Annotated in this window: 93 protein-coding genes (2 of these 93 only partly in view); 39 read left to right on the forward strand and 54 right to left on the reverse strand. The window is 71.4% G+C overall.

Annotation, left to right across the window (positions count from 1 at the left end):
* On the reverse strand, nt 1–76 hold the beginning of the coding sequence (locus ABEA43_RS13080; RefSeq protein ID WP_345561511.1) for an FAD-dependent monooxygenase. It extends 1085 nt beyond the left edge of the window; only the first 76 of its 1161 coding nucleotides appear in the window; the start codon lies at nt 74–76; the stop codon falls past the left edge of the window.
* A 108-nt stretch (nt 77–184) separates the two neighbouring features.
* Nucleotides 185–3601, reverse strand: coding sequence for an AfsR/SARP family transcriptional regulator (locus tag ABEA43_RS13085; RefSeq protein WP_345561512.1), 3417 nt, complete (start codon nt 3599–3601; stop codon nt 185–187).
* A gap of 286 nt (nt 3602–3887) precedes the next feature.
* Between ABEA43_RS13085 and ABEA43_RS13090 the strand changes: the two genes are divergently transcribed.
* Complete coding sequence (locus ABEA43_RS13090; protein ID WP_345561513.1) at nt 3888–7307, forward strand: M28 family peptidase; 3420 nt, start codon at nt 3888–3890, stop codon at nt 7305–7307.
* Here the strand turns inward: ABEA43_RS13090 and ABEA43_RS13095 are convergent.
* The 3 genes from ABEA43_RS13095 to ABEA43_RS13105 form a co-directional block, all read right to left on the reverse strand.
* The gene (locus ABEA43_RS13095) at nt 7304–10186 is read right to left on the reverse strand and encodes an ATP-binding protein (protein WP_345561514.1); all 2883 of its coding nucleotides are present in this window, start codon (nt 10184–10186) and stop codon (nt 7304–7306) included. The two genes, ABEA43_RS13090 and ABEA43_RS13095, sit on opposite strands and share 4 nt — an antisense overlap.
* Before the next feature lie 348 nt (nt 10187–10534).
* Nucleotides 10535–11188: a GntR family transcriptional regulator gene (locus ABEA43_RS13100; protein ID WP_345561515.1), complete on the reverse strand. Its 654-nt coding sequence runs from the start codon at nt 11186–11188 to the stop codon at nt 10535–10537.
* A 138-nt stretch (nt 11189–11326) separates the two neighbouring features.
* Nucleotides 11327–12919: an MDR family MFS transporter gene (locus tag ABEA43_RS13105; protein ID WP_486348722.1), complete on the reverse strand. Its 1593-nt coding sequence runs from the start codon at nt 12917–12919 to the stop codon at nt 11327–11329.
* Nucleotides 12920–13013: 94 nt separating this feature from the next.
* Here ABEA43_RS13105 and ABEA43_RS13110 point away from each other — a divergent pair, with 94 nt between their 5' ends.
* Nucleotides 13014–13592, forward strand: coding sequence for a TetR/AcrR family transcriptional regulator (locus ABEA43_RS13110; protein WP_345561516.1), 579 nt, complete (start codon nt 13014–13016; stop codon nt 13590–13592).
* A 190-nt stretch (nt 13593–13782) separates the two neighbouring features.
* Here the strand turns inward: ABEA43_RS13110 and ABEA43_RS13115 are convergent, their stop codons facing one another.
* The 6 genes from ABEA43_RS13115 to ABEA43_RS13140 all read right to left on the reverse strand — a co-directional run bounded on the left by ABEA43_RS13115 (nt 13783) and on the right by ABEA43_RS13140 (nt 22470).
* Nucleotides 13783–15360 (reverse strand): cellulase family glycosylhydrolase, encoded by a 1578-nt coding sequence (locus ABEA43_RS13115; RefSeq protein WP_345561517.1) that lies wholly within the window; start codon nt 15358–15360, stop codon nt 13783–13785.
* A 135-nt stretch (nt 15361–15495) separates the two neighbouring features.
* Nucleotides 15496–17148 carry a ricin-type beta-trefoil lectin domain protein gene (locus tag ABEA43_RS13120; protein WP_345561519.1) on the reverse strand — a complete coding sequence of 551 codons (1653 nt, stop codon included), beginning with the start codon at nt 17146–17148 and terminating at the stop codon, nt 15496–15498.
* 104 nt (nt 17149–17252) lie between these two features.
* Nucleotides 17253–19328: a glycoside hydrolase family 2 protein gene (locus ABEA43_RS13125; RefSeq protein ID WP_345561521.1), complete on the reverse strand. Its 2076-nt coding sequence runs from the start codon at nt 19326–19328 to the stop codon at nt 17253–17255.
* A 24-nt stretch (nt 19329–19352) separates the two neighbouring features.
* Nucleotides 19353–20195, reverse strand: a complete 843-nt coding sequence (locus ABEA43_RS13130; protein ID WP_345561523.1) for a carbohydrate ABC transporter permease — start codon at nt 20193–20195, stop codon at nt 19353–19355.
* On the reverse strand, nt 20192–21103 hold the full coding sequence (locus ABEA43_RS13135; RefSeq protein ID WP_345561524.1) for a carbohydrate ABC transporter permease: 912 nt from the start codon (nt 21101–21103) through the stop codon (nt 20192–20194). Before ABEA43_RS13135 ends, ABEA43_RS13130 begins: the two co-directional genes overlap by 4 nt.
* 2 nt (nt 21104–21105) lie before the next feature.
* Nucleotides 21106–22470 (reverse strand): ABC transporter substrate-binding protein, encoded by a 1365-nt coding sequence (locus ABEA43_RS13140; RefSeq protein WP_345561526.1) that lies wholly within the window; start codon nt 22468–22470, stop codon nt 21106–21108.
* 131 nt (nt 22471–22601) lie between these two features.
* Here ABEA43_RS13140 and ABEA43_RS13145 point away from each other — a divergent pair, with 131 nt between their 5' ends.
* Both ABEA43_RS13145 and ABEA43_RS13150 read left to right on the forward strand, forming a co-directional pair.
* Nucleotides 22602–23615, forward strand: coding sequence for a LacI family DNA-binding transcriptional regulator (locus tag ABEA43_RS13145; RefSeq protein ID WP_345561527.1), 1014 nt, complete (start codon nt 22602–22604; stop codon nt 23613–23615).
* A 71-nt stretch (nt 23616–23686) separates the two neighbouring features.
* Complete coding sequence (locus ABEA43_RS13150; RefSeq protein ID WP_345561528.1) at nt 23687–24388, forward strand: hypothetical protein; 702 nt, start codon at nt 23687–23689, stop codon at nt 24386–24388.
* Here ABEA43_RS13150 and ABEA43_RS13155 read toward each other — a convergent pair.
* The 10 genes from ABEA43_RS13155 to ABEA43_RS13200 form a co-directional block, all read right to left on the reverse strand.
* Complete coding sequence (locus ABEA43_RS13155; protein WP_345561530.1) at nt 24339–24917, reverse strand: GNAT family N-acetyltransferase; 579 nt, start codon at nt 24915–24917, stop codon at nt 24339–24341. The genes ABEA43_RS13150 and ABEA43_RS13155 overlap by 50 nt on opposite strands.
* Nucleotides 24914–26491: an ABC transporter ATP-binding protein gene (locus ABEA43_RS13160; protein ID WP_345561532.1), complete on the reverse strand. Its 1578-nt coding sequence runs from the start codon at nt 26489–26491 to the stop codon at nt 24914–24916. Before ABEA43_RS13160 ends, ABEA43_RS13155 begins: the two co-directional genes overlap by 4 nt.
* Nucleotides 26488–27441 (reverse strand): ABC transporter permease, encoded by a 954-nt coding sequence (locus ABEA43_RS13165; protein WP_345561533.1) that lies wholly within the window; start codon nt 27439–27441, stop codon nt 26488–26490. Before ABEA43_RS13165 ends, ABEA43_RS13160 begins: the two co-directional genes overlap by 4 nt.
* The gene (locus ABEA43_RS13170) at nt 27438–28388 is read right to left on the reverse strand and encodes an ABC transporter permease (RefSeq protein WP_345561535.1); all 951 of its coding nucleotides are present in this window, start codon (nt 28386–28388) and stop codon (nt 27438–27440) included. Before ABEA43_RS13170 ends, ABEA43_RS13165 begins: the two co-directional genes overlap by 4 nt.
* Complete coding sequence (locus tag ABEA43_RS13175; protein ID WP_345561537.1) at nt 28385–29911, reverse strand: ABC transporter substrate-binding protein; 1527 nt, start codon at nt 29909–29911, stop codon at nt 28385–28387. The genes ABEA43_RS13170 and ABEA43_RS13175 overlap by 4 nt, the downstream gene beginning before the upstream one ends.
* A gap of 45 nt (nt 29912–29956) precedes the next feature.
* Complete coding sequence (locus ABEA43_RS13180; RefSeq protein WP_345561539.1) at nt 29957–30706, reverse strand: sulfite exporter TauE/SafE family protein; 750 nt, start codon at nt 30704–30706, stop codon at nt 29957–29959.
* Nucleotides 30707–30768: 62 nt separating this feature from the next.
* A complete protein-coding gene (locus ABEA43_RS13185) occupies nt 30769–31779 on the reverse strand; it encodes a LacI family DNA-binding transcriptional regulator (protein ID WP_345561541.1) in 1011 nt (336 codons plus the stop codon).
* A gap of 30 nt (nt 31780–31809) precedes the next feature.
* On the reverse strand, nt 31810–32658 hold the full coding sequence (locus tag ABEA43_RS13190; RefSeq protein ID WP_345561543.1) for a carbohydrate ABC transporter permease: 849 nt from the start codon (nt 32656–32658) through the stop codon (nt 31810–31812).
* Nucleotides 32655–33578, reverse strand: coding sequence for a carbohydrate ABC transporter permease (locus ABEA43_RS13195; protein ID WP_345561545.1), 924 nt, complete (start codon nt 33576–33578; stop codon nt 32655–32657). Before ABEA43_RS13195 ends, ABEA43_RS13190 begins: the two co-directional genes overlap by 4 nt.
* A gap of 59 nt (nt 33579–33637) precedes the next feature.
* Nucleotides 33638–34960, reverse strand: a complete 1323-nt coding sequence (locus ABEA43_RS13200) for an ABC transporter substrate-binding protein (RefSeq protein ID WP_345561546.1) — start codon at nt 34958–34960, stop codon at nt 33638–33640.
* Nucleotides 34961–35246: 286 nt separating this feature from the next.
* Here ABEA43_RS13200 and ABEA43_RS13205 point away from each other — a divergent pair, with 286 nt between their 5' ends.
* The gene (locus ABEA43_RS13205; RefSeq protein WP_345561548.1) at nt 35247–37580 is read left to right on the forward strand and encodes a glycoside hydrolase family 2 protein; all 2334 of its coding nucleotides are present in this window, start codon (nt 35247–35249) and stop codon (nt 37578–37580) included.
* 88 nt (nt 37581–37668) lie between these two features.
* Entirely contained in the window at nt 37669–39978 is a 2310-nt protein-coding gene (locus tag ABEA43_RS13210; protein WP_345561550.1) for a M28 family peptidase, read from the forward strand.
* On the opposite strand, the gene ABEA43_RS13215 is transcribed toward ABEA43_RS13210, so the two are convergent.
* Together ABEA43_RS13215 and ABEA43_RS13220 are read right to left on the reverse strand one after the other, a co-directional pair.
* Nucleotides 39956–41452 carry a long-chain-fatty-acid--CoA ligase gene (locus ABEA43_RS13215; RefSeq protein ID WP_345561551.1) on the reverse strand — a complete coding sequence of 499 codons (1497 nt, stop codon included), beginning with the start codon at nt 41450–41452 and terminating at the stop codon, nt 39956–39958. The genes ABEA43_RS13210 and ABEA43_RS13215 overlap by 23 nt on opposite strands.
* Nucleotides 41439–42842, reverse strand: a complete 1404-nt coding sequence (locus ABEA43_RS13220) for a PucR family transcriptional regulator (protein ID WP_345561552.1) — start codon at nt 42840–42842, stop codon at nt 41439–41441. The genes ABEA43_RS13215 and ABEA43_RS13220 overlap by 14 nt, the downstream gene beginning before the upstream one ends.
* Nucleotides 42843–43020: 178 nt before the next feature.
* On the opposite strand from ABEA43_RS13220, the gene ABEA43_RS13225 reads away from it, so the two are divergent.
* From ABEA43_RS13225 to ABEA43_RS13245, 5 genes are read left to right on the forward strand one after another with little or no spacing between them, the layout of a single operon-like run.
* Nucleotides 43021–43779, forward strand: a complete 759-nt coding sequence (locus ABEA43_RS13225; RefSeq protein WP_345561553.1) for an ABC transporter ATP-binding protein — start codon at nt 43021–43023, stop codon at nt 43777–43779.
* Nucleotides 43776–44492 (forward strand): ABC transporter ATP-binding protein, encoded by a 717-nt coding sequence (locus ABEA43_RS13230; RefSeq protein ID WP_345561554.1) that lies wholly within the window; start codon nt 43776–43778, stop codon nt 44490–44492. Before ABEA43_RS13225 ends, ABEA43_RS13230 begins: the two co-directional genes overlap by 4 nt.
* 2 nt (nt 44493–44494) lie before the next feature.
* Nucleotides 44495–45376, forward strand: a complete 882-nt coding sequence (locus ABEA43_RS13235) for a branched-chain amino acid ABC transporter permease (RefSeq protein ID WP_345561556.1) — start codon at nt 44495–44497, stop codon at nt 45374–45376.
* Nucleotides 45373–46386, forward strand: a complete 1014-nt coding sequence (locus ABEA43_RS13240; protein WP_345561558.1) for a branched-chain amino acid ABC transporter permease — start codon at nt 45373–45375, stop codon at nt 46384–46386. Before ABEA43_RS13235 ends, ABEA43_RS13240 begins: the two co-directional genes overlap by 4 nt.
* A gap of 5 nt (nt 46387–46391) precedes the next feature.
* A complete protein-coding gene (locus ABEA43_RS13245; protein WP_345561560.1) occupies nt 46392–47660 on the forward strand; it encodes an ABC transporter substrate-binding protein in 1269 nt (422 codons plus the stop codon).
* A gap of 7 nt (nt 47661–47667) precedes the next feature.
* Here the strand turns inward: ABEA43_RS13245 and ABEA43_RS13250 are convergent, their stop codons facing one another.
* Nucleotides 47668–48621, reverse strand: coding sequence for an NAD-dependent epimerase/dehydratase family protein (locus ABEA43_RS13250; RefSeq protein ID WP_345561562.1), 954 nt, complete (start codon nt 48619–48621; stop codon nt 47668–47670).
* 79 nt (nt 48622–48700) lie between these two features.
* Between ABEA43_RS13250 and ABEA43_RS13255 the strand changes: the two genes are divergently transcribed.
* Complete coding sequence (locus tag ABEA43_RS13255; protein ID WP_345561564.1) at nt 48701–49624, forward strand: AEC family transporter; 924 nt, start codon at nt 48701–48703, stop codon at nt 49622–49624.
* 23 nt (nt 49625–49647) lie between these two features.
* On the opposite strand, the gene ABEA43_RS13260 is transcribed toward ABEA43_RS13255, so the two are convergent.
* The gene (locus tag ABEA43_RS13260) at nt 49648–51192 is read right to left on the reverse strand and encodes an FAD-dependent monooxygenase (RefSeq protein ID WP_345561565.1); all 1545 of its coding nucleotides are present in this window, start codon (nt 51190–51192) and stop codon (nt 49648–49650) included.
* A 286-nt stretch (nt 51193–51478) separates the two neighbouring features.
* On the opposite strand from ABEA43_RS13260, the gene ABEA43_RS13265 reads away from it, so the two are divergent.
* The 6 genes from ABEA43_RS13265 to ABEA43_RS13290 all read left to right on the forward strand — a co-directional run bounded on the left by ABEA43_RS13265 (nt 51479) and on the right by ABEA43_RS13290 (nt 58108).
* Nucleotides 51479–51685 carry a cold-shock protein gene (locus ABEA43_RS13265; protein WP_345561567.1) on the forward strand — a complete coding sequence of 69 codons (207 nt, stop codon included), beginning with the start codon at nt 51479–51481 and terminating at the stop codon, nt 51683–51685.
* A 141-nt stretch (nt 51686–51826) separates the two neighbouring features.
* Nucleotides 51827–53020, forward strand: a complete 1194-nt coding sequence (locus ABEA43_RS13270) for a cytochrome P450 (protein ID WP_345561569.1) — start codon at nt 51827–51829, stop codon at nt 53018–53020.
* Nucleotides 53021–53082: 62 nt separating this feature from the next.
* Nucleotides 53083–56394 (forward strand): ATP-binding protein, encoded by a 3312-nt coding sequence (locus ABEA43_RS13275; protein WP_345561571.1) that lies wholly within the window; start codon nt 53083–53085, stop codon nt 56392–56394.
* Between the two features lie 232 nt (nt 56395–56626).
* A complete protein-coding gene (locus ABEA43_RS13280) occupies nt 56627–57163 on the forward strand; it encodes a GNAT family N-acetyltransferase (protein ID WP_345561573.1) in 537 nt (178 codons plus the stop codon).
* Between the two features lie 58 nt (nt 57164–57221).
* On the forward strand, nt 57222–57569 hold the full coding sequence (locus tag ABEA43_RS13285) for a GRAM domain-containing protein (RefSeq protein ID WP_345561575.1): 348 nt from the start codon (nt 57222–57224) through the stop codon (nt 57567–57569).
* 122 nt (nt 57570–57691) lie between these two features.
* Complete coding sequence (locus ABEA43_RS13290; protein ID WP_345561577.1) at nt 57692–58108, forward strand: hypothetical protein; 417 nt, start codon at nt 57692–57694, stop codon at nt 58106–58108.
* A 161-nt stretch (nt 58109–58269) separates the two neighbouring features.
* On the opposite strand, the gene ABEA43_RS13295 is transcribed toward ABEA43_RS13290, so the two are convergent.
* The 4 genes from ABEA43_RS13295 to ABEA43_RS13310 all read right to left on the reverse strand — a co-directional run bounded on the left by ABEA43_RS13295 (nt 58270) and on the right by ABEA43_RS13310 (nt 61444).
* Nucleotides 58270–59112 carry an ABC transporter permease gene (locus tag ABEA43_RS13295; RefSeq protein ID WP_345561580.1) on the reverse strand — a complete coding sequence of 281 codons (843 nt, stop codon included), beginning with the start codon at nt 59110–59112 and terminating at the stop codon, nt 58270–58272.
* Complete coding sequence (locus tag ABEA43_RS13300; protein ID WP_345561581.1) at nt 59109–60083, reverse strand: ATP-binding cassette domain-containing protein; 975 nt, start codon at nt 60081–60083, stop codon at nt 59109–59111. Before ABEA43_RS13300 ends, ABEA43_RS13295 begins: the two co-directional genes overlap by 4 nt.
* Nucleotides 60084–60100: 17 nt before the next feature.
* Entirely contained in the window at nt 60101–60688 is a 588-nt protein-coding gene (locus ABEA43_RS13305; RefSeq protein WP_345561582.1) for an NADPH-dependent FMN reductase, read from the reverse strand.
* A gap of 135 nt (nt 60689–60823) precedes the next feature.
* Nucleotides 60824–61444 carry a TetR/AcrR family transcriptional regulator gene (locus tag ABEA43_RS13310; RefSeq protein ID WP_345561584.1) on the reverse strand — a complete coding sequence of 207 codons (621 nt, stop codon included), beginning with the start codon at nt 61442–61444 and terminating at the stop codon, nt 60824–60826.
* A gap of 64 nt (nt 61445–61508) precedes the next feature.
* On the opposite strand from ABEA43_RS13310, the gene ABEA43_RS13315 reads away from it, so the two are divergent.
* Both ABEA43_RS13315 and ABEA43_RS13320 read left to right on the forward strand, forming a co-directional pair.
* Nucleotides 61509–62402 (forward strand): ABC transporter ATP-binding protein, encoded by an 894-nt coding sequence (locus tag ABEA43_RS13315; protein ID WP_345561585.1) that lies wholly within the window; start codon nt 61509–61511, stop codon nt 62400–62402.
* Entirely contained in the window at nt 62399–63970 is a 1572-nt protein-coding gene (locus ABEA43_RS13320) for a hypothetical protein (RefSeq protein ID WP_345561586.1), read from the forward strand. Before ABEA43_RS13315 ends, ABEA43_RS13320 begins: the two co-directional genes overlap by 4 nt.
* Here the strand turns inward: ABEA43_RS13320 and ABEA43_RS13325 are convergent.
* The 3 genes from ABEA43_RS13325 to ABEA43_RS13335 all read right to left on the reverse strand — a co-directional run bounded on the left by ABEA43_RS13325 (nt 63872) and on the right by ABEA43_RS13335 (nt 67510).
* Nucleotides 63872–65407 (reverse strand): sensor histidine kinase, encoded by a 1536-nt coding sequence (locus ABEA43_RS13325; RefSeq protein ID WP_345561587.1) that lies wholly within the window; start codon nt 65405–65407, stop codon nt 63872–63874. The two genes, ABEA43_RS13320 and ABEA43_RS13325, sit on opposite strands and share 99 nt — an antisense overlap.
* 28 nt (nt 65408–65435) lie before the next feature.
* On the reverse strand, nt 65436–66176 hold the full coding sequence (locus tag ABEA43_RS13330) for a response regulator transcription factor (RefSeq protein WP_345561588.1): 741 nt from the start codon (nt 66174–66176) through the stop codon (nt 65436–65438).
* A gap of 158 nt (nt 66177–66334) precedes the next feature.
* Nucleotides 66335–67510: a trypsin-like serine peptidase gene (locus tag ABEA43_RS13335; protein ID WP_345561590.1), complete on the reverse strand. Its 1176-nt coding sequence runs from the start codon at nt 67508–67510 to the stop codon at nt 66335–66337.
* Between the two features lie 432 nt (nt 67511–67942).
* Here ABEA43_RS13335 and ABEA43_RS13340 point away from each other — a divergent pair, with 432 nt between their 5' ends.
* Nucleotides 67943–68437 (forward strand): hypothetical protein, encoded by a 495-nt coding sequence (locus ABEA43_RS13340; RefSeq protein ID WP_345561592.1) that lies wholly within the window; start codon nt 67943–67945, stop codon nt 68435–68437.
* A gap of 535 nt (nt 68438–68972) precedes the next feature.
* Here the strand turns inward: ABEA43_RS13340 and nadE are convergent.
* Together nadE and ABEA43_RS13350 are read right to left on the reverse strand one after the other, a co-directional pair.
* The gene (nadE, locus tag ABEA43_RS13345; protein WP_425570244.1) at nt 68973–69803 is read right to left on the reverse strand and encodes an ammonia-dependent NAD(+) synthetase; all 831 of its coding nucleotides are present in this window, start codon (nt 69801–69803) and stop codon (nt 68973–68975) included.
* Nucleotides 69804–69993: 190 nt separating this feature from the next.
* Nucleotides 69994–71007 (reverse strand): LacI family DNA-binding transcriptional regulator, encoded by a 1014-nt coding sequence (locus ABEA43_RS13350; protein WP_345561593.1) that lies wholly within the window; start codon nt 71005–71007, stop codon nt 69994–69996.
* Between the two features lie 276 nt (nt 71008–71283).
* Here ABEA43_RS13350 and ABEA43_RS13355 point away from each other — a divergent pair, with 276 nt between their 5' ends.
* The 6 genes from ABEA43_RS13355 to ABEA43_RS13380 are packed head-to-tail and all read left to right on the forward strand — an operon-like array spanning nt 71284 to nt 78700.
* A complete protein-coding gene (locus ABEA43_RS13355) occupies nt 71284–72105 on the forward strand; it encodes a carbohydrate ABC transporter permease (protein ID WP_345561741.1) in 822 nt (273 codons plus the stop codon).
* Nucleotides 72102–72971 (forward strand): carbohydrate ABC transporter permease, encoded by an 870-nt coding sequence (locus ABEA43_RS13360; RefSeq protein WP_345561594.1) that lies wholly within the window; start codon nt 72102–72104, stop codon nt 72969–72971. Before ABEA43_RS13355 ends, ABEA43_RS13360 begins: the two co-directional genes overlap by 4 nt.
* An 11-nt stretch (nt 72972–72982) precedes the next feature.
* On the forward strand, nt 72983–74440 hold the full coding sequence (locus ABEA43_RS13365) for a glycoside hydrolase family 43 protein (RefSeq protein WP_345561595.1): 1458 nt from the start codon (nt 72983–72985) through the stop codon (nt 74438–74440).
* Complete coding sequence (locus ABEA43_RS13370; RefSeq protein ID WP_345561597.1) at nt 74437–75720, forward strand: ABC transporter substrate-binding protein; 1284 nt, start codon at nt 74437–74439, stop codon at nt 75718–75720. The genes ABEA43_RS13365 and ABEA43_RS13370 overlap by 4 nt, the downstream gene beginning before the upstream one ends.
* On the forward strand, nt 75720–76931 hold the full coding sequence (locus tag ABEA43_RS13375) for a pectate lyase family protein (RefSeq protein WP_345561599.1): 1212 nt from the start codon (nt 75720–75722) through the stop codon (nt 76929–76931). The genes ABEA43_RS13370 and ABEA43_RS13375 overlap by 1 nt, the downstream gene beginning before the upstream one ends.
* Complete coding sequence (locus tag ABEA43_RS13380; protein ID WP_345561601.1) at nt 76928–78700, forward strand: pectinesterase family protein; 1773 nt, start codon at nt 76928–76930, stop codon at nt 78698–78700. Before ABEA43_RS13375 ends, ABEA43_RS13380 begins: the two co-directional genes overlap by 4 nt.
* Nucleotides 78701–78703: 3 nt before the next feature.
* Here ABEA43_RS13380 and ABEA43_RS13385 read toward each other — a convergent pair whose 3' ends face one another.
* Nucleotides 78704–79888, reverse strand: a complete 1185-nt coding sequence (locus tag ABEA43_RS13385) for a cytochrome P450 (protein WP_345561603.1) — start codon at nt 79886–79888, stop codon at nt 78704–78706.
* 53 nt (nt 79889–79941) lie between these two features.
* On the opposite strand from ABEA43_RS13385, the gene ABEA43_RS13390 reads away from it, so the two are divergent.
* Nucleotides 79942–80736, forward strand: a complete 795-nt coding sequence (locus ABEA43_RS13390) for an SAM-dependent methyltransferase (protein ID WP_345561605.1) — start codon at nt 79942–79944, stop codon at nt 80734–80736.
* A gap of 108 nt (nt 80737–80844) precedes the next feature.
* Nucleotides 80845–82272 (forward strand): hypothetical protein, encoded by a 1428-nt coding sequence (locus ABEA43_RS13395; RefSeq protein ID WP_345561607.1) that lies wholly within the window; start codon nt 80845–80847, stop codon nt 82270–82272.
* 131 nt (nt 82273–82403) lie between these two features.
* Here the strand turns inward: ABEA43_RS13395 and ABEA43_RS13400 are convergent, their stop codons facing one another.
* The 6 genes from ABEA43_RS13400 to ABEA43_RS13425 all read right to left on the reverse strand — a co-directional run bounded on the left by ABEA43_RS13400 (nt 82404) and on the right by ABEA43_RS13425 (nt 89558).
* The gene (locus ABEA43_RS13400; protein WP_345561609.1) at nt 82404–83738 is read right to left on the reverse strand and encodes a lipase family protein; all 1335 of its coding nucleotides are present in this window, start codon (nt 83736–83738) and stop codon (nt 82404–82406) included.
* Nucleotides 83739–83878: 140 nt separating this feature from the next.
* Nucleotides 83879–84538, reverse strand: a complete 660-nt coding sequence (locus ABEA43_RS13405; RefSeq protein WP_345561611.1) for a response regulator — start codon at nt 84536–84538, stop codon at nt 83879–83881.
* The gene (locus tag ABEA43_RS13410; RefSeq protein WP_345561613.1) at nt 84526–85743 is read right to left on the reverse strand and encodes a sensor histidine kinase; all 1218 of its coding nucleotides are present in this window, start codon (nt 85741–85743) and stop codon (nt 84526–84528) included. The genes ABEA43_RS13405 and ABEA43_RS13410 overlap by 13 nt, the downstream gene beginning before the upstream one ends.
* Before the next feature lie 239 nt (nt 85744–85982).
* Nucleotides 85983–87455: an aldehyde dehydrogenase family protein gene (locus tag ABEA43_RS13415; protein ID WP_345561615.1), complete on the reverse strand. Its 1473-nt coding sequence runs from the start codon at nt 87453–87455 to the stop codon at nt 85983–85985.
* A gap of 46 nt (nt 87456–87501) precedes the next feature.
* Complete coding sequence (locus tag ABEA43_RS13420) at nt 87502–88875, reverse strand: SLC13 family permease (RefSeq protein ID WP_345561617.1); 1374 nt, start codon at nt 88873–88875, stop codon at nt 87502–87504.
* A gap of 77 nt (nt 88876–88952) precedes the next feature.
* The gene (locus tag ABEA43_RS13425) at nt 88953–89558 is read right to left on the reverse strand and encodes a PadR family transcriptional regulator (protein ID WP_345561619.1); all 606 of its coding nucleotides are present in this window, start codon (nt 89556–89558) and stop codon (nt 88953–88955) included.
* Nucleotides 89559–89623: 65 nt separating this feature from the next.
* Between ABEA43_RS13425 and ABEA43_RS13430 the strand changes: the two genes are divergently transcribed.
* Complete coding sequence (locus ABEA43_RS13430) at nt 89624–90613, forward strand: substrate-binding domain-containing protein (RefSeq protein ID WP_345561620.1); 990 nt, start codon at nt 89624–89626, stop codon at nt 90611–90613.
* Nucleotides 90614–90615: 2 nt separating this feature from the next.
* Here ABEA43_RS13430 and ABEA43_RS13435 read toward each other — a convergent pair whose 3' ends face one another.
* From ABEA43_RS13435 to ABEA43_RS13470, 8 genes are all read right to left on the reverse strand, one after another.
* Nucleotides 90616–91620: a HEAT repeat domain-containing protein gene (locus tag ABEA43_RS13435; protein ID WP_345561621.1), complete on the reverse strand. Its 1005-nt coding sequence runs from the start codon at nt 91618–91620 to the stop codon at nt 90616–90618.
* A gap of 6 nt (nt 91621–91626) precedes the next feature.
* Complete coding sequence (locus ABEA43_RS13440) at nt 91627–92295, reverse strand: HEAT repeat domain-containing protein (protein ID WP_345561623.1); 669 nt, start codon at nt 92293–92295, stop codon at nt 91627–91629.
* A gap of 79 nt (nt 92296–92374) precedes the next feature.
* Nucleotides 92375–93826 (reverse strand): amidase, encoded by a 1452-nt coding sequence (locus ABEA43_RS13445; protein WP_345561625.1) that lies wholly within the window; start codon nt 93824–93826, stop codon nt 92375–92377.
* 258 nt (nt 93827–94084) lie between these two features.
* Nucleotides 94085–95026, reverse strand: a complete 942-nt coding sequence (locus tag ABEA43_RS13450) for a glycosyltransferase family 2 protein (protein ID WP_345561626.1) — start codon at nt 95024–95026, stop codon at nt 94085–94087.
* A complete protein-coding gene (locus ABEA43_RS13455) occupies nt 95023–96225 on the reverse strand; it encodes a hypothetical protein (RefSeq protein ID WP_345561627.1) in 1203 nt (400 codons plus the stop codon). The genes ABEA43_RS13450 and ABEA43_RS13455 overlap by 4 nt, the downstream gene beginning before the upstream one ends.
* Complete coding sequence (locus ABEA43_RS13460; protein WP_345561629.1) at nt 96222–97001, reverse strand: hypothetical protein; 780 nt, start codon at nt 96999–97001, stop codon at nt 96222–96224. The genes ABEA43_RS13455 and ABEA43_RS13460 overlap by 4 nt, the downstream gene beginning before the upstream one ends.
* A 3-nt stretch (nt 97002–97004) precedes the next feature.
* The gene (locus tag ABEA43_RS13465; RefSeq protein WP_345561631.1) at nt 97005–98018 is read right to left on the reverse strand and encodes a hypothetical protein; all 1014 of its coding nucleotides are present in this window, start codon (nt 98016–98018) and stop codon (nt 97005–97007) included.
* Entirely contained in the window at nt 98015–99034 is a 1020-nt protein-coding gene (locus tag ABEA43_RS13470) for a GNAT family N-acetyltransferase (protein WP_345561633.1), read from the reverse strand. Before ABEA43_RS13470 ends, ABEA43_RS13465 begins: the two co-directional genes overlap by 4 nt.
* A gap of 163 nt (nt 99035–99197) precedes the next feature.
* Here ABEA43_RS13470 and ABEA43_RS13475 point away from each other — a divergent pair, with 163 nt between their 5' ends.
* The 4 genes from ABEA43_RS13475 to ABEA43_RS13490 are packed head-to-tail and all read left to right on the forward strand — an operon-like array spanning nt 99198 to nt 102819.
* Complete coding sequence (locus ABEA43_RS13475) at nt 99198–100127, forward strand: NAD-dependent epimerase/dehydratase family protein (RefSeq protein WP_345561634.1); 930 nt, start codon at nt 99198–99200, stop codon at nt 100125–100127.
* Nucleotides 100124–101308 (forward strand): ATP-grasp domain-containing protein, encoded by a 1185-nt coding sequence (locus tag ABEA43_RS13480; RefSeq protein WP_345561636.1) that lies wholly within the window; start codon nt 100124–100126, stop codon nt 101306–101308. The genes ABEA43_RS13475 and ABEA43_RS13480 overlap by 4 nt, the downstream gene beginning before the upstream one ends.
* Nucleotides 101298–102131, forward strand: a complete 834-nt coding sequence (locus tag ABEA43_RS13485; protein ID WP_345561638.1) for a hypothetical protein — start codon at nt 101298–101300, stop codon at nt 102129–102131. Before ABEA43_RS13480 ends, ABEA43_RS13485 begins: the two co-directional genes overlap by 11 nt.
* Before the next feature lie 10 nt (nt 102132–102141).
* On the forward strand, nt 102142–102819 hold the full coding sequence (locus tag ABEA43_RS13490) for a hypothetical protein (RefSeq protein WP_345561639.1): 678 nt from the start codon (nt 102142–102144) through the stop codon (nt 102817–102819).
* A 12-nt stretch (nt 102820–102831) separates the two neighbouring features.
* Here the strand turns inward: ABEA43_RS13490 and ABEA43_RS13495 are convergent, their stop codons facing one another.
* Together ABEA43_RS13495 and ABEA43_RS13500 are read right to left on the reverse strand one after the other, a co-directional pair.
* The gene (locus ABEA43_RS13495; protein ID WP_345561640.1) at nt 102832–104745 is read right to left on the reverse strand and encodes a primary-amine oxidase; all 1914 of its coding nucleotides are present in this window, start codon (nt 104743–104745) and stop codon (nt 102832–102834) included.
* A gap of 122 nt (nt 104746–104867) precedes the next feature.
* Nucleotides 104868–106922 (reverse strand): serine/threonine protein kinase, encoded by a 2055-nt coding sequence (locus ABEA43_RS13500; RefSeq protein WP_345561641.1) that lies wholly within the window; start codon nt 106920–106922, stop codon nt 104868–104870.
* Nucleotides 106923–107057: 135 nt separating this feature from the next.
* Here ABEA43_RS13500 and ABEA43_RS13505 point away from each other — a divergent pair, with 135 nt between their 5' ends.
* Entirely contained in the window at nt 107058–107762 is a 705-nt protein-coding gene (locus ABEA43_RS13505; protein WP_345561642.1) for a DUF4097 family beta strand repeat-containing protein, read from the forward strand.
* Nucleotides 107763–107793: 31 nt separating this feature from the next.
* Here ABEA43_RS13505 and ABEA43_RS13510 read toward each other — a convergent pair whose 3' ends face one another.
* From ABEA43_RS13510 to ABEA43_RS13520, 3 genes are all read right to left on the reverse strand, one after another.
* Nucleotides 107794–109158 (reverse strand): FAD-binding oxidoreductase, encoded by a 1365-nt coding sequence (locus ABEA43_RS13510; protein WP_345561743.1) that lies wholly within the window; start codon nt 109156–109158, stop codon nt 107794–107796.
* A 32-nt stretch (nt 109159–109190) separates the two neighbouring features.
* Nucleotides 109191–110273, reverse strand: a complete 1083-nt coding sequence (locus ABEA43_RS13515; RefSeq protein WP_345561644.1) for a trypsin-like serine peptidase — start codon at nt 110271–110273, stop codon at nt 109191–109193.
* Between the two features lie 124 nt (nt 110274–110397).
* Nucleotides 110398–111822 (reverse strand): MFS transporter, encoded by a 1425-nt coding sequence (locus ABEA43_RS13520; protein ID WP_345561645.1) that lies wholly within the window; start codon nt 111820–111822, stop codon nt 110398–110400.
* 76 nt (nt 111823–111898) lie between these two features.
* Here ABEA43_RS13520 and ABEA43_RS13525 point away from each other — a divergent pair, with 76 nt between their 5' ends.
* The 4 genes from ABEA43_RS13525 to ABEA43_RS13540 all read left to right on the forward strand — a co-directional run.
* Nucleotides 111899–112519 carry a TetR/AcrR family transcriptional regulator gene (locus tag ABEA43_RS13525; protein ID WP_345561646.1) on the forward strand — a complete coding sequence of 207 codons (621 nt, stop codon included), beginning with the start codon at nt 111899–111901 and terminating at the stop codon, nt 112517–112519.
* A 136-nt stretch (nt 112520–112655) separates the two neighbouring features.
* Complete coding sequence (locus tag ABEA43_RS13530) at nt 112656–113324, forward strand: helix-turn-helix transcriptional regulator (RefSeq protein ID WP_345561648.1); 669 nt, start codon at nt 112656–112658, stop codon at nt 113322–113324.
* On the forward strand, nt 113321–114295 hold the full coding sequence (locus tag ABEA43_RS13535) for a pyridoxal-phosphate dependent enzyme (protein ID WP_345561650.1): 975 nt from the start codon (nt 113321–113323) through the stop codon (nt 114293–114295). Before ABEA43_RS13530 ends, ABEA43_RS13535 begins: the two co-directional genes overlap by 4 nt.
* A 195-nt stretch (nt 114296–114490) precedes the next feature.
* Nucleotides 114491–115343: the 5' portion of a LuxR C-terminal-related transcriptional regulator gene (locus ABEA43_RS13540; protein WP_345561652.1), read on the forward strand. Its footprint extends 131 nt past the window's final position; only the first 853 of its 984 coding nucleotides appear in the window; it begins with the start codon at nt 114491–114493; its stop codon lies beyond the right edge, outside the window.

A 115343-nucleotide genomic window follows, 5' to 3' on the forward strand; every position in this document is an offset into this window, starting at 1 on the left:
CGTGGCGGGTGAGCCAGTAGGCGAGTGCGGGGCCGCCGATGCTGGCGCCGGAGATGAGGACGTTGGTGTTCTTCATGCCGGGAAGCTTCGCGAGCCCCGCTGACAACCGGGCGACCACCGGCTGACAACCCCGCCCCTGTCTGTCAGTGCCCTCGGGCGTCGCGGGGTCCTGCCGGGGCGGCGGTCATGGGCCCGGTGGCGTGCTCCCGGTCAGCGTCGCGAGGGCGTCCTCCCTGCTCATCGTCACGCCTCGGGCGTACGCGGCGGCGAAGCGCCCAGGGCCCAGGGCGCGCGTGGCGGCGGCGGCGACCCTGGCGACGTCGTGGTCCCCGGCGACGGCCATGCCACGGATCGCCACACCCACGCCCAGCAACAGCGCCGCCCGCTCAGCCCGCCCCTCGGCCCGCCCGTCGGCGTCGCCCTCGAACCGCGCCTCCGGCCCGCCCACACGGAGGCCCCGGCCCGCGAGATCCCCGGTGGCGTCGGCGGGGAGCGGCCGTGTGGCGAGGTCTTCGGTGGTGTCGGTGAGGAGGGCGTGGCCGGCGAGGCCTTCGGCGGCGTCGGCGAGGTCGGTGCTCAGCGGCGACTTCAGCGCGGCGGCCAGCGCCCGGCGGTGGAGGCGGGCGGCCGGGACGAGGTCGCCTTTCGCCGCGGCCAGCCGCGCCAGCGCGGTGAGCGTATGCGATCGGGTGCCTTCCGCGGTGAACGCGCCGGACTCGGAGGCGCCCAGCGCCGCTTCGAGCAGCCGCCCGGCCTCCGCGAGATCCCCCTCGAACCGGGCGATCTCGCCCATGGGCAGCTGGACCGCCGCCATCAGCTCCGGCCTCCCGAGTCGCTTGGCCAGGTCGCGCACCCGCGCCAGGTCGGCCCGCGCGGCCGGCGTGTCACCGGCCCGCCAGTGCCCGTCAGCCCGCCTGCGCAGCACGTCCGCCAGCTCTTCGAGCGCTCCCAGCTCTTCGAGCAGGCCGACCGCCTGCCGCCACAGCTCCATCGCCCGCGTCCACTCGCCACGCCAGCTCGCGATGACCGCGAGCCAGTCGAGCCCCTGCGCCTTCCCCCAGCGCTCGCCCACCGTGCCGAAGTCGGCGAGCGTGTGCTCCATCTCCTGCTCGGCCGCCACGACCGACCCGTTGAACAGCGCGACGAGCGCGAGGCTGAGCCGCCCGAGCGCCCGGCTCCACGGATCGGAGCCGAGGATCCTCTCCTGCTGCTCGACCGTGGACGCCGCGAGCGCGGACTCGGGCGGTCCCACGATCATGCCCCAGAGCGCGGAGCCGGACCGGTAGCGCAGCGACCGGTCCAGCGACTCCATGATCGCGCGTGCCCGCTCCCAGTGCGGCGACCCCACATCGGGTACGGCGTGCAGCACGGTCAGCACGTACTCCTCGGCTGACTCGGCGGGCGGCTCGGGACCGATCGCGTCGAGCAGCCGGACGGCGTGCCGGGTCGCCTGGCCGCGCCGCCCGCTCAGCCACCAGTACATGGCCAGCGTCGCGATCAGCCGCAGCGCCACCGGCTGGTCGTGCTCCACGCTCCAGTGCAGCGCCGCCTGCAGGTTGGCGTCGTCGGCCGACAGCGTGGCCAGCCATTCGAGCTGCTCGGCCCGGTAGAGATGGTCGTCGGCCGTGCGTGCGAACTCCAGGAAGAAGGCGGCGTGCGCCGCTCTTAGCGCCTGCTCCTCGCCCGCCTCCGTCAGCCGTTCCACGCAGAACAGCCGGATGGTGTCGAGCATCTGGTAGCGCTCGCCGTCGGTCTCTACCAGCGACTTCTCCACCAGCCCGGCCAGCGGGCCGGCGCTGTGCCCGCCGCACACCCGCTCCACCGCCGCCAGCGTCGCGCCCCCAGAGAACACCGAGAACCGCCTGGCCAGCACCTGCTCATCGGCGTCGAGCAGGCTCCAGCTCCACTCCACCACCGCGTGCAGCGTCTGGTGGCGGGCGGCGGCCGTGCGGTCGCCGCGCGAGAGCAGGCTGAACCGGCCGTGCTCGGTCAGCCGGTCGGCGATCTCGGCCACCCCGAACGTGCGCACCCTGGCCGCCGCCAGCTCGATCGCCAGCGGCAGGCCGTCGAGCGCGGCGCAGATCCGCAGCACCGCGTCCAGGTTGCCGGGCCCGAGCGCGAACCCCTGCCGCACGGCCGCCGCCCGATCCGCGAACAGCCGGACCGCCGGATACCCGGCCGGATCCCTGGCCGGATGCCTGGTCGGATGCCTGGCCGGATCTCCGGCCCCCGCCTGCACTCCGGCCTGCACCCCCGCATGCTGACCGGCTTGCGGGCCGGACGGCGCAGCGGGAGCCAGGTCGGGTGGCGGGACAGACGGCAGGGGGACGGGCGGGGTGGGGAGCGGGGTCAGGGGCACCAGGTGCTCGCCGGTGATGCCCAGCGGCTCCCTGCTGGTGGCCAGGATCGTCAGGCCGGGGCAGGCGGCGAGCAGCCGGTGGGCGAGCGCGGCGGCCTCGGCGATCACGTGTTCGCAGTTGTCCAGAATGAGCAGGAGGTCCTGTTCGGCCAGCGCCGCGACGAGGCGGTCGGCCAGCTCGGCCGTCGGAGCAGGCCGCAGCGCCGGCTCACGCAGCCCGAGCGCCCCCACCACAGCCCCCGCCACGGCCCCAACCCCCGCCTGCGGAGCCGGTCCGCGGCTCGCCACCAGTGACAGGTCCGCGAAGCACACCTCGCGATCGGCATGCCGGCCCGCCGCCTCGATGACCAGCCGCGTCTTGCCGGTGCCGCCCGGCCCCACCACGGTGACCAGCCGGGCGGCGCGCAGCGCGTCGAGGCGCGCCAGCTCCTCCTCCCGCCCGACGAAGCTGGTGAGCTGCGCGGGCGGCTGGACCCTGGTCACGCGTTCCCGGTCCCGCTCGCCCCGGAGCAGCTCCAGGTGCAGGGCCGCCAGCTCGGGGGAAGGATCGGCGCCCAGCTCGTCGGCGAGCAGCCGCCGTACGTCGTCGTAGACGGCCAGCGCCTCAGCCTGCCGCCCGGCCGCGTGCAGCGCCCGCATCAGCAGCCCGCGCGGCCGCTCGCGCAGCGGATGCGCGTCGGCCAGCTCCCGCAGCGCCGCCACCGGGCTGGCCTCGGGCACGGCCAGCTCGGCCTCCAGCAGGTCCTCCGTGGCCGAGAGGCGCAGCTCCTCCAGCCGCAGCGCCTGCGGCCCCGCGAACGGCGCGTCGGCCACGTCCGCCAGCGCGGGCCCCCGCCACAGGTCGAGCCCCTCCTTGAGCACGGAGGCCGCGGCGACGGGCCGTCCGGCCGCCAGCAGCCGGCGGCCGTCGCGCGCCAGCAGCTCGAACCGGTGCGCGTCCACGTCCGCACGATCGGCCGCCAGCCGGTAGCCGGTCCCGTGGGACTCGATCAGGCCGGCGGGCAGAGTGCGCCTGAGCCGGGAGACCTGGGCCTGGACGGCGTTGGCGGCCCCGGCCGGCGGGCGGTCGCCGTACTGGCCGTCGATGAGGCGTTCGAGGCTGACCGTGCGTCCGGCGTCGAGCAGCAGCAGGGCGAGCAGGGCGCGCGGCCGGGGACCGCCGGCGGCGATCGGGTCGCCGCCGTCCGTCCGCACCACCAGCGGGCCCAGAATGCCGAACTGCACGACCCGATTGTCCACCATCGCACCTGTACGGGCGCACCGGCACCACTCTGACCAGGCAGAACGAAATTATCGGTATGCCTACGGATGGACATACGTATTTCCCCGCCGGAGACGAGCGCTTAGCGTCTGGCGGCAACAAGGCGAAACGGTCCGTTCGCTTCCTCGTCACCCTTTATCACCCCCCAGTTATCACCCCCCAATTCCCCGTTGGCCCGCGAGGCCGGGAGAACCCCCGGCCCGTGGTGGCCGTCGTGCGCTCACAAGCGCCGCGGCCCGGGGAATCCGCCGAAAGGAGCACCACAGCGTGAAACGCAAAGCCTTACTCGCGGCGGTCGTCGGCATGGCCACGGCCGCTTCGATGGCGTTACAAACGCCACCCGCGAACGCCGCCCCTCCCGGGGTCACCCCGGCTCAGGAGGGCTCCGGCGCCACCAACCGAGCGGCGGCCGACCCCGCGTCGCTCGCGGCGGCAGTAGCAGACAAGGCCGTGTCGAGTCAGCTCGACGAGCTCAGCAGAGGCCCGGACGAGGCCTACAGCCGCGTCGGGGTCACGCCCGGTGCGAGTGACATGTTCTACGTGGCCTACGAGCGCACGTACAAGGGCCTGCCGATGGTGGGCGGCGACGCCGTCGTCGTCACCGACGCGGCCGGGCACGTCAGGGACACGGTCGCCGCGGCGGGCCCGAGCCCGAGCAATGTGCCGACCAAGGCGACGATCACCGCGGCGAAGGCCACGGAGGTGGCCAAGACCAGGCTCTCGCGGGTGGACGACACCGCGGCGCCGCGCCTGGTCGTGCTCGCCTGGGGCGAGCGGCCCAGGCTGACCTGGGAGGCCGTGGTCAGCGGCATCGCCGAGGGCAAGCCGAGCATCCAGCACGTGTTCGTGGACGCCAAGACCGGCAAGATCGCCGACTCGTACGACCTCGTACGCGCGGGCACCGGCAACGGCTTCTACTACGGCCAGGTCACCATCAACACCAGCGGCTCCGGCAGCTCGTACTCGATGACCGACACGACCAGGCCCGGCGTCCAGTGCGGTGGCCAGGGCGGCACCGCCTACACCGGCACGGACGACGCGTGGGGCAACGGCTCGGGCACCAACCTGGAGACCGCCTGCGTGGACGCGCTCTACGGCGTGCAGCGCGAGTGGGACATGCTGCGCGACTGGCTGGGCCGCAACGGCATCAACGGCAGCGGCCGCGGCTTCCCCGCGCGGGTCGGGCTCGCCGACGTGAACGCCTACTGGAACGGCAGCTACACCAACTTCGGCCACAACCAGGCCAACACCCAGCAGGCGACGCCCATCGACGTCGTGGCCCACGAGTTCGGCCACGCCATCTTCCAGACCACGCCGGGCGGCGCGGGCTCGGGCAACGAGAACGGCGGGCTGAACGAGTCCACGGGCGACATCTTCGGAGCGCTCACCGAGGCGTTCGCCGCCAACGCCAACGACCCGGCCGACTACCTGGTCGGCGAGGAGGTCAACCTGGTCGGGCAGGGGCCGATCCGCAACATGTACAACCCGAGCGCGCTCGGCGACCCCAACTGCTACTCCTCCTCGATCCCGAGCACGGAGGTGCACGCGGCGGCCGGCCCGCTGAACCACTGGTTCTACCTGCTGGCCGAGGGCAGCAACCCCGGCGGTGGCAAGCCGGCCAGCCCGATCTGCTCCGGCGGACCCTCGTCGGTCACCGGCATCGGCATCCAGAAGGCCGGCAAGATCTTCATGGGCGCCCTGGGCCGCAAGACCTCGGCCTGGCGCTACACCAACGTCCGCGCCGCCTCCGTCGCGGCCGTGATCGAGCTGTACGGCGCCAACAGCGTCGAGTGCAACACCACCAAGGCCGCGTGGAGCGCGGTGAGCGTGGCGGCGGCGTCCGGCGAGGCCGCGTGCGGCACCCCGGGCAACGACTTCTCGATCTCGCTCAACCCGTCGTCCGGCACCGCCCAGCCGGGCCAGACGGCCACGGTCACGGTGAACACGCAGACCACCTCCGGCACCGCGCAGACCGTGAACCTGAGCGCGTCCGGGCTGCCCAGCGGCACCACGGCGAGCTTCAGCCCGGCCTCGGTGACCTCGGGCAACGCCTCGACGCTGACGCTGTCGGTCGGCTCCTCGACGGCGCAGGGCCAGTACTCGATCACCGTCACGGGAACCGGTACGAGCCCGCACACCGCCACCTACAGCCTCACGGTCGGACAGACCCCCGGCGGCAGTGACCCGCCGGACATCAGCCTGACCAACATCAAGGCGCACCTGTCGCAGCTCCAGTCGATCGCGACGGCCAACGGCGGCACCCGCAGGTCCACCACCGCGGGCTACACGCAGTCGGTCACCTACATCGAGGAGAAGCTGCGCGCGGCCGGCTACACCGTGGTGCGGCAGAGTTGTACCACGACCTTCTGCACCAGCGGCGCGGGCCCGAACCTGATCGCCGACTGGCCCGGCGGCGACGCCAACCAGGTCATCATGTCCGGCGCGCACCTCGACAGCGTCTCGGCGGGTCCCGGCATCAACGACAACGGCTCGGGATCGTCCAACCTGCTGGAGGTCGCGCTGACGCTCGCGCAGCGGAACCCGACGCTGACCAAGCACGTCAGGTTCGGCTGGTGGACCGATGAGGAGCAGGGGCTCAACGGCTCCGAGTTCTACGTCAACTCGCTCAGCGCCGCCGAGCGGTCGAGGATCCAGGTCTACTACAACTACGACATGACGGGCTCCACCAACGGCGGTTACTTCATCAACAACATCACCACCAGCGGAGCGGCCTATCTGAAGGAGTTCTACGACAGGCTGAGCCTGCAGCCGGAGGAGAACGTCGAGGGCGCGAACCGCTCCGACGACGCCTCGTTCCGCAACGCCGGCATCGCGAGCTCGGGCGTGGCGGCCGGCGCCAGCGCGACGAAGACCTCGGCACAGGCCACGAAGTGGGGCGGCACGGCGGGGCGCGCGTACGACCCCTGCTACCACGCCTCCTGCGACACCACCACCAACATCAACGACACCGTCCTCGACCGGGCGGCCGACGCCGCGGCGTACGTGATCTGGAAGCAGGCGGTCGGAGGCACGCTGCCGCGTGACTTCTCGATGTCGGCCAGCCCTGCCTCCGGCACGGTGCAGGCGGGCTCGGCGGCCACTTCCACGATCGGCACGAGCACCACGGCGGGCACGGCGCAGACGGTGAACCTGTCCGCCAGTGGCCTGCCGACGGGCGCCACGGCCACGTTCAGCCCGGCCTCGGTGACCTCGGGCGGCTCGTCCACGCTGACGATCTCGACCGCGCCCACCACACCGGCAGGCAGCTACAGCGTCACGGTGACCGGCACCGGCGAGACCGGGACGCGCACGACGACGTACGCGCTGACCGTCCAGGGCACCTCGGGCGGCAGGACGTTCACCAACGGCACCAACTATCCGATCGCGGACTTCAGCAACACCCAGAGCTCGATCGTCTCCACGGCGACGGGCACGGCGACCACGCCGGTCAGGCTGTCCATCACGATCAGCCACACCTGCGCGGAGGACCTCGACATCTGGGTACGCGGTCCGAACGGCACGTGGTACGTCGTGGACGCCTACGGCGGCACGACCTGCACGCAGTACGGCACCAGGACGTTCACCGTCCCGGTCAGCCAGCAGGCGGCGGGCACCTGGGTGCTCGACATCGAGGACGTCTACTCCGGTGACACCGGATTCCTGGACTCCTGGAGCATCACCGTCTAACCGGCTGGATCAGCGGGCCCCGGCCGGTCGTCCGGCCGGGGCTCGCGCACGTCCGCACGCGTGCGCACGCCCAGTTTCTGCAGCACCCGCGCCACATGCGTGTCCACGGTGCGGCGCGACAGGAACAGCACCTCGGCGATCTCCCTGTTCGTCCGCCCGAGCGCGACCAGCCTGGCGACCTCGCTCTCCCGGGGCGACAGCACGCCGCTCTTGGCCTTCCTGCGCGGCGGGCCGGTCCTGCCGCGTTCCGGGCCGATCTCCCGCAGCAGCCGCCGGCAGCGGGCCGCGTCGTGGGTGGCGCCGAGCGCCGCGTACCGCTCACCGGCGCCGGCGACGAGGTCGGCGGCCCGTTCCCGGTCCCCGAGCGCGAGCCGCGCGCCCGCCTCGGACTCCGCCGCCCGCGCCGCCCCGTACGGCCGGGGCATCGACTCGTAAGCCGCGCGGGCCCTGGCGTAACACTCGGCCGCCGCGCCGAACCCGCCCGCGTCCCAGGCCAGCGCGCCCCGCGCGGCGTCCAGCCCGGCGTGCGCGGACGGCGCGTTCCTGCCCGCGATGCCGTCCGCGAACTCCGCCACCAGCTCCGCGGCCTGCGCGGGCCGCCCGCCTCTGAGCAGCGCGACGACGGTAGCCGGTACGAGCTGATCGCCCCACACCCACACGCCCTTGCGGCGCAGCCGGCCCACCGCCAGCTCGGCCTCGGCCAGCGCGGCGTCGATCGCGCCCCTGGTCAGGTGCAGCTCGACCAGGCCGCTCGACCCGGCGGCGGCGACGGGCAGGAAGCCGGAGTCCATGTCACGCACGCCGGACGCCTCCAGGTGCTCGCCGGCCTCGTCCCATTCGCCCCTGGCCAGGGACAGCATGCCGAGCGCCAGCCGGGCCTCCACCGCGAGCAGCGGCGCCTCGAACGTCATCTCCACGGCGGCGACGGCCCGCTCGCGCAGCCCCTCCCAGCGGCCGGTCAGCAGGTCGAGCCGGATCGACGACATCTCCACCAGGAACACCGGGTAGAGCGCGCCGGTCTCCCCGGCGATCCGCCTGCTCTGCTCCGCGAACCGCTCGGCGGCGGCGTAGTGGCCGAGCGCGAGCGCGGCGTCGTACAGGTTGGAGTAGCCGCGCGCCACCTGCCGGCGTACGGCGATGGACGGGTCGTTGAGCGGCAGCGTGGCCACCATCTCGAACGCGTCGGGCGAGCCGACGAGCATGGCGAGGCTCACCTTGTTGGCCTGCACGGCGGCGGCCAGCTCCGGGTCCCGGCCCTCGGCCAGCAGCTTCTCCGCCTGCTCCATCCACTCCTCGTGCATGGAGAGCGGCTCGCCGCCCCACGCCGGCATCGCCAGCAGGGCCAGGCCGCGGGCGGCCAGGCTGGGGTTGTCGTCCAGGTCGGGGAGCGCGGCCAGGATCTCCTGCCGTCCCGCGGCCACCGCGCCCGCCTGGTTGGACAGCAGCACGCCCAGGTTGAGCCGGGCCTCGCCGCGTACCCGCCTGGACAGGAAGTCGTCGGACAGCAGGTGGCGCAGGATCCGTGCGACGCGCCGGTGCGACAGGCCGATCGCGGCGACCCTGCTGAGCCTGAGCGCGAGCGCGCCGCGGGCCTCGCGGGGCAGCTTGGGGTCGGCGAGCAGCCCTTCGAGCACCTCGACGGCCAGCGGGATGTCGCCGAGCGCGGCGGCGTGGTCGGCGGCGGCGCTGCCGTGGCGCTGCCAGGCCGTGAAGTCGCCGGCGCGGCGGGCGTGGTAGGCGAGCTGGACGAGGGGCGGCGGGTCGAGCGCGGACAGGGCGGACATCGCCCGCTGGTGGATGAGCCGGCGATCGGGGCCGGGGATGGCGTCGTAGACGGCCTGCTGGGCGAGGGCGTGGCGGAAGCCGTACTGGCCGTCCTGGTGTTCGAGCAGGACCCCGGCCTGCAGCGCCTGGCTCAGCCCGGTCTCGGCGTGGCCTGAGACGGCGGCGATCAGCTGCTCGTCGGCGGGCAGCCCCAGCACGGCGGCGGCGTGCACGGCGCGCAGCGCGGCGGGCGACAGGCCGGTGAGCCGCTCGGCCATCGCCTCCCGCAGCAGCAGCGGCACGGCCATCCGGTCGAGCGCGCCCGCCTCGGGTAACCTGCCGTCGCCGTCGAGCAGCGAGCGCACCACCTCCTCGATCACGAACGGCACCCCGGCGGTGCGTTCGTGCAGCTTGGCGGCGAAGTCCGCGGTCACCGCCGGACGGCCGAGCAGCGCGCCGGTCAGGCTGCGCACGCCCTCGACGTCGAGCGGCGTGAGCGAGATCACCTCGCTGCGCACGCCGGGCGGCCGCCGGTAGGCGTGCCCGAACGGCAGCCCCGGGACCGGCAGCTCCTCCCTGCGGAACGTCACCACCAGCGCCAGCCCGTCCGGCGGCTGGTCGGTGAGGAAGCGCAGCAGGTCGCGGGTGCCGTCGTCGGCCCAGTGCAGGTCCTCGATCACCAGCACGACCGGCCCGGCGGCGGCCAGCAGCGCGTGCACGGCGCGGAACAGGTGGTGCCGCTCGGCCCGCGGGTCGTCGAGCGGCGGCGGCGAGGGGGCCGGCGGCAGATGCGCCGCCAGCTCGGGCAGGTAGCCGCGCAGCGCCCCGGTGACGGGGCTGAGCCGGTCTTCCCCGGGCAGGGCCGCGGCGACGTGCCGCAGCGCGTCCAGCACGGGCCCGTACGGGAACGGCTCGCGGATCTGGTGGCAGTGGCCGAGCAGCACCGTGGGCCGGCTGTGGGGCAGCAGGTCGATCGCCGCTCTGACGAGCCTGGTCTTCCCAATGCCTGCCTCGCCCTGCACCTGGGTGATGGCAGGCGGGCTGGTGATGGTGCCGATGAGCAGTCGTAGCTGGGCGTCGCGTCCGACCAACGCAGGAGTAACCAGGCTTGTCATCGGGTCTCCGGGTTCTCCGGTAACAGCGGGGGTTTACTGTCGGTTGAGTTTCCCTTGCTTATCGGTGATTCGTCCATTGCTGACGGCGAATAGGCCGCACGTCCCGGAGTGACGGCGGCGATTCGGGGGCGGTCAGGTCTGGGTCCTGCGCACCTCCAGCGTCACGCCGGCGTGACATCTCCTATCTGGACGGGACGCCCAGAATGGCGGTATACAGATTGGCGTACAATAGCGCATACAAGATTGTCTCCCTCGTATGTCGCTTTCATCACCCATTGCTCCGTCAGCCGAGGCCCCGTGAGCCGGGACCCGCCGGCCCCGTCAGCTGAGACGTCAGTCCGGGCCCTGTCAGCCGAGGCCGAGTGCGGAGACGATGATGCGGGTGGTGTTGTTGACGTGCGCGCGCGCCACCCGGGCGGCCGTCTCCGCGTCCTTCGCCGCGATGGCCGCGACCAGCTCGCGGTGCTGGGTGTTGACGATCTCGTCGTCGGCGGGGGTGAACACGACCGGCTGGTTGAAGTTCCAGTAGTTGACCTTCGTCCGCCGGTAGAACTGCGTGATCAGCGAGTTGCCGGACCCGTCGGTGATGATCTCGTGGAACTCGTTGTTGAGCTCGTTGAGCTTGGGGCGCACGATTCCCGGCACCTCCATCTGCTCGATGAGCTCCTCCAGCCTGGCCAGCCGCTGCCCGTCGAGCCGCTCCGCCGCCAGGTAGGCCGCGTGCGCCTCCACCCCGGCCCGCGCTTCGACGATCTCCAGGATCTCCTCGGGGGCGTGGTCGCGGACAATCCACCCCTTGCGCTGGATGACCAGCCCCTCCTGGCGCAGCCGCAGCAGCGCCTCGCGCACCGGGGTGCGGCTCACCTGCAACCAGTCGGCCAGCTCCTCCTCGACCAGCCGGTGGTTGGGGCGGAACTCCGCGGCCAGGATGGCGTCACGCAGCCGCTCGTGCACGACGTCCGCCATGAACTCCGCGGTCCGGCGGCTCTTACGCTCGGGCATTCCGGCCATGGTGCGCGTCTGCTCCTCGCTCGGCAACTCCTGTATACAGAAGCGTACACAGGCTGTGCGCCAAGCCGGGTGTAGATCGCGGACATGCCGGAACGGAGCCCCGGCGGTGGCCAGGGCTCCGTGTGCGCGCTATCCGACCGGAGCCTTCTCGCTGGTCGCCGGCAGGTCGAGGCTGTCGCGCAGCTTGACCGGCTTGAGGAACAGCGTGGCGAGCACGCCCACCAGGGCGATGGCCGCCGAGATGAGGAAGATGTGGCCGGTCGCGTCGCCGTACGCGGTGGTGACGATGGTCTTGAACGGCTCGGGCAGCGACTGGATGTCCAGCGAGCCGCCCGCGCCCGCCGCACCGGCCTTGGCCGGGTCGATCCCGGCCTTGACCAGCCCCTCGTTGATGCCGGCCGTGACCCGGTTGGCCAGCACCGCGCCGAGCACGGACACGCCCACGGTGCCGCCGAGCGAGCGGAAGAACGTGATGGCGCCGCTGGCCGCGCCCAGCTCGCGCAGCGGGACGGTGTTCTGGATGGCCAGGACGAGGTTCTGCATCGACATGCCGACCCCGGCGCCGACCAGCAGCATCGCGACCATCATCAGCGGGATCGGCGTCGCGTGGTCCGTCGTGGACAGCAGCAGGAACCCGCCGGTCAGCACGATCGAGCCGACCACGATGTACGGCTTGACGTTGCCGCTCTTGGAGATCATCCGGCCGGTGATGGCCGAGGAGAGCAGCACGCCGAGCATCATCGGGATCGTCAGCAGGCCCGACTCGGTCGGGCTGTAGCCGCGGCCGGTCTGGAAGTACTGGCCGAGGAAGACCGCGCCGCCGAACATGGCCATGCCGACCGCCAGGCTCGCCACGATGGCCAGCGCGGGGGTGCGCTGCCTGACGATGTGCACCGGCACAACCGGCTCCTTGACGATCGTCTCCACCCAGGTGGCCAGGGCCAGCAGCAGCACGCCGCCGCCCACCATCGCGGCGGTCTGCCAGGAGAGCCACTCGAAGGAGTTGCCGACGAAGGTGACCCAGATGAGCAGGACGCTGACGCCGGCGGCGATCAGGGTCGCGCCCACGTAGTCGATCTTGACGTCGGAGCGCCGGACGCTGACGACGTGCAGCGTCTTCTGCAGCATGAAGAAGGCGATCACGGTGAACGGGACCGCGACGAAGAAGCACCAGCGCCAGCCGAGCCAGTCGGTGTCCGCGATCAGGCCGCCGAGCAGCGGCCCGGCCACGGTGGCGACGGCCATGACGCCGCCGAGGTAGCCGTTGTACTTGCCGCGGTCCTTGGGGCTGATCATCGCCGCGATGATCACCTGCACCAGGACCTGAAGGGCGCCCATGCCGAGGCCCTGGATCGCGCGGAAGGTGATGAGCTGGGCGGTGTCCTGGGCGAAGCCGCAGGCCAGCGAGCTGACCATGAAGATCACGATGGAGATCTGCAGCAACAGCTTCTTGCTGAACAGGTCGGCCAGCTTGCCCCAGATCGGCGTGGAGGCCGTGGAGGCCAGCAGCGACGCGGTCACCACCCAGGTGTACTGCGACTGCGTGCCCTTCAGCGCGCCGACGATCTGCGGCAGCGCCACCGACACGATCGTGCCGCTGATCATCGCGACGAACAGGACGAGCAGCAGCCCGCTCAAGGCTTCCATGATCTGGCGCTGGGACATCGGCTCCGCGCCTGGGCTGGCGCCTGAGCTGGTGTTCGCGGCCGTGGGTGCGCTCACGCGCAGCCTCCCCTAAGGTCGAAAGTAAATATGTGCTCAATGGGCAACTTTTCCCATTGAGCATATATTCCCCGACGGTAGGATGAGTCGCATCATGGACAGCACGGTTGGTCTGCGCGAGCGCAAGAAGGCCGAGACGCGGCAGGCGGTGCATGAGGCGACGCTGCGGCTGGTGGTCGAGCACGGCCTCGACGCCGTCACCGTCGAGGCGATCGCCGACGCGGCCAACATCTCGCGCAGGACCTTCTCCAACTACTTCGACGGCAAGGAAGACGCCCTGCTCTACGGCGAGGAGCAGCGCGTGCGCGCCCTGGTGGCGCAGGTCCGCACCCAGCCCGCCGAGCTGGGGGCCTGGGCGGCGCTGCGCGGGGCCGTCGAGGCGATGTTCCACGACGTGGGTGAGCCGGAGCGGGAGTGGTCCCAGCGCACGCGGCTGGCCAAGCGGCATCCATCGCTGCTGGCCAGGCAGCTGGCCAACCTCGCGGCGCTGGAGCGGGACCTGGCCGAGGCGGTGGGCGGGCGCGAGAGCCCCGTGTCGCCCCGGGTGCTGGCGGCGGCCCTCATGACCGCGATGCGGCTGGCCATGCACCAGTGGATCGAGGAGGAGCAGGTCCGCACCATGCGTGAGGTCGTGCGGGAGAACCTCGACCAGATCGCCCGCCCGTTCGCCTGAGCATGCTTGGGCGGGTTGCGCCGGAAAGCCCGGGGACGCTGCGCGGGAAAGCCCGGGGACGCGCCCGTCGGTTGGGCGGGTTGCGCCGGAAAACCAGGAGCGCCCGGCCCGCGGTGCTCGGTCAGGAAACGCGGGACGGGCGCTCGTCCGGGGAGCCGCGGGCGGGAGCGCGTCCGCCCGCGGCGGCATATCAGGAGCAGGCCGCGCCGGCCGGCGTGCTGCTGGGTCCGTTGGCGGTGAAGCCGATCGCGACGGAGGCCCCGGCAGCCAGGCTCTTCGCGTGGTCGGGACCCTTGGCGGTCCACGTGGTCCCCGACTGTGTCACGGCCGCGTTCCAGGCGCTGCCCAGGGTGACGCCCGAGGGGAGCGTCCACGTGGCGCCCCAGGTAGCGATGGGCGCGGTGCCGGTGTTCCGCACCGTCAGCTCACCCTGGAAGCCGCCCTGCCAGGAGTTCGTCTGCTTGTACGTCACCGTGCACTGCCCCGGCGGGTTGACCGTGGGCGTCACCGTGGGCGTCACCGTCGGCGTCGGCCCGGTGCCGCCCACCGGCGGGATCAGGTACGGCTGCAGGATGTCCTGCTTGGGCTGGTTGATCGTGGTCCAGTCGTCGTTGGCGATGCCGCCGGTGTCCCCTGAGTTCGGGTTCCACGACCAGTACGTGAACGACATCCCGTTCACCCCGGTGCCGGTGTACTTCATGAGCTCCTGCAGCCAGATCTTGTCCACGTTCGCGGCCAGCGTGGTGCCGAACTCGCCCATCATGATCGGCGCGATGTTCTGCTTGTACAGGTAGCCCCAGTACTTGTCCCAGATCGCCGGCATGTTCGCCGGGTAGTCGGGGGCGTCGAACCAGCTCTGGTGGTAGACGGAGGTGGCGTACTCGTGGGGCGAGTAGACCAGCCGGTTGGCCACGTTCAGTCGTACGGGGAACTGACCCGCCTTGGACAGGTTGCCGCCCCACCAGCCGCAGTCCTCGTCGTTGCTGGGATCACCGTCCCAGACGTTGGACAGGCCGCCGCTCGGGCAGCTCACGCCCTCCACGAAGATCAGCCAGTTCGGGTTGACCGACAGGACCGCGTTGCCGGCCCGTTCGGCGGCGAGCCGCCAGTCGCGCGCCTGGTCGCCGCAGCCCCAGCAGGCGCCGGTGGCGTTCGGGTTGGTGCCCTCGGCGTGCGGCTCGTTGTGCAGGTCGGCGCCGATGACCGTGGTGTTGCCCGCGTAGCGCGTGGCCAGCGCCTTCCAGTCGTTGATCCAGGTGGACTCGGGGGTGGCGGCGACGTACCAGAGCGGCGACTGTCCCCCTGCGGTCGGGCGGTGCCGGTCGAGGATGATCCGCATGCCCTTGGTCCCGGCGTAGCCGATGACCTTGTCCAGGATCTGCAGGGGCGACAGGCCGATCAGGTCCGGGTTGACGTAGTCGTTGATGCCGGTCGCCGTGGCGCCCGATTTGAGGGCGTCGTTCGAGAACGGCACGCGCAGCGTGTTGTAGCCGAGCGAGGCCATCTTGTCGATCTGGCCCTTCCACGGGTTGCTCGACCACAGGCCGTGGAAGGTCCGGTTGTCGGTCTCCATGCCGAACCAGTTGATCCCGGTCAGGCGGACGGTGCTGCCCGTGCTGTCGACGATCTTGTTCCCGCTGGTGTGCAGGTAACCGGTGCCGGTCCCGGCGGCCGCGCCGGCCGGGGCGGCGGTGCTCACCGCGACGGTGACCGCCGCTCCGGCCAGCAGCGCCGCCAGGGCGGCCGTCATCGCCTTGGACAAATGCATGGGGGTGCCCTTTCGAAGAAGAGAACGCGCGTCATGTTTGGCCGCTCCCTTCGGGCACGTCAATGCACGGCTGCCGGCCGGCGGCGGTGACCTGCGTGAACACGTGAAAGTTTCACCACCGCCGGCAGGTGTGGATCAGGCCGGGACGCTCCACTTCTGCGGGTCGAGCCCGTTGCAGTCGTAGATCTGCAGTTTGGTGCCGTTGGCGGTGGCGCCCTGCGGGGCGTCCAGGCAGCGGCCCGACTGCGGGTTCAGCAGGGAGCCGTTGGACTGCACGCGCCACTGCTGGCCGCCCGCGGTGTTGCACTGCCAGAGCTGGACCTTGCTGAAGTTCGCGGTCGCGTTCTTGTCGATGTCCAGGCACTTGCCGAAGGCGCGGATGGTGCCGTCGGGGTGCTTGGACCAGCGCTGGCCGGTCGCGACGCCGCAGTCCCAGAGCTGGACGGCGTTGCCGTTGGTGTTCGTGTTGGTGTCCACGTCCAGGCACTTGCCGGCCGCGGCCGGGCCCGTGATCTGGCCGACGGTGCCGGTCAGCGTGCCGAGACCGTACTTGACCTGGCACTGGTCGCCGGTCAGGTGGGTGGCGGCCACGTAGAGGAAGCTCGTTCCGTTCGCCGAGGGCACGATCGGGGAGCTGTAGCCGGGGCAGGACGGCTCACCGGCGGAGTAGCCGCCCGTGGGGGAGATGTTCACGGGGGCCTCGATCTCGGTCCACGCGCCCACGCCCAGGTTGGTGTTGGCGAACAGGACCTGGCCGGACTCGCCGAGCACGGTCTTGTTGCCGGTCGGGCCCGCGACCACGCGCTGCCCCGAGAGCAGCAGCGTGCCGTTCGCGCCGCCGCCCGGCAGCCAGGCGACGTACGGGGTGTGCAGCAACTCGCGCTGGTCGGAGGTGCGGACCAGCGTGCCCGCCCCCGAGCCCCACGACAGGCCGTCCGCGCTGGTCTTGGTGTAGACCTCGCAGGCGTGGTCGGCGTTCGTGGCGTCCCTGCACAGCTCGTACGCCATCAGGAACGTCCCGTTCGGCAGCCCCGTCACGATCGACATGCCGGGCCTGGCCAGGTTGTCGGCCGGGAAGGCCACGTCCTGGGTGAGCGTGGAGCTCCACGTCTGGCCGCCGTTGGTCGAGGTGTAGTGGCCGATGACCTGGTTGTTCGTCGAGCTGTTCGCGGGCCGCTCGTCGGAGATGAAGCAGGCCAGGGTGTTGTTCGGGGCCAGCAGGAACCAGGGCTCCCAGATGCCGTGCCCGATTGTGTTGGGCAGGCCGCTGGTCTGGGTGCAGTTGGACAGGTACGTCCAGGTCACCCCGTGGTCGGTGCTCTTGAACACCTCGACCTTCTGGGCCGTGTAGTCGCCGTTGGCCCAGGCGGTGCCGGACGCCAGCAGGTCGCCCTGGTTGAGGCCGTTGGCGGTACGCGGGACCTCGTACAGGACCGGGGCGCCGATGCCCCAGCCGGCGGTGTGGGAGGTGATGGTGGAGATCGGGTTCGCCGTCCATGTGTTCCCGCCGTCCACGCTGCGGTAGATCGGCAGCGAGGAGGGCGCGTTGTGGTTGCGGCGGGCGAACGTGGCCAGCATCGTCTCGTTGGCCGAGCCGTCGTGGTCGAGCCGGACCGCCCGTGGGTAACTGGCGTCACCCTGGGGATACGTGGTCAGGTTCGGTGCGTAGAGCACCTGGCCGGCCGGGGCCGCCGAGGCGGCGCCGGACATCGGACCGGCCAGTGCCACCAGGCAGGTGCCGATCAGGGCTAACGCGGTCAGAAGACGCGCGGGGGGTGTGAATCGCACAGTTTCTCCCATCGTGTGTGGATGTGTGTCGGTGCGGAGGTCAGGTGTTCTTCAGTGGGGGGTGCGGGCTTGGCCGGGCGCCTTTCGGCAGGCTGGCCGACTCGTCAGGGGCGGGCCTGGGGGTCGTCGCCGATGACGTGGCCGGTGAAGGTGTCCACGTCCACGGCCGAGCGGGCGACGACCGCGCCGTCGCTGACCAGGGCGACGTGCAGCCGCCCGCTCGTCCAGCCGGCCGGCAGCCCGGCGCGGACCTCGGCCGCGCCGCTCAGCACGAACGGCTTGGCCTCGACCCACGGGCCCTCCGACCACGAGCCTTCCGACCACGGGCCCTCCGACCACGAGCCTCCGTCGCCGGGAGTGGCGCCGAAGATCGAGGTCCAGGCGGTGTGCAGGTGGCCGTTGACCGGCTCGGCGCCGTGGTGCGACACGTGCACCGGCACGCTCACTTCGCGGGCCTCGCTGACCAGGTCGCGGCCCGGCGCGACGGGGACGACGTCGAGCACGAGCGTGGTCGTGGCGTTGACGTCGGCCGGGTCCACGCCGGCCAGGTCCTTGGCGCGGCGCTCGAAGTCCAGCAGGCCGGCGGACTCGTGCTCGATGTCGTACAGCTCGGTGTAGACGTAGCCGGCCAGCCGGTCGTGGCGGCGCATCTCCTGGGTCTGCCAGCGCAGGTGCCAGGCCCGGTCGACGCCGGTGTGGCCGCCGCCGTACTCGCTGTTGAGGTTGGGCAGGCCACGCAGCGGCTGGGACGGCACGGCGGCCAGCTTCTTGCGCACCACGTAGTCGGGGCCGAGCCGTACGGGGAAGTCGTCCTGCTCGCCGTCCAGCAGCTTGGCGAGGGTGCTGCCCCAGGAGGCGGCGGACTCGTCGTAGTAGTGCCAGTCGAGCAGGTCGGTCTTGACGTGCGCCCAGCCCGAGTTGTCCACCGCGGGCCTGGTCGGGTCGAGCGCCTTGAGCAGGTCGTACGCTCGCGCAGCCGCCTCCTGCTTGGCCGGGTCGCCCGGGATGTCCCAGTCGAGGCCCCACTCCTCGTTGTACAGGCCCCAGATGACGATCGCCGGGGAGTTGCCGTCGCGCTCGGCCATGGGCGCGATCTGCTCCTCGAACGCGGCCACCGAGTCCGCCGAGAACAGGCCGGTCGCGGCCGGCTCGGCCCACACCAGCATGCCGAGCTCGTCGGCGTGGTGGATGAAGCGCGGGTCCTCCAGCTTGAGGTGCTTGCGCACCAGGTTGTAGCCCAGGGCGGCGGCCAGCTCGATGTCGCGGCGCAGCGCGGCGTCGTCGGGCGGCGTGATCCCAGTACGCGGCCAGTAGCCCTGGTCGAGCACGCCGCGCACGAAGAGGCGGCGGCCGTTCAGATACAGGTCCTCGCCGATCACCTCGACGCGGCGCAGCCCGGTGTAGCCGGACACGCGGTCGGTGCCGTCGGCCGAGACCAGCTCGGCGTCCACGTGGTAGAGGTGCGGGTCCTCGGGGGACCACAGGCGCGGCTCGGCGACGAGCAGGCCGGCCTGCACGACCCCTTCCGCGACCGGCAGCTCGACCGTCGTGTCCGTGCCGCGCAGGGTCAGCCGCAGCGTGCCCTCCGCCGGGCCCGCCACGCTCACCTCGGCCTCGATGGAGTCCAGCGCGCCGGAGGGGCGCAGCTTCAGCGCGGCCACGTACGTGGCGGGCCTGGCCTCCAGCCAGACGCTCTGCCAGATGCCCGACGACGGGGTGAAGCACACGCCGTCGAAGTCGTCGCGCGGGATGCTGCGCTGCTTGCCGTGCGCGATCTCGCGCTTGTCGAGCGGCGCGGCGACCCGTACCACGATCTCCTGCTCGCCGCCCTCGGCCAGGGCGGCGGTGATGTCGGCCTCGAACGGCGTGTAGCCGCCCCGGTGCATGATCACCTCGGTGTCGTTGACCCAGACGGTGGCCTCGTGGTGCACGGCCCCGAAGTGGAGCACGATCCGCTGTCCCGCCCAGTCGGCGGGGACGCTGATCCGGCGGCGGTACCAGGCCACGGGCAGCCAGTGGGCCTCGATGCCCGACGCGGGGGTCTCCCAGGCGAAGGGCACGGTGATGGTCCTGGTCCAGTCCTGCTCGGTGTCGGCCCGGAAGTCCCAGTCGCCGTTCAGGCTCGACCAGGTGTGCGACCGGTCGAAGTGGGGCCGGGGATATTCCGCACGCGGCGTCATGATGCTCTCTTTCATGGGATGGGGTCAGCCCTTGACGCTGCCCGCGAGGATGCCGTTGATGAAGTGGCGCTGCAGCAGGACGAAGATCACCAGCAGCGGCAGCATGGCGATGCTGCCCGCGGCGAGCAGCTCGCCCCAGACGGTCGCGAAGTCGGCGCCGATCCGGTTGCCGGTGATGTTCTGCGCCAGCGTGGACAGCACCACCTGCAACGTCTGGTGGGAGGTGTCGTTGACGGCGACGACCGGCCAGACGAAGTCGTTGTAGATGTTCATGGTGGTCAGCACGGCCAGCGCGGCCAGCCCCGGGCGGATGACCGGGAGCACGACCTTGTAGAAGATGCCGAACTCCCCGGCGCCGTCCACCCGCCCGGCGTCGATCAGCTCGTTCGGGATGGCGGCGATCGTCTGGCGCATCCAGAAGATGCTGAACGCGTCGATGCTGCCCGGCAGGATCAGCGCCTGGTACGTGTTCACCCAGCCCAGCGAGCTCATCTCCAGCAGCAGCGGGATGATCAGCACCACGGTCGGCAGCATCAGCGTCAGCAGCACGATGCCGAACAGCAGGTTCTTGCCGGCGAAGGAGTATTTCGCGAAGGCGTAACCGGCCAGCGGGCAGAAGAACATCGTCATCGCGCCCTTGACCACCAGCACCAGCGCCGTGTTGGCGAACCCGGTGCCGATCGGCACGTCGGCGAACATGGCCCGGTAGTTGTCCAGCGTCGGCGCGCCGAGCGACAGCGGGCTGGTGATGATCTCGGCCGCGGGCTTGAACGAGGAGCTGACCGCCCAGAAGATCGGGTACAGGAACGCGATGGCGAGCAGCGCCAGCATCACGTACTGCGCGAGGCCCGGTTTGGTCTGGGTCATGACACTTCGTCCTTCGGGCGGAGCAGCCTGACGGAGATCAGCGACAGGCCGAAGACCAGCAGGACCAGCAGGAACGAGTTCGCGGCGCCGGTCCCCAGGTCGGATGCGGTGATGTGGTCGTACAGGTAGAGGCCGGCGGTGGTGGTGGAGCCGTACGGGCCGCCCTCGGTGACCACGAACGGCTCGGCGAACATCTGGAACACCGCCAGCGTCTGGATCACCACCAGGAAGGCCATGCTGCGCCGCACCAGGGGCACGGTGATCGACCAGAACTGGCGCCAGCGGGAGGCGCCGTCGAGGGAGGCGGCCTCGTACACGCCGCCGGGGACAGCCTGCAGTCCCGCGAGCAGGATGATGATCGCGAACCCGGTCGTCTTCCACAGGAACAGCAGCGCCAGCGTCGGCTTCGACCACGTCGTGGAGGTCAGCCAGCCCACGTCGGGCAGCCCGACCAGGTTGAGCGCGTAGTTGATCAGGCCGTAGTCCTGGTCGAACACCACGATCCAGACCTGCGCCATGGCCACCAGCGGGGTCACGAACGGCGCGATGAACGCCACCCGGAAGAACCCGCGCAGCCGCAGCCTGGCGTTGGCCAGCAGCACCGCGCCGCCCAGCCCGGCGACGACCTGGATCGGCACGATCAGCAGCCACATGACGGCGCTGTTGCCGAGCGAGGCCCAGAAGTCCGGGCTGGTCAGCAGGTAGAGGTAGTTGTCCACGCCGACCCAGTGGGCCGCGCCCGCGCCGCGCCAGCGCATGAAGCTGAGCTGCAGCGCGTAGATCAGCGGGTAGATCCCGAACGCGGCGAATACCACCAGGAACGGCGCGATGAACAGGTACGGCGACAGCCGCGTGGAGCTCCGGCCCCTGGTCCGGCGCCGCGAGCGCCCGACGCTTGTGAGACTCATCGTCATGAGCGGTCGATCAGGTTGCGCTGGATCTTCTCGGCCGACTCGGCGATCACTTGGTCGGGGGACATCTTGCCTTCCATCAGGCGCTGCATGTTGTTGCCGAGGTAGTCCACCGACTGGGCCCACCACCACGGGATCGGCGCGGCGGCCGGGATGGTGGCGCCGGCCTCGACGGCGACCTTCCACAGGTCCTGGCCGCCGAGCGCGTCGATCGGCTGGAACAGCGGCTTGGCCGGGTCGGCCGCCGGGGTGTAGCTGGGGATCGAGGTGGACAGGCCGCCGGGGTAGACGTCGTTGGGGCCGTACACGGCGGTGTAGCCGGGCTCCTTGAAGCACAGGAACTCATACAGCAGCCAGGCCAGCTCCGGGTTCTTGGCCTTGGCGGGGATGACGAAGCTGCTGCCGCCCATCGCACCGCTGCGCGCGCCGCCCGGCGTCCATGCCGGCAGCGGCGCGGCCCGCCACTTGCCCTTGGTGGACTTGAGCAACTGCTGCGGCGCGAACGACCACCAGATCGCCCACGGCACGAACACCTGCTGGCCGCTCTCCAGCGAGTTGACGTCGGCCGGCTCCAGGTAGGGGGCGTGGGTGACCAGGCCGTCCTTGACCGCGCTCTGGATCCAGCCGAAGATCCGCCGGTATTCCGCCGAGTCCAGCCGCAGCTTGCCCTGGGCGTCGGTGAGGCTGGTGCCCTGCTGGTTGGCCAGCATCTCCAGCCAGAGCTGGCTGAGGAACGGCGTCTTCTCCAGGTGGATCGGCTTGGTCTTGGGGTCCTTCTCCTTGACGGTCCTGGCCGCCGTGAGCAGGTCGTCGTACGTGGCCAGGCCCGCCGGGTCGACCCCGGCGCTCTCCAGGACGTCCTCGCGGTACCAGAGCAGCCCGGGGTCCAGGTCCCAGGGCACGCCGTAGATCTTGCCCTCGACCGTGTTGACCGACAGCTTGTACGCCGAGGTCTGCGCCTTGTACGGCGAGATCAGGTCGGTCAGGTCGAAGAGGTGCTCGGCCTGCCCGCCGATCTTGGCGTCGTCCCAGAAGCTGCCGTCGGGCACGTCGGTGCCGCTGATGAGGGTGTTGGCGAGCTTGGCGTCGATGTCCACGGCCTGGTGGTTGACCTTGACGTTCGGGTACGCCTGCCGGAACTTGCCGATCGCCGCGTCGAAGACCTTGAACAGGTCGCCGGACCGGTTCCAGATCGTTATCTCGCCCTTGGCGGACGACGCCGAGGCGGTCGGCGCGGCCAGCTTGCTGGGGGCGGTGCTCTGGCCGCCTGGGGCGCAGGCCGCGAGGGAGCCGGTGGCCGCGAGCGCGCCGATGCCCAGGGCTCCCTTGAGGAACCCGCGTCGGTCTATGGGCGGTGTGGACATCTCTGACTCCTCGGCCAAGGCTCAAGTGAGGGCTCTGCAACGATGCAGACATCATGCATAATCGTCTGCAACGATGCAAGAGACGATTTGGGATCTTCCCAATCGGGGGCAGTCGGAGGTATAGGAGACGCATGGCCGGTCCAACCCTGCGTGACGTGGCGAAGCGAGCGAACGTGTCGATTCGCACGGTGTCCAACGTGGTGAACGGTTACGCGCCGGTCTCCGCCGAGCTGCGTGCCCGCGTGCAGGCCGTGCTGGACGAGCTCGACTACCGTCCCAACCTCATCGCCCGCAACCTCAAGCAGGGACGTACCGGGATGATCGCCCTGGTGGTCCCCGAGCTGGACGTGCCGTACTTCGCCGAGCTGGCCCGCGAGGTGATCACCGCCGCCCGTACGCACGGCTACGTGGTGATGATCGACCAGACCGACGGCGACGGCGACAGGGAGCGTGAGCTGCTGGCGCGCGACTCGCGGGCCACGCTGTTCGACGGGCTGGTGCTCAGCCCGCTGGCCGTCTCCGCCGACGAGCTGCGCGCCCGGGGCAACCGGATCCCGATCGTGCTGCTCGGCGAGCACATCTTCAACGGGGCCTTCCACCACGTGGCCATCGACAACGTGGCCGCCGCCCGCGAGGCCACCGCCCACCTGCTGGGCCTCGGCCGCCGCCGGGTGGCCGCGATCGGCGATCAGCCGTACGCGACCGGGGAGACCGCCCAGCTCAGGACCGCCGGATACCGGCAGGCGCACGCCCACGCCGGGCTGGAGGTGGACGACCGGCTCGTCGTCGCCACCCCGCACTTCCACCGGCGGCTGGGCGCCGAGGCCATGGAGCGGCTGCTCGCCCTGCCCGAGCCGCCCGACGCGGTGTTCTGCTACAACGACCTGCTGGCGCTGGGCGCGATCCGGGCGCTGACCAGGGCGGGCCGGCGCGTTCCCGACGACGTGGCGGTGGTGGGGCTGGACGACATCGAGGAGGGCCAGTACAGCACGCCGAGCCTGACCACGGTCGCGCCGGACAAGGGCGTGATCGCGCGGACGGCGGTGGACACGCTGATGGAGTCGATCAACGGCACGGCCGCCGCTCCCGCCGAGATCGTGGTCCCGCACCGGCTGATCGTCAGGGAGAGCACGGCGGGAGAGTAGTGCTGGGACTACCCCCAGGTCTCGTGCCTGGGCCCGTGTGCGGCGGCGGGGCCGCCGGTTGAATCGACGGCATGACGATCACGAACACGGTTCCCGGCCGGTGGGCCGAGGGCGTCGGGCTGGTGCTCGGTCCGCTGCTGCTCCTGGCCGGGGTGCTCACCCGGCTGGGCGCGGACGACTTCTTCCCCGGCCAGCTCGCCGCCTACGCCGCCGGCTCCGGGCGGATGGTCCTGTCCTACAGCCTGTTCGCGGCGGGGATCGTGCTGCTGTGGCCCGCGGTGACCGCCCTGGCCAGGATGATCGGGGCGACCCGGCCAGGCTGGGCCGGATGGGGGCTCGTCCTGGTGCTGCTCGGGCTGTTCGGCCGGGTGTTCCACGCCGGGGTGAGCCACCTGGCCTTCCACCTCGTGGACGTGCTCGGCCTGGACGCGGCGCAGCGGGCGGTCGCGGCCACCTACGGCGCGTTCCACGTCTTCAAGGCGGTCAACGTGTGCATCATGGCCGGCTGGGTCGTGCTCGCGATCGGCGCCTACCTGGCCAGGGCGCTCGGCCCGGTCCGCTGCGTCGCACTCGGGCTGGCGGCGGGGCTGCCGCTGGGCGTGCTCAAGGGCAGCAGCGACCCGGTCTCGCTGGTCGCGCTGGCCGGGCTCGCCGTGGCCCTGGTGCCGCTCGGCGTGGCCGTGCTGCGCGAGGGTCCCGCGCCTCGCTGGTGGGCCGTCGGGCTCACCGTGGCGCTGATCCCTGCCGCGTTCCTGCTCGGGATGTCCGGCTGAGGCCGGCCGGCGGGAGCTCGAAATGGAGGGTCTGGAAGTTTCCTGGGTCGCCGTCGCGGGCGTCGAAGACGGGCTCGGCCAGCGACCGCCAGAACTCCTCCGCTCCCTGGACGCGGGTGTCGGTGTGCAGGTAGAGGGCGTGGTAGCCGCCGTGCTCCGCGACGAACCGGCCGGCCTGGCGGACCATCTCGCCGGCCAGGCCGTGCCTGCGGTGGGCGGGGGCCACGTACACGCGGAAGAGCTGGGCGGTGGTGTCGTTCGGATAGAGCCTGGCCAGCCACTCCGGGTGCGGCGGGCTCTTCGGGCCGCCCGCCCGCACGGCCGTGGTGCCGACCACCTCCTCGCCGTGCCGGGCGACGATCAGCGTGTGCCCGGCGGGCCGCAGGTAGACGCCTTCCAGGTCCATGACGTCCCAGTGCCATCGGGGCTGGTAGCCGTAGCCGAACTCGCGGTAGAACGTGTCGAGCATGACCCGGCGCGCGCCTTCCAGGTGGTGGGGGGCGGCGGGGGTGACGGTGTAGCCGTTCACTGTGCACTCTCCGATGTGATCTGGGCACCTTGTGCGGTGATCCGGGCGCTCTGTGAGGTGGTTCCGGCGCTCGGCGAGGTGGGCCGGGCCTTCTGTGCGGTGATCCGGCCGTTCTCCAGGGTCACGACCCGGTCGGCCAGTCTGGCCACCACGTCCGGGTCGTGGCTGATGAGCAGCAGCGTGAGCCCGAGGTCGCGGCACAGGCCGTCGAGCAGGTCGAGGATGGCGGCCTGCATGAGCGCGTCCAGGCCGGAGGTGATCTCGTCGCAGATGAGCACCTTGGGCTCGGCGAGCAGTGCGCGGGCCAGGGCGGCCCGCTGCAGCTCGCCGCCCGACAACGCCGCCGGGCGGCGCGCCGTCGTGCGCTCGTCGAGCCCGACCCGGTCCAGCATGGCGCGCGCCGCCGCCGCGGCCTGGGCCGGGCTCGCGCCGCGCAGGCGGACGGCGGTGCGGGCGACCTGGGCGGACACCGGGCGGTACGGGTCGAAGGAGGCGCGGGCGTCCTGGAAGACGTACTGGACGTCGCGGGCGCGGGCGGGCAGGCGGCGCGGGAGCGGCTCGCCGTTCATGGTGATCGTGCCCGAGCCGGGTCTGTGCAGCCCGGCCACGCAGCGGGCCAGGGTCGTCTTGCCGCTGCCAGACCTGCCCACCACGGCCACGCATTCACCGGCGGCGGCGCTCAGGCTCACCTCCCGCAGCACGCCCGCCCGCCGATGCCCAGCCACCAGGCCCCGCACCTCGATCAGGGGCACCCCGGCGGGCACGACAGCAGGAGCGTCCGGGCCATCCCGGCCATCCGGGCCATCCGGATTCTCGGCGGTTCGGGGTGGTTCGGGAGCTTCGGGGGATCGGGGGAGGAGGCGGGTGGTGAGCAGGCGGCGGGTGTAGTCGTGGCGCGGCGCGTTCAGCACGTCGGAGGCCGGGCCCGACTCGACGACGCGGCCGTCCCGCATGACCGCCACGTGGTCGGCCAGTGTCCGCACCATGGCGAGGTCGTGGCTGAGCAGCACCAGGGCGATACCCTGCGTCCGCAGCCCGCGGAACTCCTCGATGACCTCCGCCCGGGTGAGGCCGTCCTGCCCGGTCGTCGGCTCGTCGGCGACGATCAGCACCGGGTCCAGCAGCAGCGCCTGTGCCAGCACGACGCGCTGCTGCTGGCCGCCGGAGAGCTGGTGCGGATAGCGGCCGAGCAGCTCGACCGACAGCCGTGCCTGGCGCGCCGCCTCAAGCACCCGCTCCCCGGCATCCGGTCGCCGCCGGGCGATCTCCCGCTCCCCGACATCCCGCCGCCGGGCGATCTCCCTCAGGACGCCGCCGACGCGGCGCACCGGGTTGAGCACGGTGGACGGGTGCTGCGGCACGTACGCGACCGCGCCAGGCGCGAGCCGTACCGTGCCGGAGAGCCGCACCCCCGGCGCGTGCTCGCCGAGCAGCGCCAGCCCCGTCGTGGTCTTGCCGCTGCCCGAGGCGCCCACCAGCGCGAGCACGTCACCCGCGGCCAGCTCGAACGACACGCCGTCCACCAGCGCCCGCCCGTCCACCTCGGCGCGCAGCCCGTCGACCTGGAGTATCACGGCCTGCCGCCTTTCCGCACCGCTCGGTCGAACGTCAGGTTCAGCCCCACGGAAAGGGCCACGATCAGCAGCGCGGGCGCCAGCACGGCCCACGGCTGCAGGAACATCCCCGTCCGGTTGCGATCGACCATGACCGCCCAGTCGCTGGCGTCCGGCGGGAGGCCCACGCCCAGGAAGCTCGCCGAGGCCACCAGGTAGAGCGCGCCGACCAGCCGTACGCCGACGTCGGCCACGAGCGTGGCGAGCATCGAGCGGCCGGCGTATCCGACGGCCCTGCGCCACCAGGTCTCCCCCTGCAACCGCAGGGCCTGCATCGCCGTGCCGCCCGCCGCCTCCAGCGCCGCCGCCCTGGAGATCCGCACCACTTCCGGCAGCCCGATCAGCGCCACGATCAGCACCAGCGCCGCCGGGCCCGGCGAGAACAGCGCGGCCAGCATGATGAGCAGCAGCAGCGAAGGCACGGCGAGCAGCAGGTCGAGCGGGCGCATCAGCACCTCGTCCAGCCGGCTCCGCCCGGCCAGCGCCGCCGCCAGGCCCAGCGGCACCCCCGCCGCGTACGCCAGCAGCGTCGCCAGCACCGCGACGGAGACCACGGAACGGCCGCCGAGCAGCACCTGCTCCCACACGTCCCGCCCCACGAAGTCGGTCCCCAGGGGAGCGACGGCGGCGAAGGAGACGCCACGCGGCTCAGGTGCTCCCGCCAGCCACGGCCCCAGCAGCGCGATCACCAGCGGCACCCCCATGAGCACCACCCCCAAGCCGCGCCGCAACCACACAGCGCCCTTTCCCGCGCTCGCCCGCACCACCGACCCCGGCCGCTCCGCCGCGTCCGGCCGTTCCACCGCGTCCGGCCGTTCCACCGCGTCCGGCCGTTCCGCCGCGTCCGGCCGTTCCGCCGCGTCCGGCCGCTCCGCCGCGTCCGGCCGTTCCACCGCGTCCGGCCCGTTCACCGGGTGCCCGCCGCGGCCGGGGCCAGCCGGTACGACGCCAGGTCGGCGGCCAGGTTCGCGGCCACCGTGGTCGCGGCGAACAGCACGCACAACGCCTGGATCACCGGCACGTCCCTGGCCGCCACGGAGTCGTTCAGCAGCGTCCCGAGCCCCGGGATCACGAACACCGACTCGACCACGATCACCCCGCCGAGCAGCCAGTCCGCCGTCCTGGCGAGCTGCTGCGCGGCGGGCGCGAGCGCGTTCGGCAGCGCGTGCGCGAGGCGTACCCGCCAGAGGGACAGCCCCAGCCGCCGGGCGTGCGCCACATACCCCGAGCCGAGCGCGTCGATCATGCCCGCCCGGACCAGGCGGCTGATCGAGCAGACCGGCCTGGCCAGCAGTACCACGAGCGGGAGCACCAGCAGCGCCGGTTGTTCGAGCAGGTTCGCGGGAGCGCCCACCGCCGTGGGCGGGAACCAGCCGAGCCGCACCGCGAACAAGGCGACCAGCACCACGCCGAGCGCGAACTCGGGAATCGCGTACAGGCCCACGGTCACGGTGGTCAGCACTCGGTCGAGCAGCCCGCCCTGCCACACCGCGGCGGCCACCCCGGCCCCCACCGAGACGGGCACGAGCAGCAGCAGGGTGAGCCCGGCGAGCACCAGCGTCGGCGGCAGGCCGGCGGCCAGCACCCCGGCCACCGGACGGCCGGACACCAGCGAGCCGCCCAGGTCGCCGCCCGCCAGCCCGGCCAGCCAGCCGGCCCACCGCTCCACGGCCGGCCGGTCCAGCTCCAGGGCCTCCCGGAGCCGGGAGATGCGCTCCTCGTCCGGAATGTCGCCGGCCAGCACCACGGCGGCGTCGCCGGGCAGCGCCTCCGTCAGCACGAACACCAGCGTGGCCACCGCCACGACCTGCACGACGCCGAGCAGCAGCCGGCGCAGCGCGTAGCGGGTCAGGCTCACCCCAGCCACACTTTGTCGAAACGGGCCCAGTCGAGCGTGTTCGCGGGGGCGTTGACGACGCCGCGCAGCCGGGGCGAGGTGCCGAGCAGCCAGTCGGCGAAGCCCCAGACGAGGAAGCCGCCCTCGGCGTGCAGCGTGCGCTGCATGTCCAGATAGAGCGCCCGTCGCCGGGTCTCGTCGCCGGTTCCGACCGCCTTGTCGTAGAGGGCGTCGAATTCGGGACGGGCCCATTTGGTGGCGTTCGTGGTGGAGTGGGAGAGCAGCCGCTGCGAGATGTGCGTCTCGATCGGCATGGCGCCGGAGCGGTAGCAGCAGATCGTGCCCTTGTTCAGCACGTCGGCCCAGTAGGTGTCCTTGTTGCCGGTCTTGGCGGTGATGTCGAGCCCGGCCTGCCTGGCCTGGTCGGCGAAGACGCTGGCGGCCTCGATGAAGCCGCTGGCGGCGGCCGAGGTGTCGAGCTGGATCCGCATCCCCTTCGCCCCGGCCCGGTCGATCAGCCACGTGGCCCGCTCCAGGTCGGGGGTGCGCTGGGGGAGGTCGGCCGCGTAGTACAGGTAGTCCTTGCCGAACAGGTCGTTGCCGGGCTGCCCGGCGCCCGACAGCACGCTGTCCACCATCTGCGAGCGGTCGGCCAGCAGGAACATGGCCTGGCGGAGCTGCGGGTCGTCGAAGGGCGGCCGGTCCACCTTCATCGCGAACGCCTGCATGCCGCTGTTGCTCAGGCGGACGACGGCCATCCGGCCGCCGTTCTCGTGGGTACGGGCCGTGGCGGGGGTCAGGTCGTGCGCGTACTCGGCCTGGCCGCCGAGCACGGCGTTCACGCGGGCGGACTCCTCGTTGGCGATGAGGTATTCGAGCTCGTCCACGTAGGGTGCGCCGTCCCAGTGGCCGGCGAAGCGCTTGAGCAGCAGCGACCGCCCCGGCTGGAAGGACCCGAACGCGAACGGCCCAGAACCGACCGGCCGGCTGAACTCGTCGGCCCCCTCGGGAACGATGTAGGCCCCGAAGGCGGCCAGCACGTTAGGGAACTCGGCGTAGGGCCGCTTCAGCGCGAACTCCACCGTACGGTCGCCGATCGCGCGGCTGTTCCTGAGGTCGATCAGGGCGAGATTCGCCTTGGCGCGGAAGGTGCGCTTCTCGTCGGCGATGCGGGCGTAGCTGTGGAGGACGTCCGCGGCGCGTACGGGCCTGCCGTCGTGGAAGGCGGCCGCGCGCAGCGTGACCCGCCACGTGCTCAGCCCCTTGCCTGCCTCCCACTTGCTGGCCAGGCGCGGCACGATCGACACGTCGGCCCCGTAGTCGGCGAGCTTGTCGAACATCGCCTTGGACCGTGACGCCTCCAGGAACAGGTTCGCCAGATGCGGGTCCAAGGTCTCCTGGGCCCCGCCGCCCGCGAACGCCACCCGCAGCCTGCCGCCCCTCCTGGGCTGCGACGACGTGGGGATGTCAGAGCCCGGCTGGGCGGCGCAGCCGGCCAGGGCGACGGCGGCCGCGGACAGGAAGGTACGACGATCGAGGCGCATGGCCGACAATGGTAACGATTTTCATTTGTCACGCAAATCGCCCGCCTACCCGGCCAGGAGCTTGACGATCGCCACCACCCCGATGACCACGATCGCGCCACGCAGGACGGCGGGCGGGAGCCGGCGGCCGACCTTGGCGCCTGCGAACCCGCCGACCATGGAGCCGAGCGCCACCAGCAGCACGGCCGTCCAGTCGACGTCGGCGACCAGCACGTACAGGATGGCGGCGGTGAAGTTGACCAGCAGGACGAGGACGTTCTTGGCGGCGTTGATCCGTTGCAGCTCCTCGTCGATGAGGATGCCCATCAGGCCGATGAGCAGGATGCCCTGCCCCGCCCCGAAATAGCCGCCGTACGCGCCGGCGGCGAGCGCGCCCAGCACCAGCCAGGGGCCTCCGTGCGCGCGCTTGGGGCGGTCGGCCAGCAAGCGCCCGAGCTTCGGCTGGATCACGACGAGGATGCAGGAGATGGCGATCAGCACGGTGACGACCGCGGTGAACGTCCGCTCGGGCAGGTTGAGCAGCAGCAGGCCGCCGGCGATCGAGCCCGCGACGGAGGCTGGGGCCAGCCGGAGCAGCCGCCCGCGCTGGCCCTTCAGCTCCGGCCGGTAGCCCATGACGCCGGTCAGCCCGCCGGGCACCAGCCCGATGTTGTTGGAGACGTTGGCGGTGATCGGGGGCAGGCCGACGGCCAGCAGCGTGGGGAAGGTGATCAGCGAGCCTGAGCCGACCACGGTGTTGATGGCGCCGCCCGCGATGCCGGCCGCGAGCACCGCGACCATCTCCCAAGGTGTCATGGCGCGAGATTAGACCACGTCTTACAAAATAAGACGGTTTGTGTCGATATGTGAGACAGGTCTCAACATGGCGCGGTGCTCTCCCGGGGCACGAGCCGCGCCGTGGCGTCCTGGAACGACTGCGGCGCACCGCCGTTGAGCAGCCGCAGCAGCGTACGGGCCGTATGAGCACCGTACGCCTGCACGTCCCTGGACAGTGCGGTCAACGTCGGGAAGACCATCTCGCAGAGCTGCGAGTCGTCCCCCGCGATGATCGATAACTCGTGCGGCACCCCGACGCCGAGCTGCCGGGCGACGCTCACCCCGGCCGTGGCCATGACGTCGTTGTCGAAGGTGATCGCGGTCGGCCGGTCGGCGGCGGCCAGCAGCGCGCGCGTCGCCTCGGCCCCCGCCGCCCACGTGTAGTCGGTGTCGACGACGGCGACCGGCGCGAGCCCGTGCCTGGCCATCGCCGCGTGGAAGGCGGCCGTGCGGACCTGGGTGTGCTCCAGCGCGGGCAGCCCCGCCACCCTGGCGATGCGCTGGTGCCCCAGCCCCACCAGGAAGTCGACGGCCTCGGTCACCGCCGCCGCGTCGTCGCTCCAGACCGCGGGCATGCCGCCGTCCGGCCGCGGGCGGCCGACCAGCACCGCGGGGATGCGCATCGACTCCAGCAGCGGCAGCCGCGCGTCGTCGGCCCACAGGTCCATGACGATCAGGCCGTCCACGCGCCGCTCGGCCCACCAGTCGCAGATCGCCTCGATCGAGCGGGGATGGTCGGGCACGACCTGGAGCAGCAGGGCGGTGCGGGTCAGCGCGAGCTCGCTCTCCAGCCCCGCGATGAACTTCATGAAGAACGGCTCGACGCCCAGGGTGTCCGCGCTGCGCGCGATGACCAGGCCCACCGTGTGGGCCCGCGACTCCGACAGTCCGCGAGCGGCGGCGTTGGGCCGCCAGCCCATCTCGGCGGCGATCGACAGAATGCGGCTCCTGGTGGCTTCTGACACACCAGGCCGGCCGTTCAGCGCGAAGGAGACCGCACCGATCGACACCCCCGCACGCTCGGCGATATCGCTGATCGTCAGTCGCTTCACGCGCCTATCGTAGGTGGACATCGGCAGGCGTCACTTCGTCGCTCCCGCGGTGAACCCGTTGTAGACGAATCGCTGCAACGCCAGGAATATGGCGAGGGTCGGCAGGATCACCAGCACCGCGCCGGCGGAGATGACCTCCCAATGCGCGCCGAACGGCCCCTTGAAACGGAAGAGCGAGGTGGAGATGACGCCCAGCTCCTCCGACGGCATATACAGGAAAGGAATGTAGAACTCGTTGTAGACGGTGATCCCCTTGATGATGACGACCGTCGCGATCGCGGGCTTGAGCAGCGGCAGGATCACCTTGCGGTAAATGGTGAACGAGCTCGCGCCGTCCAGCCTGGCGGCCTCGTCGAGCGACACGGGAATGTTCTTGACGAACTGCAGAAAAATGTAGATGGACACGATGTCGGTGCCCATGAAGAGCAGGATCGGCCCCCATCTGGTGTCGAAGAGCCCGAACGCGTCTATCACCTCGAACGTGGCCACCTGAGTCGTCACCCCGGGCACCAGCGTGGCGATGAGGAACAACGCGACCACGACCTTCTTCAACCGGAACGTGAAACGGTCGATCGCGTAAGCGGCCATCGATCCGATGGCAATCGTCCCGGCGATGGAGAACAGCAGGATGAACGCCGTGTTGCCGAACGCCACCAGCATGTTGCCGTTCTCGAAGGCGATCCGGTAGTTCTCGAAATTGACGAAGCTCGCGGGCAGCGCCAGGATGTCGCCCTCGGCCATCTCGGCCGGCGTCTTGAACGACGTCCCGAACATCGTCAGCAGCGGCACCACCACGATCGCGGTCGCGACGACCAGCGACAGGTACTTCAGCGCCGTCACGCCCGGCCGCACCACGCCGGCACGTGTCTGAACGGTCATGCGGACGTCCTCTCCTCGGGTACGAGCCGCCGCTGGACCCAGGTGATCAGCAGGATGAGGACCAGCAGCACGACGGCCGCCGCCGAGGCCAGGCCCGTCTTGTTGAACTGGAAGGCCAGCTTCACCGTCTGGATCACGAACGTCTTGGTCTCGCCTGAGCCGCCGGTCATGATGTACGGGATCTCGAAGACCGACAGCGATCCCGCGATGCCCAGGATGGCGCTCAGGCTGATGATCGGCCGGATGCTCGGGATGATGATGTGCCAGAGGATCTGCGGCCGGCTCGCCCCGTCGAGCATGGCGGCCTCGTGCAGCTCCGACGGGACGGACTGGATGGCGCCGAGGAAGAGCACGAAGTTCAGCCCCAGGAAGCGCCAGACCGACACCCCCGACAGGGAGACGTTGGCCAGGTCGGGATTGCCCAGCCAGAGGATCTCCGCGTCGACGCCGACGAGCCTGAGCAGCTGGTCGAGCGTGCCGTCCGGCTGGAACATGTAGAGGAAGACGAACGCGACCGCGACCCCGTTCAGCAGGTACGGGAAGAAGATGACGCCCTTGAAGAAGCCGCGGAAGCGCACGTTGAAGCTGAGCACGGCGGCGAAATAGAGCGCCAGCACGATCTGGACGAACGACGCGACCAGGTAGAAGAGGCTGACATAGAAGACGGAGAAGAGCTCGGGACGGGTGAAGAGCTCGAAATAGTTCTCGACGCCGACGAACGCGCGGTCGGGGCTGACGCCGTCCCAGTCGGTGAAGCTGTAGGAGATCATGCTGACGACCGGGACGTACGTGAACGTCGCCAGCATGATCAGCGGGGCGGCCAGGTAGAGCCAGGGGGTCAGCCGCCGCCACCGCGAGGGCGGCGCGACGGCGTGCCGCGGGGGCGAGGAGCTGGACGTGCGGACGGAAGTGCTGGTCATCGGCTTTCCTTCGGCAGGCGACGCGCCCGGGGCCGGCACCGCCCCGGGCGCCTGGGCGGCTATCCGCCGAGCGCTACGGCCTCGGCCCACTTCTTGGCCAGCGCGCCGAAGTCCCCGTTGAGGTCGCCCTTGGCGGCCCCGCGGGCGATGTCCACCAGGTGCTGGCGGTATTCGGGCTTGGTCAGCCCCACCTCGGCGGCGTTGTCGATCGTGGTGACCTTGCCGGAGTCCGCCTGGGAGAGCTCGAAGACCTGTACTCCGGCCTCCTCGAACGGCTTGAGCGCCGGCGGCAGCGGCGCGCCGCGGACGCTGGAGATGCCCTGGATGTCGCTCGTGAACGTGGACTTGTCGAGCAGCCAGTCGATCCAGGCGCGGGCCGCCTGCTGCTGCTTGGAGTGCTTGTTCACCCCGTAGACGTAGTCGGGGGTGGTGGGGGCGCAGAATCTGCCGTTCACCCGCGTGGGGAAGGGCATGTAGCCGATGGTGTCCGCGCTCTTCCCGGCCTTCTCCGCGGCATCCCGCATCTGCGCGATCGACCACGAGCCGAGGTACATGCTGGCGATCTTGCCGTTGGCCAGCATGCCCTTGGAGTCCTCCCAGTTCGTCGTCGTCGGGTCCGGCTCGGAGAGCTTCTTGCCGACGATGTCGAACAGCAGCGTGTCGGAGACGTTGAGGTCGGTGCCGGGCGCCCACGGGTTGTCGGAGGTGGCCAGCTTGTCGTTGGCCTTGGGGTCACAGCTGATCGAGCCCATCGCGCCCTGCCAGCCGCTCAGCGGCCAGCCGTCCTTGTAGTTCGTGTAGTACGGGATCACGCCGGTCTTGTCCTTGACCGCCTGGAGCGCGGTGAGGAAGTCGGCGGGCGTCTTCGGCCACTCCGTGACCCCGGCCTTGGTCCAGACGTCCTTGTTGTAGACGAAGCCGTTGACCACCGCGAACGAGGTCAGGCCGTACACGGTGCCCGCGACGGTGCCCTTCTCGGTGAACTGGTACTTCTTGCTCAGCTCGGCGGCGGGACCGAGGGCGGAGAAGAACTTCGGATAGTCGTCGCGGCTGACGGTGCTCGGGATCAGCAGGACGTCACCGTAGTTCTCGGTGTTCATCCGGATCTTGACTTCGCCCTCGTAGTCCGTGATGCCGTCGAACTTGACCTTGACCTGCGGATAGACCTTGTTGAACTCGGCGGCGTACTTCTCCAGCGTGCCGTCGGTGACCATGTCGGTCCTGTTGGTCAGGACGGTGATCTCGCCGGCGACCTTGGCCGGGTCCGTGGGGGCGGAGGCGCTGGGGGAGGTCTCGCTCTGACCCGACCCGCCGCCGCAGGCCGTGATCAGGAACACCGTGACCAGTGCGACGCCGGTCAGTGCTTTGCGTTGCTTTTCCATTGTCTCCGTCCTCAGGGACAAGGTGGGGGGAGCAGAACTAAAGCGCTTCAGTTCGAGTGGTCGAGATCGTGCGCCTCCGACGTGGGGGCTGTAAAGCCGTGTGGCGCGCTCGTTGCTTAACCGTTACACTCAGGTTTCGCCGAGCTTGCCGGAGCGGCTGATGTCCCTGATGGGAGCGCAAGCCGACTGACCGTTGACGATGATGTCGGGCGGTCGTAAAGTCGGGTTCGCTTAAACGGTTTAGTGAAAGCTTCCCTCCGTGACCCCTTCTACATCGGGAGACCACGTGTACCGTCCGCTGCACGACGGCTGGACCCTCCGCGCAGACGGCGACGACCCCGCGGGGCTCGCCGGAATACCGGCGTCCGTGCCGGGCGGCGTGCACCTCGACCTGCTGGCCGCCGGGCTGATCGAGGACCCGTACCAGGACGACAACGAGACCAGGCTGGGCTGGATCGGGCGTACCGACTGGGTCTACGAGACCACGTTCGACTGGCACGACGACGGCGGCGAGCGGGCCGACCTGGTGTTCGAGGGGCTGGACACGATCGCCTCCGTACGGGTGAACGGGCAGGAGGCGGGGACGACCGCCAACATGCACCGCACGTACCGGTTCGCGGTGCGCGAGCTGCTGCGCGAAGGGGACAACACGCTCCAGGTGAGCTTCCGCGCCCCGTACGCCTACGCCGAGGAGCAGCAGGCGCGGCACGGCGAGCGGCCCGGCCCCTACGACGAGCCGTACGCGTTCATCAGGAAGATGGCCTGCAACTTCGGCTGGGACTGGGGACCGACGCTGGTCACCAGCGGCATCTGGCGCCCCGCCGGCCTGCACTCGTGGTCGGGCGCGCGGCTGGCCGAGGTGCGCCCGATGGTCCGCGGCGACGGCGTCGACGTGCACGTGCGCGTCGAGCGGACCGGCGACGCGCCCGTGACGGTCACCGCCGACGTGGCGGGCGTGAGCGTGGAGACCAAGCTCGAACAGGGCGAGAGCGAGGCCGTGCTGCGCCTGTCCGTGCCGGACGCCGAGCGGTGGTGGCCCCGCGGGTACGGCGCGCAGCCGCTCTACGAGCTCACCGTCCGCGCGGGCGCCGACCGGTGGCGGCGAGAGATCGGCTTCCGCACGGTCGAGGTGGACGAGGACGCGTTCAAGCTGATCGTCAATGGCAGGCCCGTGTTCGTCCGCGGCTACAACTGGATCCCCGACGACTGCTTCCCCGCCAGGACCACCCCCGAGTTGCTCGCGGAGCGCTTCGGCCAGGCCGTCGGCTCCGGCGCCAACGCGCTGCGGGTGTGGGGCGGCGGCGTCTACGAGTCGGAGGACTTCTACTCCCTGGCCGACCGCATGGGCCTGCTCATCTGGCAGGACTTCCCGTTCGCCTGCTCGGCCTACCCCGAGGAGGAGCCGTTCAGGAGCGAGGTCGAGGCCGAGGCCCGCGACAACGTGGCGCGGCTGTCCGCGCATCCCAGCCTGGTGCTGTGGTGCGGCAACAACGAGAACATCGAGGGTCACCAGCACTGGGGCTGGCCGGAGCCGCTGGACGGCAAGAGCTGGGGCGCCGGGTTCTACTACGACCTGCTGCCGGGCATCGTGGCCGAGCTCGACCCGAGCCGCCCGTACTGGCCGGGCAGCCCCTACTCCGGCGCGCCCGACCGCGACGTGCTCGACCCCTCGACCGGCACCATCCACATCTGGACCGTGTGGGGGTCGCGCGACTACACGCACTACGCCGACTACACGCCGCGCTTCGTGGCCGAGTTCGGCTTCCAGGGGCCGCCCGCCTACGCGACCCTGCGCGCGGCCTCCTCCGACGAGCCGCTGACGCCGGACTCCTCGCACCAGAAGGCCGACGACGGGCAGGCCAAGCTGCTGCGCGGCCTGGGCGAGCATCTGCCCGCGCCGGAGACGTTCGACGACTGGCACTACTTCACGCAGCTCAACCAGGCCCGCGCGATGGCGTTCGGGGTGCAGCGGTTCCGCTCGCTGATGCCGTACTGCATGGGGACCGTGGTGTGGCAGCTCAACGACTGCTGGCCGGTGACCTCGTGGGCCGCCGTCGACGGCGCGGGCCGCAGGAAGCCTCTCTGGTACGCCCTGCGCCGCTCCTTCGCCGACCGGCTCATCACCCGCCAGGGCACGGAGGTCGTCCTGGTCAACGACACGGACGAGGAGTGGGCCGGCACGCTCGGGCTGGCGGCGCGCGACCTGGCGGGCCGGGTGCTGGCCGCGCGGGCCGAGCCGGTCGCGGTGCCCGCCCGCGCCACGCTGCGCCTGACCCCGCCCGAGGACGGGGACGCCCGGGTGCTCACCGCCGAGCTGGACGGCGAACGGGCCCTGTTCGCGCTCGCCGAGGATCCGGTCATGGGCTACCCGCCGGCCGAGTTCACCGCCGCCGTCGCCAGGGAGGCGGGCGGGTACGCGGTCACCGTCACCGCCACGACCATCCTGCGCGAGCTGGCGCTCTTCCCCGACCGGCTCGACCCGGCGGCCACCGTGGACGACCAGCTCGTCACCCTTCTGCCCGGTGAGAGCGTGACCTTCCACGTCACCACCGGGCAGGAGCTGGACCCCGCCGCGCTCACCGCCCACCCGGTGCTGCGCTGCGTCAACGAGCGGCGCTGAACGCTTTCTGACCTGAGGAAAGCCGCAGGATGATTCGGGCACGAGCCTCATTCCTCCGCCAGTGCTCGAATACCTAGCGTTCCTGGTCATGACCGGAAAGTTGTTCGATGTCCCCCGCCGCTTCCTGGCGGGACTGGCGGCCATGCTCGCCCTGGCCGGAGTGATCATGCTGACGGCCATGGCGGACAGCACGATGCAGCCGCTGCCCGCCTCGGCGCCGGCCGGGGAGTTCAGCGCCGGGCGGGCGCTGAGTCACTTGGAGAGGTTCGCGACCGAGCCGCGCCCGATCGGCAGCGCGGCCGGTGACAGCGCCGTGCGCTACCTGGTGGCGCAGTTGCGCGCGGCCGGGCTGGAGGTGGAGGTCCAGCGCGCGGTGGGCGCGAACGCCTCGACGGGTCTGGCGACGTTCGGGCGGGTGGACAACGTGGTGGCCACCCGCAAGGGGACGGACTCGACGGGAACGGTGCTGGTCGCCGCCCACTACGACTCCGCGGCGATGGGCCCGGGGGTCTCCGACGACGCCGCGGCGGTGGCGTCCATGCTGGAGACGGTACGCGCGCTGGGCGGCGCCGCCCTCCGCAACGACCTCGTGTTCCTGATGACCGACGGCGAGGAGGACGGCGTGCTCGGCGCCCAGGCGTTCGTGAGGGAGCACCCGCTCGGCCGCGCCGGAGGCGTGCTGCTGAACTGGGAGGCGCGCGGCGTCAGCGGGCCGTCGCTGATGTTCGAGACGTCGAAGGACAACGCCGCCCTGGTCGGCCTGTACGCGGACGCCGTGCCGCACCCGCGCGGGGACTCCACGATGGTGGAGCTGTACCGGTTGCTGCCGAACAACACCGACTTCACCCCCCTCAGCAAGGCCGGGTTCGCCGGCCTGAACTTCGCCTACATCCAGGACTCCTCCCGCTACCACACCGCCGACGACTCCCTCGCGCACCTCGACCGCGGCAGCCTGCAGCACCACGGGACGAACATGCTGGCGCTGGCCCGCGCACTCGGGGCCGCCGACCTGCGGACGCTGGAGTCGGGGCACGACGTCACGTACTTCCGGCTGCTGGGGGTCCTGGTCACGTACCCGAACGGGCTGGTCTGGCCGCTGGCGGCGCTCGCCCTGGCGGCGGTCGCCGGGCTGGCGCTGCTCGCCCGCCGCAGACGGGTGGCGAGCCTGCCGCGGATCGCGGTGGCCGCGGTGTCGGCCGTCGTGCCGCTCGTGCTGGCGGCGGTCCTCGCGCAGGGGCTGTGGGAGCTGCTGGTGAGCCGGCGGCCCGAGTACGACGGGATGGGCGGCCTGCTGCACCACCCGCTGGCCTTCCGCGCGGCCATCGCGGTCATGACGGGGCTGGTGCTGCTCGGCTGGTACCTGGGGCTGCGCCGCAGGATCGGGCCCGCCGCGCTCGGCATCGGCGCGCTGGCCTGGCCCGCGCTGCTCGGCGCGTTGTGCGCGCAGGCCGCGCCGGGGGCATCGTTCGTGTTCACCCTGCCCGTGCTGCTGTGCGCGGCCGGCGGGCTGGCCGCTCTCCTGCTGCGCGGGGCCGCCTGGCGGGTGGCGGCGCTCACGCTGGGCGCGGTGCCGGCGGCGGCGCTGCTGCCCGCGCTGGCCGGGAACACCTTCGACGGCATGGGCCTGGCGCTCGGCGGGGTGAGCGCGCTGGTGCTGGCGCTCTTCGGGCTGACCGCAATGCCGATCGCGGAGCTGATCCTGCCTGATCCGGCACGCGAGCTGGGCCGTCCCGCCGTGGTCGGCGTGCCGCTGGTGGCGACCGTGCTCACGGCGGCGCTGGTCGCGGGCGGCCTGGCGGAGAACGCCTTCGACGCGCGGGACCCGCGGCGGACGCACCTGGCGTGCGTGATGGACGCCGGCACCAGGACCGCCGCCTGGGTGAGCGCCGACCCGGAGCCACCAGCCTGGACCCGCCGGTATGTCTCGGGCCGCGACACCGGCACCCTGCCGCCCGGCTACGCCAGAGGCACCCTGTGGACCGGCCCCGCACCCGCGATCGAGGCCGCCGGGCCGCAGGTCACGGTGCTCTCGCGCACCGGTGACACGATCAGGCTGCGCGTCAGCGCCGGCCGGGGCGCGCGCTCGATCACGCTGCGCACCGAGCGCCCGATCACCGGGGCGACCGCCGCCGTCAGGGGAATGACCCCCGTGAGCGTTCCCGTCACCGGCACCCGCCGCAACACCTGGCCGGGCGAGGTCCGCTTCCGCGGCCTGCCGAGTGGCGGCGCGGAGATCACCCTGCGGGTGCCCGGCGCGGACCGGTTCAGGCTGACCGCGATCGCCGAGACCGACGGCCTGTCCGCGGTGCCCGGTTACGTGGAGCGCCCGCCGGGCGTGGTGGCGGCCACGCGGGAGGACGGCGACCTCGTCGCGATCACTCGGACCTACCGGCTCTGACCGCGGCCGGACGGGCGAGCGCGCGCTTGAGGATCTTGCCGGTGGGGCTCATCGGCAGCTCGTCGACGAAGGAGATGTGCCGGGGATATTTGTAGGCGGCCACCCGCTCCTTCACGAAGTCACGCAGATCCGCGCAGGTCACCGGCGCGCGCAGGGCCACCACGGCCTCGATCTCCTCGCCGAGCTCCGGGTGCGGCACGCCGAGCACGGCGGCCTGCCGCACCGCGGGGTGCTCGTACAGGACCTCTTCCACCTCGCGCGGGTAGACGGTGTAGCCGCCCCGGATGATCACGTCGCGGCGGCGGTCCATCAGGAAGAAGAAGCCGTCCTCGTCCTTCCTGCCGAGGTCGCCGGTGTGGAACCAGCCGTCGCGGATGGCCTCGGCCGTGCCCGCCGGGTCGTTCCAGTAGCCCTTCATCACGTTGGGGCCGCGTACGACGATCTCGCCGATCGTGCCGCACGGCACGTCGCGGCCGTCCTCGCCGACGACCCGCATCTCGACGCCCCTGATCGGCCAGCCGATGGAGCCCGGCCGCCGGTGCTGCCCGCCGCGGTTGGCCGCGGTGACGGGGGAGGTCTCGCTGAGCCCGTACCCCTCGACGATCGCGCAGCCGAGCCGGGTCTCGTACGCCCGCAGCACGTCCAGCGGCAGCGCGGCCCCGCCGGAGACGCAGACCCGCAGCATCGACATGTCGGAGGCGCCCGGATGGTCGAGCAGCGCGATGAACATCGTGGGCACGCCCTGGAAGACGGTCACCCCGTCCCGCCTGATCACCTCCAGCGCCCGGCCCGCCTCGAACCGCCGCAGCAGCGTCAGCCGCGCGCCCGCCTGCACGGTCGCGTTGAGCGAGCAGGTCTGCCCGAACGTGTGGTAGAGCGGCAGCGCGCCGAGCACCACGTCATCCACGCCGAGCGCGTGCATGCGGGCCACGGCGGCGGCGTTCCCCGTCAGGTTCGCGTGGGTCAGCTCGATGCCCTTCGGGCGGCCCGTCGTGCCGGAGGTGTAGTGGATCACGGCCGTGTCCCCGTCGGCCATGGAGGCGATCTCGTGCTCGGCCGCGACGCCGCGCAGCAGCCGGCGGAACTCCTCGGGCACCACGAAGAACACGTCCGCGTTCGTGCTCCCGGAGCCCGCCTCGGCGGTCTCGGCGAACGCGTGCCAGGCGATCAGCAGCCGCGCCCCGCAGTCGCCGAGGTAGGCGGCGATCTCCCGCCGCTTCAGCAGGGGGTCGAGCGGCACCACGACGGCGCCGATCCGCAGCACCCCGTAGTAGACGACGCCGAACTCGGGCACGTTCGGCAGCATGATCGCGACCCTGTCGCCGGCGCGGATCCCCCTGGCCAGCAGCAGCCCCGCCAGCCTGGCGCTCAGCTCCTCCAGCGTGCCGTAGGTGAGCTCCGCTCCGTCCAGTGTGAGAACCGCTCTGCCACCGAGCCGCCGGGCGGCGGTGTGGAGCCGGTCAGCGAGGTTCATGGGAAGACCGTACGCCCGCTTTCCCACGGCCCTCATTGGTCGCGGTCGCCAGTCTTTCCCGCGCGGAATTGGTCGGCTCGCCGGGAACGGGCTGGGCGTCCTGCAACGCGATCGCGACGAGCAGCTCCACGAGGTCGTCGATCGAGCGCAGGCTGCGCCCGGTCCGCTCGTGGATCCTGCGCAGCCGGTATTGGGCGGTGTTGGGATGGATCTGCAGCCGCTCGGCCGCGGCCCGCAGATTGAGGTCGGCGGCGGCGAACGCCCTGATCGTGGCGGTCAGCACGCCGCCGCGCGCCCGGTCCTCCGCGAGCAGCGAGGTGATGCGCGGGTCCACCAGGTTCCTGGCGGTGTCGTCGGCCTTCAGCGCCAGATACTGGAACGGCGTGATCCGCGGCAGCGCCGCCAGCCCGCCCTCCTCGGGCACGAAGTCCAGCACGGCCCTGGCCTCCTGGTAGGCCTGCGGGATCTGCGCGGCGCCCACCGCCACGGTGCTGACGCCCATGGCCAGCCTGATCCCCTCGCAGGCCAGGCTCTCCAGCACCGCCTGCAGCCGGTCGCACAGCTCGCCGGGTCCCGTACTGTGCCCAGTGTTATGTGCTGTCGCGGCGGGCCCGAGCACCGGAATGGCCACGATCTCCGACTGGCGGACGACGGACAGCGTACGCGTGCCGTTGCCGCCGGTCCTGGCGATCGCCGCGCAGGCCGCGTGGCGGGCGTCGGCGCCCTGGTCGGGGCCGGTGGTCACGGCGGAGGGCGAGCCGGCGAGCACGGCGATCACGACGAGCAGCGGCGCGCGGCCGTCAGGACCGAGCCCGTGCGCCTGCGCCGCGGCCAGCTCCCTGCCGCGCGTCGGCGTGACGCCCGCGAGCAGCGTTTCGAGCAGGTCGCGGCTCTCGCGCACCGCCTCCGCGGCCGCGTACTGCTGGAACTCCATGTACGCGTTCGCCGCGTGCGTGCTGGCGAAGTCGCAGTAGCGCATCAGCGGGGCCGCCAGCGTGAGAGCGGCCTCGCGACCGGCGGGCGCGTGCCCGGACCGCTCGACCACCGACTCCCAGAACACCTGCTGCCCCACCCTGAACGCGTTGATGTAGTCGGCCAGCGCCACTCCGGCCCTGGCCCGGCGCATGGCCGCCCGCCGGGTGAAGGAGATGTCGTCGAACGTCACCGTCCGGTCCTCCAGCAGCACGGCCAGCTTGGCGCGGTAGTGCTTGATCACTTGGTCGCGGACGTCGGACTGGAACTCGGGGCCTCTGGCGGCGTAGGCGGGGATCTCCTCCCGCATCGTCGCCACCGCGGCGTCGGCCAGCGCCTGCAGATCGCCGAGTAGCTCGGACAGGATGCGGGTACGTTGCGCGCGGACGGCTGCCACGGTGCTCAAACCAGTGGACATGCCGGGATGATCCATGGGTTGTGCCGGGCGGTCAACGGGTCGTAACCGGTCCGAGACCCACGCTGTGCTCAGCGGACAACTTGCCCGAAACATCTTGGGTCACCGTGCCCAATGCGGCCCGTCAACGGCGGATCCTACGCTGAGCCCAACTTCAGAACATTATTCTCCAGGAGGCCGGATGCTGGAGGTGCACGATCTCACCGTCCGCTTCGGCGGCATCACGGCGCTGGACGGCGTGGGCTTCGACGTGGCGCGCGGCGAGATGGTGGGGCTCATCGGGCCGAACGGGGCCGGCAAGACCACCCTGTTCAACTGCCTGAACCGGAGCTACGACGCCGACTCGGGAACCATCGCGTACGAGGGCAGGGACCTGACCTCCGTGGCCCCGCACGCCATCGCGGAGCTCGGCGTCGCGCGGACGTTCCAGAACCTGGGCCTGTTCCCGCGCCTGTCCGTACGTGACAACGTGCTGGTCGGCGCGCACCACCGGGGCCGCGCCGGCTTCCTGTCCGCGGGGCTGCGGCTGCCGGGCGTCCGCCGCGAGGAGCGCACGCTGCGCGCCGACGCCGACGGGGTCCTGGAGCGGCTCGGCCTGACCGAGGTCGCCGGGCACCTGGCGACCGGGCTGCCGTTCGGCACGCTCAAACGGGTCGAGCTGGCCCGCGCGCTCCTCGGCAGACCGCGGCTGCTGCTGCTCGACGAGCCGGTGAACGGGCTGAACACGGCCGAGGTGGAGGAGTTCGCGGGCACGCTGAGCGCGATCCGCGCCGAGTACGACCTGACCGTGATCGTGGTCGAGCACCACATGGGGTTCGTCATGGGGATCTGCGAGCGGATCGTGTGCCTGGACTTCGGCCGCAAGATCGCCGAGGGGCCGCCGGCCGAGGTTCAGCGCGACCCCGGCGTCATCGAGGCTTACTTGGGGACCGCCGTATGAGCGATCTGGTGGTGGAGAACCTCGTGGCCGGGTACGGCGACGCCCGCGTGCTGCACGGCGTCCACCTGACCGTGGGTGAGGGCGAGATCTGCGCCATCCTCGGGCCCAACGGCGCGGGCAAGACGACGCTGCTGCGGGCGCTGTCCGGCATGGTCAAGGCGCGCGGCACGGTCCGGCTGGGCGGCGCCGACCTGTCCGGCCGTTCGCCCGACGCCCTCGCCCGGCAGGGCGTCGCGCACGTGCCCGAGGGACGCGGCACGTTCATGCCGCTCACCGTCGAGGAGAACCTGCGGCTCGGCGCGTTCGTCCGGCGCGGCAAGGCGCAGGTGGAGGCCGACCTGGCGCGGATCCACGCCTACTTCCCCGCGCTGCGGACCCGGCTCAAGCAGACCGCGGGCAGTCTCAGCGGCGGCGAGCAGCAGATGCTGGCCATCGGCAGGGCCCTCATGCTGCGCCCCCGGCTGCTCCTGCTCGACGAGCCGTCGCTGGGCCTCGCGCCGCTGGTCACCAGGGAGCTGTTCCGCATCGTCCAGGCCATCAACCAAGAGGAGCGGACCACCGTGGTCGTCGTCGAGCAGAACGCCCATCTCGCCCTCGGCATCGCCCAGCAGGCGCACGTCCTGGAGACCGGGCGGATCGTCCTGTCGGGCACCGCCGCGGAGATCAGGGCCGACGAACAGGTCGCGCAGTCCTATCTCGGATACCGGGTGTAGGCATGGCCGGATTCCTGCAGCAGATCGTCGAGGGGCTCGGCGCGGGCGCCATCTACGCAAGCCTGGCGCTGGCCCTGGTGCTCATCTACCGGTTCACCGGGATCGTCAACTTCGCCCAGGGCGAGCTGGCCATGTTCTCCACCTACATCGCCTGGCAGTGCGTGGCCGCCGGGCTGCCGTTCTGGCTGGCGCTGGCGCTCACACTGGTGGTGTCTTTCGCGGGCGGCATGCTCATCGAACGGGTGATCATCCGGCCGGTCGAGGGCGCGCCTGAGCTGACGCTGGTGATCGTCACCGTGGGGCTGTTCATCTTCGTCAACGCCGCCGCCGGATGGATCTGGACCTTCCTCATCAAGGACTTCCCGAACCCGTTCCCCGGCGGCGCGCTGGAGGCGGGCGGGATCAGCGTGGGCTTCTCGACGATCGGCGTGCTGGGCGTCGTGGCGCTGGTCATGGGCCTGCTGTACCTGCTCTTCCAGCACACCAAGATCGGGCTGGGGATGCGCGCCGTGGCCACGAACCCCGAGTCAGCCCGGTTGGTCGGCATCCGCGTCGGCTGGACGCTCGCGCTCGGCTGGGGCCTGGCCGCCACGGTCGGCGCGGTGTCGGGCGTGCTGGTGGCGCCGCTGCTGTTCCTGGAGCCCAACATGATGGGCGGCGTCCTCATCTACGCGTTCGCGGCGGCCACGCTCGGCGGGTTCGACAGCCCGGCGGGCGCGGTCGCCGGCGGCCTGATCGTGGGGGTCGCCGAGACGCTGGCCGGGGCCTACGTCGGCGTCATCGGCTCCGATCTCAAGGTGGGAGTGCCGTTGGTGATCATCCTCGGCGTGCTGTTGCTGCGGCCCCAGGGGCTGTTCGGGCGAGCGGTGGTGGAGCGGGTATGAGCGGCTCCACGCGGGTGAGCAGTCCCGCGGAGGTGAACGCGCCGGCGGCGCGGTCCCGGACGCTGTCGGTCCGCTGGCGGTGGGGCTCGGCGGCGCTGTTGCTCGCCGCCGCCTGTTATGCGCCCTTCCAGCTCATGCCCTTCCACGTCTTCCAGCTCACGATGGTGCTGATCTACGCGATCGCGCTGCTCGGGCTCAACGTGCTCGTCGGGCACGCGGGTCAGATCTCGCTCGGTCACGGCGCGTTCTTCGCCATCGGCGCGTACGGGGCCGCGATCCTGCTCGACCGCTGGGACGTCCCGTACCTGCTGACGCTCCCCATCGCGGCCGGGGTGGCGTTCGTCGTCGGACTGGCGCTCGGCGTGCCCGCCATGCGGCTGCGCGGCCTCTACCTGGCGCTCGTCACGCTGGCCATCGCGATCTTCCTGGTGCCGCTGCTCAAGCGGTTCGAGGGGGTGACCGGCGGCTCGATGGGGCTGACGCTGACCAAGCCCGCGCCGCCCGCGTGGAGCGGCCTGGCCGAGGACCAATGGCTGTACTTCCTCACCCTGGCCGTCGCCGTGGCCGCGTTCGCGGTGGCCGCGAGCCTGCTGCGGTCGCGGGTGGGCCGCGCGCTGCACGCCCTGCGGGACAACGAGGCCGCGGCCGAGGTCATGGGGGTGCGGCTGTCGACGTACAAGACGCTGGCGTTCGCCTGGAGCGCGATGTTCGCCGGTGCGGCGGGCTGCCTCTACACGTGGGTGATCGGCTTCGTGTCGCCCGACTCGTTCACCGTCAACCTGTCGATCACCCTGCTGGCCGGCATCGTCGTCGGCGGGCTCGGCTCGCTGTCCGGGCCCCTGCTCGGGGCGCTGTTCGTGATGTTCGTGCCGGGCATCTCGCAGGACATCAACGACGCCGCGCCCGGCGTCATCTTCGGCCTGCTGATCATCGCGGTGATGTACGTGGCCCCGACGGGACTGGCCGGGCTGGCCGGGCGCTTGCTCAAGAAGATTCCCCGGAAGGAGTAAGAGGGATGCGTCTATCCGCGATCGGCGCTGCGGCGCTGCTCCTGGTCGGCGTCGCCGCCTGCGGGGGGCGGGACGGCAGCGGTGGCACCGGTGCGACCGCGTCGGGCGAGTGCTCGGGTCAGCAGACCACCGGCATCACCGCCAAGTCCATCAAGCTGGGCGGCATCTACCCGCTGTCCGGCCCCGCCTCCGCCTACGGCGCCATCCCCAAGGGCATCAAGGCGTACTTCGACTACGTCAACGCCGAGAAGGGCGGCATCGGCGGGCGCAAGGTCGAGTTCATCGCGCGCGACGACGGCTACCAGCCGCCCAAGGCCGTGGAGGAGGCGCGCAGGCTGGTCGAGCAGGAGCAGGTGTTCGCGCTGTTCCAGACGCTCGGCACGCCCTCGACCAGCGCGACCTGGGACTACGCGAACCAGCGCAAGGTGCCGCAGATCTTCGTCGCCACGGGCGCCTCCAAGTGGGGCACCGACACCGCGCACCCGTGGACGATCGGCTGGCAGCCCAACTACGTCTCCGAGGCCCGCGTCTACGCCCAGTACCTCAAGACGGAGAAGCCCGACGCCAAGGTCGCCGTCCTCTACCAGAACGACGACTTCGGCAAGGACCTGTTCGGCGGGTTCAAGCGGGCCGTCGAGGGCACCGGCATCAAGATCGTCGCCGAGCAGAGCTACGAGGTCTCCGACCCCAGCATCGATCCCCAGATGCGCAACCTCGCCGAGTCGAAGGCCGACGTGTTCCTGAACGTCACCACGCCCAAGTTCGGCTCGCAGGCGCTGGCCGCCGACGCCAAGAACACCGGCTGGAACCCGGTGCACATCATCAACAACGTCGCCGCCTCGATCACCGTGCTCAAGCCGGTCGGCTTCCCGAACGTGCAGGGCGTCGTGTCCAGTACGTACTACAAGGACCCGAACGACCCGACGTGGCAGAGCGACGCCGAGATGACGCTCTACCGGCAGAAGATGCAGCAGTACGCGCCCGGCGCCGACCCGAACGTCCCCTACCACACCTTCGGCTGGGCGGTCGCGAGCAGCTTCCACAAGGCCATGGAGGCGGCCAAGTGCCCGACCAGGGAGGGGCTGCGCGACTCCGTACGCGATCTCAAGGGTGTGCAGGTGGACATGCTGCTGCCCGGCGTGACGCTGAACACCGCGCAGGGCGACGGGTTCCCCATCGAGTCGATGCAGCTCATGAAGTTCAAGGGCGAGCGATGGGAGCTGTTCGGCTCGGTGATCGACACCCGCAAGGAGTTCGGGCCGCTGACGGGCTGACGTCCGCTCAGGGAGTGATGGTCCCCGCTCTGACCAGCCAGTCGACCGCCTCGGAGATCGCTTCGAGCGGGGTGTAGCGGGGACGGTGGCCGAGCAGCCGCTCAGCCTTCTCCATGCTGCAGTGGGGGCTGTGCGCGATGTGGTCGTAGGTGGTCCTGGCGTCCTGCTCGGACACCGTCTCCCGCCACTGCTCCCACGGCAGGTACGCCAGCCGCGCCTCCCGCCCGAACCAGCCCGCCACCGCCTCGGCGTAACCGCGCAGCGTCAGGGCGGTGGTGGCGACGGAGTGGAAGCTCTCGCCGACGGCGGCGGACGGGTTGTTCACGGCGTCCATGAACAGCCTGGCCACGTCGTCGGCGTGCACGTGCTGGACGGTCTCCATGCCCAGGTTGGGCAGCGTCACCTCGGCGCCCTCCGCCAGGGCCTGGTAGACGCCGGTGTCGAGGTTGCCCGCCGGATTGACCGGCACCCAGCCGGGACCGGTGATGTGCCCCGGGTGGATGATCGTGGCGGGGAGCCCGTCGCGGTGCGCCCGGTCGAGGAGGAACGCCTCGATGGCGGCCTTCTGGCGGCCGTACTCGCCGATGGGCCTGCGCGGGCGGTCCTCGGTCGTCGGCACGCGGGCGCTCGGCCCGTGCACCCAGATCGTGCCGCAGTGCAGGAGCTGCCTGACCCGGCCGGTCAGCGCCGCGGCCAGGTCGCGGGCGCTGGACTCCTGGAAGCAGATGAGGTCGATGACGACGTCGGCCTCCAGGTCCGCGATGCGCCGCCCGAACGTGCCGTCGGCCTCCTCCGCCTTCCGGTCCGCGCTCACGCTGGTGACCCGCTCCCAGGCGCCGTGCGGGCTGTAGGGCTCACGCTTGCCCCTGCTCACGGCGACCACGTCGTGGCCCGCGTCCACGAGCCGGGGAACCAGGTAGGTGCCGATATGACCGCTGGCGCCAATCACGACTACTCGCATGCGCACAGCGTAAACCCGGCCGCAAGCATCCGGAGGGACCCGATACGCTCCTAAACGTCCGATTTTGGAGGTCAGGGGCTTGTCGGGGGTTGTTGCGGCGTTCGTCGCACTGGTGTCCGTTGCCGTGCTCGGTTACCTCGTCGGCGTGGGCGGGCTGCTGCGGGCCAGCGACGAGCTGGTCCTGTCGCGGCTGGCGTTCTTCGTGGCGACTCCCGCGCTGATGTTCGCCACCGTGTCCAAGGCGGACCTGGGGTCGATCTTCTCGCCGGTGCTGGTGACCGAGGTCGTCGCCGTGGCGGTGGTCCAGCTCGTGTACGTCCTGGTGGCGCGGCTGGTCTGGCGGCGGGACCGGCGCGAGGCCACGATCGGCGCGCTCGCCGCGTCCTACGTCAACGCGGGCAACCTCGGTGTGCCCATCTCGATCTACGTGCTCGGCGACGGCGCCCTCGTCGCGCCGATCCTGCTCTTCCAGCTCATCGTGATCACCCCGATCTCGTTCCTGATCCTGGACAAGGGGGCCAGATCGGTGCGGTCCGCGCTGCTGCTCCCGCTGCGCAACCCGCTCACGGTCGCCTCACTGCTCGGGCTCGCCTTCGCGCTGAGCGGGATCTCCCTGCCGGTCATCGTCATGCGCCCGATCGAGCTGCTCGGCGGCGCGGCCGTGCCCGTCGCGCTGCTCGCCTACGGCCTCAGCCTGTACGGCTCCCAGCGCACGGCCACGCCGCCCGAGGGGAACGGCCTCGGCGGGGACGTCTACCTCGTCGTCGTGCTCAAGGCGTTCGTCCAGCCGGCGATCGCCTACCTGATGGCGCGCTTCGCCCTCGGGCTCGGCGGCAGCGACCTGCTGGCCGCCACCTTGTTCGCGGCGCTGCCGACGGCGCAGAACATCTACGTGTACGCGGTGACCTACGACACCGGCAGGCGCCTGGCCCGCCGGGCCGTGCTGCTGACCACGGTCCTGTCCATCCCGATCATGACCGGGATCGGCGCCGTGCTCGGCTGACCGCTTGTTTTCCGGTGCTTTGTTCAGGTTGTGCCCACGGCCACCCGCAGGGCGTCGCCCGGGTCGGTGCCGCGCCAGGCCACGTGCTGGTCGGGGCGGACCAGCGTCAGCGGCTCGCCGGGCAGGTCGACGGCACGCAGTGGCACCCCCAGCTCGCGCGCCTGCGCCACCAGCACGGCGGCCCCGGGCTCCCGCTGGTCCCCGACCAGGCTGAAGCCCGGCCCGAGCCGGTCGTAGAGCGAGTCGCCCGGCCCGAGCCACCGGTGCGGCAGCCGTTCGCCAGCGCCGGGGGCGACGATCGGCGAGCCCTCGTAGGTGTAGCCGAGCACCAGGTCGAGGCTGTGGAACTCGCTGTCCTTGGTCCTGAGCACGGCCTCCGCCACGGCCGGCCGCACGCGCTCGAACTCGGCCGCGTCCCCCATGAGCGCCGGGTCCGCCAGCTCGGGGGCGAGGGTGGCCATGTTCGCCGCGGCGGCCTCGATGGTGTCGGCCGCGATCGGGCGGCGCTCGGCCTCGTAGCTGGCCAGCAGGCTCGTCGGGGCCCAGCCGTGCAGTACGGCGGCCAGCTTCCAGCCGATGTTGACCGCGTCGCCGACCCCGGTGTTGAAGCCGTGGCCCCCGAACGGCGGGTTCTGGTGCGCCGCGTCACCGGCCAGGAACACCCGCTCGCTCGCGTACCGGTCGGCCAGCAGCATCCGCGCGCTCCACGGGTCGGTGGCCAGGATCTCCACCTCGACGTCGGCGCCCACCAGGTTGCGGATCAGGCCCACCGGGTCGGCGTCGTCGGCGCGCACGCCCATGGCGATGCACCACCAGGTCTCCTTCAGGTCGAGGCGGCCGACGATGCCGGGCTGGGCCGGGTTCAGCACCCAGTAGTGCACGGCCGGGCCGTGCGGCATGCGCTCGGCCAGCCCGGGGGCGCGGAAGACGATGTTGAAGTTGGGCCTGGCGTCCTGGCGGCCCTCGTAGCGGGCGCCGATGGCCGCCCTGGTCACGCTGCGCGGGCCGTCGCAGCCGACGACGTACTGGGCGCGTACCTCGCGCTCCTCGCCGCTCGCCGAGACGATGCCGGCCGTCACGCCGTCGGCGTCCTCCCGCAGCCCGGTCACCTGCCATCCGGTGAGCAGCGCGTCTCCCGCGGCCTCCCGCAGCACCTCCTCCACCAGTGGCTGGGGCACCTGCTGGCCCGGCTCCGCGGCCAGGTCCGAGCCGGCCAGGTCGAGCCCGAAGCAGCCGCCGATCCTGGTGATCTCACGCCCGAGCAGGCTGTTGACGAACAGCGCCTGGTCCGACCACGACACCGCCAGCGGCGCCCGGGCGCGTACCGTCTCCGCCAGCCCCCACCTGCGCAGCAACTCCATGGAACGCGCGGAGGTCGTCTTGGCCCTGGGCCGCAGCCACGACACCGTCTCGCGCGGCTCCACGACCAGGCTGCGCACACCGTGATGGGCCAGCTCCACGGCCGTCGCCAGCCCGACCGGCCCGCCTCCGGCGATCAGTACGGGGACCGATTCGGGAATCGGCGCCGGCTCGGAAACAGCCGCCGGCTCGGGGACTCGCGCATCCATGGGACACATCCTCTTCATAGTGATGATCAGGGGCATGTTGCTCGCGAGGGACGGACCACGTCAAGGCGGCAGAGGTCATACCAGAAGGACCTGGGGATGCGCCAACACGGTGATCTGTCAGCGGCTTTTTCCGGGGTGACGCGTGCTAGCTTGGTGGCGCTGCAGTTCAGGTACCCACGACTTCGTGTGCGCCCGGCGGGCGCATTTTTGTTTTCGCCGGTCATTTCCGGATGGGTCATTGCGGCGACAGGGAATGCATGCAGCGCGCCATACAAAGGAGATCGGCATGGCGACCGGCACCGTCAAGTGGTTCAACAGTGAAAAGGGCTTCGGCTTCATCGCCCAGGACGGCGGCGGCGCCGACGTCTTCGCCCACTTCTCCAACATCGCCGCCCAGGGCTACCGCGAGCTGCGGGAAGGTCAGAAGGTGAGCTTCGACATCACTCAAGGGCAAAAGGGACCTCAGGCGGAAAACATCGTTCCCGTCCCCTGACGCGACGCGAGTGAAAGCCGGGGCCCGAATGGTCCCGGCTTTCGCATGTCGCTTGGGTTTCAGCACGGAGATCGCACTAGAGGACGTCCCGCGGGGATTGTTACCGTTCTACGCATTATCCAGGATGATCCAGGAGATTGCATGAGCGAGTCCTCGACGATGCCGCTGCATATGCGGCGAGTGGAGTTCGATCCGGCGCCGGAGCTGGCGGCGGCGCGGGAAGAAGGGATCCGGCGCGTCATCAACGGGTTCGGCGATCCGGCCTGGCTGGTGACCCGCTACGCGGACGTGCGCGAGGTGCTGGGCGACGCCGAACGGTTCAGGATCGCCACGCAGGGCCTCGCCCGGCTGCCCGGAGCGCCGGAGATGACCCCCGAGCAGCTCGCCAAGGTGCAGGCCGGCAACCTGCTCGGCCTCGACCCGCCCGAGCACACGCGGCTGCGCAGGATGCTGACCCCCGAGTTCACCATCCGCCGCATGCGCCGGCTGGAGCCGCGGATCAAGCGCATCGTCGACGACCACCTGGACGCCCTGGAGGCCGCCGGGTCGCCCGCCGACCTGGTCCAGTCGTTCGCGCTGCCCATTCCGTCGCTGGTCATCTGCGAGCTGCTCGGGGTGCCGTACGAGGAGCGCGAAGGGTTCCAGAGCCGGACGAGCAGGATGCTCGACATGGCGGTGCCGGGCGACGAGCGCCTGATGCTGCAGTTCGAGTCGCGCGCCTACATGGAGGACCTCGTCACCCGCATCCAGGCGGACCCCGGCGAGGACCTGCTCGGCATGCTGGTGCGCGAGCACGGCGACGACCTGTCCACCGACGAGCTCGTCGGGATCGGCGGCCTGCTGCTGTTCGCCGGGCACGAGACCACCTCCAACATGCTCTCCCTGGGCACGCTCGCCCTGCTGCGCCACCCGGAACAGCTCGAAACGCTCAAGAAGGAGCCCGAGCGGATCGACGCCACGGTGGAGGAGCTGCTGCGCTACCTCAGCATCGTGAACTCCGGCACCACCAAGGTCGCGACGACCCGCACCGAGCTGGGCGGCCACACCATCGAGGCCGGCGAGCTGCTGCTCTGCGCCTTGCCCGCCGCCAACCGGGACCCGGAGCTCATGCCCGACGCCGACACGTTCGACCTGCTGCGCGGCGCGCCCGGCCACGTCGCCTTCGGCCACGGGGTGCACCACTGCCTGGGGGCGCCGCTCGCGCGCATGGAGATGCGCATGGCCTTCCCTGCGCTGCTCCAGCGCTTCCCCGGGCTGCGGCTGACGGACACCCCGCCGCAGTTCCGCTCCTCGCACATCATCTACGGCCTCGGCTCGCTGGAGGTCGCCTGGTAGCCGGGATCGGTGGGACCTGCCGATGGGAAATTGTCGGCCAGGGCGGATAGCGTGCAAGCGTCATGCCTATCGACCTCGCGGCACACGAGCTCATCGGCAGGGAGCACCCCGCCGCGCTGCTGCGTGCCGAGATCTCCCGGGTGATCGGCAGCCACGGCGGCCTGGTGCTGATCACCGGCGAGGCGGGCATCGGCAAGACCACGCTCGTCGCCAGCGCGGCGGCGGAGGCCAGGCAGCAGGGCGCGCTGGTGGCCGGCGGCGCGTGCTGGGATGCCGGCAGCGCCCCCGGCTACTGGCCGTGGGTGCAGGTCCTCAGAGCCCTGCGGCGCGGCGTCGAGCCCGCCGAGTGGGCCGCGGCCGAGAAGACGGCGGGCAGCGCCCTCGCCGCCCTGCTCGGCGAGGCGTCGGCCGCCGAGCCTCCCGACGGCTTCCGGCTCTACGACGCGGTCACCTCCGTCCTGGTCGCGCTGTCGCAGCCGCGCCCGGTGATGATCGTCATCGACGACCTGCACGCGGCCGACCCCGCGTCGCTGCGGCTGCTGGAGTTCGCGGCCAGGCAGACCTGGTTCGAGCGGCTGCTGCTGATCGGCACCTACCGCGACGCCGAGGTCGAGCCCGTCGACCATCCGCTGCGCGACCTGCTGTCGCCGTTGGTCGCCAAGGCCACCACCATCACGCTCACGGGCCTCGACCAGGCGGGCGTCGGCGCTCTCCTGACCCGGACCGCCGGCCAGGAGCCGCCGCCCGACCTGGTCGCCGAGATCCACCTGCGCACGGGCGGCAACCCGTTCTTCGTCGAGCAGACCGCCAGGCTGTGGCGCAGCGGCGGCTCGGCCGGCGCCGTCGCGCCCGGCGTCCGCGACGCGCTGCTGCGGCGGCTGTCGCTGCTGCCACGGTCGGTGTCCGACCTGCTTCCCGTCGCAGCCGTGCTCGGCAGGGACTTCCATCGGCAGGTGCTCGCCGCCACCATCGCCCTGCCCGTCGCGCACGTCGATCGGCTGCTGGAGCTGGCCGTGGTGGCCAAGCTCGTGACGACCAAGGGTGGTGGCGTGTTCGCCTTCGCGCACGATCTGGTGCGCGAGACCCTCTACGACTCGCTGGCCGACCCGCGCGAGCTGCACGGCGCGGTCGTCGGGGCGGTGGATCGCTCGCCGGGGCTGGCCGGGAAGGTGCTGCCGAGCGACCTGGCGCGGCACGCCCATCTCGCGGGCGACCGCGTCGATCCCGGCCGGGCGGTCGATCTCCTGCTCGCCGCCGCCCGTGACGCGCGGGGCCGGCTGGCGGACGAGGAGCAGCTCGGCCACCTGCGCAGGGCGTACGACCTGAGTGCCGGCGTCGACCCGCGCAGACAGATCGTGATCGCCCTCGACCTGGGCAGAGAGCTGCACCATCTCGGCGACCGCGACGTGGCGCGGCAGATCTTCGAGCGGGCCGCCGCCGGCGCCCGCGAGCTCGACGACCCCGAGCTGACCGCCCGGCTCGCGCTCACCATGCACTCCCACTACGGCCCGGCCAAAACGCTCGACCGGCTCAGGGAGGCCCATGACCGGCTGGTCGGCGGCACCGTGCCCGACGATCGCCTCGCGCTCGGCCTCGTCTTCCACCTCGCCGCGCTGGCCAGGCAGGGCGGCGACGACGACGCGCTGGCGTTCAGCCTGTGGGCGCACCACGACATCATCTGGGGGCCGGGCACGGCGGGTGAGCGGGTGCGGCTGACCGGCGAGCTGATCGCCGTGGCCCGCCGCACCGCCGATCCGGAGCTGGAGCACTTCGCGACCGCGTTGCGCTGGGTGGCCATGATCGAGGAGGGCGACCCCCACTACCTCGACCACTTCCGCCACTACGCCGCCAAGGGCCGGCGCAGCGAGCAGCCACATTTCGCCATGACCACGTCCATCGACGAGAGCATCATCGCGACCCTCGCGGGCCGCTTCGCCGAGGCCGAGTCGCTGCTGGACGGCATCGACCTGGACAGCGTTCACGACCACTTCCGGTTCATGATGGAGCACCACCGCTGGGCGCTGATGCTGCAGCAGGGCAAGCTGGACGCGCAGATGGAGGTGCTCCACGAGCTCAGGGGCGGCAACCACCCGTGCGTCCCGGTGCTGGAGGCGCTGACGGCCCTGCAGGCGGGCGACCTCGACACCGCGCTGCGCCGCCTCGCGGACGGCGAGCCGCGCGAGCGCATGGCCCAGCCGCTGTGGCTGCGCTTCCGAGCGGAGCTGGCCGCCGTCACGCAGGACCCGGAGCTGTGCGCCAAGGTGCGGGCCGACCTGGCGCCGCATCGGGGGCGGTGGCTGGTGTCGCTGTTCGGCTGGGACATCAGCGGTCCTTACGATCTGTGGCTGGCCATGGTGGACGCGGCGGAGGAGCGCTGGACGGAGGCCGTCGAGGGCTTCACCGCCGCCCGCCGCTCGGCCGACCTGATGCAGGCCCGCCCCTGGTCCGTCGTGGCCAGAGCACACCTCGCCGACGCCCTCCTGGCCAGGGACGCCCCCGGCGACACGGCCGCGGCCGAGTCACTGCTGGACGAGGTACGGCGGGAGGCGGAGGAGCTGGGCATGCACCAGGTCCTCGACTCCCTACGCCCGGCCCACCCGGACCCGGACGACGGCACGGTCGCCGGCACCGGCGGTGGCACGTACGGCGGCGCGGGCACCGGCGGTGGCAGTGGCACGTACGGCGGTGCGCGCACCGGCGGTGGCAGTGGCACGCACGGTGGTGCGCGCACCGGCACCAGCGGGCGCGGTGGCGCGGACACCGGCCCCGCCCCTGAAGCATTCACTCAAGCAGCGGTTGCTGAAGCCGCCACTGGAGCCGCAGCAGCGCATGGGGAGTTCAAGCGGGAGGGGGCGGTCTGGGCACTCGCGTTCGCGGGCCGGGTCGCGCATCTGCCCGACGCCAAAGGGCTCCGCGACCTGCACACCCTGCTGAGCCGCCCCGGCCAGGACGTGCCCGCCGTGCTCCTGCTCGACCCCGAAGGCGGCCGGCTCGTGGTGGCGGCGGCCAGGATGGGCGGTGACGAGGTGCTCGACGAGGAGGCCAAGAGCCGCTACCGGCGCCGCCTGGCCCAGCTGGACGAGGAGATCGACCGGGCCGCCGAGCTCGGGGACGATCGGCGGGCGGCCGAGTTCGACAGGGAGCGGGCGGCGCTGCTGGACGAGCTGCGAGCCGCGGCCGGGCTCGGGGGCCGTACCCGCCGGCTGGGCGACGAGGCGGAGCGGGCCCGCAAGACCGTCACCGCCAGGATCCGCGACGTGCTGCGCAAGCTCGACCGAGCCCACCCGGAGCTGGCCGCCCACCTGCGCGCATCGGTCTCGACCGGCTCCACCTGCCGCTACCAGCCCGCGGAGGAGCTCACTTGGCACCTCTGAGCAACCCGCCGGGGGAGGCCGGTTGCCACCTTCAGGGGCAGAGGCCCCAAGGCCGCCCGGCACCTTTGAGGAAGGAGACCACAGAGGTCGCTCGGGACCTTGGGGGCGGAGACCCCAGAGGTCGCCTGGCACCTTTGGGGGCGGAGACCCCCGAGGCCGACAGGCCGACGGGACACGTGCCCATGCTCGTCTACGGCGGCCCGATCCCTTGAGTGATCGATAGGGTCCCGGTATGCCGGACCTGATCGCGCCCACCGCACGTCTGCACGCCGCCTGGCTGGAGGCGCATGCCGAGTGGGGTCCCGGCGTCCACGAGGACGGGTTCGGGTTGCTGCCGTCCGACGAGGTCGACACACCGGACGGGTTCGCGGCCTGGGTGACGCGGCTGGCCGGCGAGTCGGATCAGGCGACGCCGGTGGCGGCCGGGCAGGTGCGATGTACGTACCGGTGGATCGTCGAGGGCGACCGGGTGCTCGGCGGGATCGCGCTGAGGCACGGGTCCAACGACTATGTGGGGTGGGCCGGCCACATCGGCTACGGCATCCTGCCGTCCGCGCGCCGGCGCGGGCTGGCCACCTGGGCGCTGGGCCGGATGCTCGACGAGGCGCGGGCGCTCGGCATGGACCGGGTGCTGGCGGTCTGCGCGGCCGGCAACGTCGCATCGGTGAAGACGATCGAGCACCACGGCGGCGTCCTGGAGGGCATCCGCGACACCGCTCTGGGCCCGGCGCGGCGTTACTGGATCGAGCTCGGCGCACCGAGCGCCTGAACCGCCGCACGCATGTGGCGCCCGGTAACGGGTGGCGCCGGGACGGCGATGTCCGAGCATGGCGGACGAGGAACTACTGAGGCTCTTCGCGAGCAGCGCGTGCGAGCCCGAGCCCGACGAAGTCCTCGTACGCACGGGCTTCGCGAATCTGTGGCGCGGCCCCGAGGCCGTGGGCGGCCACCTCTACCTGACCAGCAGCCGCCTGGTGTTCCGCTCGCACGCGGTCAACATCCAGACGGGCATGTGGATCTGGCCCCTGGCCTCGGTCACGTCCCTGGAGCCGGTCAACTCGCTCCGGGTCATCCCGAACGGCCTGGAGCTCGCCCTGTCGGACGGCGACCGCGTCCGCCTGGTCGTGAACAGGCGAGGCGCCTGGATCGACGCGATCCAGCGAGCCAGAACCTGAACACCGGCTATCCGCGATGCCTGGGTGGCCTGATCCGTACGCGGGCTCCGGCTCGACGACGCCTTCCTCATAAGAACTCGATCTTGCGACGGACTGTCGGTGGTGTGTGGAAGTCTTCGATCATGGGTCTAGACGTCTACGCGGTGCGTCCCGGCGATCCCTCCGTCACCGGACACAGCACCCTGAGCACACCGGTCACGTTCCCATGGAAGGTGCCCGAGGACATCGAGCCGTTCAAGAACATGCCGCGCGGCTTTCCCGCGGGCGTGTTCTGGCCGTCCGACAGTGACATCACCGGGTTCCGCGGCAAGGTCTACGAAGACTGGGTCTCCAGGCACCTCGGCACCAGCCTCTACGAGCTGCTCGATCCCGACGAGGTCCAGGTGCTCGCCGACGCGCTCGACCGCTGGCTGGCCGAGCACCCGGACACCGAGATCGACCTCGGCGACGGCCCACAGCCGAGGGCCGCCATCGAGTCCCTGGGCCATTTCTTCAAGGCCGCCGCAGCACAGCGGTTGTGGTTCTTCCCGGACTTCTGAGAACGCACGAAGGCGGCAGCCCCTGCTCGGGACTGCCGCCTTCGGAACCAGCTCGGACGAGGATGTCGAGGATGTCGGGGTAGGCATGGCTGCCTGACTGCTACGCGCCGAGGATGCCGCTGTCGTGCCCGGTCTGCGATCTCAAATGCCTCGCACATTCGCTATTTGCGGTTGTACAAGCGCATGGTGAGGGTGCCGAAGACGGCGATGAGGAGCACCGACGAGATCAGCACCCACGTGAGCTCGCCCACGTCCGGTGTGCCCGCCATCAGCGAGCGGACGGCCGCCACCAGGCGCGTGATCGGGTTGAGGTTGACGAACACCTGGAGCCAGCCGGGCATCGTCGAGGGCTCGACGTAGACGTTGCTCAGGAAGGTCAGCGGGAACAGCACCAGCATGCTGACCCCCATCACCGACTTCTCGCTGCGCATCAGCAGGCCGAACATCGTCCACACCCACGAGAACGCGAACGAGAACGCCAGCAGCAGCAGGATCCCGGCCACCACCCCGGCGAGGCCGCCCCCGGGGCGGAAGCCGAGGAGCAGGCCCACCAGGAGGATGACGGTCGAGGCCATCGTGTAGCGCAGGAGGTCCCCGAGCAGGTAGCCCACCATGGTCGAGGGGCGCCAGATGGGGAGGGTGCGGAAACGGTCGAAGACGCCCTTCTCGATGTCCTTGTTCACCTCCAGGCCGGTGTACATGGTGATCATCACGACGCTCGTCACCATGATGCCCGGCAGCAGGTACTGCAGGTACTCGGTCGGCGAGCCGGCCAGGGCGCCGCCGAACAGGTAGGTGAACATCAGCGTCATCATGAGCGGGAAAGCCGTCACGTCGAACAACTGCTCAGGCACGTGCTTGATCTTCAACATGGCTCGCCAGCCGAACGTCATGGACGCCGACCACGCGCTCGGCCGCGGTGGTCGTGCCGTCGGGGCCAGGACCGCGCTCAGCGTCTCCGCGGCGGGTGCGTAGGCGGTGGTGTTCTCGGTGGTGGTGCTCATGCTGCCTCCTCAGTGGCGGGGTGGTCGGTGAGGGCGAGGAAGACCTCGTCCAGGCTGGGCTGGCCGAGTGAGAAGTCGTCGACGACGATGCCGGACTCGGCCAGCCGCGCGAGCGCGCGCGAGGCCTGCTCGGCGGCGGCCGCCTCGCGGCCCGCGCCGGTGATCCTGGCGGTCAGCGCCACCGGGTCCGACTCCAGGTAGACGGGCGCGTCCAGGGTCTCGGCGAGTACGCGCTCAGCCTCCGGCCTGGTGGCCGGGTCGCGCAGCCGTACGTGCACCGAGCCCGCGCCGACGGAGGACTTCAGCTCGCCGGGCGTGCCTTCGGCGATGAGCCGGCCGTGGTCGATGACCGCGATCCGCCCGGCGAGCCGGTCGGCCTCCTCCAGGTATTGGGTGGTGAGCAGCACCGTGGTGCCGTGGGCGACGACGATGCGCACGATGTCCCAGACCTGGTTGCGGCTGCGCGGGTCGAGCCCGGTGGTGGGCTCGTCGAGGAAGAGCAGGTCCGGGGTGTTGAGGATGCTCGCCGCGATGTCGATCCGCCGCCGCATCCCGCCCGAGTACGTCTTGACCTGCCGCCCCGCGGCCTCCGTCAGCCCGAACGCCTCCAGCAGCTCCGCCGCCCGCTCCTTGGCGGCCGGCTTGCGGTGGCCGAGGAGGCGGCCGAGCAGGATCAGGTTCTCGGACCCGGTCATCTCCTCGTCCACGGAGGCGTACTGGCCGGTCAGGCTCACCCGGCTGCGTACGGCGTCCGCCTCGCGCACGACGTCGTGCCCGAACACGGTCGCCTCGCCGCCGTCGGGCCGCAGCAGCGTGGCCAGCATGCGTACGGCGGTTGTCTTGCCTGCGCCGTTGGGGCCGAGCACGCCGTAGACGGCGCCGGTGGGCACGGCGAGGTCGAGGCCGTCCACGGCGCGGGTGCCGCCGAAGACCTTGACCAGGCCGGAGGTTTGTATCGCCAGATCAGGCATGGTGTTCCTTCCAGAGATCATGAGACGTACGGCTGGGCGCGCCGGCCCGCGCGCAGCGTCCTGCCCCACCAGGCGAGCTGGTCGAGCATGGCCGTGATCGCCCGCAGGCGGTCGTCGGTGTCGCGGGGCCGGCCCCGTCCGTCGAGGCCGTCGGAGCCGCCGAGCAGGTCGAGCCCGACCCAGTCGCGCATGGTCACGGCGTGCAGGGCGCCGAAGACCGTACGGAGCTGCTCGACGGCGTAATGCCCGGCAGAACCCGAGCCGTAGGCCACGAACCCGACCGGTTTGGCCTGCCACTCGTCATAGGCGAAGTCGATCGCCTGCTTGAGCGAGGCGGGGAAACTGCGGTTGTACTCGGGGGTGACCACGACGAAGCCGTCCGCGCCGCCGACGGACCCGGCGAAGCGGCACATGGACGGCGTCGCCTCCTGTGGATAGCAGCCGGGGAAGGCGTAGCAGGCCAGGTCGAGCACCTCGATCGAGAGGTCGGCGCGGCGGCCGGCGCGCTCGGCGAACCACTCGCCGACCGTGTCGCAGACGCGGCCCGCCCGGGTGCTGCCGATGATCACCGCGACCCGTAGCGGGTTGTCCTCGCCGCTCGCCATGTCCGCCTCCCGTCTCGCGCCTTCAGCTCTTAGGCGCTAGACGGTCCGCTAGATCCGATCTAGCGGTCGGGGCGGTCCGTGCGGTCGAAGTCGGTCAAGGGTCTAGAGGCCCGTGCGGTCGGGGCCGTCAAGGGTCTAGAGGCCCGTGCGGTCGGGGCCGTCAGGGGGCCGGCGGTCCGTGCGGTCGAAGCCGGTCAGGGCCTGGCGGCAGGCGCGGTGGGCCGCGGCCAGGGCCTCCTCGTCGGAGCGTCCCGCGCCCAGCACGACCGCGACCGCCCCGCTGACGGCCCCGATCGCCGCCCCCACCATCGCGTACGCCGTCACCCGGTCGATCTCGCACGCGCTCGCGAGCGCGACGGCGAGCCGCTCCATCCGGGTGTTCGAGCGGTCGACGGTGGCCTGGGGCGAGAAGATCGGCAGCTTGTACGCCTCGCCGACGAGCCCGATCGTGAGCCCCATCTCCCAGCTCTCTTCGAGCATCACGTCGAACGCGCGGGCCAGGAGCGCGGCCGGCCGCTCGCCCGGGGCCCGCGAGCCGAGCACCCGGACGCCCGCGTCCACGCGCTTGACGCTGTTGTTGAAGAGGACGTCCGCCTTGTGCCGGAAATAGGAGAAGAACGTGCGGGTGGAGACCTCCGCCGCCGCCGCGATCTGCTCGACGGTCGTCGCCTCGAAGCCCTGCTCGTCGAACAGCCGCCCGGCGGCGTCGATGAGCGCCTGCCGGGTCTGCTGCTTCTTCCGCTCCCGCAACGACATGCGGGCAGTTTATTGCATTCGATGCATATTTACAGGACTGCAAGTTTGACGTAGCGTGCGCCTCATGGAGCAGACCATCGCCGTGTCGGGTCTGGTCAAGTCCTTCGGGCGGACCCGCGCGCTGAACGGGCTCGACCTGCACGTGGCGCCGGGGGAGATCCACGGTTTCCTCGGGCCCAACGGCTCGGGGAAGACGACCACGCTGCGCGTCCTGCTCGGCCTGCTGCGCGCCGACGCGGGCGAGGTGCGGCTGCTGGGCGGGCATCCCTGGCGCGACGCCGTACGCCTGCACCGCCGCCTGGCGTACGTGCCCGGCGACGTCACCCTGTGGGACGACCTGACCGGTGGCGAGAGCATCGACCTGCTCGGCCGGCTGCACGGCGGCCTCGACGCGCGGCGCAGGGACGAGCTGATCGGCAGGTTCGAGCTGGACCCGGGCAAGAAGGCGCGGGTCTACTCCACGGGCAACAGGCAGAAGGTCGCGCTGATCCCCGCGCTGGCCTCGGACGCCGAGCTGCTCCTGCTGGACGAGCCGACCACGGGGCTCGACCCGCTGATGGAGGCCGAGTTCCGTGGGTGCCTGGCGGAGCGGCGCGGCCAGGGGGCCACGGTGCTGCTGTCCAGCCACATCCTGGCCGAGGTCGAGGCCCTGTGTGACCGGGTGAGCATCGTTCGCGAAGGGCGCATCGTCGAGTCGGGGACCCTGGCCGAGCTGCGCCACCTCACCTGGACCACGATCACCGCCCACCTCGAACGCCCGCCGGAGGGGCTGGCCGGGGCGGAGGGCGTACACGATCTGGAGGTGTGCGGCACCCGCGTGAGCTGCCGGGCGGACTCCGGCCGGGTCGGCGAGGTGCTCGACCGGCTGACCCCGTTCGGGCTGCGCGACCTCACGGCGCAGCCGGCGACGCTGGAGGAGCTGTTCCTGCGCCACTACAGGCAGGGCGCCCGCCGGTGATCGCCCGCGCGTTCAGCGGCACTCTCGTGCTGGCCGGGCTCGTCGTCCGGCGCGATCGCGGCCTGCTCGCCGCCTGGATCGCGGTGGCGGTGGCGGTTCCGCTGTTCAACGCGTACTCGCTGGGCGCCCTGCTCCCCACCCCGCAGGCCCGCGCCGATTTCGCCGCGGCGAGCGCCGCGAACCCCGTCACCGCCACCCTCCTCGGCCCCATCAACGATCTCTCCATCGAGGGTGTCGTCGCGTGGCGGTCGAGCCTGCAGAGCCTGCTCATCGCCGGGCTCGCCGGGCTGCTGTTCGCCATCAGGCACACCCGCGCGGAGGAGGACGCGGGCCGCAGGGAGCTGACGGCGGCGGGTGCGATCGGCCGGCAGGCCGCGCTCACCGCCGTCCTCGTTGTGGTCGCGGTCGTCAACGCCGCCGTCACCCTCCTGCTGACCGCGGCGCTGGCCCTCGGGCCCGGCTACGATCTCGCCGGATCCCTGCTCTTCAGCCTGACGGCCGCGGCGGGCGGCCTGGCGTTCGCCGGGTGCGGACTTGTGACGGCGCAGCTCGCCCAGAGCGCCGCCCGCGCGCGCAGCGTCGCCGTGGGGGTGCTGGTCGCGGGGGTCATGCCGGGGGTGATGGTGCCGGACGACCGGATCGGGCTGCTGCCCGCGGGCTGGCCGCGCATCGCCCGCCCGTACGCGGCCGGCCAGTGGTGGGTGCCGCTCGTCCCGCTGGCGCTGACCGTCGTGCTGCTTGTGGCGGCGTACGCACTTTCCGCCCGGCGTGATCTGGGCGCGGGTCTGCTGCGGGACCGCGGCGGCAGCACCGGGCCCGTACGCGCGGGCCGGCTCCTGCGCGGCCCCGCCACGCTGGCCTGGCGGCTGTCCGGCGGCCAGGTGGCGAGCTGGACGCTCACCCTGGCCGCGCTGTCGGTGGCGGTCGGCTGGGTGTCGGCCTCGTTCGACGCCCGGTTCGGGGACCTGCCGCTGATGGGGGAGCTGCTGGGCGGCGGCGACGCGCTGCTCGCGATCTTCACCTACGTCTTCTGCCTGGTCGTCGCCTGCCTGACGGTGGTGTGCGCGCTGCGGCCGTACGCCGAGGAGAGCCGGGGGCGCGCCGCGCCCCTGCTGGCCGCGCCGACCGGCAGGACGCGCTGGCTGGCCGGACACGTCGGGCTCGGCCTGGCCGCGCCCGCCGTCATGCTGCTGGCCGTCGGTCTCGGCACAGGGCTGGGCAGCGGGCTGAGCACCGGCCGTCCCTGGACGATCCTCGCCCAGACGGGCACGGCTCTGCTCTTCGTGCCCGCCGCCTGGACGATCGCCGGACTCACGATCGCCCTGTACGGCCTGCGCCCCCGCCTCACGGTGCCCGCGAGCTGGGTGGCGGTCGTCGTCTCTGTCGCGTTCGTGGCGTTGTGGGAGGCCCGGGTGATCGGCAGGGAGGTGTTCCTGGTGACGCCGTTCGGCTACGGCCATCCCACGATCTCACCCGGCCCGGTGGCTCCCGCGGCGTTCGCGCTGTTCGCCGCGGTGCTCGTGGCCGTCGGCGGCGCGGCGTTCCGCAGGCGGGACCTGATCGCCTGAGGGAGGAAGGATCTGATCGTCTGCGGCGGGCAGGACCAGGGTGAAGACCGTGTCCCCTGGGACGCTGGCCACCTCGACCCGGCCCTCGTGCGCCGCCGCGACCGCCGAGACGATGGCCAGGCCGAGCCCGCTGCCCCCGGCCAGGCGGGACCGCGAGCCGTCGCCCCGCGCGAACCTGCCGAACACGTGCGGCAGCACGTGCCCCGGGATCCCCGGCCCGTCGTCGGCGACCCGGACGCTCACCCGCCCGGGGGCGAGCAGCACGGTCGTGGTGACGGTGGTGCCGGGCGGGGTGTGGGTACGCGCGTTGGCCAGCAGATTCGTCACGACCTGATGCAGCCGGTCGGCGTCGCCCGAGACCAGGGCCGGCTGGTCGGGCAGGTTGACCAGCCAGCGGTGCCGGGGCGCGGCCGCGTAGGCGTCGCTGACCGCGTTCACCACCAGGGGCGAGAGGTCCAGCGCCAGCCGTTCCAGCGGGCGGCCCGCGTCCAGCCTGGCCAGCAGCAGCAGGTCCTCGACCAGCGTGGTCATCCGGCCCGCCTCCGAGCGGATCCGCCCGAGCGCGTGCGCCGTCTGCGGTCCGTGCGGCTCGCCGCCGCGCCTGGTCAGCTCCGCGTAGCCGACGATGGAGGCCAGCGGGGTGCGCAGCTCGTGGCTGGCGTCCGCGATGAACTGCCGCAGCCGCGTCTCGCTCTCGTGCCGGACCGCGAAGGCCGTCTCGACGTGCCCGAGCATCCGGTTCAGGGCGCCGCCCACCTGACCGACCTCGGTACGCGGGTCGGTGTCCACCTCCGGTACGCGGGACAGGCGCACGGCGTCCCCGGTGGCGAGGGGCAGCTCGGAGACCCTGGTCGCGGTGGCCGCCAGCCGGCCTAGCGGGCGTACGGCGCGGCGTACGAGCAGGGTGCAGGCGACGGCCGTGAGCGCGACGCCCGCCAGCGTGACCGCGGCCTCCACCACGACGAGCCTGGTCAGCGTGGACTGCATGCCGGTGACGGGCAGCCCCGTGACCAGCAGGTCGCCGTCCGGCGCCCGGGAGCTGACCATCCGGTAGTCGCCCAGCGGGCCGAGCCCGACGGTGACGGGCACGTTCGTGACGCGGGTGAGGGACGGAGGCGGGGGGACCTCGCGTACGGAGCCGCCGTCGGTCAGCAGGGCGGCCCGCCGCACCGCGCCCTGGCGGATCCGCGCGCCGAACGTGAGCTCCGACTGCCCGGGAAGCAGCAGGAACGACACCTCCCTCGCCTCTGGCGGCGCGCTGCCCGGCGGCAGGGATCCGCTGGTCGAGCGGCGGGCGGCCGAGCTGACCTGGCTGTCGAGCCGGTCGGTGAGGAAGTCGTTGAACAGCAGGGTGGTCGCGGTGGCGATGACGGCGGAGACGGTGGCGAGCAGCGCGATCGAGGAGATCACCAGCTTGGCCTCCAGCGACATCGTCATGGCGCGGCCCCAGGCTCCGGCGGCGAGATCATCCGGCCGGTCTGAGCGTGTAGCCGACGCCGCGGACGGTGTGGATCATCGGCTTGCGCTGCGCGTCGATCTTGCGGCGCAGGTAGGAGATGTACAGCTCGACGACGTTGCTCTGGCCGCCGAAGTCGTAGGCCCACACCCGGTCGAGGATCTGCGTCTTGCTCAGCACCCGGCCCGGATTGTGCATGAGGAAGCGCAGCAGCTCGAACTCGGTGGGCGTCAGCCGGATCTCCCTGCCGTCCCTGCGTACCTCGTGGGTCTCCTGGTCCAGCGTGAGGTCGCCGACCTTGAGGCCGGCGTCGGGCCGCACCTGGGCCGCGCCCGAGCGGCGCAGCAGGCCGCGCAGCCTGATGACGACCTCCTCCAGGCTGAACGGCTTGGTCACGTAGTCGTCGGCGCCCGCGCGCAGACCGGTGAGCCTGTCCTGCATCGAGTCCAGCGCGGTCAGGAACAGGACGGGCACGCCCGGCAGCACCGCCCGCAGCCTGGGCAGGAGCTCGATCCCGTCCATGTCGGGCAGCATGATGTCCAGGACGATGGCGTCGGGACGGAATCCGCGGGCCGCGCGGATGGCCTCGGTGCCGTTGTGCGCGCTGCGGACGTCCCAGAACTCCTGGCGCATGACCATGGACAGCAGCTCGGTCAGCGAGGGCTCGTCGTCCACGACGAGGATGTTGATGGAGCTCCCGTCCGGCCGGCGCACGGGCTCGGACCGGAAGCTCGGGCTGGTCGTGTGCATGCTCGTGACGATGGCGGACTTGGATGAGTGTTTGATGATGCCTGCTTATGAATCGGCTATGAGCAGCGGAAGGGCCCGGCACACGGCCGGGCCCTTCCTATCCCTTTAAGACGCTGTCAGCGCTACCCAAGGGCATCCCCCTTCCCCTAAATCAACGGTCAGAACAACTTTCCGGACCAGACATTGGCAGCGGACGCGTAGACGCTGTAGGTCTCGGCGTCGAAGTACGGCGAGCTGATGTAGTCCACGCGGTCGTTCTCGTCCTGGTCGTAGAAGGCGCTGGTGACGCCGTTCAGGTAACCGAGCCGCTTGGCGCTGCTGTACTTCAGCAGCCACGGGCCGCCATCGGCGCCGGCGGTCATGGAGCACTTCAGGCCGACGTGCTCCTCGATCTTCTTGGCGGCCGAACCCACGGTCTTGGCCGTGGTCGTGCCGTAGCACCACTTCGGCGTGACACCGGTGAACGGCTTGTTGCCGTCGGGCTGCGCGGCCTGCGGGTAGCCGAAGACGTAGTGCGCCTTCTTCAGCGGCTGGTTCCAGGAGATGCCCTGGCCGCCGACGTTGTCGCCCAGACGGCCCGCGTCCGAGGCCTCGAGCACGTGGTAGCTGTTCGAGTCGCGGTCGTAGTAGCCGTGGTCGCCCTTGGTGGTGTCGGTGCCGGACTTGGCGCGGTCGGCGTCGTACTCGGACTTGGTCACGGTCGAGTCCTTGACCGTCACGCCGTTGTAGACCGAGACGAAGCCGTAGTCGCGGTCGTAGTCCTCGTAGACGCTGTAGTCGTAGTGGACGAACGCCTGCTTGCCGACGTAGATGCCCCACGGGGCCTTGCCCTGGTAGTAGCCGGGCACGAAGACCCAGTTGTCCAGGAGCTGCTCGTCATTGGCGGTGTCGTACACGCAGTGGCCGGCCGTGGCGACCACGTTGGCGTACTTGCCCTGGATGGACGAGGCGGAGCACCAGCGGTTCTTGCCGGCCGAGTCGACGAAGAAGACCTTGCCGATGGTCTTCGGCAGGTTCACGTTCTTCGACTTGGAGGTCGTCGTGGTGGTGCCGGTCGGGGCGACCGAGCCGGCCTTGGTGTCGGTGGAGGGGGTGCCCGTGGAGGTGAGCTTGTCGACGTCGGTGGTGTCTTCCTCGACGTAGGTGGCGGCCTTGAGCGCCGCGCCGTTGCTCTCCAGCCAGTAGGCGGCGATCCCCTTGGCGCTGGTGGCGCTGACGCTCTCGGACGGCTTCACGTGCGGGGCCGCCTGCGCGGCGCCGGCCAGCGAGGCGCCGAGCAGCGCCGTGGCGGCCAGGCCGCCACCGAGGGGAACGAGGGTGTGCTTGATCTTCAAGGGAGAACTCCTTGGTCGTCGCGGGAACGCCATCAGCGTTCGGTGCGTCTATGAGGCAGGAAGCTATCCCTCTTGACCTTGGCTTTATGTCCCCTTTGTCCGGTATTAACTGGCGCACAGCGGGCCGTGATCGCGCCGTGATCAGGAGAAGATCTTTTGGCTGTACGCGTCGTCCGAGGTCGGAATGGATCCTGAGAGCGCAGCCGATAAAACGCTGAGAATTGCGTAAGAGAACATATGTGTTGCAGATCACTAAGCCGCCGCAGGGCTCCTGCCTGCACTTATCCAATACATAAGCTCATGTCAGACGGTTTTAAGGTTCGGTCGGCAGAGTTCATGTCAAGCGGATGACCTTCGGGGCTGAATTCAGAGGTTCGGCCAGGTCTGCCGCGGATTGGATCTCTACTCGTGCGCTTCGCCAAGCCTTTCACCGTGACCCTCGCCAGCGCGGCCCTCGTCGCCCTCCCCTTCGCGGGCTCCGCGCTGGCGGACGGGGCCAGGCCGCAGCCGTCGGCGACCGTCAAGGCCCCGCAGCCGACGCACTCGGCGCCCGCCAAGACCCAGGACCGGCCCGGCAAGGAGACCCAGCGCAAGGACGCCCAGCGCAAGGACACCCAGCACCAGCAGGTGTCGCTCAAGGTGTCGGTCAACCCGAGCCGCGTGCGCGCCGGCTCCTCGTACGGCGTGACGATCGTCGTCAAGGGCTCCTCCACCGGTACGGCCACCGTGACCAGCCCTGAGGGCAAGAGCTACCGCGTCTCGCTCTCGGGCGGCCAGGCCACCAAGACCCTGTCCGTGCCCGCCAAGGCCAAGGCCGGCAGCAAGACCGTGAGCGTCAAGGTCGGCAACAAGACCACTACGGCTTCGTTCACCGTGCTGGCCGGCAAGGACCGCAAGCACGACGACCGCGGCCACGCGGGCAGGTAGGTGACGCGGCGGGCGCCCTCCCCTTGCCCGTCTCAACCGTGGGCCCGCTGATGCCCGCCCTGGCGCAAGGGGCTTCGCCGGAGAGCGCTCAGCCTTTCGGGCGCCTCCGGCGCACCCCCCGCGCCTCCGGCGCCATCGCGGGCCCGCCCGTTGCCCGGTCAGGCGGTGGGCCTGCTGATGCCCACCGCCTGACCGGCCCGCCTTCCGGTTGTTCGTGACCCTGGACGGCAGGGTCCTCCGGCCGTATCCGCTGTCAGGCCCTCCAGCATTGTTCGCTGCGAACCAGTGGCGACGACGAACAGCGTCAGGACGGCCCCGGCCCACTGACGGGCGGATCGTCGTCGCATCATGGTCACCGACAGGGGAGCGCAGCCAGTCCCCGTCAGCCGGACGGCAAGGCCGACCACGGGCGGGGTTGAGGCGATGTCCATCCGGTTGGGGTGCGTGACCGGGGTGCTGGGCCGATGTCCCCCGGCGTGAGGTGAAGCCGGCGGGCTATGGCCGCCCGCCGGCCTCTTTATGACGAGTGACCGGCTCAGGGAGCGATCGGCAGTTGCCGCTTGTGCTCGGTGGCCCGGTAACGGTGGACGATGGCCGTGGCGGCGGCCTCATCGACCGGCTTGCCCTCCAGGAAGTCGTCGATGTCGTCGTAAGTGACCCCGAGCGCCTCCTCGTCGGGCTTGCCCGGGTTCAGGGTCTCCAGGTCCGCCGTCGGGGTCTTCATGACCAGCGCGGACGGCGCGCCCAGTGCTTGTGCGACAGCCCGTACGCGCCGTTTGGTGAGGCCCGTGAGCGGGATCACGTCGGCCGCCCCGTCGCCGAACTTGGTGAAGAAGCCGGAGACCGCTTCGGCGGCGTGGTCTGTGCCCACGACCAGGCCCTCGTGCGCGCCCGCCACCGCGAACTGGGCGATCATGCGCTGCCGGGCCTTGATGTTGCCGTGCACGAAGTCCTGGTGGTGCTCGTCGCGGAAGATCATGTCGCCGGCCAGCAGCGCAGCGAGCGCGGCGTCGCTGGCGGGGCGCACATCGACGGTCAGGATCCGGTCGGGCCTGATGAACTCCAGTGCCTGCTGCGCGTCCGTCTCGTCGGCCTGGGTGCCGTACGGCAGCCGCATCGCGTAGAACGTCGCGTCCTGGCCGGTGGCGCGGACGCGCTCAGCCGCAAGCTGGCACAGGCGGCCGGCGGTCATGGAGTCCACGCCGCCGCTGATGCCCAGCACCAGCGAGCGCAGGCCCGTGGAGGAGAGCTGGCCGGCGAGGAAGGCCACCCGGCGCTCGATCTCCTGCTGGACATCGAAGGACGCGCTCACCTGGAGATCTCGGGCGATCTCCTGCTGCAGGGACATGGACGCCAGGTCGGTCACGGTCGCTCCTCGGTCTGGCCCCTGGGGCAGGGTCGGCAGGCACTGCCGGGTTCGGGGCCACAGGCGTGTTCAGGGGATGGGAGCACTCTAGAGGAAGGCCACGAAGCCGTGATCGGGGCGGGTCACCTGGCGGCCGGTGGCGCGGTGGAGCTGGGTTACGCGGGGGTGGTGCTGGCGCGGTGGAAGAGGTTTACGCGTGGGTGGTGCTGGCGCGGTGGACCAGGGTTGTGGGGAGCTCGGTGCGGGCCGGCGTCTCGCCGGAGAGCAGGGCGGCCAGGGCCGCCGCACCCAGCTCGGGCCAGGGCTGGCGGACGGTCGTCAGGCCCGGCGTCAGGTGTGCGGCGGCCCACGAGTCGTCGAAGCCGACCACGCTCACGTCGTCCGGCACGCGCAGGCCGCGCTCGCCGAACGCCTGATACACCCCCACCGCCATCGCGTCGGAGCAGGCGAAGACGGCGGTCGGCAGGTCGGTGAGGGTGGCGAGCATCGCCCGGGTGGCCCGCAGGGCGTTCTCGTTCTGGAAGTAGCCGCACACCTCCCAGCGCGGATCCACCGGCAGCCCGGCCGCGGCCATGGCCTGGCGGTAGCCCGACACGCGCTCGGCGGCGCACGGCACGCCGGGCCGTCCGGTCACGATCGCGATCCGCTCGTGGCCCAGGCCGATGAGGTGCTCGGTGGCGGCGCGGGAGCCGGCCAGGTTGGCGGAGACGAAGACGGGCACGCCGGCCGCGGGCTTGCGCCGCGGATCGACGATCACCGTGGGGATGCCCTGGTCCGCCAGCCAGGCCCGCTGTGTGGCGGTCGGTGAGGTGCGTACGAGCAGGACGCCCGCGCTGTCGCGGGCGCTGATCCGGTCCAGCCAGGCGGGCGGCGGCTGGCCGTTCTTGGTGCGGCCGACCACGGCCGAGACGACCAGGTCCACGCCCAGCCGCCAGGCCGCGTCCTCCACGCCGCCGAGGATGGCCAGCGCGTACGGCGAGTCGAGGCCCTGCAGCATGACGTCCACCATGCTGCCCCTGGCCGGTTTGAGCCGCTGTCTGGGGTAGCCGCGCCGTTCGAGCACCTCGGCGACCAGGCGGCGGGTTTGGGCGGAGACGTCTGATCTGCCGTTGAGCGCCTTGGAAACGGTTGCAACCGAGACCCCGGCCTCGCGGGCGATCACCGCCAGCTTGGGCAGCGGCGGGGGGTGGCTGTCGGCCGTCATGCCCCCACTTTCCTCCGCTCCGGCGGCAAAAGGCCAGGCCATGGGCCGAAAATTTCGAAATTTCGGCGTTTGTGCTGATGATGGCCTTGGAGGCGTTCGTGTGCCATTGACGTTGCGTGCGGGCTAACGCAACGTTTCCTGCAACCGATTGCAGGCAGGCACCACCGTAAAGGAGTCGTCCACGTGGCCGTCGTCTCGGCGCCCCCGCCCCGCACGAAACCACGTCGAGCAGGAGCGTTAACACCATATGTACTGATCGCACCGTCGTTGATCGCGATGCTCGGGTTCCTCGTCTACCCGATGGCCAGTGTGATCTACTACAGCCTTCAGCGGTACAACGTCACCAAGCCCTGGGACAACGGCTTCGCCGGGCTCGACAACTTCCGCACCCTGCTGTTCGAGGATCCGCTGTTCTGGCAGAGCCTCGGCTTCAGCCTGCGGTGGGTGGTCGTCGAGGTCGTGCTGCAGTTCCTGCTCGGGCTCGGGCTCGCGCTGATCGTCAACGAGAGCTTCGTCGGCCGGGCGCTGTCGCGGGCGATGGTCTTCTCCCCGTGGGCGGTCTCCGGCGTGCTGACCACCGCGATCTGGGTGCTGCTCTACAACCCCTTCACCGGGGTGTCGCGCTACCTCGCCGACATGGGACTGATCGAGTACGGGGCGGCGCCGCTGGCCAACCCGGACACCGTGTTCTGGGCGGCCGTGGTCGCCGAGCTGTGGCGCGGGGTGCCGTTCTTCGCGATCCTGCTCTTGGCCGACCTGCAGTCGGTGTCGAAGGACCTGTACGAGGCCGCCTCCGTGGACGGCGCGAGCCGGCTGCGCCGCTTCTTCCACATCACGCTGCCGCACCTGCGGGACGCGATCATCCTGTCCACGCTGCTGCGCTCGGTGTGGGAGTTCAACAACGTCGATCTGCTGTACACGCTGACCGGCGGCGGCCCGGCCCACCAGACGACCACGCTGCCGCTGTACGTCGCGCAGCTGGCCGCCCAGTCGCACGACTTCGGCTACGCCACGGCGCTGACCACGGTGGCGTTCCTGATCCTGACCTTCTTCTCCATCACCTACCTGCGGCTGAGCAAGTTCGGGGCGAAGTCATGACCATGGTGACCGAACGCCCGCCGGTGCGGCGGCCCGCTGCCGTGCCCGTCACGCGCGCCACCCGGGTGTCGCGCTGGCAGATCTACCTGCCGCTGGGGCTGTATCTGCTGTTCACGCTGGTGCCGTTCTACTGGATGCTGGTCTTCGCGTTTCGGCCCGCCGGATCGATGGCGATCGTCCCGTGGCCGATCACGTTCGAGCATTTCGACACGGTCTGGAATGGGATGGGGTTCGCCGTCTTCTTCCAGAACAGCCTGCTCGTCGGGCTGGCCTCGCTGGTGGCGACCACGGTGGTGGCACTGGCCGGCGGGTACGCGCTGGCCCGCTACCAATTCAAGGGCAAGGCCGCGTTCATGATCGGGATGCTGTGCACGCAGTTCATCCCCGGCGCCCTGATGATCATCCCGTTGTTCGAGATCTTCAGGACGCTGTCCCTGACGAACTCGCTGTGGAGCCTCGTGATCGCCGAGACGGTCTTCCAGCTTCCGCTCTCGCTGATCCTCATCAGCGGTTTCATCCGCAACATCCCGTACGAGCTGGAGCAGGCGGCCTGGGTGGACGGCTGCGGCCGGCTGCGCGGCTTCCTGGCCATCGTGCTGCCGCTGCTGCGGCCCGCGCTGGTGGCGGTCGGCTCGTTCGCCTTCATCCACAGCTGGAACAACTTCCTTTTCGCCCTCATGTTCCTCAACGACCAGGAGAAATTCACCGTGCCCGTGGGCCTGGCCTACAACCTCGGCGAGAACAGCGTCGACTTCGGCGCCCTCGCCGCCGGTGGCGTCGTCGCCGCGCTGCCCGTCGTCATCGTCTTCGCCTTCATCCAGCGCTACCTCGTCCAGGGGATGTCGGCAGGGGCGGTGAAGGGATGACCGCCGAAAAAATGGCCACCGAAAAAATGGCCACCGGAAAGATGACCGCGACCTACCGCAACCCGGTCCTCAACGCCGACTGGTCCGACCCCGACGTGATCCGTGTGGGCGAGGACTTCTACCTGACGGTCTCCACGTTCACCAAGGTCCCCGGGCTGCCGATCCTGCACTCGCGCGACCTGGTCAACTGGACGATCATCGGGCACGCCGTGACCACCGGGTACGCCGACGTGCGGCCCGGCTGCGGGGTGTGGGCGCCGTCGCTGCGTCACCACGACGGCCGGTTCTGGATCTTCTACGGCGACCCGGACGTGGGGATCTGCCAGGTCAACGCCGCCGACCCGCGAGGGCCGTGGACCGCGCCGCACGTGGTCAAGCCGGGGCTCGGGCTGATCGACCCGTGCCCGCTGTGGGACGAGGACGGGCAGGCGTACCTGGTGCACGGCTGGGCCAAGAGCCGCGCGGGCGTCAACAACCGGCTCACCCTGCACCGGATGGCGCCGGACGCGAGCATGGTGCTGGACGAGGGCACGCTGGTCGTCGACGCCGACCTGCTGCCCGGCTACCGGACGCTGGAAGGGCCCAAGCTGTACAAGCGCGACGGGGCGTACTGGATCTTCGCGCCGGCCGGCGGGGTCGAGCAGGGCTGGCAGTCGGTGTTCCGCGCGGAGTCGATCTTCGGCCCGTACGAGGACCGGATCGTGCTGGAGCAGGGCGGCACCGACGTCAACGGCCCGCACCAGGGCGGCTGGGTGGACAGCCCGTCAGGCGAGCACTGGTTCATGCACTTCCAGGACCGCGGACCTTATGGCCGGATCGTCCACCTGCAGCCGATGGCGTGGGTGGACGGCTGGCCGGTGATGGGCGACAAGGGCGAGCCCGTGGCCGAGGCGCCGCTGCCCGTTCAGGGCGGCGCCCCGGCCGCGCCCGCCGCCTCCGACGACTTCGCCGGTCCCGCGCTCGGCCTGCAGTGGAGCTGGCAGGCGCAGCCCGACCCGGCGTGGTGGGAGCTGCGCGACGGCACGCTGCGCCTGGCCTGCGTCGAAGGGCCTGACGACCTCAGGGAGCGGCCCGCCGTGCTCGGCCAGCGGCTGCCCGGCGACCCGTGCACCGTCACCACGAGCCTGCGCCTCACTGGCGAAGGGCGCGCGGGCCTGACCGTCCTCGGCTACACCTACGCCTGGGCCGGGCTGGAGCGCACGCCGGACGGGACCGTCCTGGTGTGCGGGGACATGAAACCCGTGCCCGTCGAGGACGGTACGCCCGTCACCGTCGGCGCACGCATCGGGGAAGGCGCGCTCGTCACATTCCTGGCCGACACCGGGGAGGGGCCGCGCGAGATCGGCGCGCCCTTCCAGGCCACGCAGGGCCGGTGGGTCGGGGCGGTGCTCGGCCTGTTCGCCGAGGGGAGCGGAACCGGCCAGGCGATCTTCGACACCTTCACTGTGCAGAGAGGGACAAACCCATGAGACGACGTGTCCCCGCGGTGCTCCTGGCCGCGGCCGTCCTGGCCGGATGCGGCTCGGACGCGGGCTCCGACGGCAAGACCGAGATCACGTTCTGGGACACCAACGCCGGGCCCGCGCGTACGCCGGTCTGGCAGCACGCGATCGCGGAGTTCGAGAAGGCGAACCCGACCATCAAGGTCAACTACGTGGGCGTGCCGATCGCGCAGTCGGCCCAGAAGATCGACACGGCGATCGCCGGCGGCGGCACACCCGACGTGGCCGACATATCCACCTCCGGGCTGGGCAACCTGGTCGCCCAGAAGGCGCTCGAACCGGTGGACGAGCGCATCGCCAAGAATCCCGCGCTGAACGGCAAGTTCAACGACGCGCTCCTGACGACGGTCAAGAACGTGGTCCCGGACGGGAAGACGTACGTCATCCCGATCTCCACCAACGCCGGCGCGTTCTGGTTCCGCAAGGACTGGTTCGCGGCGGCGAAGCTGGAGCCGCCGAAGACGTGGAGCGAGTTCTTCGCCGCGGTGGACAAGCTGACCAAGCCGGCCGAGAACCGGTTCGGCTTCACCATCCGCGGCGGCGCGGGCTCCATCGCCCAGATGCTGGAGGTCGTCTACGGACAGTCCGGCATCACGGAGTTCTTCGACGCCGCGGGCAAGGCCACGCTCAACGACCCGCGCAACGTGACGGCGCTGGAGAAGTACGCCGGGCTCTACAAGAAGAACACGCCCGAGGCCGACCTGCAGAACGACTACGTCAAGATGGTCGCCCAGTTCGACACCGCCGGCAGCATCGCCGTCATGCAGCACAACCTGGGCTCCTACCAGGACCACATGAAGGCGCTCGGCCCGGAGAAGGTGGCCTCCTTCTCGGTGCCCAAGTCCGACTCCGGCGTCCAGGCGGTGCTGTCGAACCCGGTCAGCGGCGTCGGCGTCTTCGCGGCCAGTGAGAAGAAGGACGCCGCGTTCAAGCTGGCCGAGTTCTTCGCCGCCAAGGACACGGGCGGCTACATCGCCGAGAAGAGCGGCGTCATCCCGGCCAACACCGACGTGCAGGGGCCGCAGGCGGCGCACATCGTCGAGGCGCAGCGGGTGCTGAACGACCCGGCGACCAAGGTCGTGCAGATGCCCTACCACCTGCCGGAGTTCAACGAGATCACGAAGACGTGGGCGGAGCCGCAGTTCCAGAAAGTGCTGCTCGGCCAGCTCAGCTCCAAGGACTTCCTCGACCAGTTCGCGGCCAAGCTGACCGAGGCGCAGGCCGGATACAAGAAGCGGCACGGCTGATGCACGCCGTCGCCGCGCTCGCCGTCGCCGCCGTCACGGCGCTGACCCCCGCTCCCGACCTGGGACGCCAGATCCTGGCCCCGAACGACGGATGGGCCGCCGCCGAGGGCGGCACCACCGGCGGCTCGGCCGCGCGCCACGCGGTGACCGTCCGCACCCGCGAGGCGCTGGCCGCCGCCGTGGCCGGCGACCAGCCGAAGATCGTGTACGTCGAGGGCGCCATCGACGCGGCCGCCCGGACCTGCGCGGACCACGCGGATCCTAGGTACAGCCTCGAGGCGTATCTCGACGCCTACGACCCCGCGCACTGGACCGGGCCGGCGTCGGGCCCGCTGGAGGAGGCGCGCAAGGCGTCGGCCGCGAACCAGCGGCGGGACGTGGTGATCAGTGTCGGCGCCAACACCACGCTCATCGGCAGGAGGGGCGCCTCGCTCACCGGCCTGGGGCTGGCCGTCGAGCACGCCGACAACGTCATCATCAGGAACCTCGCCGTGCACGACGCCTACGACTGCTTCCCGGGCTGGAGCGGCGGCGACTGGAAGACCGAGTACGACAACATCATGATCTCCGAGTCCCGGCACGTCTGGGTGGATCATGTGACGCTCACCGACGGCGGCCGTCCCGACCAGGCGGAGCCGTACTACTTCGGAGCGCGTTTCCTGCACCACGACGGGCTGCTGGACGTCGTCAGGGGCAGCGACCTGGTCACCGTCTCCTGGAGCGTGTTCTCCGGGCACGACAAGTCGCTGCTCTGGGGCAACACCGACAACCCCGAGCACGACGCGGGCAAGCTGCGCGTCACGCTGCACCACAACGCGCTGACCGGGCTGAACCAGCGCGCGCCGCGGGTCAGGCACGGGCAGGTGCACGTCTACAACAACGCGTACACGGTCCCGCCGGGGTCCGCGTACACCTACTCGTGGGGTGTCGGGGTCAACTCGGCCATCTACGCCCAGAACAACGCCTTCCGCCTGCCCGAGGGCACGGCTCCGGACAAGATCATCTATCGCTGGGGCGGCACCGCGATGCACGAGGAGGGCACGCTGGTGAACGGCAGACCCGTGGGGGTGCTGGCGGCGTACAACGCGGTCAACGACCCCGATCTCGGCGGCGACGCGGGCTGGACCCCGGCGCTGCACGGCCGGGTGGACCCGGCGCGCGCCGTGGCGGCGCTGGTCAAGGCGCGCGCCGGCGCGGGGCGGCTCTCATGAGGGCCGCGCGGACCGCCGTGGCCGCGCTGGTCGCGGCCCTCGTCCTGGTGCCCGTGCCCGCGCAGGCGGAGCCGCGGCAACGCGCGGACGGATTCGCCGGGCTGAACGCCTTGGGCGTGGACGGCACCACCGGCGGCGCGGCCGGCCCTGCCGTGACCGTGGACAACCAGGCCGACCTGGAGCGCTACGCCACCGCGGCCGAGCCGTACGTGATCAAGGTCAAGGGCTCGATCGCGATGCAGCCCTACGGCAAGGAGATCGAGGTCGCCTCCGACAAGAGCATCGTCGGGCTCGGGGCGGGCGCCGAGATCGTCCAGGGCGGCTTCTTCCTGAACGGCGTGCACAACGTCATCATCCGCAACCTGACGATCCGCGACTCGTACGTGCCCGGCGACTGGGACGGCAAGTCCAAGGACTTCGACGGCGTCCAGATGGACGGCGCCCACCACGTGTGGATCGACCACAACCACTTCACCCGCACCGGCGACGGCCTGCTCGACATCCGCAAGGACAGCGACTACGTCACCGTCTCCTGGAACGTCTTCAGCGACCACAACAAGGCCATCGGCGTCGGCTGGACCGCCAACGTGGTGACCAAGGTGACCATGCACCACAACTGGATCCGCGGCACCCACCAGCGCAACGCCAGCATCGACAACACCGAGGCCGCGCACTGGTACAACAACTACGTCCAGGACACCGCGATGTACGGGACGATGATCCGCGGCAGCGGCAGGCTGGTCGTCGAGAACAGCTACTACCAGTCGGTGCCCGACCCCATCGTGGCCAAGGACCCGGCCTCCCAGGTGGTGCAGCGCGGCAACGTCTTCGACGGGACGTGGGGGCGCACCGACAGCGCAGGCGCCGCGTTCGACCCGTCCTCCTCCTACGACTACATTCTCGACCCCGTGGCCAGGGTGCCCGCCATCGTGACCCGCGGCGCGGGGCCGCTCGGCCGGCAACGTCCCGCGCCGCGCCGGATCACGGTGGCGCTCGACGGCACCGGCGACTTCGCCAGCGTCCAGGCCGCCGTCGGCGCGGCCGGGCCCGGCACCGTGATCACCGTCAAGCCGGGGATCTACCGCGAGATGGTCCGGGTGTGGAAGGGCCTGCGGGACGTCACGATCAGGGGCGCGAGCGGGCGCGCGGAGGACGTGGTCATCACGTATGAGCTGCCCGCGAACGGCGCGAAGTTCTACGGCGGCACCTGGGGCACGGACAGCGCCACCGTCGGCGTGCTCGGCAGCGGCATCACGGTCGAGGACGTCACCGTGCAGAACTCCTACGACGAGTCGGCCGCTCCCGGCCCGGCGCCCGCCGTCCACACCGGAGCCGGCCGGAGCTCCTTCGACAGGGTCCGGTTCCTCGGCAACGAGGGCACCTTCCAGGCGGACGGCCGCGCCTACCTGCGGAGCTGCTACGTGGAGGGCGACGTGGACATCGTCGGCGGAGCGGGCACGACCGTCCTGGACCGCTGCGTGATCAGGTCGCTCGCGCCCGGCTCGGTGACCGCGGGCGGACGCGTGCTCGTCACCGGCAGCCGGCTGGAGGGCGACGCGGCCACATCGCTGGGGCGTGGCGACGGGCAGGCCGTGGTCCGCGACTCCTGGCTGGGCGCGCACGTCAAGGACGACCCGTGGGAAGGCGCGGGCCGCTTCGCCGAATACCGCAACACCGGTCCGGGCGCGGCCGTCAACGCGGACCGGCCGCAGCTCACCGACGAGCAGGCGGCCGAGCACACCCCGGAGCGGTACCTGGGGCGGCGCTGACCGCTACGTCTTGCGGACGGGCACCCGCGTCGGGCGGACGATGATGCTGTCCGCCGTCCACTCCATCTCCCCGGCCGGCGCCGCGAGCGTCAGGCCGGGGAGCCTGTCCACCAGCACGGCGAAGATCTCCTGCAGCTCCATCCTGGCCAGGTTCGCGCCCAGGCAGTAGTGCGGGCCGCGGCCGAACGCCAGGTGCGGCGACTCGCGCCGGACGTCCATGGTGTGCGGGTCGGGGAAGACCGATGGGTCGCGGTTGGCGCCGGCGAAGGAGGCGATCACGCCTTCGCCCTTGGCCACCTTGCCCGAGGGCAGCTCGACATCCTCGGTCGCCACCCTGATCAGCGGGCTGTCGCCGGGCTGCTCCAGCCTCAGCAGCTCCTCCACCGCGCCGGGGACCAGCCCGGGGTCCGCGGCCAGCCGCTCGTAGCCGTCGCGCGGGTCGAGCAGCCGCAGGATCGACCTGGCCAGCACCGATCCGGTCGTCTCGTGCCCGGCCAGGAAGAGGCCGAGCGCGTTGCGTACGAGCTCCTCCTCCGACAGCCGGTCCGCGCCGTCGCGGGCGTTGATCATCGAGGCCAGCAGGCCGTTGCCCGGATTCTCCCGGTGCGCCGCGATCACCTCGGCCATGTACGTGTAGAACTCCATGGCCGCGGTCAGCTTGCCCTCCTCCGACAGGCTGGAGGTGGACAGCATGGCGTCCGACCAGGCCCGCACCCGCACGGCGTCGATCCCGGGCACGCCCATGACATCGCACATCACCTGCACAGGCAGCGGGAATGCGAAATCATGCAGAAAGTCGAACTCCTCGGGAAGCGCGTCCACGAGCTCATTCGTGAGCGCTCTGAGCCGGGGCCGCCAGGCGTTGACCTGACGCGGCGTGAACACCCCCGACAACAGCCTGCGTAACCTTGTGTGGTCGGGCGGATCCATACTGGTGAGAATTCCGGGGGTCTCCGCGATGGTGAATCCCGGGTACATCCGCGGGGCGCCGGGAAAAGTCAGGTCACGGCTGAAACGCGGGTCGCTCAGCACGACGGCCGCGTCCTCGAAGGTGGTGGTCAGGTAGACCGTGTCACCGCTGGGCAGCAGCACCTTTCCGAGCGGTTCGGCGGCCCGCCGGCCGGCGTACGTTTCTGCCGGAACTCCCCGCGCCCCGGGTGCGAACGGGTAATTCTCGAAAGCGGCCATGAAGGGGACGGTAACCAGTTATGTGAAATCACGGTAGACCCTAGGATCGCATTGTGTCCTTCGACCCCAGCACGCCAAATCTCGCCCGCATGTATGACTACATGCTCGGCGGCAAGGACAATCTCGGCGTTGATCGCGCGGCGATCGACCAGCTCACCCAGCATATTCCCGCGGCCGTGCCGCTCGCGAAGGCCAATCGCGCCTTTCTGCAGCGGGCCGTACGCCATCTGGCGGCGGCGGGCATCCGTCAGTTCCTCGACCTCGGCAGCGGGCTGCCCACCCAGGGCAACGTGCACGAGATCGTCCGCGAGGTGTCCCCGGACGCAAAGGTGGTCTACGTCGACCATGACCCCGTGGTCGCCGCGCACGCGCGGGCGCTGCTCGAAGAGGAGGGCCGCGTCGCCTTCCTCCAGGCCGACCTGCTGCGCCCGGTCGAGCTGCTGGCCGCGCCGGAGGTCACCGGCTTTCTCGACCTGAGGCGCCCCGTCGCGGTGCTGCTGGTGTCGATCCTGCACTTCGTCCAGGACTCCGGCGATCCCGCCGGAATGGTGAAGGTCCTGCGGGACGCGGTGGCGCCGGGGAGCTATCTCGTGCTCACCCACGCCGTCGCCTCGCTCGGCAGGCAGGACGAGGAGGAGAGCGCCAAGGACGTCTACCGGGGCTCGTCCACCGGCGGGGCCACGGGCCGCACCGAGGAGGAGATCCGCGCGTTCTTCGGCGACTTCGAGCTGGTCGAGCCGGGGCTGGTGCAGGTCTCGGACTGGCGGCCCGACCATCCGGAGGTCCTCCGTGAGGAGGCTCTGCCGGGCTATCTGCTGGCCGGCGCCGGGCGCAAGATGGCCAAGTAATCCGGCCCTGTCGGCCTTTACCGGAAATGGCCCACCCCTAGAGTAGCCGCACGACTACGCGTAGTTACGATGGCGAAGTTCGTGTATGTACCGCTCCAGGGGGCTGGAATGACTGACGAGACCAGGGCCGACAAGACAGAGGCCGCCGCGGCCGAAGAGAGCGCGGTGGGTGGCGAGGCCGCGCTGCTGCACGCCCAGGACGACCCGCTGGCCGCCGCGGCGGTCGACGTGGCCGTCGAGACAGAGCTGCTGGAAGACGACGACGACCTGGCCGACCGCGCGGCCGCCGAGTCCGAGTGGCTGTCGGCCAAGCGGCAGAGCGAGCGCCAGATCGCGGAGCTCGACTCCAAGGGCCTGGACCGCGTCCGCCGGATTCAGCGCGACCTGCACGCCACGGGGGCCGACGTCTGGCCGGTCGCCAGGTGGTGGGGCTTCGAGATCCACCTGAACGAGAGCGCCGCGCTGCTGGCCGGCGAGATCGCCACGCTGGTCGGCGAGCTCGCCGGGGCCGTGCTCGGCACCTGGCTGCGCCCGATCGTCGAGCGGTCGGTCAGGGACAAGTCGGGCTGGATCACCGCGGCCGCCCGGCCGTACGGTGTCAAGCTGGTCTCGCCGTGGGTGGCGCCCGCCACGCTGGTCCCGGTCCGTGAGGCCGGCACGCCGGTGGGCGAGCCCAAGCTGTACTGGTCCGTCCACGAGCCCAGTGACGGCTGGGCGCCGGACCAGCGCTTCGTCGAGCACTTCGGCGTGTCCGCCCCGGCACTCGCCGAGTTCCAGGACCGCCTCTGGCTCGTCCACCGGGGCAACGAGGGCGACTCCAGCCTGTGGTGGACGGTCTACGACGCCGAGCAGGGCTGGAGCGCGGACCAGAAGCTGCCCAAGCACTCCAGCGCGGCCGCTCCGGCGCTGGCGGCGTACGACGGGCAGCTCTACGCCGTGCACCGCGGCGACGGTGACGACGCCTCGCTGTGGTGGACGCGCTGGGACGGCTCCAAGTGGAGCGCCGACCAGAAGTTCCCCAAGCACTTCACCGCCGCCGCTCCGGCGCTGGCCGCGTACGACGGGCAGCTCTACTGCGTGCACCGGGGCAACGGCGACGACGCCTCGCTGTGGTGGACCAGGTGGGACGGCTCCAAGTGGAGCGCGGACCAGAAGTTCCCGAACCACTCCAGCCGCTCCAACCCGGCGCTGGCGACCTACCGCGGCCACCTCTACTGCGTGCACCGCGGCAACGGCGAGGACACCTCCCTGTGGTGGACGCGCTGGGACGGCTCCACGTGGAGCGCCGACCAGAAGCTGCCCGGCCACTTCGCCGCTGAGGGTCCCACGCTGACCGTCTACAAGGACCGTCTCTACCTCGTCCACCGCGGCAACTCCGACCGGAGCCTGTGGTGGGCCAGCTTCGACGGGTCGAGCTGGTCGGCCGACGAGGAGCTGCCCGGCCACCTCAGCAGTGAGGCCCCGGCGGCCATCGCCTACCGCGACAGGAACGCCACCCGCGACCAGCTCCTGGTCGTGCACCGCGGCGTCCGCTGACCGTCTAGGAAGGCTGACCGTCTAGGAAAGCCGACCGTCTAGGAAAGCCGACCGCCCAGGGCGGCTGACCGCACAGAAAAAGTGCCGGCTCGACGATGAGCCGGCACTTCTCGTGTGCGCCGGGGCCGTGATCACCACCCGGCGAGCTGCTCCAGGAACCACTCGATCAGCGGCCTGGACACGGCGCTGTGCGCCGAATTGGCCGTGTCGCAGCAGAACGCGTCCAGGAACGTCTCGTCCTTCGGCAGGTCGCTGAGGTCGAGGTACAGCTCGGACTGCCACTGGAACGGGTCCCTGGCCAGGGCGACCGCGCTGATCGCGGGCACGAAGCAGCTGCTGCGGAAGCGGTCCTGGATCGGCAGCCCGATCGCGTCGGCGATCCTGCCCCACGAGTCGAGCGTGCCACCCGGCGCCCCGTCGAAGGCGGCCACGTACGAGGTGGCGCTCGTCCACACCGGGGCGTCGAAGCGCACGGTGCCGACGTTCTGCAGCTCGCCCAGGTCCGGCTGGATCCGGGCGGTGAGCTGCAGCGGGCCGGCGTTCAGGTCGAAGACCGGCGTGCCGGGCGGCAGGTCGGGGCCGACGCCGTTGCCGATGCCGTTGGCCAGGCCCAGCTTGTACGGGCGCATCGGGAACCAGCCGACCCTGCGCAGGTCGTCCAGGAACTCCTGGCGCAGCGCGCTGGCGGTGGTCACCGGACCCGAGTAGTTCTCGTCCTCGACCCAGCCCCACAGGAGCTGCTGCGCGGCCGGGCTGCGGATCAGCTCGGCCTGGCCGGGGCCGTCCTGGCGCGGCTGGAGCGACTCGTGCAGGTAGGCGAGCTGCTGCAGCACCAGCGGGATCCAGGCGCCGAGGTGCGGGGTGTCGTAGGAGAAGTACTTGTCGGTCTGGTGGTCGATGTGGTCGGTCTCCATGCGGGCCAGGGCGTACCTGGTGATCATCCCGCCCATGCTGACCCCGCCGACGACCAGCGGGAGGTCGCCCTCACGCTCCTCGATGGTGCGCAGGATGCCGCTCACCGCCACGGCCGCGTTGGCCTGGATGTAGGTGTGGCGCTGGTCGAAGCCGAGCAGCACGATGTCGATGCCCATCGCGCGCAGCTGGTCGAGGAAGCCCGGCGCACCCTTCTGGTAGGGAGCGTTGAAGTGCGCCCACAGCTCGCTCAGGTTGCTCGGCCCGTAGTTGAAGCCGTCGGCCAGGATCAGCGGCCGGGTGAGCGCGGAGTGCCCCTCTGCCAGGTAGACGTTGGCGCGGCCGGTGGCGGTGCGGCCCTGGTGCGGCCGGTCGCCCACCAGGTCCCACTCGTAGTCGGGGCGGGGCGCCTCGTCGGCCCGGGTGGCCGGGGTCGCGAACCAGACCCCCTGCTGCCCGAGCGCGTCCGCGATCCGCTGGATCTGCTCGGAGGTCAGGCTCCGCGCGACTTCTTCCGCTTTGACCTCTACGTCGATTCTCGGTTGCTGCGCCATGATCGATCCTCTCGCTAGCATGCGGGGCCGATGGGCCCACTCAGCACACCTTACGATCACTGTCAGCAATTGTCCGAGCACATAAAGTAGTGGCGTGTGAGTGGTCTCGAAGAGGCGTCGGCGCAGGTCACAGGCTCGCGTTAGGCCCGGCGCTGGCCGTCCTCAAGGTAGTGCAGGACGGCCGCGACCCGCCGGTCCGTACGGTCCGTGGGCGCGAGGTCGAGCTTGGCGAAGATGCTGCGGATGTGCTTGTGCACCGCGCCTTCGCTGACGAACAGCTTCTCGGCGACGGCCGCGTTCCCCAGCCCTTCGGCCATCAGGGCCAGGACGTCGAGCTCGCGCGGGCTCAGGCGGTCGAGCCGCTTGTCGGGCCTGGTCCGCGCGAGGAGCTGCGCGACGACCTCGGGATCGATGGCCGTGCCGCCCCCGGCCACCCGATGCAGGGCGGTCATGAACTCCTGGACCCGCCCGACCCGCTCCTTGAGCAGGTAGCCGAGGCGGGCGCTGCCATGGGCCAGCAGGTCGGTGGCGAACGCCTGCTCCACGTACGCCGACAGCACGAGCACGGCCAGCTCAGGCCGTCGCCGCCGGGCCTCGACGGCGGCGACGATGCCCTCGTCAGTGTGGGTCGGCGGCATCCGGACGTCCACGATCGCGACGTCGGGCCCGTGGGCGTCCACGGCGGCCAGGAAGCCGCCGGCGTCGGGAGCGGTGGCCACGACGTCGAGCCCTTCGGCGCGCAACAGCAGCGCCAGCCCCTCGCGCAGGAGCGGATCGTCCTCGGCGATCACGATCCGCATGGCAGGCTCACATTCAGGGTGGTGGGTCCACCGGGAGGGCTGGTCAGCACGAAGGTCCCATCGTGTGCTTCGGCCCGGCGGTGGATTCCGCCGAGCCCTGATCCGTCGCGGGCGTCGGCCCCGCCGCGGCCGTCGTCGGTGATCCGGAGCTGCAGCCGGTCGTCTCGTCGCCGCACGCTGACCGCGGCCTGCCCGGCCTGGCTGTGCCTGGCGATGTTGGTGAGCGCCTCGGCCACCACGAAGTAGGCCGTGGCCTCGACGGACGCGGCGCACCTGCCGGGCAGGTCGGCGTCCACCTCGCACGGCACCGGGCAGGAGGCGGCCAGCCCGGACAGCGCGTCGGCCAGGCTCCGGTCCTCCAGCACCGGCGGCAGGATGCTGCGCACGACCGCGCGGAGCTCGGCCAGCGCCTGCTCGGCCGCGCTCTGCGCGCGTTCGAGCACCTCGTCCGCGGTGGCGGGGTCGCGCGCCACCGCGCGGCGGGCCGCGCCGAGCAGGACGGTGACGGCGACGATGCGGTTCTGGGTCCCGTCGTGCAGCGAGCGTTCGATCCGCCGCAGCTCGGCGGCGTGCGCGTCCAGCGCCGCCGCGCGGGTCGCGGTGAGCTGCACGACCCGCAGCGCGAGGTCGGTGCCGGCGTCGGCGGCCAGCAGCCGCCGGCCCGGCCACGCCTGCAGCCTCGCCATGACCGGAGGGAGCAGCACGGTGAGCACGGTGTAGCCGAGCCCGAACACGCACACGGCGGCCGCGCTCGCCAGGTCGTTCACCACCCAGAGCCCCATGGCCCCGTCCGCCGCCTCCGCCTGCGGCAGCAGGTGCCACCACAGCGGGAACGTCAGGTCGCGGATCGCGCTGAACGGCAGCGTCAGCCCGATCACGGCGAGCACCAGGCCGAGGGTCGTGTGGGCGGCGACCCAGCACAGCTCGCGCCGCGTGGACGGGTTCGCCAGGGCGGCGCGCAGGGTGGGCGGCGGCGGCTCGGGGCCGATGAGCTCCACTCCCCAGCGTGAGAGGCGGGCCCGTTCGCGGTCGGCGACGGCGTGCAGCCCGCGTAGGACGGCCGGCGCCAGGAGCAGGCCCACGCCGACGAGGCAGAGCAGCGCGGTCGCGGCCAGCGCGAGCAGCATGATCAACGCCAGGATCGCGGTGCCGAACCCGCTGACGAGGTGTTCGATCCCGTCCAGGGACGCGCGTGCCAGAGCCACCAGGCTCCATGGACGCTCCTGCCGCTGGCCGGCCGCACTTTCCCGCGTCGGCACTCCCGCACTCCTGACCGGTCGGCGACGAACCCTCGTCGGCACTCCCGCCCTCCTGACCGGTCGGCGATCAACCCTGTCCGGGCGTCAGTTGAGACTAGTACAGCCTGCTATGTCCCGGATGCCTTGTCGGCAGGCCCGAGCCCACCCCTGGAAGGCCGCACGCGGCGGACGTGAGCTCGCCGAGCTCACCCCTGGAACGCCGCCCGTGCCCCGAACACCGTCACGGCCTTCGTCTGGGTGAAGCCGAGCAGCTCCTCCACGCTTTCCTCCCGGCCCACGCCCGACGCCTTGACCCCGCCGTACGGCACGCCGGGGAAGTGCTGCGACGAGCCGTTCACCCAGACGAATCCGGCCTCGAACGCCGCCGCGAACCGGTGCGCCCGCGCCAGGTCCCGCGTCCACACGGCGGCGGTCAGGCCGTACTCGACGGCGTTGGCCAGGCACAGCGCCTCCTCCTCGCGGGTGAAGGTGAGCACGCTCAGCACCGGGCCGAAGATCTCGTGGTTGGCCACGCTCATGTCCTGCCGGACGCCGGTGAGCAGGGTCGGCTCGACGAAGTAGCCGCGTTCCAGGTGAGCGGGCCGGCCGCCGCCCGCGGCGACGACGGCGCCCTCGCGGCGGGCCGCGTCGATGTGGGCCAGCACGCGGGCGGCGTGGTCGCCGGAGACCAGCGGGCCCACGTCCGTCCCCGGGTCGAGGGGATGGCCGACGACCAGCTCGTCCATGAGGGCGCGGACCCGGTCGATCACGGCGTCCGCGATGTCGGCGTGCAGCAGCAGGCGCGAGGTGGAGCCGCAGGACTGGCCGGTGCTGGCGGACAGGTTCATGCCCTTGACCGCGCCCGTCGCGGCGGCCTCCAGGTCGGCGTCGGGGAAGACGATCATCGCGTTCTTGCCGCCGAGCTCCAGTGTGACGTGCTTGACCGCGACGCGGGCGGCGCTCTCCTGGATGCCCCGTCCGGTCCGCTCGCCGCCGATGAACGCGATCCGCCGGATGCCCGGATGGGCGGCGATCGCGGCGCCGGGCTCCGGGCCGGCTCCCGTCACCACGTTCAGCACGCCGGGCGGCAGCAGGTCCGCGAACAGCTCGCCCATCCGCAGCGCCGACAGCGGGGTCTGGTGCGCGGGCTTGACGACGATCGTGTTCCCGGCGACCAGCGGGGCGGCGATCTTCCCCGCCGCGAACATGATCGGATGGTTGTACGGCAGGATCCGCCCGACCACCCCGTACGGCTCGCGCACCGTGTAGTGCAGGTGCTCGGCGCTGGCCGGGACGACCTCGCCGCGCAGCTCCAGCGCGTGGTCGGCGAACAGCTCCAGCGAGTCCGCGGCCCTGGCCACGTCCAGGAGCATCTCGCGGTACGGGCTGCCCAGGTCGAGGGCGTCCAGCGTGGCCAGCTCCTCCTGGTTCTCGCGCAGCGTGCGGGCCAGGTTGCGCATGAGGGCGCCCCGGGCGCGCGGGGGCGTGGCCCGCCAGCCGGGGAACGCGCGGGCGGCCGCCCGGTAGGCCGACTCCACGTCCTCGGCCCCGCCGTCGGGGACGGTCGCGAGCGGTTCCTCCGTGCTGGGGTCCACCACCTCGTAGCGGCGGCCGTTCGCGCTCGCCACCAGGTCGCCGTCGATCAGCATGCGCCACAGGCGGTGGCGGGGTTCGAGCATCAGGACGGCCTTTCCTGCGGATGGAGGGGAGACGGGCCCTCGTTCGTCAGATGACGACGAAGATCAACCAGGTGGCGAGCGGCGCGACCAGCACCATCGAGAACCCCCACAGGATCAGCCCGCGATAGAGGCCCTCCCGCTCGGACTCCGGCGCGCTGGCCACGGTGAGCGCGCCGATCGAGGAGAAGGGCGTCGCGTCCACCGCCGTGGCCGAGATCGCCAGCGCGATGATCATGCCGGTGACGGCGATGTCGCCGCTGAGCAGGAACGGCACGGCCAGCGGGATCATCGCCCCGAGCACGCCGATGCTGGAGGCGAAGGCGGAGGTGAGTCCGGCGATGAAGCACAGGAGCAGGGCCGCGAGCAGCGGGGCGCTGATCCCGGCGACGCTCTCGCCGATCATCTTCACCGTGCCCATGCGCTGCATCAGCGCCACGTAGGTGACGACGCCGCAGATGAGCAGGACGGTGTTCCAGCTCACCTTGGCCATGGCGCCCTTGCTGTTCGCGGGGAAGAGCAGGTGCAGCGCGACCGCCGCCGTCACCGCGAGGACGCCGATCGCCAGGCCGAAGCCGAGCGCGCCGACGCCGACCCCCACGATGGCGACCAGGGTCGCGGCCAGCGTGACGGCCGAGGGCGGCGCCGGCGCCACCGGCGCGTCGGTGCCGCCGTCCGGCGGGACGGGGGGAGGGGACGCCGCGTCACCGCCGGACGACGAGTCGGGAGCCAGCGCCGGCGCGCCGGGCGCGGGTGCGGTGGTGCCGGCGGTGGACACGCCCGAAAGGACCTTCGCCGTACGGGCGGACCTGCCCTCGCGGATGAGCTCACGGCCACCGAAGATCAGGAACGTGGCCACGCCGAGCACGACGCTGAAGGCGAAGTTGCCCAGCCACGGCCACGCCGGGTCCACGTCGAGGTTGTTGCGCTCCACGGTGCCGTTGACGATGACGCCGAGCGGGTTCAGCGGCGAGAAGTTGCCCGCGTTGGACCCGTGGACGACCATCAGCCCGGCCAGCCGCGCGTTGATCCGGTGCTTCTCGGCCATGCGCAGCGCGATCGGCGCGAGCAGGGCCACTCCCGCGGGCCCGGCCGCCCCGGCGGTGGTGGGGATGGCCGCCAGGGCGAACAGGACCCACGGGATCGCCGTCCGGTTCTGGCGGACGAGCCGGGCCGCGGAGTTGACCAGCCATTCCACGGTGCCGTTGACCGTGGCGATGCCGAACAGGTACGTCACTCCGAACAGCAGCACGAACACGTCGATCGGGAACCCGGAGACGGCGGTGTCGAAGTCCTCTCCCACCAGGAGCATGCCCACGCCGAACGTGGCGATCAGGGCCAGCGCCCCCAGGTTGACCGGCCGCACCGTACCGATCACGAAGACCGCGAGCAGGACGATGATGGAGACGATCTGAAGGGACATCGACGATCCTCCGAGCGTGGCCAACGCGACGCGTGGGCTGACCGTACGGTGGATGCGGAATGTATGTCAATAGTGACTTATTTTGGCAGGACTCCGTCGTCGCTCAGCCTGTCGATGAGCTCCAGGCCGCGGTTCGCCCACTCGATCTCGGTCCTGGCGCGGGAGATGAGGCCGCGGTAGGCGTGCACCTTGTAGGCCACGATGGCGTCGTGCGACGCGGCCGGCGCTCCGGCGAGCCGGCGGCGCAGCAGCGCGGTCTCGCGCCGCGCGAGCTGGTCGACGTGCATCTCGTAGCGGTCGCGCAGTGCCTCGTAGTGCGCGCGGTGCGCCCTGAACTGCGCGCGCGCCTCCTGGTAGGAGCCGTATTCGAGATAGGTGGCCTTCACGTACGCCGAGTCGCGCACGGCGGGCAGCTCCTCCACGTCGCCGACCCAGCGCCGCAGCTCGTGCTCGCCGTCCTCGGTGAGCGTGTAGGCGCGCTTGGTGGCCAGCGCCTTGTCGCCCCTGGCCAGGGTCTCGGCGACGACCAGGCCCTCGGCCTCCAGCTTGCGCAGCTCGGTGTAGATCTGCGAGTGCTGGGCGTGCCACACGTACGCGACGGACTGGTCGAACTGCTTGGCCAGCTCGTAGCCGGTCATCGCGCCGGCCTCCAGCAGGGCCAGCAGCGCGTGGCGCAGCGACATGGGCTCGACCCTACCGCTCCGGCGATATATGTCATAGTTGACCTAAACGAGCTGAGAGGTGGTCCATGTCCGAGCTCTCCCTTTCCTTCGCCTGCTGGGACTACGACCGGACCAAGGCGCTGCGGGAGGGACGGGTGCGCGCCGAGGGCATCGCACTCAACCAGCTGATCCTGCCGGTCGAGGAGACCTTCTACCGCCAGCTTCGCCATCGTGAGTTCGACGTCAGCGAGATGAGCCTGTCGTCGTACCTGCTCACGCTGGACGAGCCGGACCCGCCGTTCGTCGCGCTGCCGGTCTTCCCCTCGCGGTTCTTCCGGCACCAGTCGATCTACGTCAACGAGCGCAGCGGCGTCGTCCGGCCGGAGGATCTGGCCGGGAAGCGGGTGGGGGTGCCGGAATACCAGATGACGGCCGCCGTGTGGCAGCGCGGGATCCTGGCCGAGTACCACGGCGTGCCGGTCGAGTCCGTCACCTACTGGACCGGCGGCCTCGAACAGGGCGGCAGGGAGGAGAAGATCCCTCTCGACCTGCCCGGACACATCCGGGTCCGGCCGATCCCGCGCGATCGGAACCTCTCGGAGATGCTCGCGGCGGGCGAGCTGGACGCGGTCTACAGCGCCGGCCAGCCGTCGTGCTTCGGGCGCGAGCCGCACGTCAGGCGGTTGTTCCCGGATTTCAGGCGGGTGGAGGAAGACTACTTCCGACTGACGCGCATTTTTCCGATCATGCACGTGGTCGTGGTCAAACGCCCGCTGTACGAGCGTCACCCGTGGATCGCGCGGTCGCTGTACAAGGCGTTCGAGGAGTCACTGCGGCACGCGTACGAGGATCTGCGGCACCGCAACGCGCTGAAGGTCATGCTGCCCTGGCTGGAGGAGCATGTGCGCGAGACGCTGGACGTGCTCGGCGAGGACTACTGGGCCTATGGGCTGGAGCGCAACAGGCACGTGCTCGACCGGTTCGCCGCGTACTCGCACGATCAGGGACTGGCGAGCAAGCGGTGGGCGCCGGAGCAGATCGTGCTCGGGCAGGCGTCGGACGGCTTCCTGCTCTGACGTCATCGTGCGTCGCGGATCCCGAGAATGTAGGTCGCGGTGAGCGCGACGGCACGGTCCTCGTCATGGGACAGCTCGGCGAGGGCTCGTGACGCGGTGCCTCCCGGGATGTCCGCGAGCGCCTGTGTCAGCCGCCGGCGTGCGGCCGATTCGGCGCCGTCGTGGGTGAGGCGATCGACGAGCCCGGTGGCGATCCGATCCGCCAGGGCGGGACGACTGGCCAGCGCGCTCAGGGCGTCGGCCGCATCGACGTCGTTCGTCCCCTCGGCGACGATGTCGATGAGCGCCGGGATCGTGTCGGCCACTCCACGTGCCCCGAGTGCCAGAGCCGCGTACCTGCGGACCGCGATGTCGGGGTCCGTGAGGGCGTCCCGCAGCAGCGCGGTCGCCGCACTGTCCGGAATCTCGGCGATGGACTGAACGGCACGTTTGCGCACCTCGGCCACCGGTGAGCCGAGGCCGTCCGCCAGCAGCGCCAGGCCGTCCTCGCCCGACCGCGCCAGAGCCCAGCGAAGGGCGCCGGCGACGTTCGCGTCCGTTTCGCTCAGCGCCGCCTCGACCAGCGCTTCCACCGGCATCGGCGCCTCCTCGACCGAGGACAGGGCCGCGCGCTGGCGCTTGCCTGCGCTCTTCGACCCCAGCGCCTGCAACAGTGCGACGATCTGGAGGACGTCCTCCCAGCCGGCGGGCTCCACGGCGTCGATCCGGCGCAGCCGCGTGAGCAGCTCCGTCTCAGCCGCGATCCGCTCTCGCGTCTGGCGGATGAGGGTGTCGACGAGCTCCGAGGGCGTGAAGCCGGGATCATCGAGCGCGCGCCTGACGTCACGCAGCGACAGCCCCAAGGACCGCAGGCTCTCGATCTGGAAGATCCGCTGGATGTCGTCGCCGGAGTATTCGCGATAGCCCGCGCCGGTACGGCCCGTCGGCCGCACCAGGCCGAGCGAGTCGTAATGCCGGAGCATGCGGGCGCTGACCCCGGACCGTCGCGCCACATCACCGATCAGCACTGCCCATCACTCCTCCTTGCCGGCGCCGCCCAGGGCCACCACGCGCTTGGCCTCCTCGATCGCGAACTCGAATCCGGTGTCCGGGTCGCTCAACAGCCGTTCCGTGGCGATCGCGTGGGCGCGCACGCGCGGGTCGAGATCCGTCATCGCGGCGTCCAGCGTGGGCACGATCACCTCACCGAGCGCCACCAGCGCTCGGCTGAGGCTCCGCTGCGTCTCGCGTTCGCCGCGCCCGAGCTGGGTCGCCAGCACCGCGGCCAACCCGGGCTCCTCACCTCCGGGAACGAGCACGACCGCGGCCCGCCAAGCGCTCCGCGCCACCTCGTCGTCGGCGTCGGACAGCAGCGCCCGTGTGATCGCCGGCCACGTCCGCCGATCCCCGATCTTGGACAGCGTGTGCAGCGCCTGGCTTCGTGCCTGCGCACGCTCCGAGCGGAGCTCCTTGAGCAGCTCAGGAACCGTCACGGACGCCGGGTGGCGGGTGAGTGCCCAGGTCAGCATATCGCGCACGTGAAACTCGGGCTCGATCGCGCAACGTTCGACGAGCGTGTCGACGAACCGCGGGTCAGGGGTCGTACCGATCGCCATCGCCGCCCGCAGCCGCACCGACGAGCGGCTGTCCGCCAGCGCCAGGAGAGCTCTGCTCGTGTCCGTGTCCTGTTCCCGCATGGTCATCGGGACCACCTCCTCGGCAACAGTGAAGACCTTGTCACCGTGTCAAGGTCAAGCGGGCGGGACTGACCGGTCATGCGCCCTAGCGCGGCGCCTGGAAGCCGCCGATCCGCTGTTCCAGCAGCTCGGCCAGCCGCAGCGGGGTGCGGTCCTCGAACATCGGGCCGATGAGCTGCACTCCCACCGGCAGGCCCTCGGGAGACCGGCCCGCTGGTACGGCGGTGGCGGGCAGGCCGGGCATGGTGGCCAGGCCGGCCCAGACGAGCTGGTCGAAGTACGGGTACGCGACGCCGTCGATGTCGATCCGCCGTTCCATCGGATTGGGGCTGTGGTCGTGCGGGAACGCGGGCGTCGGCGTGATCGGGCACACCACGGCATCGAACTCGGCGAACAGCCGCCGCCAGCCGTGGCGGTGGACCTCGCGACGGTTGTTCGCCTCCATCCAGTCGCGGTGGCTGAACACCATGCCGCGCAGCCGTACGGAGTCAAGACTCTGGTCGTCCGCGCTCAGTCCGGCGACGCGGGTCCGCAGCTGCTCAAGCGATTCGATGGGAAAACGCGCGACGGACCCCGAAATCAGCAACTGCATGTAGAGCCGCGCGGCTTCGGCCAGATCGGGCAGCAGCGGGCTGTGCCGTTCGACGCGGGCGCCGCCATCGGCAAGCGCGGCGGCCACCCGGTTCACGCCCGCCCGCACGGCGGACCCGGTCGGAAGGAGCGGGTGCTCGTCGAGGACCAGGACCCGGAAGTCGCCGAGCCGCTCGTGGCGGGCGGGCAGCAGTGCCAGACGGTGCGCCACGCCGAGCGTCAGCGGGTCCGGTCCGGCCATGACGTCGAGCAGGAGCGCGAGGTCGCGGGCGGTGCGCGCCATCGGACCGACGACGGCGAGGTCGAGGTCGACCGGCAAGGCCGGCTCGGACGGCGGGACCATACCGCGAGTCGCCGCCAGCCCGAGCGTCGGCTTGTGCGCGTAGACGCCGCAGAAATGCGCGGGGGTACGCAGCGAGCTGGCGATGTCGGAGCCGATGGACAGTGCGCCGAACCCGGACGCCAGGGCCGCCGCCGACCCGCCGGAGGATCCGCCCGACGTGCGACCGTGATCCCACGGGTTGGTGGTGGTGCCGTAGATCTCGTTGAAGCTCTGGATATCCTGCAGCCCCAACGGCACATTGGTCTTGCCGAGCACCACCGCGCCCGCGGCCTTGAGCCGCGACACCTGTACCGCGTCCTCGGCCGGCAGGTAGTTCCGGTGCGGCGGCATGCCCCAGGTCGTGGGCAGCCCGGCGATGTTGTAGGACTCCTTGACCGTCACCGGGATGCCGAGCAGCGGCCGGTCCTCGCCGCGGGCGCGTGCCTGGTCGGCACGGTGGGCGGCGGCGCGGGCACGGTCGAAGTCCGGCACGCAGATCGCGTTGATCGCTTTGTCGTCCCGCTCGATACGGGCGATCGCCTCGTCGGTCAGCTCTGCCGAGGTCACTTCACGGGCGCGCATGGCGGCCGCGAGTTCTTCGGCCGACTGATAATTCCACTCCATTCATCCGACTCTAACGGCCGTTTATCGGAGCTCGATCTCCGGCAAGTAGGGCACATTTCACCGGAAAAGTCGAAAGGGCTGGAGATCATGCACTAGTTATGCTGTCCGAGACGGTCTTACCCCAGGTCAGCACGGTCGGTGGCGGTCTGGATCCATTGGCGTCGGGCATGAAACTCCGCTTCGCGCAACGAGATGGATGTCTCAATGCGCCAGCCCGTTGGCCATAACGCGCAGAGATTGTCCAGTAGGCGGGGTGACTTATTTTGAATAGGTGGTTCGGGTGGGTGGGGGTGGGGTGGGGAGGCCGGCGGTGAGGGTGTCCTCCGGGCGTAGGGGGAGGTTGGCGGACCTGACGTAGTAGCGGCGTATCCGAGACGAGTCGCGCAGCAGACCCTCCAGGTAGCGGGCCACCACGGCCAGCGCCGCGAGCGTCGCCCCCGTGAGCAGCAGGTGGACCGGCGAAGGCCCGGTGAAGGCCGCGACCACGGCGAGGACGGCGCCCAGCGCCCCGGCCGCGTACACGGCGGTGAGCGGCCGCCGCGAGAATCCGAAGAACAGCTCGAAGCTGTGCCCGGCCAGCCTGACCAGGCGTAACTTCGACCGCCCCGCCGTACGCGGCCGGTGGGCGACCGGCGTGACCGCGTACCGGGCCCCGACGAGGGGAACCGCCGGGATGAACCAGGGCAGGCGCAGGTCGGTGATCGTACGGGCCACGCCGGTGCGCACCAGCCTGAAGGTGGAGGCGCCCCGGGGCATGCCGATGCCGAAGACGCGGCGCGCGGCCCAGTGCAGCCCGGCCGAGCCGGCCTTGCGGCTCGGGGGGTCGCGCCGCCCCACCCGTTCGCCGAACACCACGTCGTACCCCTCCGCCGCCTTGTCGAGCAGGGACCAGATCTCCTCGGGCGGCACCTGGAGGTCTGCGTCGCACTGGACGATCCAGGGCTGCGCCGCGTAACGGAAGCCGGCCGCCATGACGGCGTCGATGCCGAAGTTGCGGGTGAAGGACACGTAGCGCACCCGGGGATCGGTCTCGGCCAGGCGGCGGATCCGGTCGAGCGAGTCGTCGGTGCTGCCGTCGTCCACGAAGAGCAGCTCCAGGTCGCCGATCTCCTTCAACGCCTCGACCAGCGCGCCGTGCGCGACCTCCACCTGGGCCCCCTCGTTGTAGCAGGGAACCAGCACGGTCAGTCCGGTCGTCACATGCGCCTCCTCAGGACCAGTCCCAGCACGAACCCCTGCGCGCCCAGCGCGTACACCGCTCCCGCGGCTCCGGCGAGCGGGATCGCCAGCGCGCCGAGCGCCGTCGTCGCGGCCCAGGCGGCGACGACCGCCTTCGCGCTGTCGCGCAGCCCGGCCTCACCAGTGTTCTCGAGTACGAAGATCCCGCAGCTCGCCAGCGCGTTGGCCGGGAGCAGCGAGGCCAGCAGGGAGCCGAGCGCGACCAGCGAGTGGGTGCCGGCCAGCCCGCCCGCGAGCAGCGCCCCCGCCACGACCAGCCACAACGCGCTCACCCACACCGACAGGCGGGCGACGCGCCGCACGAACGTGCGGATCTCGGCCGCCCCGTCCGAGCCCATCCGCAGCACGAGGCGGGGCTGGTAGATCCGCTGCAGCGTGTAGACCACGGACGCGGTGAAGCCCCAGCCGAGCGTCATCATGTACAGGTCGCCGCTCTGCCCCGCGTACGACGTGAGCGACAGCTCCACGAAGAGCGTGCCGATCATCGCGTTCGCCATCACGTCGGCCGCCCCCATGAGCACCACCGTGCGGACCAGCAGGCCACGCAGCATCCGGTACGCCCCGCCGCCGCTCGGCAGCCCGCGCAGCAGCGCCAGGTTCAGTGCGGTGACCAGGGCGAGCAGCCCGCCCAGATACCCGGCGGGCGGGAGGTCCGCAGCGAACGCCAGCGACGCCATGCCGATCATCCCGAGGCCGAGCAGCGCGAAGTGCACAGTGTCCCTGGTGTACCTGCCGAGGGCCCGGTGGATGGCCACGCCGAGCATCCCGCAGCCCAGGGCGACGTAGTAGGCGACGGCCAGCAGGTAGATCGCGGCCGTGGAGCCGGGGGCGAGCAACAGGGTGAGGGCGGCGGCCACGGCGAAGGGCAGCGGGACGTACGCGACGACCGTCCGCAGCATGCCCGCGAGCTGCTCCCTGGTCCGGCGGGCGCGCGGGATGAGCGTGAGCGCCGCCTTCTCGGGGCCGGACTGGACCACCATGCACAGCCAGCCCGACGCGCCGACGGCGGCCGCGTACCGGCTGAAGTCCTCCCGGCTCCATGCGGCGACCAGCACGCCGGCGGAGCCGTACAGCAGGAGGCGGAACGTGGCCCGGCCGCCCAGCAGCGTGAGCAGCCGCCGGGGGCTGATGCGGTGTGCCGCGGCCTGCGCGCCGGTCACGTGGCGTCCAATTCGTCGGCCACGGCCGCGCGCAGCGGCCGGTCGCCGGTTTTCAGGTAGGAGCGCAGTGCCTCGTGGATGCGGTCGTCGCCGAACCGCTCGCGCACGCCGGGGAGCGACGGCCCCTTCTCCACGCCGAACAGTGCGCAGAACAGCGTCCTGACCTGTTCGGCGGTGAAGGCGTCCGGAAGGGGCAGCAGAGTCTCGACCGCCTCGGGGGCGGGCGGCGCGGCGGCGGGTGCGGCCAGCCAGGTGGTGGAGCGGCCCGCGGTGGCGAGCCAGTGCCGCAGGTGGGCGACCCGTTCGAGGACCGGCGGCGCGTCCTGGGCGCCCAGCCGGGCGGCGGCGAGCCGGGGGTCGTAGCAGGCGGCGTGTAACGCCCCGCACACCTTGGAGAACGCGGGGATCTTGGCGGGTGGCAGGTCCAGCGCGCCGACCCGCTCGACGGCGGCGCGCGCCTCCGGCGAGCTGCTGGCGGCGGCGGCGAGGGCGTCGAAATCCTGGTACCACCGGGCGAGCGTGGCCCGGTCGGGCGCGTCGGGGACCTGGCCCTGCGCGCGCACCCAGCGGACCATGTGCCCAGGCATGAACTCCGCCAGCGGATCAGGAAGGGCCGGGGCGGACGCCGGTCGTAAGGACGCGGGTTGTTCTGGCATGGGGCCGGGCCTGAAGACCGCGCCGCAGGACCGGCAGGAGTAGCGGGCCCGGCGCGGGCGCCGGGTGATCAGGGCGGGGTGCGGGTGGCCGCATTGCACGCAGGTCATGGGAGCGTCCACGGGTCAGAAGGGTACGGCGAGCGCGGAAGAGGCGACCAGGTCCGCGCCCAGGGAACGTTTGACCTCGGCCTGCCCCTTGCCCAGGACCAGCCCGGCCTTGCCTGCGCCGATGGCCCACTCGACCATCCGGACGTAGCCGTCGAAGTACAGGTGCTTGCGGCCCCCGTGCTCCGGTGGCAGGGCACCCCAGCTCAGGCAGATGGGCCAGGCGGGATGGTCCAGGATCAGGGAGAGCCCGATCAGCCGCTCGCCGTCGCGATAGGCGATGGCGATCACCTCATCACCACCGACCAGAGCGTCGAGATAGGGCAGCGGCAGCGGGGCGAGCGGGAAGAGCCTGGCGCGGTGCTTGAGGTCGTTCTCGGCGCGCAGCGCGGCGGCCTCGGCCCCCGTCACCAGGTCGCGTGCCGGGCCGACGCCGATCGACAGGCCGGCGTCGGCGGAGAAACTTCGCGCCCGCCGCTTCAGCGAGTCCCTGCGGGCACGGTCGAGCCCGGCGTACCAGGCGTCGATCCCGGACGACGGGGTCGCCAGCCGGGCCAGCGGCGCGGTCGGCAGGCGGGCCTTGAGCAGACCGGGCACCTGCGCGGGCTCGCCGGGCGACACCTCGCGCCACACGACGCCGCGCCAGCCGGGACCGATCGCCCGCCGCAGGCCGCGCACGTAGCCGCGCAGCAGCTCGCCGCGCCGCTCCGCGCCCGGGTCACCGGTGAACCACCAGCCCTTCTGCGAGCGGTTGCCCGGCGCGTGGACGTCCACGATCCCGGCGACGTCGCGGCCCGCCGCGTAGACGCCCCGGCGGGGCCGGACGCCGCGCAGGGACGCCGACACCGCGCCGACCGGCGTCCCCTCCTCCCTCAGCACGGTGAGCACGACCGGCGCCTGCGCAGCCCAGGCGTAGGCGCGCAGCAGGTCGTAGCGCCAGGTGACGCACTGGCCGGCGGCGGTGCGCAGCCGCTCCCAGTCGGCGGGCTCCGGGTCGTGGCGCGGGTCCAGGGTCTGCAGAGTGAGGCTCATCCCATCGCCCACCTGGGCACGGCGACGACGCTCATCGGCACGTACGTGAATCCCAGCGACTGCTTGACCTCGACCCGGCCCCTGCCGCCGAGCAGCTGCTTCGCGCCGTTCTCCGTGGCGCGGCCGACGATGCGGGCGTAGCTGTCGAAGTACAGGTCCTTGCGGCCGCCCTCCTCGGGCTGGAGCGCCGCCCAGGGCCCGTACGCGGGGGCGACGGGATGCTCGTACACGATCGCGAACGCGAGCAGTCGCCGCGCCGACGAGTGATAGGAGATGACGGTCACGTCCGTACGGCCGAGCAGGCGCGCGAAGTACGCGGCGGGAAGCGGCGCCCTGGGGTCGAAGCGGGCCGCCAGCCTGGCCGTGTGCCTGCGGTTCAGCTCGGCCAGCTCGGCGGGGTCGAGGTCGGTACGCGCCCGGCCCTCCGTCACGACCAGGTCGTCCGCCTCCGCGATCCGCCTGATCTGGCGGCGTAACGTGGACCTGCGGTTTCTGCTGAGCGAGCCGATCCACTCCTGCCCGGAGGACCAGGGCAGCGGCATGACCGTGGCGCCGGGCGACGGCCTGACGATCGCACCCCTGCGCGCCACGGACGGAAGGTGCGGCTCGGCCACCATGCGATAGAGCACCCCGGCCAGCCCCCAGCCGAGGTGGCGGCGCGCGGCCCGCTCGAAGAGGCGCAGCAGGCGGCTCTCGGGAGCCACACCGTCGCTGAAGTGCCAGGTCGGCGCGTTGGAGTGGCCGGGCAGGCGGACGTCGAGGAGCACCGGCTCCCTGCGCGGCCGTGGCGCCCGGCGGGAGCCCGGCGCCCGCAGCCCGAGATAGACGGCACCGACCGCCCCGGCGACGCGCTCGCCGTCGCGGAAGACGACCAGCAGCGGACGGGCCCACGAGTCCGCGGACGAGGCGGCGATGACGTCGTACGCCCAAATGGCGCTCAGGCCTTCCGCCTGCCGGAATTCCTCCCAGCCCGGCGGCTCGGAATCACGGCAGGGATCGAGTACTTCCAGGTGCACGCGACCGCCTTCGGTGGCGAAACTATCACAACATGGACACGAACTATCGTTGATCAACATAGCGGCAGAATGTGTCTGCTGTGATCAGTCATGCGTGTTCCCACCCACAAATCACGCATCAATCATCGCGTGCTCATACCCAAGAGGTGGCATGAAGGTAGGAGTGACTGGCGGTAACGGTTTCATCGGCCGCTATGTCTGCGAGGAACTCGTGTCCCGCGGCCACGTACCGCTCGTGTTCGATCACAGGGGGAAAGCGGGCGACCTGCCCTGGGAAGTCATGCGGGGCGATATTCGGGACGCCACCGCGATGACCGAACTCGCGGCGCACTGCGACGCCATCATGCATTTGGCGGCGGTGCTCGGCACGCAGGAGACCATTGACAATCCCCGCCCCGCGGCCGAGACCAATCTCATGGGCGGCCTGAACTTCCTGGAAGCCCTCGCCCAATACGACCTGCCCGGCGTCTACATTTGCGTCGGCAACCACTGGATGGACAACAGCTATTCCATCTCCAAAACGGCGGTGGAACGCTTTGTCCGCATGTTCAATGCGCACCGCGGCACCAAGGTGAACAACGTCCGCGTGGTCAACGCCTACGGCCCCCGCCAGCAGGCCGCGCCGCCGTTCGCATCGGGCAAGGTCAGGAAGATCACGCCCGCCGTCGTCTGCCGCGCGCTGAGCGGGATGCCGGTCGAGCTGTACGGCGGCGGCACCCAGGTGTCGGACATGGTGTGGGTCGGTGACGTGGCGCGCACGCTCGTGGCCGCGTTAGAGAAGGCCGACACCGGCGAGGTTCTGCAGAACGTCGTCGAGGTCGGCCCCGCCAACTCCGCCACGATCCGCGAGGTCGCCGAGCTCATCATCGACCTCTGCGCCGAACGCGGCTACCCGCGTGTGCCCATCGCCGACCTGCCGATGCGGCCGGGCGAGACGCCGGACACCGCGGTCACCGCGCAGACCAAGACGCTCCTGTCGGTGGGCATCGAGCCGGGCTCGCTCGTCTCGCTGGAGGAGGGAATGGCGAGGACCGTGGACTGGTTCATCGAGAGCCGCGGCGTCCACTGGGACGCGCCCCAGGCCACCCCGTGAAGCGGCTGGTCGTCCTCGGCGGCTCGGACGGCACGATCAGCTCCTTCCGCGCCGCTCGGCGGCTCGGCCTGGGCACGATCTGCGTCGACATGCGGGCGGACGCCCCCGGCGCGCGGGAGGCGGATGAGTTCCTGCACCTCAGCACGCGTGACGTGGAGGCGGTGACGGCGGCGCTGCGCGACCGTGACGACGTCGTGGGCCTGCTCGCCCCCGGGACCGACATCAACCTCCCTTCGCTGGTGGAGGTGGCCGGACGGCTCGGGCTGCCCTGCGGGCTCCCGCCCCCCGCGCTGCGGGCGTCGGCGGACAAGGCGTACTTCCGCGAGGTCTGCCTGCGCCTCGGCCTGGGCGGGCCCGCGTACGTCAGCGGCAGCGCCGCCGAGGTCGTCCGCGACGCCGTCCGGCTGACCTTCCCCGTCATCGTCAAACCCGTCGACTCGGGCAGCTCCCGCGGCATCACGATCTGCGCGGCTCCGCCGGAGCTGGCCGCGGCCGCCGAGGCGGCGGCTCTGGTCTCGCCCTCGGCCACTGTCATCGCCGAAGAGCTGGTGACCGGCGAGGACCTGTGCGGCGAGGCGTTCCTCCAGGACGGCAAGGTGGCGCTGCTCGGGGTCAGCGACCGGGTCGTGGCGCCGCCCCAGGTCGTCGCGATCGGGCACGACATGGCCCCGCGCGACCCGGCGCTCAGCTCCGAGGTCACCCGTCAGCTCGAACTGGTCTGCGCCGAGATCGGCTACACCGACGGCCCGGTCAACCTGGACCTGTTCGTCACCGGTGAGGGGATCGTGCTGATCGAGATGGGCGCGCGGATCGGCGGCAACGGCATGGGCGAGGCGCTCGGTCTCATGTACGGGGTGGACACCGTGCAGGCCGCCGTCCAGCTCGCCGTCGGCGAGCGTCCCGACCTGACGCCGCAGTGGACCAGGCCGGCCGCCGTCCGGATGCTGCGCGCCCGCTCGGCGGGCACGCTGGTGTCCCTGGACGGCCTGGCGGCGGCGCTGGCCCTGCCCGGGGTGGCCGACGTGGTGGTCACCGTCTCGCCTGGCGATCCGGTCGTGCCCTACACGGAATGCCGGGCCAAGCTGGGCTACGTGCTGGCCTCCGGGGAGTCGCCCGGCGAGCTGGCCGCGGCTCTCGCCGCCGTCGAGGAACTGGTGCGGGTCCGGGTCGATGCCGGCTGAGTTCTCGGCCGCGCGCTGGGAGCGGGCCTACCGGCGGATGGCCTGGACCGCCTTCCGCCGGGTGCCGTTCTACCGCGACCAGTGGGTGGCCGCGGGGCGGGAGCTGGACGAGCCCGAGTGCGTGCCGTCCGCCGGGCTGACGGGGGAGCTGCACCGGCTGTGCCCGTTCGCGCGGCCGTTCGACGCCGCCGGTGAGCCGTCGGCGTGGATCGGCGACGGGCTCGACCTGCGGGAGGCGCTTGCGCTGGCCGGCGCGCCGCGGCGGGCGCCCGTGCTGGAGGTACGCGCGGCCGTGCTGGACCGGCGCCGGCTCGGGCTGGGCGGGCCCCGGTACGGGGTGCTGCTCGCGCCGGGCGCGAAGGTCGTGGACGAGGAGCGCCGCCGCGCGCTGAACGCGGCCGCGCTCGGGCTCGCGGCCGGGGCGGGGCGGGCGGTCCTCGTGGGCGAACGGCCCGCCCTCGACCTGCTCCTCCCGGAGCTCGACGCCGTCCAGGTGACGGTCGTGGAGCGCACGACGGCCGGGGAGGCCGCACGGACCACGACCGCCCGGGAGCGCACACCAGCCCAAGAGGCCGAGCCGGGGGCGGGCCTTGGGGTGGTGCATGATCCGCATCTCGGCTACTTCGCGGCCACCGTTCCGGCCTGCGGCAGGACCCACGTGCTGTGGCGCCGCTTCCACGCCCGCCACACCGGCGGCACCTTGGCCGTCACGGCGCTGCGTCGTACGCGGCCCGTCCTGGCCGGCGTGGTCCCGGACGGCGCCGACGCCCTCACCCTCGCCGCCTGCCCCGAGCACGGCACACCGATCGTCGCGACGCACTGACAGGAAAGCGATGCAGACTTCTTCGTTCTGGCGGGACAACCGGGTCACGCTGCTGGCCGGAGCCGCGGCCGTGGCGCTGACGGCCCTGGTCCGCTTCGTGATCCCCTACGAGCAGGAGATCACCTCACTCTGGATGCTGCTCGTCAAGCTGACGCCGCAGATCGCCGCCTGCGTCGCCGTCGCCTGGCTGGACGTCGCGTGGGCGCGCCGGCTGCGGCTGCACCTGGTGGCGCTGCCGGCGATCTTCCTGGCGTTCTTGTGCTACTTCGTGCCCCAGACGTTCATGACGGCGATGGACATGAGGGACGGGACGGCCAAGTTCGAGGACCTGTACCTGCACGTGGTCGTCTTCGTGCCGTTCCTCATCATCGCGCTCGTCCTGTGCTACCGGCTCGGCGGCGGCTCGCGTGAGGGCGTCCTGCGCGTCGGCGCGGCGGCGACGATCCTGCAGATGTCGGGCCTGGAGGACCTGATGGCGGTGCTCATGAACAGCAGGCTGAACGGCGTCCCCGAGCTCTGGGACTGGGCCACCCACATGACGGTGCGGCTGGGGCACCCGGCGACGCGGACCGAGGCTTACGCCTTCATCGTCGTCCACGTCGTGCTCGCGGTGCTGGTGCTGGCCCTGCCCAGGAGCGTTCCTGGCAGGCTGCTGGCGCGGTTCAGGCGGGAGCGGGCCGTACGGTGACCTGCGCCGTCCTCATGCGCCGTGATGGTGCTCCATGGGAACGTCCAGCGTGGGGTTGCGGTCGAAGAATCCGACGGGCTTCAGCCGGAAGCCGGTGTGGTCGACCGGCATGATCGGCCAGTCCTCGGGGCGGGGCGCGTGAGTGAGCCCGAAGGTGTGCCAGACGACGAGGGAGCGGCCGTCGATGTTGCGGTCCGCGGCGGCGTAGGCGGGCAGCCCCGCCCCGCCCGGGTGCTGGTTGACGAAGTCGCCCGCCGGGTAGCGCTCGCCCGGATCGTACGCGGTGACCCACAGGTGCTTGGTGGCGAACGCGGCCCGCGCGGCGATGGAGGAGCCGGGATCGGCCAGCAGGGCCGGCTTGCCCTCGGGGTGCAGGGCGTAGCCGACGGGCCTGCCGAGCGCGTTGAGCGAGGCCGGGTTGGTGATGTGCCAGACGCGGTCGACGCTCATGTCCGCCGTGCGCTGGGCCTGGCTCTCCCGGGTCAGCGCGGTGCGCCGGTAGGTGAAGGCGTTGCCGCGCGGGTTGTCGCCGCCCATCGGCACCCGGGCGACGTCGACCTCCTCGACCCGGTTGACCGGCCCGTCGATCGCCATGTCCAGGCGGGCGCAGAACAGGTGCTGGTGGTAGGGCGCGCCGAGCCCGGGCGCCACCTCGGCCGCGTACGGCATGTGGCCCCCGGTGTGGGCGGAGGTGAAGACGACACCGGTGGCCTTGGCCTCGAACTCGATGGTGCCGTCGAGGTAGAGGTACCAGTAGAAGCCGTAGTCGTAGTTGCCGACGGTGGTGAAGAAGGACAGGACCAGGCGGCGCTGGCGGCGGGTCTCCGTGGAGTGGGCCCACAGGTCGGTGTGCTTCCAGAGGATGCCGTAGTCCTCCTCGTGCAGGCAGATCGCGTTCGTGAGGGTTCGTGGCGCGCCGTGCTCGTCGGCGATGACGGCGTCGAGGTAGGTGATGTCGCCCACGCAGTCGCAGCCGCTCCGCAGGGAGTTGGCGTACTGGCCGATGAGGTATTCGCCGACGTCGAAATAGTTCTGCCAGGAGCGGATCGGTGAGGGGTCGGCGTAGGGCACGACCATCTCGGCGATCGAGGCGCGGTGGATGATGGAGCGCTCGCGGCCGGTGTCCCGGTCGTGGAAGGCGATCTGGTGCAGCACCAGCCCCTCGCGGACGTCGAACCCGATCCGCAGCGACCAGTTCTCCCAGCGCAGCAGGCTTCCCTCCAGCGTGAACCCCGGGCCCTCCGGCTGGGTGATCCGGATCGGCCGCAGCGTGGTGCGCGCGGGCCCGGTGACGGCCACGTCGTCGTAGTTCCCCGAGCCCGCCGGGATGGGGACCGGGCCGAGGTCGATGATCTGGTCCACCGTGCGGCTGAGCACGTCCACGTAGGCGACGAGGCCGTCCACGGGATGCGCCCAGGCGTGGTCCCGCTCGTGCCGCTGCACGAAGGCGAGCCCGCGCAGGATGCGGCGGCCGGACTCCTCCGGGTACTCCCCGGCGTACACACCGGCCGACAGCGGCGCGACCCTTACCTGGGCGACGTCGAGGCCGCGGCTCTTGAGCGCGGCCAGCCACCGCTCGTCCGTGGCCAGCACTTCTTCGACGAGCCCGAACTCCCCGTCGAGCACCGGCAGCTGCCCGTCGGCCGCGGCGTCGAGTGCGCGGTCGGTCTCGATCGCCTTCCCCGTGAGCGAGACGACCACGTCCCTGGCGGGCGCTCCCGCCGTGTCGTGCAGCAGGACCCGTACCCTCCGGTCGGGCTGCGTGCCCGGCAGGTGGGTGAGCAGGACGTCCTTGGCCGGCTCTTCGAGGCCGGCGTACACGAACCGGGTGCTGTCCCCGATCAGGCCGCCGGCGGCGAGCACGTCGCGCGTGGCCGTGATCTCCTCGGGCGTCAGCGGGTCGAGCGGGTGCGGTGTGGTGATCATGGGGGTTCCCCTCTGGGGAGCGGGTCGATTCTTCACGTACGTGAACAGCCGAGTACCACTCCGTCAGCGAACACCAGGCACACCCTGATTTCCAGGGATTTCCCCGGCCTGGCAGGTACTGGTCAGCGGGCCCGCGAGTACACCGGGGTGAACCCGTCGTAGTCTTCGACGTCCGCGAGCGTGCGGACGTACCTCCCGGAGGAGTCGACGACCTGGATCGAGTGTTTCGCCGCGGAGTAGCAGTAGAGGTGGCTCTCGTCGTACCAGCCGAGCACCTCGTGGCAGTCCGACGTGAACCTGCGCACGAACCGGCCGTCCGCGGTGGTCCACAGGCAGTGTGCGTACCGCTCCGTCCCGGAACAGTTGGTGACGAACGTCTGACCGGACGGGGAGAAGACGTCCGTGGCGTCCCCCGGCAGCGTGCCGACGTCGTGGTAGTCGCGAATCCGATTGCCTTCGGCGTCGAGGAATCGCACCGCCTTCCCGTAGCCGTTGATCGCGCCCTTGTCCTGGTCCCAGGAGAACGCCGAGCCGGTGAAGACCCCATCGGGCGTGGGGACGGACCTGAACTGCCGGCTGGCGATGTCGAGCACGCCGAATCCCTTGTAGACCGCGCCGTCGTCGGCCGGCTTGAAGAAACTGACCAGTACTTTCGAGCTGTCCCGTGACCAGCCGCGCAATGTCGCGTTCTGCGGGGACTTCGTGGTCCGCACCGTGAACCGGGCGCTCGTGGCCAGCTCCGTGACGATGAGCGAGTCATAGTCGCCGTCGTCGAAGAGGGCGGAGCGCGTCACCGTGTAGCGGCCGTCGGGGGAGAGCTCGCCTTCGATCATGCCGGGATACAGCGCGAACTCCTCGCTCTTCCCGGTCCTCAGGTACGTCGCGGAGTCGTCGTCCTTGCCCGCCTGCGTGTAAGCGGTCAGCTTGATGGGGTCGCCCGGGCTCTCGTAGATGGTCGTCTGCGTGCCCACCAGCTGGGTTTTGCGCAGCTTCGCGGCCGGCGATGGCGCGGAGGGGGTGATGGAAGGCGCGCCGGTGGCGGTGCTCGTGGGGAGCAGGCCCCGCCACGGAAGTGCCAGGCCGGCCCAGAGCAGGGTCGCCAGCGCCGCCGTCACCGACGCCCCCGCCAGCACTTTCGGCCGGTGCCGCCGCCAGCCCGGGGTGTGCCAGAAACGCGGCCGGGCAACGGGATCGGCGGTGGCTTTTGCGGGCGGCGCCGCGTTCTCGGGCGGCGCCGCGTTCTCGGGCGGCGCCGCGTTCGCTAAGGGGACCGCGTACGCGGGAGGGGCCGCTTGCGCGGGAGGCGGCGTGTGTGCGGGCGGAGCCGCGTTCGCGATCGAGGGCGGCAGGCCGAAGGAGGCCGGTGCCGCTCGCCGCCGCAACAGCCGCGTCGTCACCTGCTCGACGGAGGGCCGGCGGGCGGGATCCTTCGCGAGGCAGTCGGACACCACCTCGCCCAGCGGATCGGTCAGCCCCGACAGGTCAGGCGGGTCGTGGAGCACCCGGGTCAGCACGGCCGCCGCGGTGTCGTCGCCGAACGGCGGCCGGCCCGTGGCCGCGTACACCATGGTGCTGGCCCAGGAGAAGAGGTCGGCCGCGGGCCCCACGGGGTGGCCGCGGAACTGCTCGGGCGACATGTACGCGGGCGTCCCCAGCACCGACGAGGTCTGGGTCGCGGTGGCGTCCAGGACCCGCGCGATGCCGAAGTCGATCACCCGCGGGCCGTCGGCGCCGAGGATCACGTTCGCGGGCTTGAAGTCGCGGTGCACGATGCCCGCCTCGTGGACGGCGGCCAGCGCGATGATCGTGCCGATGGCCAGCCGGTGCAGATCGGCGCCGCTCCGCGGGCCGTCCTTGGTGATCACCCGCTGGAGTGACGGGCCCTCGATGTACTCGCTGACGATGAACGGGCGATCGTCCTCGACCCCGGTGTCCAGCACCTGCGCCGTGCAGAACTCCGCCACCCGCTGGGCCACCTGCGCCTCGCGCAGGAACCGTTCGACGTCGTCCGGGGTGCCGGACAGCCCGTCCCGCAGCCACTTGACCGCCACCTCCCGGCCCGAGCCGGAGACCGCCAGATAGACGACGCCCTGCCCGCCCTCGCCCAGCCGGCCGAGGAGCCGGTAGTCGGCGATCTTGGTGGGATCTCGCGACGTCAGCGGCGAATTGGACGGCATGCGAAGAATTGTGGTGGTGACGGGAGGTCAGATCAAACCCAGCGCGAACCCCCGTGCGTCAGGGTTCCGCCTCAGGGACGTTCTCAGGGACCTCCCCGACGCCGGTTTCGCGCGGATGGCCCAGACTCTACGGACATGAGCATCAAGAGAACGGCCGTGATCGCGAGCCTGCTGGGGCTCGCGGCGGTGTCCGCGGGGTGCGGCCTGGCCGGGCCGCTCGACGAGGACAGCGCGTCGTACGACGTCACCGACAAGGTGGCGGCGCTGCAGGTCGAAACCGATTCCGGCACCGTCGAGGTGGTGGAGTCGGACCGCCAGGGCATCCACGTGACCGAGCAGCTCAGCTGGCGCAAGAACAAGCCGGAGCCCAGCCACGCGGTGCAGGGCGACACGCTCGTCCTGAAGTTCAAGTGCGCGACGACCTGGGGCCTGGGCAGCGGCGCCGCCACCTGTGATGTGAGCTACAAGGTCGAGGTGCCCAAGGGGCTGCGGGTCAAGGTCCACTCCGACTCGGGGACTCTGACGCTCAAGAACCTGTCGGGCGGGCTGGACGCCGCCAGCGACTCCGGGACGATCGAGGCCACCGGGCTGGCCGGCAAGCAGGTCGTCACGAAGACCGACTCCGGCGACGTGACCCTCGCGTTCACCGGGCAGCCGGACAAGGTCGCGACCGTCACGGACTCGGGCACGACCGTGGTGCGCGTGCCGGCGGGGCCGTACAAGATCGTCACCAGGACCGACTCCGGCAACAAGAAGATCGAGACCTCCAGCGACGCCGCGGCACAGCGGTCGATCGAGCTGGTCAGCGACTCGGGCGACCTGGAGGTCGTCGACGCCTGAGCGGTCCCGTCAGGGGACGCGGGCGAGACGCTCAGATGATCTTTCCGGGGTTGAAGATCCCGGCCGGGTCCAGCGCCGACTTGATCGCGCGGTGCATCGCCAGCACCTCCTCGCCCACCTCCGCGTGCATGCCGCGCTTCTTCAGCAGGCCCACGCCGTGCTCGCCGGTGACGGTGCCGCCGAGCGCGATCGCGTCGTCGAGGATCGACTCGAACGCGAGCTGCGCCCTGGCCCGCGCCTCGTCGTCGCCCGCGGGGACGACGATCAGCGGGTGCAGGTTCCCGTCGCCGGCGTGCGCGATGTTGGCGATGTGCACGCCGTGCGCCCGCGCGTGCTTCTCGATGCGCGCGAGCATCTCCGGCACCAGCCCGCGAGGTACGCACACGTCCTCCGTCAGCACCGGCCCGAGCCGCTCCAGCGCCGGATAGGCGAGCCTGCGGGCGGAGAACAGCGCCTCGGCCTCCTCCGCGTCGGTCGAACGGGTGCTCCAGGTGGCGCCTGCCCGGTCGAAGCACTCCTGCAGCACCGCGGCGGCCCGCTCGTCGCCGGTGTCCACCCGGCCGAGCAGCAGCACGTCGCCGAGGTCGGCCAGGCCCATGTTCTTCCATTCGTCCACCGCCCGCAGGCAGTAGCGATCGACCAGCTCCAGCGCGCTGGGCGTGATGCCGGACGCGCCCACGGCCGCGACCGCGCGGCCCGCCTCGACGAGGGAGCCGAACGCGCCCACGATCGTCGTCGGCGTGCCCTCCGGCAGCCGCAGCAGGCGCACGGTGATCTCGGTGATCACGCCCAGCGTGCCCTCCGAGCCCACGAACAGCCCGGCCAGGTCGTACCCGGCCACGCCCTTCCTGGTCCTGCGGCCCAGCCTGACCAGGTCGCCGGTGCCGGTCACCGCCTGGAGGCCGAGCACGTAGTCGCGGGTCACCCCGTATTTCACGCAGCAGACGCCGCCCGCGTTGGTGGCCACGTTCCCGCCGATCGTGGACCACGGGGAGCTGGCCGGATCGGGCGGATACCACAGCCCGTGCCCGGCCACCTCCGCGCGCAGCCGGTCGTTGATCACGCCCGGCTGCACGACGGCGAGCTGCTCGGCCGCGTCGATCTCCAGGATGCGGTCCATGCCGTCCAGGGCCAGCAGCACGCACCCGTCCACGGCGTTCGCGCCACCGGACAGGCCCGTGCCCGCGCCGCGCGGCACGATCGGCACCCGGTGCTCGGCGCAGACCGCCACCACCTTCCGCACCTGCTCGGCGTCCTCGGGCCGGACCATCGCCACGGCGGCGCCCTGGGGCGCCCACGCGGCCTGGTCGCGGGAGTGAGCGGCCAGGACATCGGGATCGCGGACGATCCTGCTCGGCGGCAGCACCGCGGACAGAGCGTCTATGACGTGCACGATATGCACGGTAACAATCCGCCCGCGGCAGGGACTCAGAGGGCGTTCGAGCGTTGCGCCGCCTGGTAGACGGCCATCGCCTCGTTGCCGAAGAACGGGCCGAACATGAAGTTGGCGGCGAAGTCGTACTTGAAGCTGTTGACGGAGTTCACCCAGCCGAGCCCGGTGGACTCGTCGAACCCGGCGAACCATGGCCCGCCGCTCGATCCGCCGGTCATGTTGCAGCGCAGCCCCAGGTCTCTCGTCATGACGTTGTCGTTGAAGGTGCGACCGCTGCAGTAGGTCAGGTCGGAGCCGTCGAACGGCGCCGCCGCCGGATAGCCGAAGGAGAACATCTGCCGCCCTCTGGGCTGGTTGAACGCCACTCCCTGCCCGCCCACGACGTCGGTCAGCGAGCGGCCGTTGAGCGGTGCGACGACGGCGGCGGCGATGTCGAAGTTGATGTCCTCGTTGGCGTTCCACTGCTGGGTGGTCAGCAGCCGGGTGGCGACCCAGGTGCCGAACGGGCGGCGGCCGTCGTCGAACCCGGGGACGAACACCCAGTTGCGGTGCGAGGCGCCGTTCAGCTTCACGCAGTGCCCGGCGGTTATCACGACGCTCTCATTGGCGCTGGTCACGGCGCTTCCCGAGCAGGAGGCGTTGCCGCCTTCCGCGGTGGTGAAGAAGACGCGCCCGGTGGTGCGTACAACGGCGCCGTCGTCCGTCCACGGGAGGCCGGGGCTGTTCGGCACCAGCGCCTGCTGCACAGTGGAGGCGGTGGTTGCCCCAGTGGTCGACGCAGCCGTGGACACGCGTGCGGTGCCGCCGACACTCCATGGGGTGCCCTGGCCGCCCGTGCGGGTCGAGGCCCCACGGGTCGCCCATGGGGTGCCCTGGGTCGGCCCGTCCGACCGGCTGCGGCGCGGCTCGGGGGCCGCCAGCGGCCGCGCCGCCAGCATGCGCTGGGGCGTCCAGTACTGCAGGGCGTCCCTGCGTTCCGGCCATGAGTCCGCGGCTGACCAACCGAAGGGCCTGGGGTCGAGGCCGGTCCCGGCACTGGCGTGTGCGACGCTCCCGGAGACCAGGCTGCCGGCCAGGGTGAGCGCGACGGTGGAGAGCAGGGCGACTCTACGGTGCATTACGTACCTCCCGATAACCGGAATCTGCCGATTGGAGGTACGCAACGGGGCATCGATCTCGCTCAACGTATGCGCATACTGATATGGCACTATCACCAGGCGTATGAGTGCTTTGTACGGTGAGTCACTTTTCGGTCCTGGGAAGCAGGTACACCAGGACGGCGGCCACGGCGGCGACGGCGAAGGTGAAGAGCGAGGACATCGCCAGCGCGTGGCCCGCGGCGGCGGCCCGGTCGCCGGCGGCGGGGTCGAAGGCGGCTGCGGGGTCGAAGGCGGCTGCGGGGTCGAAGGCGGCGAAGAACACGACGCCGATGACCGCGACCCCGAGCGCGCCCCCGACCTGCTGAGCCGTGGACAGCACGCCTGAGGCGATGCCCGCGTCGCCGGGGTCGATGCGCGCCAGGACCGCGTTGAGCGACGGCGTGATCAGCAGCCCTCCGCCGACGCTCTGCAGCATGAGGGTCGGGATGACCACCCACGGTGTGAACGGCAGCCCGCCCAGCAGCACGGCCGCGGTCGTCGCGTAACCGGCCGTCACCACGATCGCCCCGATCTCCAGGACGCGGCGGCCGTGCTTGGGCACCAGCCTGCCCGCGATCATGCTGAACACGAAGAAGGTCGCCGCGGCCGGCGTGTACACCAGGCCCGCGCCGAGGGCCAGCAGGCCCAGCCCGTCCTGAAGGGAGATCGACAGAACGAGGTAGTAGGAGGACAGCAGGGCGTAGATGGCGAGGACGAGGGGGATGCCGACGGCGAACGAGCGGGTGCGGAAGAGGGACATCCGCACCAAGGGGTCGCCGCCGCGGGCGGCGGTCCTGCGCTCGATCCGGACGAAGAGCGCCAGCCCCGCGACGCCCGCGCCCAGCCCGGCCCAGGTCCACCAGGGCCAGCCCGCCTGGCGGCCCTGGATCAGGGGGAAGGCGAGCAGGAACAGCGCGACGCTGAGCACGGCGACCCCCGGGAGATCGAGCCTGCGCACCTGCGGCGCCCTCGACTCCGGCAGGTGCCTGACCGCGAACAGGATGGTGGCCAGGCCGATCGGCACGTTGATCCAGAACACCGGCCGCCAGCCGGAGCCGAACAGGTCGGCGCCGATCAGCAGGCCGCCGATCAGCTGCCCGCCGATGGTGGCGAGCCCCATGACGGCCCCGAGCAGCCCGTACGCACGATGCCGGCGCTGTTCGGGGACCAGCACGGTGATGGCGGCGTACACCTGGGGGAGCATCAGCGCCGCGCCCAGGCCCTGGACGAGACGGGCCGCGATGAGCCCGGTCGGGGTCGCGGCGGCCGCGCACACGACGGACGCCAGCGTGAACAGCGCCATGCCGGCGACGAAGGCGCGCCTGCGGCCGTACATGTCGCCGAGCCGCCCGCCGGTGACCAGGAACACCGCATAGCCGAGCTGGTACGAGGCCAGCACCCACTGCAGCTCGCCCCCGGTCGCGCCGAGCCCGGCCTGGATCGCCGGACCGGCCACGATGACGATGTAGGAGTCGAGGATCGCCATGAAGGCACCGGTCAGCACGACCGACACGGCTGCCCAGGGCACGGACCTCACGGTTGTATCTGGCATAAACAAAACGTACGATCGTTCGTACGTTAGCGCAACTGGAAGGATGGGACGCATGAGCGAGCCAGCCGATGCCGGGATCTCCGACCAGCGACTCCTGCGCGGAGCGCGCACCAGGCAGTCGATCGCCCGCCACGCCGTGGACGTCGCGTCGCTCGAAGGGCTGACCGGGCTCAGCATCGGCCGCCTGGCCACCGACCTCGGGCTCAGCAAGAGCGGCGTCGCGACGCTCTTCGGGACGAAGGAGAAGCTGCAGCTCGCCACCGTGGCGGCGGCGCGCGAGGCGTTCCTGGACGCGGTGGTGCGGCCGGTGTCGGACGCGCCGCCCGGGGCGGCCCGGCTGCGCGCCCTGGTGGAGCGCTGGATCGCCTACATCGAGCAGCCGCTGTTCGCCGGGGGGTGCTTCTGGGCGGCGAGCCTGCCCGACTTCGACAGCCGTCCCGGGCCGGTCCGCGACGCCCTCGCCGGGCACCGCCGGAGCTGGCTCGACCGGCTCGCGGGCGAGCTGCGCGAGGCGGCCGGCGCGGGCGAGATCGCCGAGGTGGACGCCGGGCTCGCGGCGTTCCAGCTCGACGCGGTGCTCGTCGCCGCGAACACCGCGCTCCGGCTCGGCGACGCGGACGCGACGGAGCGGGTCCGCCGCGTACTCGCCGGCCTCCTCACACCACCCCGCTGAGCCGCCTCGGAGCGTGGGGGCGGCACGGCCGAGCGAGGGGCCGGCGTAGCCGCGGGGGTGGCAGCCGCCGACCTACTTGGACGATTCATCCAAGGCGTATACGCTTTGTCCAGACCATCTGGACGGAGAGACGCCCATGAGCGACGCGGAGCAGGACGCGATCATCGCCGCGCTCACCCCGGTCATCGACGGCATCGTCGCCACCCTGGGCTCGTTCTGCGAGGTGGTGGTGCACGACTTCCGCCGCCCCGAGCGGTCCGTGGTCGCCATCGCGGGCTCGGTCACCGGCCGCGGCGTCGGCGGGTCGATGAGCGAGATCGGCATGGGCATCCTCGCCCGCGGCGACCAGGCGGCCGACGAGCTCAACTACGTCACCCGCACCACGGACGGCAAGCTGGTCAAGTCGTCCACGATGGTGCTGCGCGACAGCGAGGGGACGGCGTTCGGTGCCCTGTGCGTCAACCTCGACATCACCGCCGTCACCCGGGCCCACGCGCTGATCGGCGAGCTGGCCGGGCTCGCCGCCCCCGCCGGCCCGCCGACCACCACGTTCGGCGACGACATCGACTCCGTCATCGACGCGATCGTCGACGCCCACCAGCTGGAGCAGAACAAACCCTGGGCGGAGCTCGGCCGCGACGAGCGGCTGGCGCTGTTCAGGAGCCTGAACGAGCGCGGCGTGTTCGCCGTGCGCCGGGCGGTCCCCCAGGTGGCGGCCCGGCTCGGCATCTCACGCGCGTCCGCCTACACCTACCTCTCGCAGGTACGCACCGGATCCCACACCACGCAGGAGCACCCAGCATGACGAACGCACTCCCGGTCACCCTGGACGACGTCCACGACGCCGCGGCCCGGCTCAAGGGCGTCGCCCACCGCACGCCCGTTCTCCGCTCGCGCACCCTCGACGCGCTGGTGGGCGCCGAGGTCCTCCTCAAGTGCGAGAACTTCCAGCGGGCCGGCGCGTTCAAGTTCCGCGGCGCCTACAACGCGGTCTCCCGGCTCACGCGCGAGCAGCTGGACCGGGGCGTCGCGGCCTACTCCTCGGGCAACCACGCCCAGGCCGTCGCGCTCGCCGCCCGCGAGCTGGGCAGCACCGCCGTGATCCTGATGCCCGAGGACACCCCCCGATCCAAGCGGGAGGCCACCGCCGGCTACGGCGCGGAGGTCGTGACCTACGACCGCTACACCGGCGACCGGGTCGCGATCGGCGAGGCGCTGGCCGCCGAGCGGGGGCTGGCGCTGATCCCCCCGTACGAGCACCCGCACGTGATGGCCGGGCAGGGCACCGCCGCGCTTGAGCTGATCGAGGAGGTCGGCGAGCTCGGCGCCCTGGTGGTCCCGGTCGGCGGCGGCGGCCTGATCGCGGGGAGCTCCACCGCGGCCAAGGGGCTGCTGCCGGGCATCCGCGTGATCGGCGTGGAGCCCGAGGCCGGCGACGACACCAAGCGGTCGCTGAGCGCGGGCGAGCGGGTCTCCATCCCCGTCCCGCGGACGATCGCCGACGGCCAGGCCGCGGACATCCCCGGCGAGCTGACGTTCTCCGTCAACAAGCGGCTGGTCGACGAGATCGTGCTGGTCAGCGATGACGACATCCGGGCGGCGATGCGGCTGGCCTTCGAGCGGCTGAAGATCGTCATGGAGCCCAGCGGCGCCACCTCGCTGGCCGCCCTGCTGGCCGGAGCGGTGGACGGGGTGCCGCCGCGGATCGGCGTGATCGTCTCCGGCGGCAACATCGACAGCCGCCGCTTCGCCGAGCTGTGCGCGGGACCGGCATAGGCGCATACCAGGAAATCGGGTGTGAAAGTTTCGCGGCCGCAGGCGGGCCAACCTGGGGGCGGAAGATTCCTTATTGACGTTTCATGTCATATTCATCACCCTGTCTATGCGTGGAACGCGATTTCCGGATTGGTTCCGTCGGGAAAGTCCGGAGTCGTGACGAGTGAAGCTTGAGTTGCCATGGACCGGACTGGCGTGAGAGCTCCACCGCGGCCGGGCACCACCACGACCGACGGGCTGACCAGCACGGAGCTGACCGTGCTGTTGCTGATCGGCAGCGGGCACAGCGTGTCGGAGATCGCCGGGATGCTCAGGATCGGTCCACGCTGCGTCGAGAGCCACAAACGGCACCTCTATCAGAAGCTCGGCGTGGGCTCACAGATCCATGCCGTGTCCCGCGGGATCTCGCTCGGCCTGTTCGACCTGCCGGGAAGCACGGCCGGGAGCACGGCCGGAAGCGCGGCCGGGAGCACGGAGAGCCGCTCCCGGCCGCCTCATGAACGTGGTCGCGCCGAGCTGGTGGTCGTGCACGCCCGGCCGGGCGGCGACTGCCTCCCGCTGGCGGTCGCGCTGCTGGAGCGTGGCACGGCGTTCGTTCTCATCCGCGCCGGCGAGGTGAGCAGTGACGTGGAGCTCCGCCGGCACCCCGGCGAGCTGACCGTGCTGCTGCTGGACCCGTTGCCGCAGGACTGGCGGGTGCCGGCCCGGCTGTCCGCCCCGTCGGTCATCGTCAGGTCCGCGGCGCCGGACCTGACCGCGGTCACGGACGCGCTGCGCCGCGGCGCGCGGGCGCTGATCTGCGCGGCCGACGTGCGCGGGGAGCTGGACATGGTGCTGCGGCTCGTGGCCAGGGGCTACTGCTTCGTCATGACCTCCTCCTATCTCGGCGGCCGCCTCCCGGCGCAGGCCGAACCGCTGCCGCGCCTGCCGAAGCTCACCTCGCGAGAGCGGGACATCCTCGGCTCCATCGCCTGCGGGCACACCATCAGGCAGACCGCCCGCCTGCTCGGCATCACCACCAAGACGGTCGAGAACACCCAGGCCCGGC

Origin of the sequence: Nonomuraea rosea (assembly GCF_039539705.1) — a bacterium.
Lineage (GTDB): Bacteria > Actinomycetota > Actinomycetes > Streptosporangiales > Streptosporangiaceae > Nonomuraea > Nonomuraea rosea.

Coding starts and splice junctions, on each gene's coding strand:
- ABEA43_RS13530 (WP_345561648.1), top strand. CDS start 112,656: ATGAGCGACGCGGAGCAGGACGCGATCATCGCCGCGCTCACCCCGGTC.
- ABEA43_RS13175 (WP_345561537.1), bottom strand. CDS start 29,911: ATGCGCCTCGATCGTCGTACCTTCCTGTCCGCGGCCGCCGTCGCCCTG.
- ABEA43_RS13140 (WP_345561526.1), bottom strand. CDS start 22,470: ATGTCCACACCGCCCATAGACCGACGCGGGTTCCTCAAGGGAGCCCTG.
- ABEA43_RS13210 (WP_345561550.1), top strand. CDS start 37,669: ATGACCGGAAAGTTGTTCGATGTCCCCCGCCGCTTCCTGGCGGGACTG.
- ABEA43_RS13495 (WP_345561640.1), bottom strand. CDS start 104,745: ATGATCACCACACCGCACCCGCTCGACCCGCTGACGCCCGAGGAGATC.
- ABEA43_RS13405 (WP_345561611.1), bottom strand. CDS start 84,538: ATGCGGATCGTGATCGCCGAGGACGATCCGCTCCTGCGCGAGGGGCTG.
- ABEA43_RS13325 (WP_345561587.1), bottom strand. CDS start 65,407: ATGACGATGTCGCTGGAGGCCAAGCTGGTGATCTCCTCGATCGCGCTG.
- ABEA43_RS13290 (WP_345561577.1), top strand. CDS start 57,692: ATGGGTCTAGACGTCTACGCGGTGCGTCCCGGCGATCCCTCCGTCACC.
- ABEA43_RS13485 (WP_345561638.1), top strand. CDS start 101,298: ATGCCGGCTGAGTTCTCGGCCGCGCGCTGGGAGCGGGCCTACCGGCGG.
- ABEA43_RS13135 (WP_345561524.1), bottom strand. CDS start 21,103: ATGAGTCTCACAAGCGTCGGGCGCTCGCGGCGCCGGACCAGGGGCCGG.
- ABEA43_RS13425 (WP_345561619.1), bottom strand. CDS start 89,558: ATGTCGCTGCGCCACGCGCTGCTGGCCCTGCTGGAGGCCGGCGCGATG.
- ABEA43_RS13260 (WP_345561565.1), bottom strand. CDS start 51,192: ATGGATGCGCGAGTCCCCGAGCCGGCGGCTGTTTCCGAGCCGGCGCCG.
- ABEA43_RS13245 (WP_345561560.1), top strand. CDS start 46,392: ATGCGTCTATCCGCGATCGGCGCTGCGGCGCTGCTCCTGGTCGGCGTC.
- ABEA43_RS13365 (WP_345561595.1), top strand. CDS start 72,983: ATGGCCACCGAAAAAATGGCCACCGGAAAGATGACCGCGACCTACCGC.
- ABEA43_RS13525 (WP_345561646.1), top strand. CDS start 111,899: ATGAGCGAGCCAGCCGATGCCGGGATCTCCGACCAGCGACTCCTGCGC.
- ABEA43_RS13125 (WP_345561521.1), bottom strand. CDS start 19,328: ATGACGCCGCGTGCGGAATATCCCCGGCCCCACTTCGACCGGTCGCAC.
- ABEA43_RS13490 (WP_345561639.1), top strand. CDS start 102,142: ATGCAGACTTCTTCGTTCTGGCGGGACAACCGGGTCACGCTGCTGGCC.
- ABEA43_RS13430 (WP_345561620.1), top strand. CDS start 89,624: ATGTCCGAGCTCTCCCTTTCCTTCGCCTGCTGGGACTACGACCGGACC.
- ABEA43_RS13220 (WP_345561552.1), bottom strand. CDS start 42,842: ATGTCCACTGGTTTGAGCACCGTGGCAGCCGTCCGCGCGCAACGTACC.
- ABEA43_RS13500 (WP_345561641.1), bottom strand. CDS start 106,922: ATGCCGTCCAATTCGCCGCTGACGTCGCGAGATCCCACCAAGATCGCC.
- ABEA43_RS13300 (WP_345561581.1), bottom strand. CDS start 60,083: ATGCCTGATCTGGCGATACAAACCTCCGGCCTGGTCAAGGTCTTCGGC.
- ABEA43_RS13265 (WP_345561567.1), top strand. CDS start 51,479: ATGGCGACCGGCACCGTCAAGTGGTTCAACAGTGAAAAGGGCTTCGGC.
- ABEA43_RS13250 (WP_345561562.1), bottom strand. CDS start 48,621: ATGCGAGTAGTCGTGATTGGCGCCAGCGGTCATATCGGCACCTACCTG.
- ABEA43_RS13355 (WP_345561741.1), top strand. CDS start 71,284: ATGCTCGGGTTCCTCGTCTACCCGATGGCCAGTGTGATCTACTACAGC.
- ABEA43_RS13305 (WP_345561582.1), bottom strand. CDS start 60,688: ATGGCGAGCGGCGAGGACAACCCGCTACGGGTCGCGGTGATCATCGGC.
- ABEA43_RS13110 (WP_345561516.1), top strand. CDS start 13,014: ATGGACAGCACGGTTGGTCTGCGCGAGCGCAAGAAGGCCGAGACGCGG.
- ABEA43_RS13240 (WP_345561558.1), top strand. CDS start 45,373: ATGAGCGGCTCCACGCGGGTGAGCAGTCCCGCGGAGGTGAACGCGCCG.
- ABEA43_RS13370 (WP_345561597.1), top strand. CDS start 74,437: ATGAGACGACGTGTCCCCGCGGTGCTCCTGGCCGCGGCCGTCCTGGCC.
- ABEA43_RS13200 (WP_345561546.1), bottom strand. CDS start 34,960: ATGGAAAAGCAACGCAAAGCACTGACCGGCGTCGCACTGGTCACGGTG.
- ABEA43_RS13180 (WP_345561539.1), bottom strand. CDS start 30,706: ATGACACCTTGGGAGATGGTCGCGGTGCTCGCGGCCGGCATCGCGGGC.
- ABEA43_RS13415 (WP_345561615.1), bottom strand. CDS start 87,455: ATGCTCGAACCCCGCCACCGCCTGTGGCGCATGCTGATCGACGGCGAC.
- ABEA43_RS13275 (WP_345561571.1), top strand. CDS start 53,083: ATGCCTATCGACCTCGCGGCACACGAGCTCATCGGCAGGGAGCACCCC.
- ABEA43_RS13505 (WP_345561642.1), top strand. CDS start 107,058: ATGAGCATCAAGAGAACGGCCGTGATCGCGAGCCTGCTGGGGCTCGCG.
- ABEA43_RS13285 (WP_345561575.1), top strand. CDS start 57,222: ATGGCGGACGAGGAACTACTGAGGCTCTTCGCGAGCAGCGCGTGCGAG.
- ABEA43_RS13225 (WP_345561553.1), top strand. CDS start 43,021: ATGCTGGAGGTGCACGATCTCACCGTCCGCTTCGGCGGCATCACGGCG.
- ABEA43_RS13330 (WP_345561588.1), bottom strand. CDS start 66,176: ATGCACACGACCAGCCCGAGCTTCCGGTCCGAGCCCGTGCGCCGGCCG.
- ABEA43_RS13085 (WP_345561512.1), bottom strand. CDS start 3,601: ATGGTGGACAATCGGGTCGTGCAGTTCGGCATTCTGGGCCCGCTGGTG.
- ABEA43_RS13445 (WP_345561625.1), bottom strand. CDS start 93,826: ATGGAGTGGAATTATCAGTCGGCCGAAGAACTCGCGGCCGCCATGCGC.
- ABEA43_RS13095 (WP_345561514.1), bottom strand. CDS start 10,186: ATGACAAGCCTGGTTACTCCTGCGTTGGTCGGACGCGACGCCCAGCTA.
- ABEA43_RS13465 (WP_345561631.1), bottom strand. CDS start 98,018: ATGAGCCTCACTCTGCAGACCCTGGACCCGCGCCACGACCCGGAGCCC.
- ABEA43_RS13195 (WP_345561545.1), bottom strand. CDS start 33,578: ATGACCAGCACTTCCGTCCGCACGTCCAGCTCCTCGCCCCCGCGGCAC.
- ABEA43_RS13215 (WP_345561551.1), bottom strand. CDS start 41,452: ATGAACCTCGCTGACCGGCTCCACACCGCCGCCCGGCGGCTCGGTGGC.
- ABEA43_RS13190 (WP_345561543.1), bottom strand. CDS start 32,658: ATGACCGTTCAGACACGTGCCGGCGTGGTGCGGCCGGGCGTGACGGCG.
- ABEA43_RS13150 (WP_345561528.1), top strand. CDS start 23,687: ATGACGATCACGAACACGGTTCCCGGCCGGTGGGCCGAGGGCGTCGGG.
- ABEA43_RS13395 (WP_345561607.1), top strand. CDS start 80,845: ATGACTGACGAGACCAGGGCCGACAAGACAGAGGCCGCCGCGGCCGAA.
- ABEA43_RS13130 (WP_345561523.1), bottom strand. CDS start 20,195: ATGACCCAGACCAAACCGGGCCTCGCGCAGTACGTGATGCTGGCGCTG.
- ABEA43_RS13230 (WP_345561554.1), top strand. CDS start 43,776: ATGAGCGATCTGGTGGTGGAGAACCTCGTGGCCGGGTACGGCGACGCC.
- ABEA43_RS13360 (WP_345561594.1), top strand. CDS start 72,102: ATGACCATGGTGACCGAACGCCCGCCGGTGCGGCGGCCCGCTGCCGTG.
- ABEA43_RS13235 (WP_345561556.1), top strand. CDS start 44,495: ATGGCCGGATTCCTGCAGCAGATCGTCGAGGGGCTCGGCGCGGGCGCC.
- ABEA43_RS13270 (WP_345561569.1), top strand. CDS start 51,827: ATGAGCGAGTCCTCGACGATGCCGCTGCATATGCGGCGAGTGGAGTTC.
- ABEA43_RS13400 (WP_345561609.1), bottom strand. CDS start 83,738: ATGGCGCAGCAACCGAGAATCGACGTAGAGGTCAAAGCGGAAGAAGTC.
- ABEA43_RS13145 (WP_345561527.1), top strand. CDS start 22,602: ATGGCCGGTCCAACCCTGCGTGACGTGGCGAAGCGAGCGAACGTGTCG.
- ABEA43_RS13420 (WP_345561617.1), bottom strand. CDS start 88,875: ATGTCCCTTCAGATCGTCTCCATCATCGTCCTGCTCGCGGTCTTCGTG.
- ABEA43_RS13385 (WP_345561603.1), bottom strand. CDS start 79,888: ATGGCCGCTTTCGAGAATTACCCGTTCGCACCCGGGGCGCGGGGAGTT.
- ABEA43_RS13115 (WP_345561517.1), bottom strand. CDS start 15,360: ATGCATTTGTCCAAGGCGATGACGGCCGCCCTGGCGGCGCTGCTGGCC.
- ABEA43_RS13375 (WP_345561599.1), top strand. CDS start 75,720: ATGCACGCCGTCGCCGCGCTCGCCGTCGCCGCCGTCACGGCGCTGACC.
- ABEA43_RS13310 (WP_345561584.1), bottom strand. CDS start 61,444: ATGTCGTTGCGGGAGCGGAAGAAGCAGCAGACCCGGCAGGCGCTCATC.
- ABEA43_RS13315 (WP_345561585.1), top strand. CDS start 61,509: ATGGAGCAGACCATCGCCGTGTCGGGTCTGGTCAAGTCCTTCGGGCGG.
- ABEA43_RS13100 (WP_345561515.1), bottom strand. CDS start 11,188: ATGCCCGAGCGTAAGAGCCGCCGGACCGCGGAGTTCATGGCGGACGTC.
- ABEA43_RS13380 (WP_345561601.1), top strand. CDS start 76,928: ATGAGGGCCGCGCGGACCGCCGTGGCCGCGCTGGTCGCGGCCCTCGTC.
- ABEA43_RS13350 (WP_345561593.1), bottom strand. CDS start 71,007: ATGACGGCCGACAGCCACCCCCCGCCGCTGCCCAAGCTGGCGGTGATC.
- ABEA43_RS13280 (WP_345561573.1), top strand. CDS start 56,627: ATGCCGGACCTGATCGCGCCCACCGCACGTCTGCACGCCGCCTGGCTG.
- ABEA43_RS13295 (WP_345561580.1), bottom strand. CDS start 59,112: ATGAGCACCACCACCGAGAACACCACCGCCTACGCACCCGCCGCGGAG.
- ABEA43_RS13535 (WP_345561650.1), top strand. CDS start 113,321: ATGACGAACGCACTCCCGGTCACCCTGGACGACGTCCACGACGCCGCG.
- ABEA43_RS13515 (WP_345561644.1), bottom strand. CDS start 110,273: ATGCACCGTAGAGTCGCCCTGCTCTCCACCGTCGCGCTCACCCTGGCC.
- ABEA43_RS13440 (WP_345561623.1), bottom strand. CDS start 92,295: ATGACCATGCGGGAACAGGACACGGACACGAGCAGAGCTCTCCTGGCG.